The organism is Pseudomonas sp. SM4 (genome assembly GCF_051913165.1).
Classification (GTDB): Bacteria; Pseudomonadota; Gammaproteobacteria; order Pseudomonadales; family Pseudomonadaceae; genus Aquipseudomonas.
On sequence record NZ_JBODOE010000011.1, the window covers coordinates 168,969 to 267,730 of the forward strand.

The 98,762-nt window shown below is 59.8% G+C and carries 101 protein-coding genes, 1 tRNA gene and 1 pseudogene (1 of these 103 only partly in view); 37 read left to right on the forward strand and 66 right to left on the reverse strand.

Translation table 11 applies throughout. The annotated features are described in order from the left end of the window. Positions 1 to 817, reverse strand: the 5' portion of a protein-coding gene (locus ACQ4MY_RS20860; protein ID WP_008083567.1) for a sensor histidine kinase. It extends 569 nt beyond the left edge of the window; only the first 817 of its 1,386 coding nucleotides appear in the window; it begins with the start codon at positions 815 to 817; its stop codon lies beyond the left edge, outside the window. Then, the gene (locus tag ACQ4MY_RS20865; RefSeq protein WP_008083565.1) at positions 810 to 1,481 is read right to left on the reverse strand and encodes a response regulator; all 672 of its coding nucleotides are present in this window, start codon (positions 1,479 to 1,481) and stop codon (positions 810 to 812) included. The genes ACQ4MY_RS20860 and ACQ4MY_RS20865 overlap by 8 nt, the downstream gene beginning before the upstream one ends. A gap of 236 nt (positions 1,482 to 1,717) precedes the next feature. Between ACQ4MY_RS20865 and ACQ4MY_RS20870 the strand changes: the two genes are divergently transcribed. The 5 genes from ACQ4MY_RS20870 to ACQ4MY_RS20890 all read left to right on the forward strand — a co-directional run bounded on the left by ACQ4MY_RS20870 (position 1,718) and on the right by ACQ4MY_RS20890 (position 7,156). Next, positions 1,718 to 3,010 (forward strand): OprD family porin, encoded by a 1,293-nt coding sequence (locus ACQ4MY_RS20870; protein WP_440096327.1) that lies wholly within the window; start codon positions 1,718 to 1,720, stop codon positions 3,008 to 3,010. A gap of 110 nt (positions 3,011 to 3,120) precedes the next feature. Beyond that, positions 3,121 to 4,098, forward strand: coding sequence for a Bug family tripartite tricarboxylate transporter substrate binding protein (locus ACQ4MY_RS20875; protein WP_008083562.1), 978 nt, complete (start codon positions 3,121 to 3,123; stop codon positions 4,096 to 4,098). A 56-nt stretch (positions 4,099 to 4,154) separates the two neighbouring features. Next, positions 4,155 to 4,613 carry a tripartite tricarboxylate transporter TctB family protein gene (locus ACQ4MY_RS20880; protein WP_440096328.1) on the forward strand — a complete coding sequence of 153 codons (459 nt, stop codon included), beginning with the start codon at positions 4,155 to 4,157 and terminating at the stop codon, positions 4,611 to 4,613. Between the two features lies 1 nt (position 4,614). Further along, positions 4,615 to 6,129, forward strand: a complete 1,515-nt coding sequence (locus tag ACQ4MY_RS20885) for a tripartite tricarboxylate transporter permease (protein ID WP_440096329.1) — start codon at positions 4,615 to 4,617, stop codon at positions 6,127 to 6,129. Then, the gene (locus ACQ4MY_RS20890) at positions 6,122 to 7,156 is read left to right on the forward strand and encodes an AbrB family transcriptional regulator (protein WP_440096330.1); all 1,035 of its coding nucleotides are present in this window, start codon (positions 6,122 to 6,124) and stop codon (positions 7,154 to 7,156) included. The genes ACQ4MY_RS20885 and ACQ4MY_RS20890 overlap by 8 nt, the downstream gene beginning before the upstream one ends. 153 nt (positions 7,157 to 7,309) lie before the next feature. On the opposite strand, the gene ung is transcribed toward ACQ4MY_RS20890, so the two are convergent. Then, on the reverse strand, positions 7,310 to 8,005 hold the full coding sequence (gene ung, locus ACQ4MY_RS20895) for a uracil-DNA glycosylase (protein ID WP_440096331.1): 696 nt from the start codon (positions 8,003 to 8,005) through the stop codon (positions 7,310 to 7,312). Positions 8,006 to 8,137: 132 nt separating this feature from the next. Here ung and ACQ4MY_RS20900 point away from each other — a divergent pair, with 132 nt between their 5' ends. Then, positions 8,138 to 9,250, forward strand: a complete 1,113-nt coding sequence (locus tag ACQ4MY_RS20900; RefSeq protein WP_440096332.1) for an enoyl-CoA hydratase/isomerase family protein — start codon at positions 8,138 to 8,140, stop codon at positions 9,248 to 9,250. Positions 9,251 to 9,304: 54 nt separating this feature from the next. Here ACQ4MY_RS20900 and ACQ4MY_RS20905 read toward each other — a convergent pair whose 3' ends face one another. Both ACQ4MY_RS20905 and ACQ4MY_RS20910 read right to left on the reverse strand, forming a co-directional pair. Then, positions 9,305 to 9,712 (reverse strand): hypothetical protein, encoded by a 408-nt coding sequence (locus ACQ4MY_RS20905; RefSeq protein ID WP_440096333.1) that lies wholly within the window; start codon positions 9,710 to 9,712, stop codon positions 9,305 to 9,307. 181 nt (positions 9,713 to 9,893) lie between these two features. Then, a complete protein-coding gene (locus ACQ4MY_RS20910; RefSeq protein WP_008083549.1) occupies positions 9,894 to 10,145 on the reverse strand; it encodes a hypothetical protein in 252 nt (83 codons plus the stop codon). A gap of 125 nt (positions 10,146 to 10,270) precedes the next feature. Here ACQ4MY_RS20910 and ACQ4MY_RS20915 point away from each other — a divergent pair, with 125 nt between their 5' ends. The 7 genes from ACQ4MY_RS20915 to ACQ4MY_RS20945 all read left to right on the forward strand — a co-directional run bounded on the left by ACQ4MY_RS20915 (position 10,271) and on the right by ACQ4MY_RS20945 (position 15,398). Beyond that, positions 10,271 to 10,420 (forward strand): hypothetical protein, encoded by a 150-nt coding sequence (locus ACQ4MY_RS20915; protein ID WP_440096388.1) that lies wholly within the window; start codon positions 10,271 to 10,273, stop codon positions 10,418 to 10,420. Further along, a complete protein-coding gene (locus ACQ4MY_RS20920) occupies positions 10,413 to 10,643 on the forward strand; it encodes a cysteine-rich CWC family protein (RefSeq protein ID WP_008083547.1) in 231 nt (76 codons plus the stop codon). The genes ACQ4MY_RS20915 and ACQ4MY_RS20920 overlap by 8 nt, the downstream gene beginning before the upstream one ends. Before the next feature lie 33 nt (positions 10,644 to 10,676). After that, positions 10,677 to 11,369, forward strand: coding sequence for a pseudouridine synthase (locus tag ACQ4MY_RS20925; RefSeq protein ID WP_440096334.1), 693 nt, complete (start codon positions 10,677 to 10,679; stop codon positions 11,367 to 11,369). 317 nt (positions 11,370 to 11,686) lie between these two features. Next, the gene (locus tag ACQ4MY_RS20930) at positions 11,687 to 12,571 is read left to right on the forward strand and encodes an alpha/beta fold hydrolase (protein WP_008083543.1); all 885 of its coding nucleotides are present in this window, start codon (positions 11,687 to 11,689) and stop codon (positions 12,569 to 12,571) included. Between the two features lie 157 nt (positions 12,572 to 12,728). After that, positions 12,729 to 12,802 (forward strand) — tRNA-Gly (locus tag ACQ4MY_RS20935). A gap of 511 nt (positions 12,803 to 13,313) precedes the next feature. Continuing rightward, a complete protein-coding gene (locus ACQ4MY_RS20940) occupies positions 13,314 to 14,042 on the forward strand; it encodes a class I SAM-dependent methyltransferase (RefSeq protein ID WP_440096335.1) in 729 nt (242 codons plus the stop codon). Between the two features lie 99 nt (positions 14,043 to 14,141). Continuing rightward, complete coding sequence (locus ACQ4MY_RS20945; protein WP_440096336.1) at positions 14,142 to 15,398, forward strand: VWA domain-containing protein; 1,257 nt, start codon at positions 14,142 to 14,144, stop codon at positions 15,396 to 15,398. Between the two features lie 42 nt (positions 15,399 to 15,440). On the opposite strand, the gene ACQ4MY_RS20950 is transcribed toward ACQ4MY_RS20945, so the two are convergent. The 17 genes from ACQ4MY_RS20950 to tam form a co-directional block, all read right to left on the reverse strand. Then, complete coding sequence (locus ACQ4MY_RS20950; protein WP_008083538.1) at positions 15,441 to 16,619, reverse strand: DUF4236 domain-containing protein; 1,179 nt, start codon at positions 16,617 to 16,619, stop codon at positions 15,441 to 15,443. Between the two features lie 47 nt (positions 16,620 to 16,666). Beyond that, on the reverse strand, positions 16,667 to 17,623 hold the full coding sequence (locus ACQ4MY_RS20955; RefSeq protein ID WP_440096337.1) for a lysozyme inhibitor LprI family protein: 957 nt from the start codon (positions 17,621 to 17,623) through the stop codon (positions 16,667 to 16,669). A gap of 44 nt (positions 17,624 to 17,667) precedes the next feature. Beyond that, positions 17,668 to 18,621: a hypothetical protein gene (locus ACQ4MY_RS20960; RefSeq protein WP_440096338.1), complete on the reverse strand. Its 954-nt coding sequence runs from the start codon at positions 18,619 to 18,621 to the stop codon at positions 17,668 to 17,670. A gap of 100 nt (positions 18,622 to 18,721) precedes the next feature. Further along, entirely contained in the window at positions 18,722 to 19,300 is a 579-nt protein-coding gene (locus ACQ4MY_RS20965; protein WP_008083534.1) for a TerD family protein, read from the reverse strand. Between the two features lie 27 nt (positions 19,301 to 19,327). Further along, positions 19,328 to 19,903 (reverse strand): TerD family protein, encoded by a 576-nt coding sequence (locus tag ACQ4MY_RS20970; RefSeq protein ID WP_008083532.1) that lies wholly within the window; start codon positions 19,901 to 19,903, stop codon positions 19,328 to 19,330. Positions 19,904 to 19,934: 31 nt separating this feature from the next. Further along, complete coding sequence (locus ACQ4MY_RS20975; RefSeq protein WP_052635297.1) at positions 19,935 to 20,936, reverse strand: TerC/Alx family metal homeostasis membrane protein; 1,002 nt, start codon at positions 20,934 to 20,936, stop codon at positions 19,935 to 19,937. 44 nt (positions 20,937 to 20,980) lie between these two features. Beyond that, positions 20,981 to 21,430 (reverse strand): tellurite resistance TerB family protein, encoded by a 450-nt coding sequence (locus ACQ4MY_RS20980; RefSeq protein WP_008083529.1) that lies wholly within the window; start codon positions 21,428 to 21,430, stop codon positions 20,981 to 20,983. A gap of 45 nt (positions 21,431 to 21,475) precedes the next feature. Further along, on the reverse strand, positions 21,476 to 22,657 hold the full coding sequence (locus ACQ4MY_RS20985) for a TerD family protein (RefSeq protein ID WP_158833678.1): 1,182 nt from the start codon (positions 22,655 to 22,657) through the stop codon (positions 21,476 to 21,478). Next, positions 22,657 to 23,241, reverse strand: coding sequence for a TerD family protein (locus tag ACQ4MY_RS20990; RefSeq protein ID WP_008077954.1), 585 nt, complete (start codon positions 23,239 to 23,241; stop codon positions 22,657 to 22,659). The genes ACQ4MY_RS20985 and ACQ4MY_RS20990 overlap by 1 nt, the downstream gene beginning before the upstream one ends. 2 nt (positions 23,242 to 23,243) lie before the next feature. Further along, positions 23,244 to 23,999, reverse strand: a complete 756-nt coding sequence (locus ACQ4MY_RS20995; protein WP_440096339.1) for an HAD family hydrolase — start codon at positions 23,997 to 23,999, stop codon at positions 23,244 to 23,246. Next, positions 23,996 to 24,946 (reverse strand): HpcH/HpaI aldolase/citrate lyase family protein, encoded by a 951-nt coding sequence (locus tag ACQ4MY_RS21000; protein ID WP_008077958.1) that lies wholly within the window; start codon positions 24,944 to 24,946, stop codon positions 23,996 to 23,998. The genes ACQ4MY_RS20995 and ACQ4MY_RS21000 overlap by 4 nt, the downstream gene beginning before the upstream one ends. After that, positions 24,946 to 26,040 carry a cysteine protease StiP family protein gene (locus ACQ4MY_RS21005; protein ID WP_440096340.1) on the reverse strand — a complete coding sequence of 365 codons (1,095 nt, stop codon included), beginning with the start codon at positions 26,038 to 26,040 and terminating at the stop codon, positions 24,946 to 24,948. Before ACQ4MY_RS21005 ends, ACQ4MY_RS21000 begins: the two co-directional genes overlap by 1 nt. Beyond that, entirely contained in the window at positions 26,033 to 26,791 is a 759-nt protein-coding gene (locus tag ACQ4MY_RS21010; RefSeq protein ID WP_008077962.1) for a hypothetical protein, read from the reverse strand. The genes ACQ4MY_RS21005 and ACQ4MY_RS21010 overlap by 8 nt, the downstream gene beginning before the upstream one ends. Beyond that, positions 26,781 to 27,908 carry a phosphoribosyltransferase domain-containing protein gene (locus ACQ4MY_RS21015; RefSeq protein WP_440096341.1) on the reverse strand — a complete coding sequence of 376 codons (1,128 nt, stop codon included), beginning with the start codon at positions 27,906 to 27,908 and terminating at the stop codon, positions 26,781 to 26,783. Before ACQ4MY_RS21015 ends, ACQ4MY_RS21010 begins: the two co-directional genes overlap by 11 nt. Positions 27,909 to 27,980: 72 nt before the next feature. After that, on the reverse strand, positions 27,981 to 29,120 hold the full coding sequence (locus ACQ4MY_RS21020; RefSeq protein ID WP_440096342.1) for a trypsin-like peptidase domain-containing protein: 1,140 nt from the start codon (positions 29,118 to 29,120) through the stop codon (positions 27,981 to 27,983). A gap of 93 nt (positions 29,121 to 29,213) precedes the next feature. Continuing rightward, positions 29,214 to 30,215, reverse strand: a complete 1,002-nt coding sequence (locus ACQ4MY_RS21025; RefSeq protein ID WP_008076896.1) for an ATP-grasp domain-containing protein — start codon at positions 30,213 to 30,215, stop codon at positions 29,214 to 29,216. Between the two features lie 163 nt (positions 30,216 to 30,378). Beyond that, a complete protein-coding gene (tam, locus tag ACQ4MY_RS21030; RefSeq protein WP_440096343.1) occupies positions 30,379 to 31,149 on the reverse strand; it encodes a trans-aconitate 2-methyltransferase in 771 nt (256 codons plus the stop codon). Positions 31,150 to 31,527: 378 nt separating this feature from the next. Here tam and ACQ4MY_RS21035 point away from each other — a divergent pair, with 378 nt between their 5' ends. Both ACQ4MY_RS21035 and ACQ4MY_RS21040 read left to right on the forward strand, forming a co-directional pair. Beyond that, the gene (locus ACQ4MY_RS21035; protein ID WP_008076892.1) at positions 31,528 to 32,031 is read left to right on the forward strand and encodes an inclusion body family protein; all 504 of its coding nucleotides are present in this window, start codon (positions 31,528 to 31,530) and stop codon (positions 32,029 to 32,031) included. Positions 32,032 to 32,156: 125 nt separating this feature from the next. After that, positions 32,157 to 32,696, forward strand: coding sequence for an AidA/PixA family protein (locus ACQ4MY_RS21040; RefSeq protein WP_440096345.1), 540 nt, complete (start codon positions 32,157 to 32,159; stop codon positions 32,694 to 32,696). A 36-nt stretch (positions 32,697 to 32,732) separates the two neighbouring features. Here the strand turns inward: ACQ4MY_RS21040 and ACQ4MY_RS21045 are convergent, their stop codons facing one another. Continuing rightward, positions 32,733 to 33,818: a type I restriction endonuclease gene (locus ACQ4MY_RS21045; protein WP_008076889.1), complete on the reverse strand. Its 1,086-nt coding sequence runs from the start codon at positions 33,816 to 33,818 to the stop codon at positions 32,733 to 32,735. Between the two features lie 221 nt (positions 33,819 to 34,039). Here ACQ4MY_RS21045 and ACQ4MY_RS21050 point away from each other — a divergent pair, with 221 nt between their 5' ends. Beyond that, positions 34,040 to 34,450, forward strand: a complete 411-nt coding sequence (locus tag ACQ4MY_RS21050; RefSeq protein WP_008076887.1) for a low affinity iron permease family protein — start codon at positions 34,040 to 34,042, stop codon at positions 34,448 to 34,450. Positions 34,451 to 34,515: 65 nt separating this feature from the next. Here the strand turns inward: ACQ4MY_RS21050 and ACQ4MY_RS21055 are convergent, their stop codons facing one another. From ACQ4MY_RS21055 to ACQ4MY_RS21090, 8 genes are all read right to left on the reverse strand, one after another. After that, positions 34,516 to 35,019: a DUF4142 domain-containing protein gene (locus tag ACQ4MY_RS21055; protein WP_440096346.1), complete on the reverse strand. Its 504-nt coding sequence runs from the start codon at positions 35,017 to 35,019 to the stop codon at positions 34,516 to 34,518. A gap of 76 nt (positions 35,020 to 35,095) precedes the next feature. Beyond that, positions 35,096 to 35,254, reverse strand: coding sequence for a KGG domain-containing protein (locus ACQ4MY_RS21060; RefSeq protein ID WP_081500477.1), 159 nt, complete (start codon positions 35,252 to 35,254; stop codon positions 35,096 to 35,098). A 116-nt stretch (positions 35,255 to 35,370) separates the two neighbouring features. After that, a complete protein-coding gene (locus tag ACQ4MY_RS21065) occupies positions 35,371 to 36,720 on the reverse strand; it encodes a diguanylate cyclase domain-containing protein (RefSeq protein WP_440096347.1) in 1,350 nt (449 codons plus the stop codon). 79 nt (positions 36,721 to 36,799) lie between these two features. Further along, the gene (locus tag ACQ4MY_RS21070) at positions 36,800 to 37,438 is read right to left on the reverse strand and encodes a LysE family translocator (protein WP_008076879.1); all 639 of its coding nucleotides are present in this window, start codon (positions 37,436 to 37,438) and stop codon (positions 36,800 to 36,802) included. Between the two features lie 60 nt (positions 37,439 to 37,498). Then, positions 37,499 to 37,915 carry a fosfomycin resistance glutathione transferase gene (gene fos, locus ACQ4MY_RS21075; RefSeq protein WP_440096348.1) on the reverse strand — a complete coding sequence of 139 codons (417 nt, stop codon included), beginning with the start codon at positions 37,913 to 37,915 and terminating at the stop codon, positions 37,499 to 37,501. Positions 37,916 to 37,919: 4 nt separating this feature from the next. Next, a complete protein-coding gene (locus tag ACQ4MY_RS21080; RefSeq protein ID WP_440096349.1) occupies positions 37,920 to 38,639 on the reverse strand; it encodes a hypothetical protein in 720 nt (239 codons plus the stop codon). Between the two features lie 29 nt (positions 38,640 to 38,668). After that, positions 38,669 to 39,352, reverse strand: a complete 684-nt coding sequence (locus tag ACQ4MY_RS21085; protein ID WP_052635239.1) for a hypothetical protein — start codon at positions 39,350 to 39,352, stop codon at positions 38,669 to 38,671. Positions 39,353 to 39,612: 260 nt separating this feature from the next. After that, on the reverse strand, positions 39,613 to 40,527 hold the full coding sequence (locus ACQ4MY_RS21090; RefSeq protein ID WP_440096350.1) for a LysR substrate-binding domain-containing protein: 915 nt from the start codon (positions 40,525 to 40,527) through the stop codon (positions 39,613 to 39,615). Between the two features lie 77 nt (positions 40,528 to 40,604). Here ACQ4MY_RS21090 and ACQ4MY_RS21095 point away from each other — a divergent pair, with 77 nt between their 5' ends. After that, complete coding sequence (locus ACQ4MY_RS21095; protein WP_008076869.1) at positions 40,605 to 41,090, forward strand: DMT family transporter; 486 nt, start codon at positions 40,605 to 40,607, stop codon at positions 41,088 to 41,090. An 83-nt stretch (positions 41,091 to 41,173) separates the two neighbouring features. Here ACQ4MY_RS21095 and ACQ4MY_RS21100 read toward each other — a convergent pair whose 3' ends face one another. The 4 genes from ACQ4MY_RS21100 to ACQ4MY_RS21115 form a co-directional block, all read right to left on the reverse strand. Beyond that, the gene (locus ACQ4MY_RS21100) at positions 41,174 to 42,505 is read right to left on the reverse strand and encodes an MFS transporter (RefSeq protein ID WP_008076867.1); all 1,332 of its coding nucleotides are present in this window, start codon (positions 42,503 to 42,505) and stop codon (positions 41,174 to 41,176) included. A gap of 171 nt (positions 42,506 to 42,676) precedes the next feature. Next, positions 42,677 to 43,603: a hydroxymethylglutaryl-CoA lyase gene (locus ACQ4MY_RS21105; RefSeq protein WP_440096351.1), complete on the reverse strand. Its 927-nt coding sequence runs from the start codon at positions 43,601 to 43,603 to the stop codon at positions 42,677 to 42,679. Next, positions 43,600 to 44,793, reverse strand: coding sequence for a CaiB/BaiF CoA transferase family protein (locus ACQ4MY_RS21110; protein WP_008076863.1), 1,194 nt, complete (start codon positions 44,791 to 44,793; stop codon positions 43,600 to 43,602). Before ACQ4MY_RS21110 ends, ACQ4MY_RS21105 begins: the two co-directional genes overlap by 4 nt. 230 nt (positions 44,794 to 45,023) lie before the next feature. Further along, on the reverse strand, positions 45,024 to 45,926 hold the full coding sequence (locus ACQ4MY_RS21115; RefSeq protein WP_045122879.1) for a LysR substrate-binding domain-containing protein: 903 nt from the start codon (positions 45,924 to 45,926) through the stop codon (positions 45,024 to 45,026). Between the two features lie 224 nt (positions 45,927 to 46,150). Here ACQ4MY_RS21115 and ACQ4MY_RS21120 point away from each other — a divergent pair, with 224 nt between their 5' ends. Together ACQ4MY_RS21120 and ACQ4MY_RS21125 are read left to right on the forward strand one after the other, a co-directional pair. Then, positions 46,151 to 47,395 (forward strand): aminotransferase class I/II-fold pyridoxal phosphate-dependent enzyme, encoded by a 1,245-nt coding sequence (locus ACQ4MY_RS21120; RefSeq protein WP_440096352.1) that lies wholly within the window; start codon positions 46,151 to 46,153, stop codon positions 47,393 to 47,395. A gap of 14 nt (positions 47,396 to 47,409) precedes the next feature. Beyond that, a complete protein-coding gene (locus tag ACQ4MY_RS21125; protein WP_440096353.1) occupies positions 47,410 to 48,576 on the forward strand; it encodes an MFS transporter in 1,167 nt (388 codons plus the stop codon). Here the strand turns inward: ACQ4MY_RS21125 and yiaY are convergent. Beyond that, on the reverse strand, positions 48,573 to 49,721 hold the full coding sequence (gene yiaY, locus ACQ4MY_RS21130) for an L-threonine dehydrogenase (RefSeq protein ID WP_440096354.1): 1,149 nt from the start codon (positions 49,719 to 49,721) through the stop codon (positions 48,573 to 48,575). The genes ACQ4MY_RS21125 and yiaY overlap by 4 nt on opposite strands. A gap of 156 nt (positions 49,722 to 49,877) precedes the next feature. On the opposite strand from yiaY, the gene ACQ4MY_RS21135 reads away from it, so the two are divergent. After that, entirely contained in the window at positions 49,878 to 50,897 is a 1,020-nt protein-coding gene (locus ACQ4MY_RS21135; protein ID WP_440096356.1) for a DUF4917 family protein, read from the forward strand. 111 nt (positions 50,898 to 51,008) lie between these two features. On the opposite strand, the gene ACQ4MY_RS21140 is transcribed toward ACQ4MY_RS21135, so the two are convergent. Continuing rightward, positions 51,009 to 51,551, reverse strand: a complete 543-nt coding sequence (locus ACQ4MY_RS21140; protein ID WP_008076856.1) for a helix-turn-helix domain-containing protein — start codon at positions 51,549 to 51,551, stop codon at positions 51,009 to 51,011. A gap of 106 nt (positions 51,552 to 51,657) precedes the next feature. Between ACQ4MY_RS21140 and ACQ4MY_RS21145 the strand changes: the two genes are divergently transcribed. Next, positions 51,658 to 52,440 (forward strand): aldolase, encoded by a 783-nt coding sequence (locus ACQ4MY_RS21145; protein ID WP_008076855.1) that lies wholly within the window; start codon positions 51,658 to 51,660, stop codon positions 52,438 to 52,440. A gap of 23 nt (positions 52,441 to 52,463) precedes the next feature. Further along, entirely contained in the window at positions 52,464 to 53,345 is an 882-nt protein-coding gene (locus ACQ4MY_RS21150; RefSeq protein ID WP_440096357.1) for a dihydrodipicolinate synthase family protein, read from the forward strand. A 95-nt stretch (positions 53,346 to 53,440) separates the two neighbouring features. Here ACQ4MY_RS21150 and ACQ4MY_RS21155 read toward each other — a convergent pair whose 3' ends face one another. The 5 genes from ACQ4MY_RS21155 to ACQ4MY_RS21175 all read right to left on the reverse strand — a co-directional run bounded on the left by ACQ4MY_RS21155 (position 53,441) and on the right by ACQ4MY_RS21175 (position 56,182). After that, positions 53,441 to 53,962, reverse strand: coding sequence for a hypothetical protein (locus ACQ4MY_RS21155; protein ID WP_008083146.1), 522 nt, complete (start codon positions 53,960 to 53,962; stop codon positions 53,441 to 53,443). Beyond that, the gene (locus tag ACQ4MY_RS21160; protein WP_440096358.1) at positions 53,962 to 54,606 is read right to left on the reverse strand and encodes a hypothetical protein; all 645 of its coding nucleotides are present in this window, start codon (positions 54,604 to 54,606) and stop codon (positions 53,962 to 53,964) included. The genes ACQ4MY_RS21155 and ACQ4MY_RS21160 overlap by 1 nt, the downstream gene beginning before the upstream one ends. A gap of 157 nt (positions 54,607 to 54,763) precedes the next feature. Then, positions 54,764 to 55,108, reverse strand: coding sequence for a YegP family protein (locus ACQ4MY_RS21165; protein WP_158829338.1), 345 nt, complete (start codon positions 55,106 to 55,108; stop codon positions 54,764 to 54,766). A gap of 172 nt (positions 55,109 to 55,280) precedes the next feature. Further along, positions 55,281 to 55,586, reverse strand: a complete 306-nt coding sequence (locus tag ACQ4MY_RS21170; protein ID WP_440096359.1) for a ribbon-helix-helix domain-containing protein — start codon at positions 55,584 to 55,586, stop codon at positions 55,281 to 55,283. Positions 55,587 to 55,600: 14 nt separating this feature from the next. Further along, a complete protein-coding gene (locus ACQ4MY_RS21175) occupies positions 55,601 to 56,182 on the reverse strand; it encodes a DJ-1/PfpI family protein (protein ID WP_008083139.1) in 582 nt (193 codons plus the stop codon). 281 nt (positions 56,183 to 56,463) lie between these two features. Between ACQ4MY_RS21175 and ACQ4MY_RS21180 the strand changes: the two genes are divergently transcribed. Then, a complete protein-coding gene (locus ACQ4MY_RS21180) occupies positions 56,464 to 57,354 on the forward strand; it encodes a DMT family transporter (RefSeq protein WP_440096360.1) in 891 nt (296 codons plus the stop codon). A gap of 180 nt (positions 57,355 to 57,534) precedes the next feature. Here the strand turns inward: ACQ4MY_RS21180 and ACQ4MY_RS21185 are convergent, their stop codons facing one another. The 4 genes from ACQ4MY_RS21185 to ACQ4MY_RS21200 form a co-directional block, all read right to left on the reverse strand. Then, positions 57,535 to 58,752 (reverse strand): class I SAM-dependent methyltransferase, encoded by a 1,218-nt coding sequence (locus ACQ4MY_RS21185; RefSeq protein WP_440096361.1) that lies wholly within the window; start codon positions 58,750 to 58,752, stop codon positions 57,535 to 57,537. A 244-nt stretch (positions 58,753 to 58,996) separates the two neighbouring features. Next, complete coding sequence (locus ACQ4MY_RS21190) at positions 58,997 to 59,614, reverse strand: TPM domain-containing protein (RefSeq protein ID WP_440096362.1); 618 nt, start codon at positions 59,612 to 59,614, stop codon at positions 58,997 to 58,999. Positions 59,615 to 59,647: 33 nt separating this feature from the next. Next, complete coding sequence (locus tag ACQ4MY_RS21195) at positions 59,648 to 60,400, reverse strand: TPM domain-containing protein (RefSeq protein ID WP_440096363.1); 753 nt, start codon at positions 60,398 to 60,400, stop codon at positions 59,648 to 59,650. A 114-nt stretch (positions 60,401 to 60,514) separates the two neighbouring features. Continuing rightward, positions 60,515 to 61,123: a LemA family protein gene (locus tag ACQ4MY_RS21200; RefSeq protein WP_008080121.1), complete on the reverse strand. Its 609-nt coding sequence runs from the start codon at positions 61,121 to 61,123 to the stop codon at positions 60,515 to 60,517. A 260-nt stretch (positions 61,124 to 61,383) separates the two neighbouring features. Between ACQ4MY_RS21200 and bglX the strand changes: the two genes are divergently transcribed. Then, positions 61,384 to 63,675, forward strand: a complete 2,292-nt coding sequence (gene bglX / locus ACQ4MY_RS21205) for a beta-glucosidase BglX (protein WP_440096364.1) — start codon at positions 61,384 to 61,386, stop codon at positions 63,673 to 63,675. Between the two features lie 130 nt (positions 63,676 to 63,805). Here bglX and ACQ4MY_RS21210 read toward each other — a convergent pair whose 3' ends face one another. The 6 genes and pseudogenes from ACQ4MY_RS21210 to ACQ4MY_RS21235 form a co-directional block, all read right to left on the reverse strand. After that, on the reverse strand, positions 63,806 to 64,963 hold the full coding sequence (locus tag ACQ4MY_RS21210; RefSeq protein WP_008080118.1) for a phospholipase D-like domain-containing protein: 1,158 nt from the start codon (positions 64,961 to 64,963) through the stop codon (positions 63,806 to 63,808). Between the two features lies 1 nt (position 64,964). Further along, positions 64,965 to 65,555, reverse strand: a complete 591-nt coding sequence (locus ACQ4MY_RS21215; protein ID WP_440096365.1) for a YceI family protein — start codon at positions 65,553 to 65,555, stop codon at positions 64,965 to 64,967. Positions 65,556 to 65,816: 261 nt separating this feature from the next. Further along, positions 65,817 to 66,170: pseudogene (locus ACQ4MY_RS21220) on the reverse strand (peptidase dimerization domain-containing protein); the annotation flags it as partial. Positions 66,171 to 66,504: 334 nt separating this feature from the next. Then, entirely contained in the window at positions 66,505 to 66,801 is a 297-nt protein-coding gene (locus ACQ4MY_RS21225) for an amidase (RefSeq protein ID WP_440096366.1), read from the reverse strand. After that, on the reverse strand, positions 66,798 to 67,871 hold the full coding sequence (locus tag ACQ4MY_RS21230) for a serine hydrolase domain-containing protein (protein ID WP_440096367.1): 1,074 nt from the start codon (positions 67,869 to 67,871) through the stop codon (positions 66,798 to 66,800). The genes ACQ4MY_RS21225 and ACQ4MY_RS21230 overlap by 4 nt, the downstream gene beginning before the upstream one ends. A 138-nt stretch (positions 67,872 to 68,009) precedes the next feature. Then, on the reverse strand, positions 68,010 to 68,891 hold the full coding sequence (locus ACQ4MY_RS21235) for an acyl-CoA dehydrogenase (RefSeq protein WP_440096368.1): 882 nt from the start codon (positions 68,889 to 68,891) through the stop codon (positions 68,010 to 68,012). Between the two features lie 153 nt (positions 68,892 to 69,044). Between ACQ4MY_RS21235 and olsB the strand changes: the two genes are divergently transcribed. Beyond that, complete coding sequence (gene olsB / locus ACQ4MY_RS21240) at positions 69,045 to 69,800, forward strand: L-ornithine N(alpha)-acyltransferase (RefSeq protein WP_008080112.1); 756 nt, start codon at positions 69,045 to 69,047, stop codon at positions 69,798 to 69,800. Then, a complete protein-coding gene (locus ACQ4MY_RS21245; RefSeq protein WP_440096369.1) occupies positions 69,800 to 70,591 on the forward strand; it encodes a lysophospholipid acyltransferase family protein in 792 nt (263 codons plus the stop codon). Before olsB ends, ACQ4MY_RS21245 begins: the two co-directional genes overlap by 1 nt. 126 nt (positions 70,592 to 70,717) lie before the next feature. Here the strand turns inward: ACQ4MY_RS21245 and ACQ4MY_RS21250 are convergent, their stop codons facing one another. Further along, positions 70,718 to 71,296 carry an ACP phosphodiesterase gene (locus ACQ4MY_RS21250; RefSeq protein WP_440096370.1) on the reverse strand — a complete coding sequence of 193 codons (579 nt, stop codon included), beginning with the start codon at positions 71,294 to 71,296 and terminating at the stop codon, positions 70,718 to 70,720. 169 nt (positions 71,297 to 71,465) lie between these two features. Here ACQ4MY_RS21250 and ACQ4MY_RS21255 point away from each other — a divergent pair, with 169 nt between their 5' ends. The 4 genes from ACQ4MY_RS21255 to ACQ4MY_RS21270 all read left to right on the forward strand — a co-directional run bounded on the left by ACQ4MY_RS21255 (position 71,466) and on the right by ACQ4MY_RS21270 (position 74,938). Continuing rightward, positions 71,466 to 71,768, forward strand: coding sequence for an ArsR/SmtB family transcription factor (locus ACQ4MY_RS21255; RefSeq protein ID WP_008080109.1), 303 nt, complete (start codon positions 71,466 to 71,468; stop codon positions 71,766 to 71,768). A 34-nt stretch (positions 71,769 to 71,802) separates the two neighbouring features. Further along, complete coding sequence (locus tag ACQ4MY_RS21260) at positions 71,803 to 72,969, forward strand: MFS transporter (RefSeq protein ID WP_008080108.1); 1,167 nt, start codon at positions 71,803 to 71,805, stop codon at positions 72,967 to 72,969. Between the two features lie 28 nt (positions 72,970 to 72,997). Continuing rightward, positions 72,998 to 74,047 (forward strand): alkene reductase, encoded by a 1,050-nt coding sequence (locus ACQ4MY_RS21265; protein ID WP_440096371.1) that lies wholly within the window; start codon positions 72,998 to 73,000, stop codon positions 74,045 to 74,047. A 186-nt stretch (positions 74,048 to 74,233) separates the two neighbouring features. Next, positions 74,234 to 74,938, forward strand: a complete 705-nt coding sequence (locus ACQ4MY_RS21270; RefSeq protein WP_440096372.1) for a hypothetical protein — start codon at positions 74,234 to 74,236, stop codon at positions 74,936 to 74,938. A gap of 233 nt (positions 74,939 to 75,171) precedes the next feature. On the opposite strand, the gene emhR is transcribed toward ACQ4MY_RS21270, so the two are convergent. Beyond that, positions 75,172 to 75,804: an efflux system transcriptional repressor EmhR gene (gene emhR, locus ACQ4MY_RS21275; protein WP_008080104.1), complete on the reverse strand. Its 633-nt coding sequence runs from the start codon at positions 75,802 to 75,804 to the stop codon at positions 75,172 to 75,174. A gap of 266 nt (positions 75,805 to 76,070) precedes the next feature. Here emhR and ACQ4MY_RS21280 point away from each other — a divergent pair, with 266 nt between their 5' ends. The 5 genes from ACQ4MY_RS21280 to ACQ4MY_RS21300 all read left to right on the forward strand — a co-directional run bounded on the left by ACQ4MY_RS21280 (position 76,071) and on the right by ACQ4MY_RS21300 (position 84,630). Continuing rightward, positions 76,071 to 77,228, forward strand: coding sequence for an efflux RND transporter periplasmic adaptor subunit (locus tag ACQ4MY_RS21280; RefSeq protein WP_440096373.1), 1,158 nt, complete (start codon positions 76,071 to 76,073; stop codon positions 77,226 to 77,228). 3 nt (positions 77,229 to 77,231) lie between these two features. After that, positions 77,232 to 80,384 (forward strand): efflux RND transporter permease subunit EmhB, encoded by a 3,153-nt coding sequence (gene emhB, locus ACQ4MY_RS21285; protein ID WP_008080102.1) that lies wholly within the window; start codon positions 77,232 to 77,234, stop codon positions 80,382 to 80,384. Then, a complete protein-coding gene (gene emhC / locus ACQ4MY_RS21290) occupies positions 80,381 to 81,841 on the forward strand; it encodes an efflux RND transporter outer membrane subunit EmhC (protein WP_440096374.1) in 1,461 nt (486 codons plus the stop codon). Before emhB ends, emhC begins: the two co-directional genes overlap by 4 nt. Positions 81,842 to 82,284: 443 nt before the next feature. Then, positions 82,285 to 83,544, forward strand: a complete 1,260-nt coding sequence (locus ACQ4MY_RS21295; RefSeq protein WP_440096375.1) for an OprD family porin — start codon at positions 82,285 to 82,287, stop codon at positions 83,542 to 83,544. Between the two features lie 279 nt (positions 83,545 to 83,823). Further along, positions 83,824 to 84,630 carry a methyltransferase domain-containing protein gene (locus tag ACQ4MY_RS21300; protein ID WP_440096376.1) on the forward strand — a complete coding sequence of 269 codons (807 nt, stop codon included), beginning with the start codon at positions 83,824 to 83,826 and terminating at the stop codon, positions 84,628 to 84,630. A 95-nt stretch (positions 84,631 to 84,725) separates the two neighbouring features. Here ACQ4MY_RS21300 and pcaC read toward each other — a convergent pair whose 3' ends face one another. The 12 genes from pcaC to ACQ4MY_RS21360 form a co-directional block, all read right to left on the reverse strand. Beyond that, positions 84,726 to 85,118: a 4-carboxymuconolactone decarboxylase gene (gene pcaC / locus ACQ4MY_RS21305; protein WP_440096377.1), complete on the reverse strand. Its 393-nt coding sequence runs from the start codon at positions 85,116 to 85,118 to the stop codon at positions 84,726 to 84,728. Between the two features lie 13 nt (positions 85,119 to 85,131). Then, positions 85,132 to 85,920, reverse strand: coding sequence for a 3-oxoadipate enol-lactonase (gene pcaD, locus ACQ4MY_RS21310; protein WP_440096378.1), 789 nt, complete (start codon positions 85,918 to 85,920; stop codon positions 85,132 to 85,134). 12 nt (positions 85,921 to 85,932) lie between these two features. Continuing rightward, the gene (locus ACQ4MY_RS21315) at positions 85,933 to 87,303 is read right to left on the reverse strand and encodes a 3-carboxy-cis,cis-muconate cycloisomerase (protein ID WP_440096379.1); all 1,371 of its coding nucleotides are present in this window, start codon (positions 87,301 to 87,303) and stop codon (positions 85,933 to 85,935) included. A 45-nt stretch (positions 87,304 to 87,348) separates the two neighbouring features. Then, positions 87,349 to 88,644 carry an MFS family transporter gene (locus ACQ4MY_RS21320; RefSeq protein ID WP_440096380.1) on the reverse strand — a complete coding sequence of 432 codons (1,296 nt, stop codon included), beginning with the start codon at positions 88,642 to 88,644 and terminating at the stop codon, positions 87,349 to 87,351. Between the two features lie 281 nt (positions 88,645 to 88,925). After that, a complete protein-coding gene (gene pcaG / locus ACQ4MY_RS21325) occupies positions 88,926 to 89,492 on the reverse strand; it encodes a protocatechuate 3,4-dioxygenase subunit alpha (RefSeq protein ID WP_440096381.1) in 567 nt (188 codons plus the stop codon). Position 89,493: 1 nt separating this feature from the next. Next, positions 89,494 to 90,198: a protocatechuate 3,4-dioxygenase subunit beta gene (gene pcaH / locus ACQ4MY_RS21330; RefSeq protein ID WP_440096382.1), complete on the reverse strand. Its 705-nt coding sequence runs from the start codon at positions 90,196 to 90,198 to the stop codon at positions 89,494 to 89,496. Between the two features lie 36 nt (positions 90,199 to 90,234). Further along, positions 90,235 to 91,440 (reverse strand): 3-oxoadipyl-CoA thiolase, encoded by a 1,206-nt coding sequence (pcaF, locus tag ACQ4MY_RS21335; protein WP_258709367.1) that lies wholly within the window; start codon positions 91,438 to 91,440, stop codon positions 90,235 to 90,237. Continuing rightward, entirely contained in the window at positions 91,437 to 92,216 is a 780-nt protein-coding gene (locus ACQ4MY_RS21340) for a CoA-transferase subunit beta (RefSeq protein ID WP_008080085.1), read from the reverse strand. The genes pcaF and ACQ4MY_RS21340 overlap by 4 nt, the downstream gene beginning before the upstream one ends. After that, positions 92,216 to 93,073, reverse strand: coding sequence for a CoA transferase subunit A (locus ACQ4MY_RS21345; RefSeq protein WP_440096383.1), 858 nt, complete (start codon positions 93,071 to 93,073; stop codon positions 92,216 to 92,218). The genes ACQ4MY_RS21340 and ACQ4MY_RS21345 overlap by 1 nt, the downstream gene beginning before the upstream one ends. A 262-nt stretch (positions 93,074 to 93,335) precedes the next feature. After that, positions 93,336 to 94,682, reverse strand: a complete 1,347-nt coding sequence (locus ACQ4MY_RS21350) for an MFS transporter (RefSeq protein WP_008080080.1) — start codon at positions 94,680 to 94,682, stop codon at positions 93,336 to 93,338. A gap of 293 nt (positions 94,683 to 94,975) precedes the next feature. Next, entirely contained in the window at positions 94,976 to 95,818 is an 843-nt protein-coding gene (pcaR, locus tag ACQ4MY_RS21355) for a pca regulon transcriptional regulator PcaR (protein ID WP_008080069.1), read from the reverse strand. Between the two features lie 367 nt (positions 95,819 to 96,185). Continuing rightward, on the reverse strand, positions 96,186 to 96,434 hold the full coding sequence (locus ACQ4MY_RS21360; RefSeq protein WP_440096384.1) for a hypothetical protein: 249 nt from the start codon (positions 96,432 to 96,434) through the stop codon (positions 96,186 to 96,188). Between the two features lie 33 nt (positions 96,435 to 96,467). Between ACQ4MY_RS21360 and ACQ4MY_RS21365 the strand changes: the two genes are divergently transcribed. Both ACQ4MY_RS21365 and ACQ4MY_RS21370 read left to right on the forward strand, forming a co-directional pair. Further along, a complete protein-coding gene (locus ACQ4MY_RS21365) occupies positions 96,468 to 96,668 on the forward strand; it encodes a hypothetical protein (protein ID WP_008080067.1) in 201 nt (66 codons plus the stop codon). 375 nt (positions 96,669 to 97,043) lie between these two features. Then, positions 97,044 to 98,519, forward strand: a complete 1,476-nt coding sequence (locus ACQ4MY_RS21370; RefSeq protein WP_158829284.1) for an inorganic phosphate transporter — start codon at positions 97,044 to 97,046, stop codon at positions 98,517 to 98,519. Positions 98,520 to 98,762 lie beyond the last annotated feature (243 nt).

Consider the following 98,762-nt stretch of genomic DNA (forward strand, 5'->3'; position numbering starts at 1 on the left):
AACGCAGGCCCAACTCCAGCCGCGCCTTCAATGCCGCCAATGGCGTGCGCAATTCATGCGCCGCGTCGGCAATGAACTGCGCCTGTCGCTCGAACTGGCCACGCAAGCGCTCGGTGAAGTGGTTGAGGGCGCGCACCAATGGCCATAACTCATGTTGCACCTCGACCAATGGCAATGGCCGCAAATCATCGGGCTGACGTTCTTCCACAGCGGTGCGCAAACGCTCAAGCGGTCGCAATGCCGCACTGACAGCGAACCAGACCAATAGCAACGCGCCGATCGCCAACATGCCCAGACGCAGCAACGTATCGGCCGCCAGACTGCGCGCCATGCTCACGCGTGCTTCATCGGTTTCGGCGACGCGAATTTCCGCCATGCCGTTCATGTTGGGCTCGGTGACCGCTTTCAGCAGGCTGACCACGCGCACGTTCTGGCCGTTGTAGGTGGCGTTGTAGAACCGCGCGAGCGCCGGATAACTGTCCGTGCGCTTGGTGCCGGGCGGCGGGCCGGGGAGGTTTTCGTAGCCGGAAATCAGCTTTTGATGAATGTCGTTGACCTGGTAATAAATCCGCCCGGCGCTGTCGTAGGCGAAGGTATCGAGGGCCACGTAAGGCACATCGGCGCTGAGGCTGCCGTCACGCTGGGACAAACCGGCCGCAATGGTCCTCGCCGAGGCCAGCAAGGTGCGGTCGTACGCCGTGTCGGCGGCTTCGCGCCCGTTCCAGTAAGCGCTCAAACCACTGGCGAGCATCAACACCACCAGCAATAACGCGAGGTTCCACAGCAACCGCCAGCGCAGGCTGCTGGGCTTATGCATCGCGGCTTTCCAGCAGGTAACCGAGGCCACGGAAGGTCACGATGGCGACGGGCTGGCCGTCGAGCTTCTTGCGCAACCGGTGCACATAGATTTCGATGGCGTCCGGGCTGGCCTCCTCATCGAGGCCGAACACCTGCGCGGCCAGTTGCTCCTTGCTCATCACCCGCCCCGGTCGGGCGATCAACGCTTCCAGCACCGCTTGCTCGCGGGACGTCAGGGTCAGCAAATCTTCGCCAAGAGTGAAGCGTCGGGTGTCGAGGTCGTAGGCCAGCACGCCACAGCGCTGCTGACGTTCGCCGCCGAGCACGCTGCGCCGCAGCAGGGCTTTGACCCGCGCCTCCAGCTCAGTCAGCTCGAACGGTTTGGCGAGGTAATCATCAGCTCCCAGATTGAGGCCGTGCACGCGGTCTTTCACATCACTGCGCGCCGTCAGCATCAGCACCGGCAGATTTTTTCCACGGGCGCGCAGACGCGCCAGCACTTCAAATCCGTCCATGCGCGGCAGGCCGACATCGAGGATCGCCACGGCGTATTCCTCGCTGCTCAATGCCAGGTCGGCGGCCACGCCATCGTGCAACACGTCCACGGTCAGACCGGTGCTCTTGAGCGCCTGGGCGACACTTTCGGCCAGTTGCAGATGGTCTTCGACGAGCAGAACACGCATGGATTTTTACCTCGTTCAGGGGTGGCCGGCGCCACTCTTTGCCGCGGAGTTTACAGCCGCAACCGCCGCTGTGAAGCCCGAAAACATTGAAAGTCAGCTGAAAGGTTAGCGAAAGGTTAGCCGGTTAGAGTCGGCCCACGGACAGTCCCGGCTGCCGTCGCTGCTGCCACACAGCGATACGAAAAACGCCACGAAGCGTTTTCGACCAATAAGAACAATAAACGGAGTACACCCGCATGCCGTCCATGCAGCCGCAGGCATCCACGCCTGTTCGCCCTTCCCGTTTCAGCCACACCGCCCTCGCCAGTGCCGCCGCCCTTGCCGGTTTTTCGCCGCTGAGTTTTGCCGACTTCATTGAAGACAGCAGCGCCACCTTCGAAACCCGCAACATGTATTTCAACCGCGACTTTCGCGATGGCACCAGCGCCCAGCAATCCAAGCGTGACGAATGGGCCCAGGGCTTCATGCTCAATCTGCAATCGGGTTACACCGATGGCACCGTAGGCTTCGGTGTCGATGCGCTGGGCATGCTCGGGGTCAAACTCGATTCCAGCCCCGACCGCACCGGCACCGGCCTGTTGCCGACCCACGATGACGGGCGTGCGGCGGATGAATACTCCAAGCTCGGCCTGACCGGCAAAGTGAAAATCTCCGCCACAGAACTTAAAATCGGCAGCCTGATTCCTGAACTGCCAATCCTCAAGCCCAACGACGGGCGCATCCTGCCGCAAACCTTTGAAGGCGGTTTGCTGACCTCCAAAGAGATCAAGAACCTGACCTTCACCGGTGGCCGACTGGAGAAAGCCAAGGATCGCGACAGCACCGATTTCGAGGACATCGCCCTCAATAACAAGAACAGCCGTTTCGCTGGCACCGCTGCCGGCAAGCACTTCGATTTTGGCGGCGTGGATTACAAGTTCACCGACAAGATCACCGGCAGTTACCACTTCGCGCAACTCGACGAAGTCTACAACCAGCACTTCTTCGGCCTGGTTGCCTCGCGGCCGATGGGCCCGGGCACGTTTGCCACTGATCTGCGCTTTGCCGTCAGTGATGATCAGGGCGCAGCCCGTGGCGGCGAAATCGACAACCGCTCGCTCAACGGTCTGGTCAGTTACGCGCTGAGCGGTCACAAGTTCAGCGCCGGTTATCAGCACATGTCTGGCGACAGCGCGTTCCCGTATGTCGATGGCAGCGACCCGTACCTGGTCAACTTCGTGCAGATCAACGACTTCGCCGGCGCTGAAGAACGCTCCTGGCAGGCACGCTACGACTTCGACTTCGCCAAACTCGGCATCCCGGGCCTGAGCTTCATGAGCCGCTACTTGAGCGGTGACAACATCAAGCTCAAGAACGGCGAAGAAGGCAAAGAGTGGGAGCGCAACACCGAGATCAAATATGTAGTACAAAGCGGCGCCTTGAAGGATGTCGCCGTGCGTTTGAGGAATGCCACTTACCGTTCCAATTACTCGGCTCGCGATGCGGATGAAGTGCGGTTGCTGGTGAGCTATAGCGTTGCTCTTTGGTAATTGATTGAAATGCCTTGGCGGTGTGGTCGGGAGATCAAAAGATCAAAAGATCGCAGCCTTCGGCAGCTCCTACACAAAAGTCCTTACAACAAAAAACTGTGGAGAGACCAATGAATTTTTCACTGCGTAAAGTTGCTTTGGCGGCCGGCATGATGCTGGTGGCCGGGCAGTTGATGGCCGAACCGAAACGTCCGGAATGCATTGCGCCGGCATCGCCGGGTGGTGGTTTTGACCTGACCTGCAAACTGGTGCAGAGCGCGCTGGTCAACCAGAAGTTGCTGAGTAAACCGATGCGCGTGACCTACATGCCTGGCGGTGTCGGCGCAGTGGCTTACAACGCGGTGGTCGCGCAGCGTCCGGCCGATGCCGGCACGCTGGTTGCGTGGTCGAGCGGTTCGTTGCTGAACCTGGCGCAAGGCAAGTTCGGGCGTTTCGATGAAACCAACGTGCGCTGGCTGGCGGCTGTCGGTACCAGCTACGGCGCCATCGCGGTGAAAAGCGATTCGCCCTACAAGACCCTCGACGATCTCGTTCAGGCATTGAAGAAAGATCCAAGCTCGGTGGTCATTGGTTCCGGCGGCACCGTTGGCAGCCAGGACTGGATGCAAACCGCACTGATCGCCAAGGCTGCCGGGATCAACCCGCGCGACCTGCGGTATGTCGCCCTCGAAGGCGGCGGCGAAATCGCTACCGCCCTGCTCGGTGGTCACATCCAGGTCGGCAGTACCGACATCTCCGACTCCATGCCGCACATCCAGAGCGGCGACATGCGCCTGCTCGCGGTGTTCGCCGACAAGCGTCTCGATGAGCCGGAAATGAAAGACATCCCGACCGCTCGCGAGCAAGGCTACGACATCGTCTGGCCGGTGGTTCGCGGTTTCTACCTCGGGCCAAAAGTCAGCGACGAAGACTACGCCTGGTGGAAAGACTCGTTCGACAAGCTGCTGGCCTCCGACGAGTTCGCCAAGCTGCGCGATCAGCGTGAACTGTTCCCGTTCGCCATGACCGGCCCGGAACTGGACACCTACGTGAAGAAGCAAGTTGCCGACTACAAAGTGCTGGCCAAAGAGTTCGGCCTGATCCAGTGATCGCCTCTGTCTAGCGGCTGCGCTCCCGGTTGCGGGAGCGCGGCCCAGGAGCTCCCATGCTTATTCGACGCATTTTCGCCTCGGTGCTGTTGCTGGTCTGTGTCGGCCTGGCACTGATGGCGTGGCCGTACCAAGCGGCTTTTTCCTACGAACCGGTCGGCCCGCGCGCCTTCCCGCTGCTGATGCTCGGCCTGATGGGCGCGGCGCTGTTGTACATGGTGTTTCGCCCGGCGCCGATCAAACACAGTGAAGACGAGCCGCCACTGGATTGCGAAACGCTAACCAAGATCGCCATCTGCGTCGCCCTGCTGCTGGTGTTCGCCGGTCTGTTCGAACCGCTGGGTTTCATCCTCAGCAGCATCCTCATCGGCATTCCGATGGCGCGCCTGTATGGCGGTCGCTGGATGCCGAGCATCGTAGTCACCACGCTGATGGCCATCGGTCTGTACCTGCTGTTCGACCGTGTGATGGACGTTCCGCTGCCCCTTGGCCTGCTCGACGTGCTGGAGAACTGATATGGATACCCTCGGTTATTTGGGCCAAGGCTTCGGCGTCGCGCTGAGCCCGTACAACTTGGTCACCGCGCTGTGCGGCACGCTGATCGGCACCGTCGTTGGCCTGCTTCCCGGCCTTGGCCCGATCAATGGCGTGGCACTGCTGATCCCGATCGCATTTGCGCTCGGCCTGCCACCGGAGTCGGCGTTGATTCTGTTGGCTGCGGTGTATCTGGGCTGCGAATACGGTGGCCGGATCAGCTCGATCCTGCTGAACATTCCCGGCGAAGCATCGACCGTGATGACGACCCTCGACGGTTACCCGATGGCCCGCAAAGGTCTAGCTGGTGTGGCGCTGTCGCTGTCGGCGTGGAGTTCGTTTATCGGCGCATTTATCGCCACTTGCGGCATGGTGCTGTTCGCCCCGCTGCTGGCGAAATGGGCGATTGCCTTTGGCCCGGCGGAATACTTCGTGCTGATGGTGTTTGCGATTGTCTGCCTCGGTGGCATGGCCGGGGATCGACCGTTGAAGACGTTTATCGCGGCGTTGATCGGCCTGTTCCTGTCGAGCGTCGGCATCGACGCCAACAGCGGCGTGTATCGCTTTACCGGCGACAACATTCACCTGACTGACGGCATTCAATTCGTCGTGCTGGTGCTGGGCCTGTTTTCGATCAGCGAGATTCTGTTGCTGCTGGAGAAAACCCATCGCGGCCAGGAAGCAGTGAAGGCGACCGGGCGGATGATGTTCAACTTCAAGGAAGCGTCTTCGGTGTTCGTGGTGAACATTCGCTGCGGCCTGCTTGGTTTCATCATGGGCGTGTTGCCGGGTGCTGGCGCGACGCTGGCCAGCGCCGTGGCGTACATGACCGAAAAACGTCTCGCCGGTGCCAGCGGCAAATTCGGTCAGGGTGATGCCCGTGGCCTCGCTGCGCCGGAAACCGCTATCGGTGCTTCGGCCTGTGGCGCACTGGTGCCGATGCTGACACTGGGTGTGCCAGGTTCGGGCACCACAGCGGTGATGATCGGCGCCCTGTCGTTGTACAACATCACCCCGGGCCCGCTGCTGTTCCAGCAACAACCGGACATCGTCTGGGGCCTGATCGCCTCGTTGTTCATCGCCAACATCATGCTGGTGATCCTCAACATCCCGATGATCCGCATCTTCACCCGCATCCTTGCCGTGCCGAACTGGGCACTGGTGCCGGTGATCGCGATCATCACCGGGATCGGCGTTTATGCGGTGCACGCGACCACGTTCGATCTGTTCCTGATGGTCGGCATCGGCATCTTCGGTTACATCCTGCGCAAGCTCGATTTCCCGCTGTCGCCGGTACTGCTGGGTTTCATCCTCGGCGGTCTGATGGAGCAGAACCTGCGTCGTGCGCTGTCGATTTCCAACGGTGCGCTGGAAATCCTCTGGTCGAGCCCGATCACCTTCGGTGTCTGGGTGCTGACCGCGCTGATGCTGGCCTTCCCGCTGATCCGCATCTGGCGCAAACGTTCGGTCGCGCGTCGCGCCATCGCCGATGTTTGATCGCGCTTCACTGAAATCCTGGTGGGGAACCCCGCTGGTCGGTCTGCTCGGCGGTTACCTCGCCAGCCAGATCGGCTGGCCACTGCCATGGATGGTCGGCTCGTTGCTGGCGATCATCCTCGTGCGCTGCCTGACCCCGTGGCAACTCACCGAGATTCCTGGCGGCCGCAAGTGTGGTCAGTGGATCGTCGGCATTGGCATTGGGCTGCACTTCACCCCGGTGGTGATGGAGCAGGTGCTCAGTCATTTCGGCTTGATCTTCTTCGGTGCGCTGGTCACCAGTGTGTCGGCGGTGGTTGGCGTGTGGTTGATGCGCCGCACCGGTGAGGATCGCGCCACGGCGTTTTTCTCGAGCATGCCCGGCGGCTCTGGCGAGATGGTCAACCTTGGCGCGCGCAATGGCGCGATGCTCAGCCATGTTGCGGCGGGGCAGAGTTTGCGTGTTCTGGTGGTGGTGCTGTGCGTGCCGGCGGCGTTCAAATACCTGCTCGGTGACGGTAATCCGATTTCCCACGCGGGCAGTGTCGATTGGCGCTGGCTGGCGATTCTGTTTCCGGCGGGCGGTTTGCTCGCGTGGCTCTGGCAGCGTTTGCGCCAACCCAATCCGTGGCTGTTCGGGCCGTTGCTGGTGAGTGCGGCGGTGAGCATTGGTTGGGATCTGCACATTGGTTTGCCCAATGGCGGCAGTCAGATCGGCCAGTGGTTGATCGGCAGTGGTTTGGGTTGTCACTTCAACCGGCAGTTCTTCCGCCGCGCGCCATCATTTATGGGGCGGACATTGATCGGCACGGCGTTGACCATGTTGATCGCGACGCTAGCAGCGTTGGGGTTGAGTGCTTTGACTCATCTGGATTTGCGTTCACTGACGTTGGGCATGATGCCCGGCGGCATCGCCGAGATGAGTCTGACGGCGGAGACGCTGCAATTGTCGGTGCCGCTGGTGACGGCGATGCAGGTGATGCGGCTGCTGTTTGTGCTGTTTTTGGCTGAGCCGTTGTTCAAGTACTGGAATCGTAGTCCGGAGTAAGCCTGCAAGACCGAGTTGCCTTCTTCGCGAGCAAGCTCGCTCCCACATGATCATTCCCACGCTCTGCGTGGGAATGCAGCCCGGGACGCTCCGCGTCCCAAGCGGACGCAGAGCGTCCATTGAGGCATTCCCACGCAGAGCGTGGGAACGAGATTACGCGACAGGCGGCAAACGCCACTCGATCGGCGTCTCGCCATTCTGCTCGAGAAACTTGTTGGTGCGGCTAAAGTGCCCGCAACCCAAAAACCCGCGATACGCCGATAACGGCGACGGATGCACCGACGTCAGCACCAGATGCTTGGTCGCATCGATCAGCTTCTGCTTGCTCTGCGCATGCGCGCCCCAGAGCATGAACACCAGATGTGGCTGACGCTCGCTGACCAACTCAATGATCCGATCAGTGAAAAACTGCCAGCCCTTGTCCTTATGCGCATTGGCGTTGGCGCGCTCGACGGTCATCGTCGTGTTGATCATCAACACCCCCTGATCGGCCCAGCTCTGCAGGTAGCCGTGATTGGGAATGTCGATGTTGAGGTCGCGTTTCAACTCTTTATAGATGTTGACCAGCGACGGCGGCGCCGGCACACCCGGTTGCACCGAGAAGCACAGGCCATGGGCCTGACCCGGGCCGTGATACGGATCCTGGCCGAGGATCACCACTTTCACTTTATCCAGTGGCGTCGAATTCAGCGCATTGAAAATCATTGGCCCCGGCGGATAGATTTCCTTGCCGGCCGCCCGCTCCTGCTGCAGAAAATTGCGCAACTCTGCCATGTAAGGCTGGTCGAATTCAGCACGCAGTGCCTCCTTCCAGCTCGGTTCGAGTTTGATACGGTCGTCAGCAGTCATGGTCATACCCGGCAAAAACAATGGGGCGAACCCTAGGAAAGCCGGCCACGCTTGTCAATTGATCTGACACAGATCCGGCACTTTCCCCCACAGCGATCATACTGATCGTTCAAATTCCCGATCGAGGTCACGATGAATCTGCACTTCGAAGAACTCACCGGCACCGACGGCGCCCGCATCGGTATCGCCAGCCTGGATGCTGAAAAATCGCTGAACGCGCTGTCGCTGCCAATGATCAACGCCCTCAGTGACAAACTGGACGCCTGGGCCAAGGATGACCAAATCGTCTGCGTACTGTTACGCGGCAATGGTGCCAAGGCGTTCTGCGCCGGTGGCGAAGTGCGCAGCCTGGTCGAAGCCTGCCGCGCTCATCCCGCCGAAGTCCCGCCGCTGGCCGCGCAGTTTTTCAGCGCGGAATATCGCCTGGATTACAGCCTGCACACGTATCCAAAACCGCTGATCTGCTGGGGCCATGGCTATGTGCTCGGCGGCGGCATGGGCCTGTTGCAAGGCGCGAGCACGCGGATCGTCACGCCGAGCAGTCGTTTAGCGATGCCGGAAATCACTATTGGTCTGTATCCCGACGTCGGCGCCAGTTGGTTTCTTGCGCGACTGCCGGGCAAGCTCGGCTTGTTTCTGGGACTCACCGGCGCGCACATGAATGGCCGTGATGCGATCGATCTGGATCTGGCCGACCGCTTCCTGCTCGACGAACAGCAGCCGGAGCTGATCGAAGGTCTGTTGCAGCTGAATTGGCAGGAACAGATCGATCGGCAGCTCAACAGTCTGCTCAAAGCGCTGCAACAGGAAGCCGTGGCGCACATGCCCGAAGCGCAGTGGCTGCCGCGTCGTCAGCAGATCGACGAACTGCTCGACGTCAGCGACGTGGCCTGCGCCTGGAAAGCCATCAGCCTGCAACGCGACAGCAGTGACCCGCTGATCGCTCGGGCAGCGAAGACCATGAGCGAAGGCTCACCGCTGACGGCGCATCTGGTCTGGGAGCAAATTATTCGTGCTCGACACATGTCGCTGGCCGAAGTCTTTCAGATGGAATACACCCTGAGCCTCAATTGTTGCCGGCATCCGGAGTTCAGCGAAGGGGTTCGCGCGCGTTTGATCGACAAGGATCAGAAGCCGCACTGGCATTGGCCGGATATCAGCAATGTGCCGGATGCGGTGGTTGAGGCGCACTTTCACAAGGCCTGGGAGGGGCGGCATCCGTTGGCGGATCTGACGCAGTATTAAAATCCACGCACAAAAAAAGCGGCGCTCAATGCGCCGCTTTTCATTTGCAGTTTGTTACCAGCGGTTGCCACGTCCGTTGTGATCACCACGTCCACTGTGACGGTCGTAATTGCCGCGACCGCGATGATCGTTATCCCAACCGCCGCGACGGTGGCCATCCCAGCGCCCGCGATCGTTGTCGTGCCAGCGACGGCTCTCGTAGTAGCGCGGTGCCGGTTGGTAGTAACGCGGCGCCGATTGGTAGTAGCGCGGTTGCTGGTAGTACCGCGGCGCTGGCTGGTAGTAGCGTGGTTGCGCGTAATACGTGCCGCCACCGCTGTAATAATTGCCGCCCGTGTTGTAGTAAGCCGGTGCGGGTGAGGTGTAGACCTCGGAACTGTAATACGAGTCCGCGTAAGAGTAAGGGACGCAACCGGCAACGGAAAACATCAACGCAGCAAGCAGTAGGATTCGTCTATACATGGCGGCCTCCTTGGACCGCGAGTCAGCCACACCAGCGACGCTGGCAGGCGTCAGTCATTTATTCTGGGACTGACGAAAGATCTGACAGCGTTTTCCGAATCTGGTGCGTTCCTGCAACAAGTTGAAACAAGTGATTTATGAAACCTTGTTCATACGTCGGTCGCCGTCATTCAGGCACTGATTAATGGTGCCCTCCATGATATCCGCCGCCGTGATAACCCCGTCCGTAACCGCCGCGATAACCGTAACCGCCGTAGTAATAGCGGGCGCCGCCGTAGTAACGAGGGCCGTAATAACCACCGTAGTAATAAGGCGAGTAATAGCCGGGAGAGTAGTAGGTAGCAGGGTAAGCATCGTAGGGACCGGCGTAGTAGTAACAACCGGACAAACCGAACACCAGAACGGCACCGAGCAACATCTTCTGAATACGCATGGCGGCCTCCTGAAAGACCCACGGCCGCAACGGAACAGAGCAGCCGACACACATTTGACTGAGGCGGATTGATCAAGTGCCCAGTCCCGACAGGCATCAGATCAGCGGCGCTCCGCGCTGCAGATATGGCAGTCATTACTGGCCATCGGGCTGCCGCCTCGTTCGATGACACCTTGCGCAGCCAGCTGTCGCGGGCCGATCATGCGATGTACCGAGCCAGCCAAACCGGCCGCAACCGCAACTGCGTGGAAATGCCTTACTCGACTTATGCCTGATTCCGACATTAAACCTGACCATTGCCCGGCCTGCGGCGCCCGTAACGACTGCAGCCTGGCCGATCCGCGCACCGCTGACCGCGAATGCTGGTGCTATGGTGTGACTATCGACCCCGCCGTACTCGAAGCCCTGCCGCCAGAATTACGCAACCAATCCTGCCTGTGCCCGCGTTGCGCGCAGGTCGAGGCGCAACTGCAAGCGGCGAAGCGCTTGATCCCGTAAGATGCGCGCCCCTTCTATCACTGAACCCTGAACATGCGCGTCGACCGTTTCCTCAGCAACCTGCCCCGCTACAACCGTCAGCAGGTTCGCTTGTTGCTGGTGGAAAAGCGCGTGCGGATTGACGGAAAAGTCGTCAGCGATCCGCACAGCGAAGTGCTGGAATTCAGCCGCGTCGAAGTCGATAACGAAGTCCTGCAAGCCGGCAAACCCGCGCGCTACTTCATGCTGCACAAGCCACCGGGCTGCGTCAGCGCCACCCGCGATCCGCAGCATCCAACCGTGCTCGACCTGATCGATGAACCGGACAAGGACGACCTGCACATTGCCGGGCGCCTGGACTTCAACACGACGGGCCTGATGCTGATCACCAACGATGGCGCGTGGTCGCGACGCCTGACCCAGCCGCAGACCAAATTGCCGAAGGTCTATTACGTCGAGACCGAGCAGGAAATTGGCGCGCAATATGCGATTACCTTTGCGGAAGGGATCTACTTCGCGTTCGAGGATTTGACCACGCAACCGGCGCAGCTGGAGCTCATAGGCCCCCGCTCGGCGCGGTTGAGCATCGTCGAAGGTCGTTACCATCAGGTGAAGCGCATGTTTGGTTTCTTCAACAACAAAGTGCTGCGCCTGCACCGCGAATCGATGGGCCCGCTGTTGCTCGATAACGCGCTAAAACCGGGCGAGTACCGCGCTTTGCGCACCGAAGAGATCCATTTGTTCTAAGCCGGCGACCGCTCAGCAGAAGTTGTCGAACAATTTACCAGCGGCACTTGCGCGATCCCGACTCCCCTGCTTGAATCAGGACGTCGGCCAGATTGTGACCGATGAGTCACAACATACCTCTAAGAAACTTTTTGCCGGTAGAGAGCCTTCAAGGCTCCGCCTCAGCCGGCAGACTGCCCGCCAATAACAATACCCGTCGACCTGCCGTAACGGATCGACATGGGCCAAGCAAATTCCAGGCGTATGCCTACCTGTCACAAAGCTCGTGCAATCTCTATTTGCGCGCATACCCGCTTGCTTGCCAGGAGTCTTATGACATGAGGCCAGAAATCGCTGTGCTGGATATACAGGGTCAGTATCGGGTTTACACGGAGTTCTATCGCGCAGACGCCGCAGAAAAGACCATCATCCTGGTCAACGGCTCGATGGCCACGACTGCGTCGTTTGCACAGACTGTGAAAAACCTGCACCCGCAATTCAACGTGGTTTGCTATGACCAGCCTTACGCGGGCCGATCAAAAGCGCACAACCGCCACGAGAAACACCTGACCAAGGACGTCGAAGGGCAGATTCTGCTGGAGCTGATCGACCACTTCGCTGCCGAGCACGTGCTGTCGTTTTCCTGGGGCGGTGCCGCGACGCTGGTCGCCCTCGCCCACCAGCCACGGCGCATCGAGCGAGCCGTGATCAGCTCGTTCTCGCCGGTGATCAACGCACACATGCTCGATTACCTCGAACGCGGCGTCGACTACCTCGGCCAGCGGGACGGCGACCGCGTCGGCCACCTGGTCAACAACACCATCGGCAAACACCTGCCGTCACTGTTCAAGCGCTTCAACTATCGTCACGTCAGCAGCCTGGCCGAGCACGAATACGGGCAGATGCATTTCCACATCAGCGACGTGCTGCACAGCGATCGTCAGTGCTATTTGAATGCGGCGAAGAAGATCAACGTGCCGGTGCTTTTTCTAAACGGCGAATGGGACGAGTACACGGCCGCCGACGATGCACGGCTGTTCGGCAACCATGTGGCGCAGAGCACGTTCACCACCCTGCAAGCGACGGGGCACTTTCTCGACATGGAGCACAAGGCCGCGTGCCGCGATAGCCAGAATGCCTTGCTCGGGTTCCTGAAACCGGCGCAGCAGACCAGCCGAACGCGTTACTCGTTTGTTCAGGATCAACATGCATTGGCCATTTGAAAGAGTGTCTTCGCGAGCGAGTCTGTGGGGTTGAGCTTTTCGATCATTACCCGCAGCACTCGCCCGCGACTGACCGTTTTCAACGATTCAAAGCACTCTTTTGCAAAAGAAAACTTCAAATCCTTGGCCGAGTCTGGTACAAAGTCAGCCGCTCTGAGCGGGTATAGTTTAATGGTAGAACAGTAGCTTCCCAAGCTTCCGACGAGGGTTCGATTCCCTCTACCCGCTCCACTCAGATTTTGTCTCACGTTGTGTTTTTTGACGGGGGATGCAGGAACAGAAAAAACCGGCCTTGATGGCCGGTTTTTTTGTGTCTGGGATTTGATGTTTGCCATTTGGGCAGTACGGAACCTTTCAGAAACACTCCGTTGATTGCAGATTCGCCAGTCCCCTCTACGCTTCGGGTTCTCTAATGAAAACAAGTGGAGTCTGTTCAAGGGAATGATCTACATGTGGCGCTCGGTACAGAAAATCCGGAGCACACGGCAGGACGTAACACTGCACGCCTTTAAACACTTCGCCCGGAATACGTTTACACGGCGATAAACCATAGCGATTTTTCCGACATTACAGATCCACAACACTCCATCGGTTTTCACCTCCCGCCCAACCAACTAGCATTTCCCCATCAACCACCACCCTCCCCCTGCGCGGCCATCGACGAATACGCGCCATCACTTTCGAGGGATTCCAATCGCGGCCACTGCGCCGCTGACGACCGAAATCAAAAGAGCATTTCACCATGACGCAAAACATTTACGACGATCCAGCATTCTTCCAGGGCTACAGCCAAATGAACCGCTCGATCGGAGGCCTTGACGCGGCGCCGGAGTGGCCGGCGCTAAAGGCGCTGTTACCGTCCATGCACGGTTTGCACGTGGTCGATCTGGGTTGCGGTTATGGCTGGTTCAGCCGCTGGGCCAGCGAGAACGGCGCCACCGACGTCTTGGGCCTGGATGTCTCGGAGAAGATGCTGGAACGGGCACGCAATACCACTACTGCAGCGAACATCCGCTACGAGCGTGCCGACCTTGAACAGATCGATTTGCCCGCTTGCCATTTCGACCTGGCTTACAGCTCGTTGGCACTGCATTACATCAAGGATCTGCCAGGGCTGTTTGCACAGCTGTACGCGGCGCTGAAACCGGGCGCGCACTTTGTCTTTTCCATCGAACACCCGATCTTCATGGCGCCGCGCAATCCGGGTTGGTTGATGGACAGCGAGGGTAACAAGCGCTGGCCGCTGGACGGTTATCAGAAGGAAGGCGAGCGCGTGACGAACTGGCTGGCCGAAGGTGTGATCAAGCAGCATCGCACGATGGGCACGCTGCTCAATGGGCTGATTGCTGCGGGGTTCAACATTCGTCACGTCAACGAATGGGGCCCAAGCGACGCCGAAGTGGCTGCGCAACCGGCGCTGGCAGAAGAGCGCGAACGGCCGATGATACTGCTGGTGTCAGTGCAGCGCTGAGGGCAAAGCTTTCAACCGGGTTTGGGGTGATAATACGCCGGCAATCGGCGCCCTCCCCGGCAAGTGCCGAGGCAACCCATCATCAAACAAGGAAGCAAGATGCAGATTACTCAGGGACAACGCCTGCCACTGTCCAACATTCTCCAGGGTCAGTCGCTCACCCTCGCGGTGCAGATTCAGTCCAGCGACGTCATTGATTTTGTCTGCTTCGGCGTCGACGCGCAGGGCAAGCTTTCCGACGATCGCTACATGGTGTTTTTCAATCAACCGAGCACGCCGTGCGCCGGCGTCAAGATTGAAGATCAGGGGCGATTTCAGATCAATCTCGCGCAGTTGCCGGCCACCATTGATCGCCTGGTGTTCACCGCCTCCATTGATGGCGCCGGCGCGATGAGCGCCATCGGTGCCAGTCAGTTCAGCGTGTCCAACCCGGCCGGTCAGACGGTTGCCCAGTGCGCGTTTTCCGGTGCGACCTTCAGCGCCGAAAAAGCGATCATGGTCGCCGAACTCTATCGCAAGAACGGCGAATGGCGCCTGCTCTCGAACCTGCAAGGTTACGCACAGGGCCTCGATGCACTGGTCAATCACTTCGGCGGAGAAGTGGCTGAAAGCCCTGCGCCGGCACCGGTTCCAGCGCCAGCGCCGGCAAAGGTTTCCCTCGAGAAAAAGATTGCCGCTGCCGCGCCGCACTTGGTCAGCCTGGCCAAAAAAGCCCAGATCAGCCTGGAAAAAGCCAACCTCACGCAGACCAAGGCGCGCGTGGTGCTGGTGCTCGATGCATCAGGCTCGATGAACCATCAATACGCCAAAGGCCGGGTACAAGAAGTCGTCGACAGGCTGCTGCCGCTGGCAGTGTCGTTCGATGAGGACGGCGAGCTCGATTGCTGGGCGTTCGGCGCCAAGCCTTTGCGCCTCTCACCCGTGACGCTGAGCAACCACAAGGGCTTCATCGACAGCGACAGCCGTGGCTGGAGAAACTGGGAACTGGGCAGCCGGATCAACGATGAACCCAAGGTCATCGAAAAAGTGCTGGAGCAGTTTCATCTGAGCGATGACGGCACGCCCATGTATGTCCTGTTCATCAGTGACGGTGGCGTGTCGGAAAGCCGCAAGATCACCCGCCTGATGGTCGACGCCGCCAATCTGCCGATCTTCTGGCAATTTGTCGGGCTCGGCGGCAAGGGTTACGGGATTCTGGAAAAGCTCGACACCCTGCCCGGGCGCGTGGTCGACAACTGTGGTTTCTTCGCGCTGGATGACTTGCACGACATCTCGGAAGAACAGCTCTACGACCTGTTGATGGCCGAGTTTCCGATCTGGCTGAAGGACGCCAAAGCCAAGGGCATTATTCGCTGATGGCCAGCCCGCGCAGGCCTTGAGGCTTGCGCGGGAGTCTCTTCAGTCCAGATCGGACATTTGCAGCGGCGTGATCTCGGCAAACCGCGCCGAGCGATCCAGTTTGACCCGCGCCCCGCACGCGTCGAGTGCCGCGATCGGATCAATCTCGCTCAAGCGATCGAAGTTCAGCGCGTTCCATTGATCTCGCGAAATCAGCGCCGAGATGACGTAGTGCTCAGCGATCCTGCCGCTGGCTGCATCATCCCGCTGGATGTAGCCCGACACCAACACCTTGCCGATACCCGGCAACAACGCAAATACCTCACCCGCCACGCGAAACAACGAGCCGTAGCACAGTGCGACAAAGTCGCGACGTACCTGAGCATCCGTGCGTTTTTTGAAGGTAAGTTTGCCGTTGCCCGTGGCTTGCGCGGTGCGCCGGGGTACATCGTCTTCATCGGGTAAATCGACATCCAGGGCAATCCCACACACATCCTGGGAAAACTCGTAGGTCACCCGGGTTTCCTTGGGCCAGGCAATACCGCTCAGCACGTAGTTGAGCGCTCTCTCCATCTGCGCACTGAAACCTTTGGCCGATAGACGGAACGCCTTCTCGATCTCGGCCCGCTCGAACTCATGAGCGTCGCGAGTCGCCTGCCATTCGGCGAGCTGCTGGCCGTAGGCGGCCAATTGCGCTTCGGCCTGCCGAACGATCTTTGCCGCGCGCAGCAGCATCCGATCGACAAGGCCTGGCGTCAGTTGCACAGGCATCGTCGGAGGCTCAATCGCAAAAGGCGCGGGAATCGCCGGCAGCGATCCTGGGCGCGGGGTCAGCAAATGCACCCCAAGGCAATCGTCAAGATCACGATTGATGGTCTGCGCGGCTTTCTCCAGCAACTGCTGAATGTCGTCCACCATTTCGCTTTTCACCCGTTTGACGATGGCGGCCGACAGCGGCTGATCATCGATATCAGTGATCAGCAGCGTGCCCTCGTCGCTGACTTTGATCTTCACCGGGCCGGTATGCCCCGTCGCAACGGGACGCTTTCGCGAAGGACGGTCGATGCGCTCACGATAAGACAGGCCCGTTCCGGGAATCCCCGCATTGAGGAAGGTGCCGTTGCGCCCCAGGGTCATGCTCAATCCGCGCGGACCGATCGACGTGCTTACACCTGAGCCGCTGATATTCAGGCGCACACCCGGCACCAACGTGATCCGCTTGCTGAACCGAAATCCCATGACCGCTCCTTGCATGAATGTTGGCTGAAAACAGTAACGCAACCCGTTCAGGTCCTGCCGGCGATGTAGTCGTCGATCGAGGAGAACTGTCGATGCCTGCACATCCAGCCCGAGAGGAAGACGAACGCCGTGGTCACCGCCACCGCCCAACCACGCTTGCGCCGGGCATCGCGTTTGTTGCCGGCGTTGCTGGCAAACAACAGCAGCATCATCAGGCAGTAGAAGGTCAGCAAGGCAATTTTTGCGAACAGTGCGAGCAGGAAATACAACGACACACCATTGCTGCGGTAGGTCTGCACAATCACCTGCACAGCCATGATCGACGCCAGTACCCCGGCGGCAATTGCTGAATAACCCTTGGGGATTTCCAGCCAGGCACTGCAAACAAAATAGGTGCCGATGCCGAGGATCGGCATGAGGCTGGTCCACAGCGCATCGGTGTAATCCTGGTAGATCGTCATCGAACCGCGATGGTGCAGCCAGACGCAGATCAACAGCAAAACAGCCATGACAAACAGCGCGATTTTCAGGTTCAGAACCGCTTGGTGATCATCGGCGGCACTGCGCACCGGCGCTGGCCTGGCCACGGCCGAAGGTTGCGCAGGCATTGCACTGGCTTGAGAACTGACCGCAGTCGAAGGCTCGAGCGGTTTGCTCGTCGCAACGGCAACCGGTTTTGCCGGTGGTGATACAGGCTGAGTCAGCTCACTCAGCCGCTGCGACATCGAAGCGGACAGGCACTGACCGGTGGTGCAGTTGTCGCGCAGACGCAACCACTGTCGCTGTGCCTCACGTACTTGATTGGGGTTAGCGGCGTTTTGCAGCGCACGAACATATTCGGCGTTCAATTGCTCATCGAGCACACCCAGGGCACCCTGCGCGCAGATCGCTTTCTCAGCGAAACTGACGGCTTTGGCACAATCAAAACTCGCTGCCGATACCTGGGCAGCACACAGCGCCAGCCACAAACCCACGAGGCTTGAGCCGAGAGACAAACGTGACATAGTCGAAATCCCTTTTAATGTGTTCGCTCAAGCCCTGCGCCGAATCAAGCGCTTGGCATCGCGATAAACGTTGAGCCATTCCATTTGTACTGTTCGACGCTTTCGACACTCGGGCAGCAATTGGCATCGTCGGGGCCGACCGAAAGCACTTTCAGCGCCAGTTTTTTTGAATCGAGCACCTGAACGTTCTGCACGCTAGATCCCACGACGAGACTGCTGCGATAGGTCCAGCCATTGGCATCGGCGTAGAACGTAGCCAGGGACTGAAAATAACCGTTACCGCCCCCCTGCCCTTCGATGGTGTAAAGCACCACGGCATCGTTGACGCCATCGTCATTGAAGTCGGCGAAAACCACCTGCCGGCCTTCCTTGTACTCATCGCCTCCGTCCTTCGCCAATTCAGCGGCGATCATGCGGTCAACCGCGCCATCGAGTGCTGCTGGCACTGCCGCAGTTGCGGTGACGGCCGGCTCAGCGGCGGCGGAAGCAGCGGGCGCTGCGGGAGCGACCTCTTTGCCGAGCAAAATGGCAGCTGTAGGCGACATCGGCTCGCGCGACTCGGCGACCATGTCGCTACGAGCTTTTTCTGTGACAACCGAAAGCAGTTCCTGCATATCGGGGCCCGTGAAGAGATAATTTGACGAACTGCCGAACGGCTGCGCTTCGCCCAGGAACCAGCGCGCGAAGAAGCCTGGACGTTTGCTTTGCTGTTCTTTGATCAGTCTGTCGATCAGGCCATTGGCGGTGCTGGCAACGCGCTCGTACCCGTCCTTGCCCATGTTCTTGATCAATGCGTCCTTATCACGATCCAGATGGCCACGGGCCAACTCGAGCATGATGATGTTGGTATCGACCAGCTTGCTCGCGCATTCGTTGGTGTTATTACCCATGCACGACTCTCGGTATTGCTGCACGGCATTGTTGGCCTGGAAATCGTCGTAGGCACCACAGCCCGCCAACATTGCCAGAACGCCCGCCGCGCACATTCCACGAAACATTTGCATCTCCCTGTTTCCCCTTCCCTTTCAATCCTGATACTGCAAAAACGACAGGCAAGAAAAAGCCCCCTCGCGAGGGGGCCTTCTCAACCCTTTCGGGTTAGCCGATGCTCACACCGTGAGCTTCCGCCAGAGGCTTCAGGCCGCCGGCGAAACCTTGGCCGATGGCCTTGAACTTGAACTCTTCACCGTTGCGATACAGCTCACCGAAGATCATCGCGGTTTCGGTCGAAGCGTCTTCGCTCAGGTCATAGCGAGCCAGTTCCTTGCCGTCAGCCTTGTTGACCACACGGATGTAGGCGTTCGATACCTGACCGAAGCTTTGCTTGCGAGCGTCGGCGTCGTGGATGGTTACCGCAAACACCAGCTTCTTCACAGCAGCAGCCAGACCGTTGAGTTTGACGGTGGCTTGCTCGTCATCACCTTCGCCAGCGCCCGAGCGGTTGTCGCCCATGTGCTCGACGGAACCGTCGGCGGAGGTTTTGTTGTTGTAGAAAATGAAGCTGTTGTCGTCGAGCACTTTGCCGTTTTCACCGACGATGAAAATCGACGCATCGAGGTCGAACTCGGTGCCGTCAGTAACACGCGGATCCCAACCCAGGCCGACGATCACTTCGGTCAAGCCAGGAGCTTCTTTGGACAGCGAAACGTTGCCACCTTTGGACAGACTTACAGCCATGTTCAGATTCCTTTTGCTGGGGGTTGTTTAGAAGTTCATGCCGTAGTTGTTGGCCAGGGCGCGCAGGCCACCGGCGTAACCCTGACCCACGGCGCGGAATTTCCACTCGCCGTTGTTGCGGTACAGTTCAGCGAAGACCATCGCCGTTTCGGTCGAAGCGTCTTCAGCCAGGTCGTAGCGAACCACTTCGGCGCTGGTCACGTCGTTGACGACGCGAATGAAGGAACCACCGACCTGGCCAAAGCTCTGCTTGCGCGACTCGGCGTCGTGGATGGTGACGATGAACACAACCTTGTCCACGTCAGCCGGGATACGGCTCAGGTCGACCTTGATCACTTCGTCGTCGCCGTCGCCTGCACCTGTGCGGTTGTCGCCAGTGTGCTCGACCGAACCGTCCAGGCTCTTGAGCTGGTTGTAGAAAATGAAGTCGGCTTCGCTGCGAACCTTGCCGTTAGCACCCAGCAGAAGAGCGCTCGCGTCCAGGTCAAACTCGGCGCCGTCAGTTGCACGCGGGTCCCAGCCCAGGCCTACCAGAATCTTGCTCAGGCTCGGGTCGGTTTTGGTCAGAGACAGGTTTGCACCCTTTTGAAGAGTCAGTGCCATGGGTATTACTCCTTGTGGTAAAGACGATTACTTATTGGTTTTCGACCGGTGCGTCTTCTTCCTTTCCGGGGAAGATCAGACTAGCAACGACACCGATCGCCAATACAACCATTACGATCAGCAAACTGGTGTTCGCATCAATGGTGTAGCCGTGGTGGAACATGTGATCCGTTGCATTCAAGCCCAGCTTGACGGCAATGAAGAACAACAGCGCGATCACCGATTTTTCCAGGTGAACCAGGTAGCGTTTCAGCGCTTCGAGTACGAAGTACATGGTCCGCAGGCCCAGAATCGCGAAGAGCATGGCCGAGTAGACGATCAACGGCTCACGGCTCACGGCGATCACCGCCGGTACGGAGTCGAACGCGAACAGCACGTCGGAAACTTCCGCGACCACCAGGCACAGGAACAGCGGCGTGGCAAAAATGGTGCCCTTGGCTGCCAGCGACATGCCCTGGTTTTCAGGCTTTTTCAGTTCCACTTCGAGCTGCTTGCGCGACACGAAGAAGTTGTGGCCATACAGCTTCGGCCAAACCGGGAAAAGCTTTTGTGCGAAGCGGTAGGCCATGTGCTTGGAATAGTCTTCCTCTTCCTCGTCATCACCGCCGCTGCGCAACATCATGACGGCCGTCCAGGCGACGATCACCGCGAAGACGATTTCGACCCATGGGCCGAAAGCCAGCAGGCCGGTACCGATCGCCACGAAAATCCCGCGGAACACGATCGCACCGATGATGCCCCAGTACAGAACGCGGTGGCGCATGCCATCCGGCACTTTGAACCAGGCGAAAATCGCCATGAATACAAAGAGGTTGTCGACGCTGAGAACTTTCTCCAGCGCATAACCGGTGACGAACAGGCTCGCGACCTCAGGCCCGTGCTCGTAGTACAGGAAGCCTGCAAACGCCAGCGAGATCGCAATCCAGAAAATCGACCAGATCGAGGCTTTAGCCAGCGAAATGGGTTTGTCGCCACGATGGGTGACCATGTCGAGCAGCAGCGCGCCCACCGCGATCCCGACGAACACCGCCATCGTCAGCGGGGGAAATCCAATGTGACTGTCCAAGGTCCAGCTCCTTAAAGTTCGAAATCAGCCGGGCTCAAACCCAGCTCAAGGCAAATCTGACGGCAAGCCGCTTTTTCTTTGTCGTCGAAGTTGCCATCCGACGCACCGATGGCGCAGGCGACGCGCACCAGCAGACGACCGGCACCGGCATCGTTCTTGATCTTGCCGATGGTCTTCAGCGCTTCCGCCTGACCGATCTGATAGTCGAACTCGAACTTTTCGCAGTGACCATTGAACGACTTGATGACGTCGGCCATGTTGAACACTTTCAGTTCCGGCGAGTTGCTGATGAACCCGGCCATCTTGGTTTTCTCGGCAGAGGAGATCTCACCGTCGGCCGAGGCGACAAGTGCACAGGCGGCTGTCACGGCATCCATGAACTTCTGGTTTTTGAACTTGCTGACCTCGCTGGTCAGTTTGTCCCGGGCTATTGCCGCGTTTTCTTTAAGCCATGCAAACATTTTGAGGTCCTCTGAAAGGCGGGGCCCCAAGCCCCGCCGAAGTCACTATTTCGAGCCGGCACGCCAGCTCATGCCCCATCCATAGGCTTTGTCCACCGCCGAATGACCACGGTGGAAGTCCACACGCCGGGACACCTTGACGGCGCCGTTGACGTTTTCGAGCATGGCAATGGCGCACATGCCATCACGTCCGCCCTCTTCGTTGAGACGTACCTCGATGTCCGGCTGGTTCGGGATGTGGATGGTCACGACACCATCGGTCTCCCGCCAGTTCGGCGCGCCTTCGTAGATGAAGGCGAAGATCAGGATCCGTCGCACTTCCGCCCACTTGGTGCCATTGATGTGCAGCCACTCGCCACCGGCAACAGAGCCGGTACGATCGTCGCCCATCAACTGGATGTACGGTGCGTGATTCAGGCTGCCGAAGCAGTTGCCAAGGGCTTGAACCACGCCCTTTTCACCGTCCTGCAACTCGTACAGACAACCGACGTCCAGGTCGATCGAGGTGCTGCTCTTGAAGAAGCCGCCGGAGCTGCGCTTGTTCCAGTTCAGGTTGACCTTGATCTCGCCGAAACCGGCAGCAGTCTTCTCCAGGCTGATGGAGCTGCGTGTTTTATCGAGGGTGACCTTGCTCAGGCTGATCGTCGACTTCGGCGCGGCCGGTGCTGGTGGTGGCACGGGTACTGGCGCCGGAGTCGGCGCGGCTGCCGGAGCCGGAGCCGGAGCCGCGACATCAACGCCGAAATGCTTGGCCAGTGGCTCGAGCCCGCCGTTGAAACCCTGACCGACACAACGGAATTTCCACTCGCCCTGACGGCGATAGAACTCACCGAGGATCAGCGCGGTTTCCTTCATGCCGCTGGTCGGGATCTGCGCTTCAACGCCACCCGAGACCACCACCGACAGCTGCGAGACGCGCTCGAAGCTGGCTTTGTTCTCGTAGATCGTGGCAGTTAGCGCGACCTTTTCCACGGCCGGTTCGAGACGGCTCAGATCAACGTTGAACACCGCGCGCCCCGCCGAGGAATCCGCCAGGGTCACGGCACCGCCGAGCACGCTCGGCTGACCGTAAAAGCACATGTCGCCATCGCCGCGAACCTTTGCCGTGGTTCCCAGAACGAAGGCCGAGACATCAATGTCCGCGCCCGGAATGGGCGAGTAATTGATGTCGACGCGAAGCGGGCCGCTGGCAACTGGCGCGTTGCCGCCCGGAGCAAGGCTGGCCATTAGCGCAGCGCCTGAGTGGCCAGGTTGATCAGGTCATCGGCGGTGCGGCCATGGGTGGACTCGCCGATAGCGGTGAACTTCCAGTCATTGTTGTCGCGCGACAGGCTCGCCATGACGATGCCAGTGTGAGCGCCACGCTCGGACAGGTTGAAGCGCGCCAGCTCGGTTTTGTTGCCGGCATTGATGATGCGGCAGTAGGCGTTTTCAACTTTTTCGAAGTTCTGGCCAGTGAAGCTGTTCACGGTGAACACCAGATGCTGGACGACCGCAGGCAGGCGCTGCAGGTCAACATGGATGGTTTCGTCGTCACCGGCGCCTTCGCCAGTGCGGTTGTCACCGGAGTGCTGGATCGAGCCGTCCTGGGACTTGAGCTGACGGAACCAGACCAGATCGACAGGCTTGAGGCTGGCGTCGAGCAGGATGCACGAAGCATCGAGGTCGATGTCACCGCCACCGCCCATCAGTTTGCCGAGAAAACCGGCCTTTACCGGATCCCAACCCAGGCCGAGGCTGACGCTGGACAACGCAGTGCCGGCAGTTTTTTCCAGGGAAATGGACTGTTTTTTACTCAGGGTAAGTGCCATCGTTACGCTCCTTGTTGGTCATCGGTGTTCATGGAGCGATCAGGTTTGCCCGCCCCATGCAGGTCGGTGTGCGCATCACGCACGCCCGGATTACTAGCTTTGCTCACCCGCAGACGGCCACGTCGCCACGTCGGGTGAAAGTGCCGCCAGTGCGCATCTTCAGCCGCTGCCAGCAACTCGTGATCGCCGCGAGTATCGCCCCAGGCGCGGATCCGGAACTGCAGCAAGCTGCCGTAAACCGCTTCGAGCCTGAGAACCTTGTTTTCGCATCGGCAGTTGTTGCCGGTGATGTGTCCGGTCAGTAAGCCGTCCACCACTTCCAGTTCCGTACCGATCAACTTCACGCCCAGACGGTCGGCGAAAGGCTGCAATACCAGCGCAGGCGAGGCGGAACACAGGGTCACTACAGCTCCGGATTTGAGTTCGGCCTCAATGGCCAGCAACCCTGACGGGCGCATCAGGCGCGGCCAGGCCTGCGCGCAATAACTCGCGGCGTGCTGTTGCAGCCACTCAAGCTTCACGCCCGAGAGAAACGTGCGGATCAGTTGCGCCTTGAGTTCGTCACGGCTCATCCGCCGGGCGACGAACCGCAGGCTGGGCAAGGCCAGCCGAAGCAGGCGACGATTGAACTCGCGCTTGCCGAAGGCGAACTTCAGGAACGGCACAAAACTGTCGTGCCGGGTCAGCGTGCCGTCGAAATCGAACACCGCCAAAACCGGCCGTGGCGGTGCTCCAGGGCTGTCGATCTGTTCTATCATCCTGACACCTCCGCCAGACGAATCGCGCTTTCACCGACACCGACTTCCGCCTGACGGATGCCGTGCCACTGCGCGCGCTCAAGGATTTTCACTGCCCACCGGTAGTGCGTAGCAGGCTCGCACATCGCGTCGTTGTGGCGGAATACGGCCGGGGCCACGTCGCTGACGATCAGCTTGGCGCTGTTGAAGTCTTCAAGGCTGACGCGCAAGGTGTCCTGAATGATCTCGATCTGGCTCGGATGAATCGCCGTCTTGCCAACCAGGCCATGGGCGATATCGAGTTCCAGTTCTTCCTTGAGCAGATGCGGCGATGCCAACTGCTCGAACACCGGCGCGGTCAATGCAAAGCCCTGCGAGCCCATGACGCCGGCCAGCATCGGGATCACGTACCCCATCGGCGTGCTGTACAGCGTGGTGGTCGGATTACGCCGAAGACCGAGGCTGCCCATCAAGTCGTTGCCGCCAATGCGCAAGGCGATGATGCGCTGATTGAGGCTGGCCTTGAGTGCCTGCCCCAATTCGACCATGGCCGTGGGATTGAATACGTCGGTGGTTTCCAGCGTCGGCATCAGGAACAACGCCGGATTGGTCACGGCCTGCTCCCAGGCGCCAAGATTGGCCAGGGTCAGTTTCGGGATGACGAAGCCATCGACGTGCGCCATCAGCGGCCAGTCGTTGAGTACCGCCGCCATCTCCGAGTCGCGCGGCCGCACGAACAGCAACGGGCCGTCTTCGGGACGACCGCCGCGCTGATCGATGACCGTCAACAGGCCATGCAGGTTGGCCAGCGCCGTCGCGATATCAATATCGGCAACCGCGTCTTCCAGGCACACCACCAGCGAGCGCAGCTCCGGCAGCTTGTTGCGGAACACCACATCGAGCAGGTCAGCGCGGGTGGCCGGCATGTAGAGGGTGGCGCCGAGGGCATAGGGAGAAAGGGTTTTCATCAGCCCAGGCTCCGAATGATCGTCACGGCACGGTAAGGCCCCAACTGTGCACCGACCTCTTCCACCGGTACGCCGGCCGCTTCGGTCAAATGCATGAGCAATTGCACGTCGCTGTCGTTGCGGTTGCGGATCAACACGTGGTGCGGAACGCGGCGCAGCACGGCGCGCGTCGCTTCGGCGATGCCAGGCTTGACCCGGTTGAGGTTGGTTATCTCAAAACGTGCTGCCAGTGATTCAACGACATGGGTCGCCGCGCCCTGCAGTTCGCGACGTTGTTCTTCACTCCACGGCGTGGCTTTGGCAACGTCGCCCAAGGCTTTGCGCTGCACTTCAATGTGCTCGATGAACGCTTGCGTCACGTCGTGCTCGCGCAGGTGGTCGTACACCACGCAGCCGTGCAGTCCGCCGTTTTCCGGCCAGATCGAGCGGGACACCAGACCGGAGACGGTCGCCCCGAGGATGCCGGACGGAATCACCCAGTCCTCGGCAGACGCCGCCATCCATGCGCGACCGCACGGGTCCGCCAGCACGACCAGGCGCGGCAGTTTCGGGAAACGCGCGTCATCGCCGAGGCTGCGCTGGATTTCACCGCAGATCGCGCCCTTGCCGGTCCAGCCATCGACAAAGATGATGTTCTCGGCGCCATGGGCCTCGATGATGGCTTCCAGCGCCACAGTATCGATACCCCGATCACGGACGATGCTGATGCCGTAATGATAGGTTTCGCGGCCCATCTCGATCAGCGCGCGACGCAGCAGCACACCCAGCGGCAGACCGGCGCGCACGAACGACACCAGGACAATCGACGGGCCGTTGCAGGCTTCGTTCAAACCCAGCGCCAGGGCTTGCACATCGGCGGCCATGCGCGCGCCGTTCTGCGCCAGGACACGCTCGTAGAGCGCCTTGTGAATATCGCTGGGCGCACTTTCCAGGCTGATCATTTCGGAATAGTGCTTCTGCTTCGTTTGAATCAGGCGCTCTTTTTCCTCGACGTCGGTCACGTCCATCTGCACGGCTTGCAGCAGGAAGTGCACGTCATCCGACGCGTAGCTCGCGCTGCCCACCGTCACCAGGCTGGAGATGGCCTTACTCATGAACCGATGCCTCTACGCGTTTGGCCAACTGGCTGCGCGTCGGGGTCACCCACCAGTGACACTCTTGCATGAATGCCAGGTCGGTAATGCTGTCGCCGAAGCCGAGCAGCGGACGCTCGCCGTTGGCTTCGCGATCACGGCGCAACCATTCCTGCACCGCCGCCTGCTTGGACAGGCCCTGAGGCAGGAAGGCCAGATTGTTGCTGTTGGCGTGAACGTGCATGCCCTCGAGCAAGCCCTGGGACTGAACTTCCGCCAGCACGGCGTTGAGCACTTCGTCACTGCTTTCGTTGTGTTTGGTCACCACATAGTGGCGCAGGCCCTCTTCTTCGACCACCCAGCCACGCAACGAGATACCGAGCTGCTTGCCGATGGCGAGTGTCGCTTCGCTCAGCTCCGGCAGACGGCTTTGATAGGCCGCAAGGATATCGCTCATGCGCGCCTGCCAGGCCTGATCAAGCTTGCCGTCGGCACCAAGAATCACCCCGCCATGGGAGCAAATCGCGCCCTGCCGGAAAGGCAACCGGACGCGGCTGAACGCTTCCACGCTGCGCGCCGTGACCGGGACCACGTCGGTGGTTGCCAGCAGCCACTCGGCCATCGATTTCTGCACCGGGCTCATGTAGCCGTTGGGCTGACCGTCGACATCCAGGGTCGCTGTGTGGCGCGGTGTACCTTCGGGCATCTTGCGCGCGGTCTGAAACAACGTGTCGTCGAGATCGACCAACGCCAGCGGGCGATTACTTTGCATCAACGATCACCTGCGCATTCAGTGTTTTCAACAGTTCGGCAGACACCGCCTGCTGCGGGGTTTCCGAGCAGATCAGCACCCGATCGAACTGACCCGGACGGACGTTGTAGAGGAAATTGGCAATGCCCAGCCCGTAGTTGTCGGCAAACGACAAGGCATGCTCGATCGCATGGCCCAGGGCAATCGGCGAGCGGCTGGTCGAACTGAAATGCACATCGACACCCGCGCGCTCCAGGCGTTCGGCCAGCAGGAACGGACGCCAGACAAACTCGCTGGTACCCACCACCAGAATTTTCTCACCAGGCTCTACGTGAAGCGCAGGCGCCAGGGTATCGGCGACGCTGCGCACACCCAGACGGCCCCAGTCGTTGTCCGCATTTACCGGCCAATCACCGGCGGCGATGGTGCCAACGGCTGGCATGTCCGGCAGCGGCGCATCGGTGTCTTCAAAAAATTCATACGAGCCTTTCAGCAGCGACACCTGGTGCACGCTATCGCCCAGTGCCTCGCGCACGGCGCCGCCGGACCAGTCGGTCAGCACGCAAGTCACGACCTGCTCGACTTTATCCAGACCGGCATCGACCAGCGCGCGATGCAGATTGATGAACGTCTTGCCCGTCGAGGCTTCGTCATCGACCAGCACCAACGAGCGCGCATTGAGCATCTGCTCCCGCACTTGGGCATCAACCGGCAAGTGAATCAGGTGCGCGCTGGCGTGGCTGTGTTCCTCTTCGAAACGGGTGAACAACTCGGTGCCCGTGGGATGACGGGTGCTGACCATGTACACCGTATCAGGCCGGGTGGCGCTGTAGGCGCGGTGCACACCGGCACCGAGGCCGACAGCGGTTTCAGCCATGCCGATGACCAGCACAGGGCCTGGCAAGTCAGCCGGAATTTCTGCCGCCAGGCTTTCAAAACTGGCGACCATTACCGATGGACGCACAGGAATGTGTCGTCCGAGTACTTTGGAGACGAACAGGAATGCCCGCTTCGGATTACGACGCTCGGCGAAGCCGAACAGTGAGTCGGGGGCAATGACAGCATCATCAACGTTGACGTCGAGACGCCCGCGCATCAGTTGTGCGCTCAGCGCTTGCGTTGCTGCATTTGATTCCATTAACAATTTCCTGCCTTGGCACTGAACCGAAGATCCAGTGCCTCTTCCGTAAGTTTGCAATTCAAAGATGAATCAGAGATTTGTGGCTTCCACCCGCCACATCGAAGCTTGTGCTTCGCGTGCCAGTTGGGCTGCGGTAAAGGTCTGGCCAGATGCATGTTTTCTGCCGTCAACACGGCAGGCATCGAGAAAAGAGCTCAACAGTGAGGCTTTCACCGCAAAGTTCATGTTCTGTGCGTCAGGTATGGATGAGGTGACGAGACCGATCACGGCCCCGGAAGAATCGAAGAGCGGGCTGCCGCTGGAGCCCGGCTGGATGGCTGCGGTGAACTGCAGCAGGCTGGCGTCGTTGTGCAAACCGAACAGGGCCGACACACCGCCCTGAGTGACGTGGACACCACCGCCGGCAAAACCGGCCAAAGGAAACCCCAGCGCGACAATGGCTTCGCCCAGATCGCAACCGAAGCCGGACTTGAACGCCACCGGTTTCAATGCCGGGCAATCGATCACCCGCAGCAGAGCGATGTCGTTGCGTCGATCAACCACAACGGGATCGGCGCGATAACGCCCGTCAAACGAGGCAATGTGGATCTCACGCATGCCTTCAATGACGTGGGCGCAGGTCATGACATGGGTGGCAGAGACGGCGAACGCCGTGCCGGTGGCGCTGCTCGGCGGTCGACCGGAGCCTGAGCCACTGGAGCGGCCATTGGGATGGGCGTCGTCGATATCCAGACCGATACGCCGGCCAAGCGCCGCGAGGCCGTAGGCAGAGCCTTCAGCCAGCGCACGAAATTTCCATTGGTCATTTCGGCGGTAGAACTCGCCAATGATGATGGCGGACTCGCCGTTTTCGCCAAGGTCCAGCGCGTAATCAATCTGGCCATCAACCTGCAGGCGCAGGTTTTTCAGCTCACTCACCGGCCCCGCAGCAGAAAAGGTGTACACCACCAGGAGCACGCGATCGCTGCCCGCCGGGATTTCGTCCAGTTTCAGCTTGCAGCCGACTTTCTGCTGGTCCTCGACCCATTCCATCCAGGCGCGTGGCGTCTGAAAGAGGGCAGGATCACCTTTCGGGCGGCGTTTTTCATCAACCGGCAATATGGCAACTGCGGCGTACTCCCCGAAAGCCGAAGAGTTACCACATTCCAGAGTCCATTCACTCCGGGCGCTTGATACTGCGGTGTTTGCGCCAGGCGCTAGCACCATCATTCCTTGAAAACTCCTTGGATTGCTTCCTGCGTGGGTCTGTGCCGGTCGACGCAAACGAGCAAATGGTATCAGACTTCATAGGCCTATTTAATATCAGGGTGATGCTACCGCCGCAACGGTGATCCCCTTTACCCGCACGTCTGGTCGCCAAATCCCTTGGGGCTCGGGCAAGCCTAGCCGACGAGCGGCAAAAATCCCCGCCAGGTTCACTCCGGCCGCCCGGGTGTAGCCGACGCCGCCGGAATAACGCGCGTTGATCTCTAGCAGGTGCGGGTTACCGTCTGCGTCGTCACGGGTCTGAACATTGACGATACCGTCACACTTGAAGTGCTCGGCGGCCTTCAAGGCAAGCTCGATCGCCGCCCCTTCACGCTCGCAGAGTTGATGCAGGCCTTTCTTGCGACGGCCGACGAACGCAACCGGGCGCCCGGCTTCGCAGACCATGTCCACCGAACATTCGCTGCCCGCCATGTACGGCATGACCAGCATCGGTGGTGGCGGCGTCAGTGCCGAACGGTAGCCGTGCATATAGATGTCGAAGTTCACTTCACGCACATCGGGGTTGGCGAAGCAGCGAAAAGGGTCGGCACTGGCCTTGAACCGCCAGAAACCCTGACCGTAAATGCCCACGGCAGGTTTGACGCAGACTTCCCCCGACGCCGATAACATCTGGTAAGCCGCTTGCAGTTCCTCGGCATTCGACGCGGTGATTGCCGGCACGCAGGCCAGACCCGCGCGCTCCGCCTCAGCCGTGAAGCGGCTTTTGTCGTCGACCAGGTCAAACGTGTCGAGCGACAGTGCGCCGGTGACCAACACCAGCCCGGCGCGCTCGAAGCGCTCACGGGCGTGTTCGAACTCCCGACCCACACGACCGGCCAGTACAACCTTGATCTGATGAGCCTGCGCGGTGGCAATGACCCAATCGATGCGCTCCTGATTGTCCGCAGGCTCGACAAAGCTGACGTCGGCAACCGAAGTGATTTCGGGACGATCCTGTCGATGCGAGGCGTAAATCTTCACCTCAGCCGGCAACGCTTCGCGCGCGCCGAGAATGATGTCCCGTTGACTGGACTGCCCTTCGAGAAACCAGATCACTATTTGTTACCCTCCCTTGTCGATGCGCCGAAAGCCGTAGAACACATGAAAAATTCGCCGACCTCCACTGTTGGAGCGGACAGTACCGACTTGCGGTGCAAACTCAAGGGGTACAGTGCAAATGGCCTGCCTCGGCAAATGCCACGCGCAACGCCCCTGAGGATTATCGGGTTGCGACAATGAACAACCGCGGGAACGGCAACAGTACCGAACCATCAGCCAGCGCCGGATAGGCCTCTTCGACTTGCGCCTGGTATTGCTCCAGAAACGCTGCCTGCTCGGCCTCGCTCAACGGGTTGAGAAACGGGATCAGACCACTGCCCTTGAACCACTCAACCACGCCCGCCGCCCCGCCAGTCAATTGATGATGGTAGGTGGTACGCCACACATCGACTCGCGCACAGAGCGGTCGCAGCATGGAAAAATAATCGCTGGCGCTCGCCATATCGGTGCGCTGACCTGCTGCCCCTGCCAGTTTGCCGGCCCACGGACCATTGGCTGCGACTTCACGCATCAGCCGATGAGACGGCTCATTGAGGTTGTCCGGCATCTGGATCGCCAGACTGCCACCGGACGACAACCTGCCTGCCAGCGCCGGCAATAACGCCGCATGGTCCGGCACCCACTGCAACACCGCATTGGCGAAAATCACATCGAAGCGGCCTTCGTCAGCCCATTGATCAATGTCGCCCACCTCGAACTGCAACTGCGGCAAGCGCTTGCGTGCGGCCTCGATCATGTCAGCCGAGCTGTCCAGTCCGCTGACGCCTGCCCCCGGAAAGCGCTGCACCAGGAGTTCGGTCGAGTTGCCCGGGCCGCAACCGATGTCGATGACCGAGCGCGCTTCAGCCAATGGAATCGCCGCCAGCAGATCGCGCGCCGGCCGGGTACGTTCATCTTCGAAGGCGACATATTGCTGGGCAGACCAACTCATTGCGTTCTCCTGTCAGGGGGTGTTGCAGCGGTTGGTTACAATACAGGTTGCATCGTGATTCGCTCCAGAGCGACTCATTTCAAAGCATGTCTGCGAAGACCGTTCTTTATCGCCAATGCTTAGGTGCCTATCGCGTTTCTGACCGTCCGTCGAGCCAGACAAAAGCGATTTTGACAGCAAAAAAAATCTACCTATAGTCAAGTGGCGGCAGTCGGAAGGAACCCGATTCTCTCGTCTTCGTGCAAGGAGCACGGCCTGCTCATACCTCATGACCGGTGGGTTCCCCCCAGTAGTGTGCTCGCGTAAGCCACACGGCAAGCAAGCGTCGTCTTACCTGGATTCAGGCGCGACGGTCACTCTGAAAAAAGGAGCGTTACCATGTCTCGAGTTACGGATATTCTGGTCTCTATCGACACCGAAACCATTCTGAAAAAATATCCAAACATCAGCAAAGACCCGAAGAACCCCACGCTGATCGACTGGCATCATGTGTACATGGTCACCAATCAGGATAACGTCGTCAGTGGCCAGGCCGGTGGCGAGCTGGACCTCAAGGCTCAGGTCGGCGACCTGATCCGCTGGCGCGAAACAAGCCTGTCGCAGAGCTTCGAACAGGCGGTAATTTTCTACAAGTTCATCGGCAATGCCGGTGCTGACCTGATCTCGCCACCCTCGCCGCGCAAGGCTACAGCTTGTGTCGCGGTGCCCAATCGGGAAAACCCATCCGTCCCCAGCTGCCAGAAAGTCGATAACCATTATTGGTCGTCGGAGACCCTGGACTGCGGTCGCGTGACCTATCACTTCCACTTCCTGATCGTCGATCGCAACTGCCAGATCATCGGCTGCTGCTCGTGGGATCCGTTCATCTCCATTCATAACTGATGATGTTCAGGGCCCCTCGACCAAGAGGGGCTCAACCGATCCGTTGCCGCCCCGGCCGGAACAGGATGTCTTGCCTTGACCGAAGCGGTTGCCGTCTTGTGCCAACATCATGAAAGGAATCCATGATGACTTCCGAACCCATTCCCTCGCCCTCTTCTGCCGCTACAGATGCACACAATATCTTGCTGATCGTGGATGCCGAGTCAATGCTGACGCGTCATCCGGACTCCAGCCTGGACCCGGCCGCGCCAACAGGCATTGCCGATGGCCTGGTCTTTTTCGCTGCGGGTAATAACTCGAAAGAAATAGTTATAAATGACAGCAAAGTGACACTGCCAATCGAGATCGGCCGCCTCCTGCATTTTCGTGGACGATCCATCAGCCTGATCGCCGAGCACAGCGTCGTCATCTATCGCATGACCGTCGCCAGCAGCGACGTGGTTTCAGAACCGGCCCTGGAAGTCCACACGCACCTCACCGTCCCCGCTCCCGACCCTGCAAACCCGACGGTACCCGGCAGCCACAAGGCAGATGATCACTTTTGGGCTTGCACGGCGAAGGGTATCGGGGTCGAGCAGTGCGAGTTGAGTTTCATGCTGGTGAATCAGCAGTGTGAGGCTGTGGGGTATTTCAGTTGGACCGTAGGCATGGAAATCACTGAGTAGGCGATAAAAAACCGGCCTCCAAGGGCCGGTTTATTGTCAGGCGTAGTACCCAACCGTTTTTTTCAGATGATCCGAATACTCATAGATGTCGTCGACCGTACTGATCGGATGGCGCGTTTCGTTCTTTTCCTCATCGAAGATACCGATGTACTTCTGGGATCGATTGAAATGCAATCTGCAGATCGGTTTGCGGTTGTTATCATCCAGCAGGATGCCGAAATAACTCTGAGTATCGCGCTGCACGATTCGCTTGGCATCGACGACCGACCGAACCAGCGCCCGAACGATGTGATACCCCTCCAACTCTTCCAGGGTGGTGATGATTTTATCGTCTGATTCGTCGCCTGGAACCAACGGATCTGTGCCCCCAGAAGCTGTCGGCACTGGCACCAACGCCTGCGGGATAGCGCCGCTCATTGCAGACTTCAACCGCTCGTTGATCTGGTCATTGAGAAATTGCGCGACAGCTTTACGCGTCAGCTCATGAAACTGCTCACGGACTTTCTGAGTGATCACACCGTCGTAAACGCGAGAGGCGAAAACCTTGACGAAATCATCGTCCGGCTTGCTGACCTGCGCTGCGATGACCTTCTTGATTTGGCTGACATATTTCAATTCGCCCGCCGCGTTGATGATCGAATCAACGTCAAAAGCCGACTTGGTCAATTTCACCAACTCGGGGACCGAGTACTCATCAATGTCCAGCAGATCCAGCTCCAAAAATGGCTTCTCATCCATTTTGTTCGGCGCATCGAGGTCCGTAAAAAACTTGTAGACCTGGCCATTGGTGAGAATCGAGATTCGTGCACTGGTGACATGAAAATAGCGGAATAGCTGGGAAGCATGATTGATGTGCAGAGGCTCACCGATCTTTTTGCACTCGATCAGAATCTGTACTTCCCCTCCCTTCATGATGGCGTAATCAATTTTCTCGCCCTTTTTCGTGCCCACATCACAGACGAACTCAGGCGTAACCTCTGTTGGGTCAAAAACATCGTAACCAAGCACCGTGCTGATGAAGGGCATGACAAATGCATTTTTCGTTGCTTCTTCCGTCTGGATTGCGGCGCTCTGCAACCGGACCTTGGCGGCTAGACTGGCTAACTTTTCGAAGAATTCCATGAGTGGCCTCTTGCGTGATTTTCTATCCGTGTAATGAGCTGCTGGCAATTTGATTGCCAACTGATACTAGCCACAAAACAGCACAATGAAAGTTTCACCCTCAAGTCATCCCTCGCGTCTTTGCCCCCCCTATTTTTCTCGAACGGAAAAAATTGTAAGTCGAATTTTCACAACCCCGTCAGTGTCTGAATTTCAGGCGCATCCCAATAAGGAACACGGCTATGAAATTCGCGAAGATTTCCCAGAAGCTCGCCCTGTGGGCCGGTAGCCCGAAGACGTTCATGGGGGCATTGATCCTGATTGGGTTGTGGGGGTTGAGCGGGCCGATTTTTAATTACAACGATACTTGGCAACTGATCATCAATACCTCGACGACGATCATCACGTTTTTGATGGTGTTCCTGATTCAGAACACGCAGAACCGCGACACCGACATCCTGCATTTGAAGATCGATGAATTGCTGCTGGTGACCAAGGAGGCGCAGAACGCGATGCTCGGACTGGAGGCGCTGGACCTCAAGCAACTGGAAGCGTTGCGCAAGCACTATCGGATGCTGGGTGAGGGCGAGGTGTTCAATCTTGAGGGGCTGGGCGAGAAGGGTAAGCCGAAACAGGATTTGAATGAGTGTTGATCGCTAAATCAAAAGATCGCAGCCTGCGGCAGCTCCTACATGGGGCGGGCTGCGATCTTTTTTGATTAGCGGCTGGCTTGCAGGGCGCGGGCCATTTGCAGGTGGTTTTGCAATTTGGGCAGCGTCTCGTCAGCGAAGGCTTTGATTTCCGGCACGTTGGTGGTTTGTGCTTGCTGCTGAATCTGTTCGATAGCCTCTTCAGTGGCTTTGACCTGACTGGCAGCGTAGGCCTGGTCGAACGTCGCGCCGTCTTTGACTTCTGGTATCAGTTCTTTGGCCTTGTCAGCCATTTCCTCGCGTGGGGCGACGGGCAAGTCGAGCTTCTTGGCGATCTTCGCCAGATGCTGATTGGCCGTGGTGCGGTCATTGATCACGACGATGGTGTAATCCTTGACCTCTTTGGATTCGGTTTTGCCGTGCGCCAAGCGGCTGGCCTCAATGTCGGCCATGCCTTTTGCCGACGCTTCATTGATGAAGTCGGCGGGCGACTGGGCGAAAGCACTGCTGGCACACAGGCCCAGCAACGTTGCAAAACTGATGTTGCGTATACGGGTGGCCATCCGGCTCATGGTCGCGCCCTCCTTACTCTGCAAATTCAAGCGGGAGCTTACGCCCCCGCCTCTCAATCAAAACAACCTTCACCGACTACTTCGATTTCTGAGCGGGCTTGCGGCCCATGTCTGTTTTCGCAGGCTCTTTATCAACTGTCGTGGTGGTTGTTTTCCCACCTTTGCGACCAGCTTCAGAGGCCTTCGTTCGATCGTTGGCGAAGTTTCCCGAGTTCGAGTTTCTTGAATTAGGCATGATTCTCTACCTCTTGGTAATGATCGTGGCGAGCAGGTGCCCGCCTAGATTGAGAATTTTCTGCCGGGCAAAGGTTTAGAAAAATTGCCCTCGATGCGACGAACGGCGTGACCGGATCAGTTATTGAAGGCGTGGTGGTTCAAGCGCTTGGCCGTGTACATCGCTTGATCGGCATGCCGGAACAGTTGCTCCTCGCCACCGCCGTGCTCGGGGTAGCGGGCGACGCCGATACTCGGCTGGATGCGCAGGTTGTGGCCATCCAGACGCATCGGTTGTACCAGCACCTGTCGGATTTTTTCCGCCACGCTGTCGGCATCTTCAGCGGCATGAACACTGTGCAACAGCACGACGAACTCATCACCGCCAATCCGCGCAACCGTATCGGTTTCACGCACGCAGCCCTTGAGGCGATTGGCCACGGTTTGCAGGAGCATGTCGCCCACCGCATGACCGAACGTGTCGTTGACCTGCTTGAAGCGATCAAGGTCGACATACAGCAACGCCATATGCCCGGATTGCTCGCGGGCGCCGGTTAAAGCCGCCGTCAAACGCTCGCGCAACAACTCCCGATTTGGCAATTGCGTGAGCTGATCGTATTGCGCCATGCGCCGCAGTCGGGCGTGCAATTGTTGGCGTTCAATGGCGGTTGCAACCTGGGCGCAGACGTATTGCAGCAACTCCTTGTCCTGCTCGGTGTAGCGTTCGCCGCCGGGCAGGCTTTTGACGATCAACGCGCCGATGGTGCCGTTTTTCGAATTCAGGGGCACGCCGAGCCAGCAAGGCGAATTCTGCCCGGCGACCAGTGCGGCAAAATCAGCCGGGCAATCGTCGCTGTCGGGTGTCAGAAGAATCGGCTGACCGCTGCGGATCACTTCTGTGCACAAGCGCCCGGTGACGGTGCCGGGCTGCTCGGGCTGCAATTCGTGATCGTCGACGTGATAGGGAAAGTTCAGTTGCGCGCAGTGCTCGTCGTACAGCGCCACGGAGAAATTCAGCGCCGGCAACCATTCACCGATGATCAGGTGAATACGCCTGAACAGCGCCAGCAGATCCTCGGCGACATGGGCGGCTTCGGAAATCGCATACAACGCCGCCTGGCGTGATTCGGCCTGTTTGCGTTCGGTGATGTCGCGGGCCACGGCGATGCGCAGTTGATCGACTTCCGACCAGCGCGCCGACCACAGAATGTGCGCGACGCGACCGTCCTTGCGTACATAACGGTTTTCAAAGTTGTGTTTCGGCTCGCCGCCCATGATCTCGCTGGCGGCCGCAAGCGTGCGCTGTCGATCAGCCGGGTGCACCAGTTCGATCATCGGCCGACCGATCAATTCGTCTGGCGTGTAGCCGAAAATACGCTCGCAGGCAGCACTGACAAACACGAAGCGCCCCTGCTTGTCGACCGCACAAACGGCGTCCAGCAACAGGTCGATGTAACTCGCCAACGGCGCGGAATTTCGGCTTTCCATGGTTCAGCGTGGGTGTCCGGACAATGCAGCACTCATCAACCATCCCTGACCTTTTATTCACGCATCCCTGCACACACCATCAAGCCTTGTTCGGCATCAACCCCGGCAGCGCATGCATCAGCGCGTTGACGGCAAAACCGATGAACATCACGCCGCACAGGCGGGTAATGAGCAGTTCGTGACGCTGATACAGCGTGCGCACCCGCTTAGCGCCGACCACGCCAATGAGAATAGCGTAGGCAAGCAGTCCACCGAGAAAACTCAGGGCGATCAGCGCCGGCAACATCGACCAGTTGAGCAGTTCGGCGCGACTCGACAGCAGCGCTGTAAAGGTCGCCACCGCCACCGGATAAGCCTTGGGATTGGTCAAACCGAACAGAATCCCGTGCCAGAACGGCTGACGCGCCGCGCCCTGTGCCTCGTCGCCGCTACGGCGCTGGGCCCGCACCGCACGCCAGCCGAGCCAGAACAGGTACAGGCCGCTGAGCACGCCAAGCACATCGAACGCCGTGCTGCCGATTTCCCGGGCGCCGACAATCGCGATCAGCGCCGTGCTGCACCAGACCACATCACCGAGCAAATGCCCGCAAAGGAACCCGGCCCCGGCCCGCCGCCCATGCGCCGCGCCAATGCCGAACACCGCCAGCACACCCGGCCCCGGCGTAATGCCGTAAATAAAACCCGAGGCCAGAACGGCCATTAGCAAAGATGGAGTCATGGAAAACCTGCAAGCGCCAGAACACGTGGCGGCCAGTCTATATCAGCCAATTGCGCCTGATCACTGCTCGTCGTAAAAACGCATGCCGGCGTACGGTTTTTGCCGACACGCCGCCAGCCTCGACGCCAGATCGCCAACATGCAGCTCCAGTTTGTGGCCATCCGGATCGAGGAAGTAGAACGACGCACCTTCGCTGCGGTTGTCGCGCCATGCCTGCACGTTGGCCGCTTTTAGCCGCTGTACGAAATTCGCGAAGTCCGCGCTTTCCAGACTGAAGGCGTAGTGCGAGTAATCAGCGCCCGGCTCGGATTCTCGCAATGGATCCAGCGACAGACACAGCCACAGCCCCGGCAGCGACAGATACGCGCCGGCGTCCCACGTTGCCTCGACGCGCAATTGCAGTACATCGCGATAAAACGCCAGGCTGCGCTGCAGATCGCTGACCGCCAGGGTCAGGTGGTTGAGGCCGGTCAGCATGGATTCAGTAACCTCTGAAGTCCTCGGGGACGACGTATTGCTCGCCGTCGTAAGTCAGGGTGATCTGGGTTTTCTTCAGGTCAGTGGTTTTCGACACGCACTGGCCACCGGACTTGACCTCTTTCATTTTGCTGCCGCGGGTGGTGATGATCAAATCGGCGAAACCGTGGTGACTCGTTGGCGCAACGTCGAGCGTGCGGCGGACCTGATTTGCATACCCGCTACAGTCACCCATGAATTCACCGTTGTTTTTGAACACCACCAAGCCTTCCAGTACCGGACGCAGCGCATTGCCCTCGCGCACGTACAGGGTCAGATCGGTTTTCTCATAAGGCAGTGCGCTGGAACTGTGGCCGAACAATGAACGCACGCCGAAAGCCCGCACGTCGGGCGCCAGGCGATAGCGCGCGGTGTCAATGCGCAAATCATCCAGGCGAATGGCGTCGGAGTTGTAAGCGCCCGGCTTGTGGTAAGTGGCGATGGGCGCGGCGTTGCTGGCATTGACGATCGACAGGTCGAGATCGTACATCCCGGCATCGTCACTCCCGGCGTCGGCAAGGTACGTCGACTTGAGTGCAATCGCCTGATTCTGGAACGCCGGCCAGACTTTGCAGCGGGACAGCGACTTGCCGTCGAAGTCTTTGGTCTGGCAGGCGGCCTGGGCGGTCATCGTTAACAGTCCCAGGACGATGAAGGAGCCCAGCAATGTGTTACGTGAAATCATTGTTCTTCCTTGAATAAAAAACGGTTGTCTTAGATGCGCTTGAAGTCGGCGGGCAATTCATATTTTTTGCCGTCATAACGGATTGTCGTCAGGACAGGTTTTTGCGTGACGGTTTTCGATTCGCACACCTCTCTCTCACCGCTGCCAACGGTCGAGCTGCTGATCGTTTTAACGATCAGGTCGGCATAGCCATGCGTGCTGGTTTTGGCCAGCTCCAGCGTTCGCGACGTTTCATAACGCTCGCCCGCACAATTACCATCCCACTCACCGCCATACTCGTATACCACCAGACGATCCATGACCGGACGCAGTGTGTTGCCCTCTTTCACATAGAGCGACAACCAGGTTTCATCCAGAGGATTCACGCGCGAAGAGCCTTTGAAGCGCACTCGAACGCCAAACGCCTGCAATTGCGGCGCGAGCTTGTAGCGGGCAGTGTCTAATTTCAGTTCATCCAGCGCGATCGCATCGACAGAGAAGGCAGCAGGCTGATGAAACGTCGCCAACGGCTGCGAGTCGCTGCTCGCCCTCAGCGACAACCCGAGGTCGTAGACACCCACGGTCTCTGTTGCGCCGTACACCGGATCGGGCGAGAAATGGGCGGCGGCGGTGATCGTCAGACCTGGAAACGCCGGCCAGTCCTTACAAATGGAAAAATCCAGCGCTTGCGCCTTGGGTGCAGGCGTGCAATCGGCAAACGCCGGCCCCGCCATCAACCACGCCCACACCGCCGCACACCCGATCCAGCCAGACTTCACTGTCACTTTCCGCTCCTTGATGAGGTTTCAGCCGCGCACTATCCCCTGCTGTATCGACCCTTTCAACCGAATCATCAGCAAATCAAAACGCATTTGGTCTTACCCAGAAGACAAACGGGACTGGCCTCTCCTCGTATCACGCTGTAGCGTCTTGTATTACACACCACTACACCGCCATACACGGCGACTGCCGCCAAAAGCGTGGTAAATAACGCTCAGCTCGCCGCGACTATCCCTTCCTGAATTTTTTGATTCAACCAGTTCAACGCCTGATCTCCACCCCGGCGCTTATGCCAGGCCAGCACAAACGTGAACGGCGGAATCTCGAACGGTGGCGGCACCACGACCAGTGTCTGCTGATCAATGTCGCGCACACTTCGCGATGACACGGTCAAAATCAGGTCCGTGCCACTGATCAACTGCGGCGCGACGTTCCAATGCGGCAGGCTGATCGCGACGCGGCGACGTTCGCGCAATGAGGTCAGCGCGCGTTCGATTTCCGGGGTGCCGCTACCGCGCATTTCCAGCAAGGCGTGGGGGCGCGACAGGTAAGTGCGCAGGTCCAGATGACCGCTGGCCGGCAACGTCCGGCAATCCAGCAAGCACACGTAGCGTTCTTCGAACAGCAGCGTGCTGCGCAATTCGTGGGGCATTTCCGGGAAGACCCCGGCCGCCAAGTCGATATCGCCATTGAGCACGCCTTCAAGCATCCCTTCACGACTGGCATGGCTGATTTGCAAATCGATGCCAGGCGCCTCATGACGCAGGGTTCGGATCAGCGACGGGAGGATGATCGCCGCGCCATAGTCCGACATCGCCATCCGAAAAGTCCGTCGTGCACTGGCCGGATCGAAGGTGTTGGGCGCCAGCAGCGATTGCACTTGTGCCAGCGCCTCGGTCAACGGTGCGATCAGTTCCAGTGCTCGCGCAGTCGGCACCAGCGTCGAGCCAGCCCGTACCAGCAGCGGATCACCGAGCACGTCACGCAGACGCGCCAGCGCATGACTGACCGCCGGTTGGCTGAGGTGCAAGCGCTCGGCGGCGCGGGTGACGTGCTGTTCGCTAAGCAAGGCGTCGAGGATCACCAGCAGGTTGAGGTCGATGCGGCGTAGATCATTCATTTGATGCATGTTCTGGATGACGAAACGGAATTTAAATCTGCGCGACGAATACTCTAGAGTCCAGCAAAACCTGTTGGAGAGTGAACATGAGTACGTTGCAGTGGGCCGGGTTGTTGGCGTTGGCCGCGTTTGCCGGGGCGGTGGTGCCGTTCCAGGGTGCGATCAACAGCAATCTGGCGCGCGGCTTGGGCCATCCGCTGTGGGCGACATTGGCCTCGTTGTTGGTGAGTGTGTTGGTGTTGTTACCGGTGATTCTGCTGTTGCGTTTGCCGCTACCGTCGATGGCGTTTATCAGCAAAGCGCCGTTGTGGATGTGGGCCGGTGGTGCGTTTGGCGTGTGTTTTGTCGCGCTGGCGGTGGTGTTGCTGCCCAAGCTCGGGGCTTCGGGATTCATTGCCTTGGCGCTGGCCGGACAGGTGCTGGCTTCGATGCTGCTGGATCACTTCGGGTTGTTCGGGTTGCTGGAGAAACAGCTGACGCTGCCACGGGTGTTTGGGGCGCTGTTGTTGATTGCGGGGGTGGGGTTGATTCAGTTTGGCCATTCACCGGGAAAGGTTTTGGCAGCGCAATAAGATCAAAAGATCGCGGCCTTCGGCAGCTCCTACATTGACCGGATCATGTAGGAGCTGCCGAAGGCTGCGATCTTTTCAGCGGCTCAATATTTGTCGAGTGTGCGCAGTTTCTGCGGCAACCCCCATAGCAGCAACGCCGCCGCGATCAATGCCGCGACACCGATGACATACAGCGCCGGCGTGGTGCTGCCGGTGAGGTCCCTGATGCGCCCGACCATGACCGGGCTGACGATCCCGCCGAACTGCCCCAGGGTGTTGATCACCGCAATCCCGCCGGCGGCACCTGCGCCAGCACCGGCCAGCAACTTCGGTGGCAAGGTCCAGAAGCTCGGGATCGCAGCGATGATGCCCGCACCGAGCAAGCCGAGGGCGACAATCAGGAACGTGGTGTGGTCAGCAAAAATCCCCGCGCTGAAAAAGCCGATTGCACCGACCACCACCAGCCCCGCGACAAACTTGCGCCGCTCCCCGGTGGCGTCCGATAGCCGGCCGATGACGACCATGGTGATCGCGCCGCAGATGTACGGGATGGCCGTCAGCAGCCCGATCATCACCGGGCTCTCGGTACCGGCGCTGCGGATCAATTGTGGTGCCCAGAAATTCAGGCCGTAGGAGGCGACCTGAATCAGAAAGTAGATCAGACCCAAGGTCAGGAAACCCGGAATTCTCAGCGCCGCCAGCAACGAACCGCCGCTCTTGTGCGGCTCGTGATGGGCGATACGGCTGGAGAGCAGTTTTTTCTCCTCGGCAGTCAACCAATGCGCGTCTTCGATGCGGTCCTTGAGCAGCATCAACACCAGGAAACCGAGGCCGACACACGGCACGCCGCCGAGCAGAAACAACCAGTGCCAGCCGCGCATTTGCAGCACGCCGTCGAGGTGTTCCAGCACCAGGCCGGAGAACGGCGCACCGACCAGACCGGCAAACGCCGAGGCCAGAAACAGCATTGAGGTGATACGTCCACGGAAGTGCTGCGGGAACCACAGCGTCAGGTAATACAGCACGCCCGGGGCAAACCCGGCCTCCATCGCGCCGATCAGAAAACGCAGCGCGTAGAACTGCCATTCACTGGTCACGAAGACCATCAGTGCCGTCGCCACGCCCCACGACATCATGATCCGGGCGATCCAGCGGCGCGCGCCGACCTTGTACAACATCATGTTGCTGGGCACTTCGAACAACACATAACCGACCACGAACAGCCCGGCGCCGAGACCGTACGCGGTGTCGCTCAGGCTCAGGTCGGCTTGCAGCTGGAATTTGGCGAAGCTGATGTTGATGCGGTCGAAAAAGGCGAACAGGTAACACACCATGATCAGCGGCATCAGGCGCCAGGCGACTTTGCTGACCAGGGCTTTTTCGGCATCGTGATCGACGGACGAGCTTGCGCCCGCCTCCATTACATTGAGGCTCATAGCTTTTCTCCAGGCGGACTGCCGGTGGGCGTCCGATTGTTTTTGTTGTCTGGTTTGGTTTTTAACTGTAGGAGTGAGCCTGCTCGCGATGGCGATGGGTCAGTCGACATCCGTGCTGGATGACAGACCGCAATCGCGAGCAGGCTCACTCCTACAGGGGAATGGCGGTGTTCAGGTGGGAATGGGGTGCAGGTCGCAATTGCGCCCGGCCTTGGCCAATTGGCCGGGGACTTCGTGGCCAAGCAACGCGGGCAGACCGCGCGACAATTGCAATAACAGCGGCAAATCAATGCCGGTGTGAATACCGATCTCATCGCACAGATTCACCAGATCTTCCGTGCAGATATTGCCCGACGCCCCCGGCGCAAACGGGCAACCACCGAGGCCGCCAAGCGCCGCGTCGAATCGCCGGGCACCGGCCTCGTACGCTGCCAGCACATTGCACAAACCCAGACCGCGAGTGTTGTGAAAGTGCAGGGTCAGGTCGGCCGCTGAAACCCGCTGCAACACCCGTCGCACCAAGCGATCGACCTGACGCGGATTGGCCATGCCGGTGGTGTCGGCGAGGGTGATGCCCTGAATGCCGAGTTCCTGATAGGCGTCGAGGATTTGCAGCACGCGATCCTCGGCGATCTGGCCCTCGAACGGGCAACCGAACGTCGTCGCAATGCTGCCATTGAGGCGCACGCCCGAGCCGCTGGCGAACGCGACGATGTCGCCGAACGCCGCCAGTGAATCTTCGCAACGCATGCGCATGTTGGCGAGGTTGTGGGTCTGGCTGGCAGACATCACCAGGTTCAGTTCATCGGCCCTCGCCTCCAGTGCGCGCTGTGCGCCTTTGAGATTGGGGATCAGCGCCACGTAAATCAGCCCCGGCTGGCGTTCAATGCCTTTGAACACCTGCTCGCCGTCACGCAGTGCCGGAATGGCTTTGGGCGAGACGAACGAACCGGCCTCGATGCGGCTGAAACCGGCCAGCGACAGCTGATCGATCAGCGCGATCTTGTCAGCGGTTTCCACCCAGGTCGGCTCGATCTGCAAGCCGTCGCGAGGCGAAACTTCCTGGACGATCAACGTTTGCGAATAGTCCGTGATCATTGCACCACCCCTTGGCTTTTCAGGCGTTCGATGTCGAGTTCAGTCAGGCCGAGACCGGCAAGGATACCGTCGGTGTGCTGGCCGAGGGTCGGCCCCGACCAGTTCACGCCGCCGGGGGTTTCCGACAGTTTCGGGACGATGCCGGGCATCTTCACCGTTGCACCGCCCGGCAGTTCGGCGTTGAGCAACATCTCCCGCGCCTGATAGTGCGGATCGGCAACAATGTCGGCGACCGAGTAGATGCGTCCAGCCGGGACTTCGGCGGCTTCGAGGGCGGCAAGTACGTCGTTGATCGGCAGGCTGCTGGTCCAGTGGGTGATGGCCGCATCGAGCATTCCGCTCTTGGCTGCGCGACCGTCGTTGTGGGCGAACTCCTCGGCGTCGGCCAGATCGCTGCGGCCAATGGTCTGCATCAGCCGCTTGTAGATCGGGTCGCTGTTGCCGGCGATCACCACGTAGGCGCCGTCAGCCGTCAGATAGGTATTGGAGGGGGCAATGCCCGGCAACGCGCCGCCACTGCGTTCGCGGACATGGCCGAGCATGTCGTATTCCGGCACCAGACTTTCCATGACGTTGAACACACTTTCGGCCAACGACACATCGACCACCTGACCGCCGCCCTGCCCGGTCTTGACCCGCAGCAGCGACATCAAGGCACCGATCACCGCGTGCAGCGAGGCCAGTGAATCGCCGAGGCTGACGCCCACTCGCGCCGGCGGCGAACCGGGCGTGCCAGTGGTGTAGCGAATGCCGCCCATCGCCTCGCCGATCGCACCGAAACCCGGGCGGTCGCGGTACGGGCCGGTCTGGCCGTAGCCGGAAATGCGCACCAGGGTGAGGTTGGGATTGAGTGCGTGGAGCACGTCCCAGCCGAGGCCGAGTTTCTCCAGGGCGCCGGGACGCAGGTTTTCGATGATCACGTCGGCGTCGCGGGCCAGTTGCTTGACCAGTTCGATGCCTTCAGCGGATTTAAGGTTGAGCGCCAGCGACTTCTTGTTGCGCGATTGCAGGTACCACCACAGTGAGGTGCCTTCGTGCAGTTTGCGCCATTTGCGCAGCGGGTCGCCCTGACCCATGGCTTCGATCTTGATCACCTCGGCGCCGAACTCGGCGAGCATGCGCGCGGCAAACGGCGCAGCGATGAGGGTGCCGATCTCGATCACTTTGATCGCACTCAAGGGGGCAGTCATTGTGGGGTACCTCTTGTTCTTGGAATATGCGGCCAAGGCTAGAGGACACTGCGCGGATCAATCCAACCTTCACTCGGCAACACGCGTTCGCGAACTGCGAACGCACCGCCCTCCCCCTGTAGGAGCTGCCGAAGGCTGCGATCTTTTGATCTTGCTCTTAAAACAACAGATCAAAAGATCGCAGCCTTCGGCAGCTCCTACAGGGGGGATGTGGGGTGGGTGTGGGTGGATCAGTGGCGCAAATGCTCGAACAACAATCGGCTGACGGGCGACAATCCCACCTCATCGCGCACCACCACAATCAGCGCGCGATCCGACCAGTCATCGGTCAGCGGCACCGCGTGCAGCCCCAGCGCCTGGCCGAACAATTCATACGCCCGCTGCGGCAAAATCCCGATGCCCATGTTGGCCTGGACCATCCGGCACACCGCATCAAACCCTGGCACATGGATGCGAATGCGCAGGACCTTACCGGCCTGGCGTGCCGCCGCGTGGGTGCGCATGTTGATCGAACTGGCGGCGTGCAAACCGACGTAATCACTGTCCAGGGTTTCGGCGAACGCCACGCACGCACGCGCCGCCAAAGGATGTTCGGGCAACATCACGACGACCAGTTTGTCCTCGCGGTAGAGCACGCTGTGCAGGCCTTTGGTGTCGCTGTCGTTGGAACAGATACCAAGATCCGCGACACCGTCGAGTACACCCTGAATCACCCCGGCGCTGGGCCGTTCTTCCAGATCGGTCTTGACCTGCGGATGCCGCGCCGAGAAGTCGCGCAGGTCTTCGGGGAGGAACTGAATGATCGCCGACAGGTTCGCTAGCATGCGTACATAACCGCGCACACCGTGGCTATGCTCGCCCAGTTCCAGGCCCATTTTTTCGACGTTGAACAGCATCTGCCGCGCATGGTGCAGCAACGTTTCACCGGCCGGCGTCAGGGTCATGCCTTTGGCCTGGCGCACGAACAGGCTGATGCCCAGCGCCTCCTCCAATTCCATCAGACGCTTGCTGGCCGCCGACACCGCAATGGCTTCGCGCGAGGCGGCGCGGGTCAGCGTGCCCTCTTCGTGCACGGCGACAAACAGTTGCAGGGTGATCAGATCGAGGCGGCGAATCAGGCTTTTCTGCAGCATGGAAGGCTCGCTGGCGGAGTTCGTTCGAGTCGGCAGGATAGCCCGGTTTTTGTTGAAGTCGGACATGTGATTAATCCGCAGACTTTCGCGGCTTCGCCCTACAAACAAAACTCCATCGCCTCTCAGGATTAGCGGAAACGGCCGATTTTTAGCCGACTTTGCGCTCTGTAAAGTCTGGCAATACACACAAATTGCAACACCCCATGGATCGCTACGCTCAAGGAATGTCGCCTGTGAATCTGCCGTTGCCCAGCCTCAACCTGTATTCCAACTACCGCAAAGTCATTGCCCTGGCCGATTACGATTGGGACATCGCCGAACTCGGCAAAGTCGCCGGGCTCAATGTCCAAGTGCAAGGTGCCAACCGCCTGCTCGATCAGTACGGTCGTGAATTGCATCACTTCTGTACCACCTCTTATCTGGGCCTCGACCACCACCCGGCCCTGCTTGAAGGCGCCATTGCCGCGCTGCGCGAAACCGGCAGCCTGCGGGTCGCCAACTCGAAGAACCGCTGCAAACTGGCGATTCTGGAGCAATACGAAACCGAACTGTCGCAGCTGTTCGGTGCGGTCTGCCTGAGCACCTTGTCTTGCAGCGCGGCCAGCGCCGGCATCCTGCCGTTGCTGGCCAGCGGCATTTTCACCGAGGGGCAGCCACCGGTGATGGTGTTTGATCGCATGGCGCATTACTCGATGAGTCACTTGAAAGCGGCCTGCGCCGATGAAACCCGGGTGATCACCGCGCCGCACAACGACATGGATTTTCTCGAACGGACCTGCCAGCAGCACGCCCGTGTCGCCTATGTCGCCGACGGCGCCTACAGCATGGGCGGCGTCGCCAACATGGAAGGCCTGCTGTACCTGAAGGATCGCTATGGGCTGTTTCTGTACCTGGATGATTCCCACGCCTTGTCTGCCGTGGGCCAGCAAGGCGCCGGCCTGGTACGTCCGCAAGTAACGGCGCTGGAGGACGACTGCCTGATCGTCGCCTCACTGGCCAAATCGTTTGGCGCCAGCGGTGGGTTGGTCATGCTCGGCAACGCGCGGCAGAAAAAACTCATCCAGCGCTACGGCGGGCCGAGCAACTGGTCGCAAAGTCTCAACTGCGCGGCGATCGGCGCCGGGCGGGCCTCGATCCGTCTGCATCGCAGCGCAGAATTCGCCACGTTGCAGGCGAGCCTGCAGGCTAATATCCGCCTGTTTGACAGCCTGATCAGCACCGAGCAATGCCACAGCAACATGGCCATCCGCCTGATCAAATGCGGCCAGGCGGCGGTGGCTAATCGTATTGCCAGTGAGTTGGCCGAGCAGGGATTTTTCACCAGCGCGGTGTTTTTCCCAGTGGTCGTGCAAGGCAAGGCGGCCATCCGGATTACCCTGCGCGCCGATATGTCGCCAGCACTGATCCGGCGCTTCTGCGAAGTGATGACCGAGCTGTTGCGCACCCACCGTTGCGATGTCGACGACTGAAACAGGGCCGATTGATGAACGCCAGCGTCACCCTCCTGATCACCTGTAGCACGGTGTTTCTCGCCCAGTTGGGCATGAGCCTTTACCTGCCGGCGCTGCCGGAGATCGCCCGCTCTCTGCAGGCTGAACCTGCGCAGGTGTCGTGGGGATTGGCGCTGTACCTGATCGGCATGGCGCTGCCGATGTTGAGTTGGGGCAGCCTGGCCCAGCGCATCGGGCGCAAACCGGTGTTGCTGGCAGCGCTGGGCATTTACGGGCTGGCCAATCTGGCGTTGCCGTTGGGTTCGACGCTGGAGGCGTTTTTACTCCTGCGCCTGCTGCAAGGTATCGGCGCGAGCGGCATTTCCGTGATGGCGCGGGTGCTGATCCGCGACAGTTTTCGCGGTGCTTTGCTGGCCAAGGCGTTGTCGTGGATTTCGATTTCATTCGTGGTGGCGCTGGGCATCTGCCAGTACCTGGGCTCGATCATCGAGGTGACGCTCGGGTGGCAGGCGATCTTCTATTTGCTGGGCGTAACGTGCCTGTTGATGGCGCTGATCGTGTCGCGCGTGCAGTTTCCGACACTGGCCGACGAACCGGCCACCGACTCATCCTGGTCGGTGTACCGGCAGATTTTGCTCCATCGGGCGTTCCTGCTGCCGGCACTGGCCGGAGGTTTGGGCTATGGCGTGATCATCGCTTTCAACACGGCAGCGCCATTGATTCTGCAGGGGCCGTTCGCTTGGTCGACGGTGGATTACGGCTTGCTCGGCTGGCCGATCAGTGCGGCGTATTTTCTCGGTGCGCTGGCGGTCAATCACTTCGTGTTGCGCACCGGTCAGGCGTGGTTGATGACCGTTGGCGTCGGTCTAGTGTTGGCCGGTAGCGCCGTGATGCTGCTGGGCAGTCTGGCAGCCAGTTCCATCGCGCTACTGTTTTGGCTGCCGTATTGCGTGGCGGTGTTCGGGCAGTCGTTGAACTACCCGATCAGCCTGTCACGCGCCAACGATGGCGCGCCGGTTGCCGGTGCTTTTGCGATGGCGCTGAGCGGCTTCATTCATCAATTGATGGCGGCGATCATTGGCGCGATGGCCAGTCTGATCGCCAGCCCAGAGGCGTGGCCGTTGTCGCTGCTGTGCACGATGCTGGCCGTCGGCGCGATGCTCTGCGTGAAGTTCGCGCCCGGGGATCCCAAGCGTTAGAAGGCGTTGCGGAAAATTTCCTCGATCTGCCGTTGATCCGCCGCGCGCGGGTTGGTAATGCCGCAGGCGTCTTTGAGTGCGTTAGTGGCGAGGATCGGGATGTCGCTGAGTTTGGCGCCGAGTTCGCGCAGACCGCTCGGGATGTCGACGTCTTTGGCCAAGGTGCGGATCGCCGTGATCGCCGCCTGGGCGCCCTCTTCCGGACTGAAGCCGCGAATATCCGCGCCCATCGCGTGCGCCACATCGGTCAGGCGATCCGCACAAACCAGCGCGTTGAATGTCTGCACATGCGGCAGCAGCACGGCGTTGCACACCCCGTGGGGCAAGTCGTAGAAACCGCCCAACTGATGCGCCATCGCATGCACGTAACCGAGCGAGGCATTGTTGAACGCCATGCCGGCGAGGAACTGCGCGTAGGCCATGTTCTCCCGCGCGGCGAGGTCGCTGCCGTCGCGCACGGCCAGGCGCAAATTGTTGCTGATCAGGGTCATGGCCTTCAGCGCGCAAGCGTCGGTGATCGGGTTGGCGGCGGTCGAAACGTAAGCCTCGATCGCATGGGTCAACGCGTCCATGCCGGTGGCGGCGGTCAGGCCTTTGGGCATCGCGACCATCAGCTGCGGGTCGTTGACCGACAGCAGCGGCGTGACGTTGCGGTCGACGATGGCCATTTTTACGTGGCGCGATTCGTCGGTGATGATGCAGAACCGCGTCATCTCGCTGGCGGTGCCGGCGGTGGTGTTGATGGCGATCAGCGGCAGTTGCGGTTTGCTCGATTGATCGACGCCTTCGTAATCGCGAATTTCACCGCCGTTGGTCGCACAGAGGGCAATCCCCTTGGCGCAATCGTGAGGCGAACCGCCGCCCAGCGAGACGACAAAATCGCAGCGACTTTCCTTGAGCAAGCCCAGCCCGGACTCGACGTTGGCGATACTCGGGTTCGGCTTGGCGCCGTCGAAAATCACCGAGTCGATGTCCTGCATCGCCAGTTTCTCGGCGAGCATGGTGGCCACGCTGGCCTTGGCCAGCCCCGCGTCGGTGACGATCAGCGCCTTGCGAAAACCGTAGTTGCGAATCGCGACCATGGCTTCGTCGAGGCAGCCGTTGCCCATGATGTTTACCGCCGGAATGAAAAAGGTACTGGTCATGCGCACGTCTCCTGACAGGGGCCGAATCGACTGCTCCGGTTCGGCGGATGCACACAGGATCGACCGATCGGTCACCGTCGATGTTGATCTGGCTCAATGCCCGCTCGTGATAAAGTCGCCGCCCATCAGCCCCTATGTTTTGAGACCTCCTACGCAATGACCGATTTTCTGGATGTCGACGCCTCCCTCGAAGACTGGAACGCCCTGCGCGCCACAGCCGAGTTCAACGGCCTGCTGGTGGGCAATGGCGCCAGCCGTGCGGTGTGGGACGATTTTGGCTACGACTCGCTGTTCGAAAACGCCCGCACCGTGGAAGAGAAACCGCTGAGTGCCTCGGAACTGGCCGTGTTTGACGCGATGCAGACGCGCAGCTTCGAGCAAGTGCTCGGCGCACTGAAAACCACCAGCCGGGTCAACAAGGCGCTGGCCGTCAGCTCCGCCGCGCCGCGCAATCGCTACTACGCGATCAAGGAAGCGCTGATCAACACCGTGCACGCGGTACACATTCCGTGGCGACTGGTGAAAGCCTCGACGCTGGCGACGCTCAATGAAGAGCTGGCGCGCTATCGCACGGTGTTCACCACCAATTACGACTTGCTCAACTACTGGGCGCTGCAACACCAAAGCGAGGCCATCGACGACCTGTTCAACGGCGCCAATGCGAGTTTCGACCTGAGCGAAAGCGCCACCGCCAAACCGCGTTTGCTGTACCTGCACGGTGGCCTGCACCTGGTGCGCAATCAGGATGGCACGGCGCGCAAACTGACCTCGACCGAGGGCACGTTGCTCGGCAGCTTCGCCATCAACAATACGATCAAGACGCTGGATGACGTGCCGCTGTTCGTCACTGAAGGGCCGAGTGCGGACAAGCTCAAAACCATTCGCAGCTCGGATTACCTGTCGTTTTGTTATGAGCAGTTGTTGGGGCATGACGGCGGTTTGTGCATCTTTGGTCATGCCTTGGGCGAGCAGGATGCGCACATCGTTCGCGCGCTGCGCTTGGCGAAACCGAAGACTGTGGCTATCTCGATTTATCCGCGCAGTGCGGCGTTTGTGCAGCATCAGAAGCGGTATTACGCGCAGGTGTTTGACGGGACGGGGGCTGAGTTGCGGTTTTTTGATGCGAAGACGCATGCGTTGGGCAGCCCGAAATTGTCGGTACCGGTCGAGGTTTGAAGCAAGATCAAAAGATCGCAGCCTCCGGCAGCTCCTACAGTTGCAATGCGTTCCCCTGTAGGAGCTGCCGAAGGCTCGGGCCGCGTTCGGACGATCTTTTGATTTCAGGGTTCATTCTTCGGCGCTGTGCACCACCACCAGCAACTGCGCCTGCACCTCGCCGACCGAGCGGATCCGGTGCGGTTTCTGCGCATTGAAATGCAGCGCATCACCGCGTTGCAGCAGCACTTTCTCGTTCATGAAATCCACTTCCACCTGCCCTTCGTGAACGAACAGAAACTCCTCGCCCAAATGCTCCTTGAAGGTCTTGTCGCTGAACTCGCTCGGCGGATAGATGATGAACGGCAGCAAATTACGCTCGCTGACCTGGTGCGCCAGCACCGCATACCCCGGGCTCTGATCATTGGCGGCCAGTGACTGACGTTCATGGCTGCGCACCAGACTGTAGCTGTCGAGGCTAACGTTGTCTTCGGAGAACAATTCCTCGACCTTCACGTTCAGCGCTTTCGCCAGTTTCAACGCGGCAGCAATCGACGGTGTGTTCAACCCGCGCTCGACTTTCGACAGATAACTCTTGGTCATGCCAGATTTTTCGGCCAGTGCCTCAAGGGTTACGCCAAGTTTTTTTCTCAATAATTTCAAACGGATAGACATGCGCAGCGGTTATTCCATCAAGGAAGCGACGATTTGTGCTTGCCAATGACACTTTGTGTCATATAGCCTCTTTCGTGTCATTTGCAATCACCCAAAGGACACAGACATGGCCAAGACATTAGCACTACCCAAAGACCAACTGGTCAAGCAAGCGCTGACCCAGATGCAAAAAAGCCTTGCGGATAATACGTGGACAGACCGGCAAAAGCTGGCTTTGACCTGCCGGATTCTGTTCGAGAACGGTCACGACTCAGGCCTGGCCGGACAAATCACTGCCCGTGGCCCGCAGCCCGGCACCTATTACACTCAGCAATTGGGCCTGGGTTTCGACGAAATCACCGCGAGCAATCTGCTGCTGGTCAACGAGGATCTGGAGGTGCTCGAAGGTCACGGCATGGCCAACCCGGCCAACCGTTTTCACAGCTGGGTGTACCGCGCCCGGCCGGACGTCAACTGCATCATCCACACCCACCCGACGCACGTTGCCGCGTTGTCGATGCTCGAAGTGCCGCTGCAGATTTCCCACATGGATCTGTGCCCGCTGTACGACGACTGCGCGTTTCTCGAAGGCTGGCCGGGCGTGCCGGTGGGTAACGAAGAAGGTGAATTGATTGCCGGTGCGCTGGGCGACAAACGCGCGATCCTGCTTTCGCACCACGGTCAGCTGTCGACCGGCACGACCATTGAAGAGGCCTGTGTCATCGCTCAATTGATCGAACGTGCGGCGAAGTTGCAGTTGCTGGCGATGGCGGCAGGCACGATCAAACCGATCATCCCCGCGCTGGGCCGCGAAGCCCATGACTGGATCGCCAAGCCGAAACGCCACGCCGCCGCCTTCAACTATTACGCCCGGCAGAACCTGCGCCAACACGCCGATTGCCTGAACTGAAACCCTCTTACGGAGACGCTCCCATGTCCAACATTCACGGCATCATCGGCTACACCATCACCCCGTTCAGCGCCAATGGCGAAGGGCTGGATCTGCCGGCACTCGGCCAATCGATTGACCGCTTGATCGCCAGCGGCGTCCACGCCATCGCGCCATTGGGCAGCACCGGCGAAGGCGCTTACCTGAGCGATGCGGAGTGGGACCAAGTCGCCGAATTCAGTATCAAGCACGTGGCCAAACGGGTGCCGACCATCGTCAGTGTGTCCGACCTGACCACCGCCAAAGCCGTGCGCCGCGCACGTTTCGCCGAAGCCCATGGCGCCGATGTGGTGATGGTGCTGCCGGCGTCGTACTGGAAGCTCAGCGAGGCGGAAATTCTCGCGCATTACCGCGCCATCGGCGAGAGCATCGGCGTGCCGATCATGCTCTACAACAACCCGGCCACCAGCGGCACCGACATGTCGGTCGAGCTGATTCTGCGCATCGTCAACGCCGTGGAAAACGTCACCATGGTCAAGGAGAGCACTGGCGACATCCAGCGCATGCACAAGCTGCAATTGCTCGGCGAAGGTCAGGTGCCGTTCTACAACGGCTGCAATCCGCTGGCACTGGAGGCGTTTGCCGCCGGGGCGAAAGGTTGGTGCACAGCAGCGCCGAACCTGATCGCGCAACTGAATCTGGACCTTTATGACGCGGCCATGGCCGGCGACCTGGATCGGGCGCGCGACCTGTTCTACCGCCAGTTGCCGTTGCTGGACTTCATCCTCAAGGGTGGGCTGCCGGCAACCATCAAGGCCGGGCTGCGTGCAACCGGGCTGGAGGTGGGCGAACCGCGCTTGCCGGTGTTCCCGCTGAACGAGCCCGGCCGCGCTCACCTCAACGACCTGCTGAAAACCCTGCGCTAACCACCCCTGTAGGAGCTGCCGCAGGCTGCGATCTTTTGATCTTGAAAACAGAATCAAAAGATCGCAGCCTGCGGCAGCTCCTACATTATCGGTGATCAGAGGCTGGCGGCGCGTTGCATGGCTTCACGGTTGAACGGTTGATCCTTGAGCACCTGCGCGATAAACGCATCACTGATCAGACGCACATGCTCCATCTGGCCTCCAGACGGATTGACCAGACCACGCCAGGCGCTGGAATGGTTGTTCACCGCGTACACACCCAACACTTCCTTGCCGTGGCTCAGACTGAATACCACCGTGCTGTCCCAACTGACCGGCACCGGCACAATGAACATCGTCAAGGCGCTCAAAAACATCTGTGGCTGCAAGCCGCCGATGTCGCTGTTGGCGATCACCAGCACGTTGTAACCGTCCTCGCTGCGTCCAGCCTTGACCTCGTCGAAGGTGCCGCGATGGCGCAATTCGTCGCGCAGCATCCAGCTCGGCAGCCCGATGACGTTGACGCTGATCGCCGGCAAGCGTTCGCTGTAATCGACCTCCGGTGTCTTCAGACTGTGGGTGGTCTGACAGCCGCCCAGCAGCAAGAGCATTCCGAGTAACAGAGCATGAATACGCATTAGAGTTTTCCTGACAGCATGGCTTTATAAACAGAGGCGCTGGGGCCGTTTTCTTCGCGGATGAACGGCGTCGCGGTGTACAGGTTCGGCATGTCCAGACGCTGCAGGCCTGGCACTTGCGGATACTTGGCGCGCACCAGCGCCGCGTCGCGCTCAAGGTGATCGCTGTGCAAAAACAGGCACGTCATGTCGCGACCGAGCAGACAGCCAGCGCGGAAATCACCGATGTAATAGGCTTTGCCAGCGTCCAGTTGCAGGCCAATGGTGAAGTCTTCACGGCTCCACGACAGCGACTGGCCGCGATCGAAACGCACGTTATAGATTTCGTAGCGTCCGGGTTTCAGCGGCATGACAAACAGCGTGCCGATCCCGTGACCGGTCTCGCGCACGTCGCGCTCGGTGCGAGCATAAAACTCGTTGTGCAACCGCGCCGTGGCGAAGTCATCGCTGCCACGTTTGCGGATCATCAGCATCTGGTCATGAGCGCCGAATTTGGCCTTCGGCCAGATACCGACCACGCCCACCAGATAAGCCACGCCGGAATCGGCGGTCGAGCTGAGTTCGTCATCAATCTGGGTCGGGGACAGGCTGTAGCAGCCGCTCAAGCCGAGCAGCACGGTCAGGACAGCAAAAAAACGCATCATCAGCGGAAAAACTCTCGCGGGTAAACAAATCAGACACGCACGAAAGAGTTCTTCAGATCGCCCCTTCCATGGATTGGCGGCGAAGGATACGCAAAATGATGGCACATTGCCAGAATTCGGGCGCCATTGCTTTGGCGCACGAATACCAGAGGGATGTTCAGAGCACTGGCAGGGTCTTGTCTTTGATTACCTTGGTCGGGCCATTGACCTTGACGCTGGCGATGCCTTTATCGCAGGCAGCGTCTGAGGAATAAGCCTCGCTGCTGCCAATGATCTGGTGATTGGCGGCTTTGAGATTGAAGTACGGATGCCCGTCCTTCGTCGACTTCTTCTCGTAGCGTTCATCCAGCGGGCTGTTGCTCTGCACTGACGCAATGCCGCCCTCGGCCGCCGCGCGGGTGGTGTACAGCTCGCTGGTCAGAATCGTTTCGGCATTCGCCGCTTTCAGCACGAACCGGAACTGGCCGTTGCTGCTTTTACTCAATTCATACCATCCGGACATGCTCGTTTCTCCTGGGCGATTGAGGGATTTCGCGCTTCAGAGTAAAGACCAGCCAAGCGAATCTGTCGCCTATACCAGCCCCATCGCGGGCAAGCCCGCTCCCACAGGGTACGAGGCACACACGATACCTGTGGGAGCTGGCTTGCCAGCGATAGGATCAACCCGGTCTGGACTATTTCACCTGCGCCCGCACCACCGACAACGCCGGCACAGTAACCCGCCGCTGGCTCAGATAGCGCATGCAACTCACGCGCAGGAACGAGGCAAAATTCACCACTTCACCGCGATAATCCATCACCTCTTCATACAGCTTGGCGATCAATTGGTTGGTGCTCATGCCGTCGACCTCGGCAATCTCGCTGAGGATGTCCCAGAACTGATTTTCCAGGCGCAATGTCGTCACTACGCCGCAGATGCGCAGCGAGCGCGAGCGTGACTCGTAGAGAATCGGGTCAGCCTTGACGTAGAGCTCGCACATGGGCGAAACCTCGTTTACAGGGTGATTTTCGTGCCGAGCAAGCCAAGGAAACCGGCCAGCCAGTTCGGATGCGCCGGCCATGCCGGGGCTGTCGCCAGATTGCCTTGAACGTGGCCATCCGTCACTGCGATGTCGATGTACGTACCGCCCGCCAGTCGCACTTCCGGGGCGCAAGCCGGATAGGCGCTGCACTCACGTCCTTCGAGCACACCCGCTGCGGCCAGCAGTTGTGCGCCGTGGCAAACGGCGGCGATCGGTTTGCCGGCCTTGTCGAAGGCGCGCACCAGGTCGAGGACTGTGTCGTTGAGGCGCAGGTATTCCGGCGCACGGCCGCCGGGGATCAACAGCGCGTCATAGTCGGCCTCGCGGGCCTTGGCGAAGTCGAAGTTGAGGGCGAACAGGTGACCGGGTTTTTCGCTGTAAGTCTGATCGCCTTCGAAGTCATGGATCGCAGTGCGCACGGTGCTGCCAGCCGCTTTGTCCGGGCACACGGCGTGGACGGTATGCCCGACCATTTGCAGGGCCTGGAACGGCACCATCACTTCGTAGTCTTCGACGTAATCGCCAACCAGCATCAGGATTTTTTTCGCGGCCATGGGGAGGACTCCTCTGGGAAATGCTTGGGAGTATTGAAGGTAGACCTATTCGACAGTGACGGGTAACAACGGGCTACTACTGTAGGAGCTGCCGAAGGCTGCGATCTTTTGATCTTGATCTTAAAAACAGGATCAAAAGATCGCAGCCTTCGGCAGCTCCTACGTGGCGGGGATTACCCGCAACTGTACGGATAAGTAAGTGCCTAGCTGTAACAGCCACAACCCCCCGGTTTATGGCTTGATGAAGGTCACTCTCAACCCCTACGATTCTGGTCCCCATCATGTCCTCGCGCGAAAATACCGGCATGGCCCTCGGCCTGCTCGGCGTGGTGATTTTCAGCCTCACCCTGCCCTTCACCCGCATCGTGGTGCAGGAACTGCATCCGCTGCTCAACGGTTTGGGACGCGCGTTGTTCGCGGCGATTCCGGCAGCGTTGCTGTTGTTGTGGCGTCGCGAGAAATGGCCGACCTGGCGACAAGTCAAAGGCCTGAGCCTGGTGATCGCCGGGGTGATTCTCGGGTTCCCGGTGTTGTCGGCGTGGGCGATGCAAACGCTGCCGGCGTCCCACGGTGCATTGGTCAATGGCTTGCAACCGCTGTGCGTGGCGCTGTACGCGGCATGGCTGTCCCACGAGCGGCCGTCAAAAGCCTTCTGGGCCTGCGCGGCATTGGGCAGTGCGTTGGTGCTCGGTTATGCGCTGTATAGCGGCGCGGGCAGCATTCAGGCCGGGGATTTGTTGATGCTCGGGGCGATTGCGGTCGGCGGCCTGGGTTACGCCGAAGGTGGCCGGTTGGCCAAGGAGATGGGCGGCTGGCAGGTGATCTGCTGGGCGCTGGTGCTGTCGACGCCGCTATTGATCGGGCCCGTTTTGTACTTGGCACTGCAGCATCAAGGCGCGGTCTCGACCAAAGCCTGGTGGGCGTTTGGCTACGTCGCCCTGTTCTCGCAGTTTCTCGGGTTCTTTGCCTGGTATGCCGGGCTGGCCATGGGCGGCATTGCCCGGGTCAGTCAGATCCAGTTGCTGCAGATCTTCTTCACCATCGCGTTCTCGGCGTTGTTCTTCGGTGAGCACGTCGAGCCGATTACCTGGGTGTTTGCCTGCGGGGTGATTGCGACCGTGATGCTCGGTCGTAAAACCGCCGTGCAACCGGCCCGCATAGCCAGCGTATGAATGGTTGATCGGTTGATCGGTTGAACGGTTGAACGGTTGAACGGTTGAACGGTTGAACGGTTGAACGGTTGATTATGTAGGAGCTGCCGAAGGCTGCGATCTTTTGATTTTGTTTTTGAAGATCAAAAGATCGCAGCCTTCGGCAGCGCCTACAGGATGTGTATTCCAAGGCAATAATCGTCAGGCCAGGTAGCCGTCGGCGCGCAGCAGGGTTTCCAGGCAGTGCTCGCTGATGTGGTAGAACGCCTTCAACTCGGCAATCTTCACCAACAGCTGCGCGGGGTCGACCGGCTCGGCGCGCTTCACCGCAAGAATCATCTTGTTCTTGTTGGTGTGATCGAGCGAGATGAATTCGAACACCTTGGTTTCATAACCACACGCCTCAAGGAACAATGCGCGCAAGCTGTCAGTGACCATTTCCGCCTGCTGGCCCAGGTGCAAACCGTATTGCAGCATCGGCTTGAGCAGCGCCGGGCTCTGGATTTGCAGGCGAATCTGTTTGTGGCAGCACGGCGAGCACATGATGATCGACGCCCCCGAACGAATGCCGGTGTGGATCGCGTAGTCGGTAGCGATGTCGCAGGCATGCAGGGCGATCATCACGTCCAGTTCGCTCGGCGCGACGCTGCGCACATCACCGCACTTGAACACCAGCCCCGGATGATCGAGTTTCGCCGCCGCAGCGTTGCACAGGTTGACCATGTCCTCGCGCAGCTCGACGCCGGTGACTTCGCCCTCGGCCTTTAAGGTGTTGCGCAGGTAATCGTGAATCGCAAAGGTCAGGTACCCCTTGCCCGAACCGAAGTCGGCCACGCGTACCGGTTTGTCCAGCGCCAGCGGCGACGAGGTCAGCGCGTGGCTGAACACTTCGATGAACTTGTTGATCTGCTTCCACTTGCGCGACATCGCCGGAATCAGCTCTTGCTGCGCGTTGGTCACGCAGAGGTCCTTGAGGAACGGTCGGCTCAGTTCGAGAAAACGGTTTTTTTCACGGTTATGCTCGGCAGACGGCGCTTCGCGCAATTGCTGCGGTTGGCTCTTGAACAGCGAACTCTTGCCCTTTTTGCTGTATTCGAGCTGAGCTTCGTCAGTCACAGTGAGCAAATGCGCATTTTTGAACGCAGTCGGCAGCAGCGCGGCAATCGTCGCTACGGCTTCACTCAGCGGCAGGTTTTTGGTGATGTCGCGGGTTTTGTAGCGATAGACGAAGGACAGGTTCGGCTGCGCCTTGACCGTCACTGCTTTGATGATGACCCGTTGCAAATCCGCTTCTTCACCGACGTATTTGGCCAGCACCAGTTTGATGAAACCGTTCTGGTCGAGGCTGGTCTGCAGCAGCTCGATGAACTGGGCGTGGTGATCGGGTGCAGGCTTGGTGGACGGCGCGGTAACGGACATGGAAAAGCGGCCTCGGACGGGCGAAATCGGGAATGGCGGGTATTTTAGGGGGGATGGGGGTTGGGGACACCCTCTTATTTACCCAACGGCACAATCCATTGTGGCGAGGGGATTTATCCCCGCTCGGCTGCGCAGCAGGCGCAAAATCTGAATGTCTGCTTTGATTGACACATCGCATGGGGCCGCTTCGCAGCCCAACGGGGATAAATCCCCTCGCCACAGGGGACTGCTGAGCCTGGGAGAATCAGGCCAACACCACCAACCGATTCGGTAATTCATTGCGTACCTGCGTCACCGGCACATGCACTTTCAGCAACTCCCCACACGCCTCGATACACGTCACAAACCCCTCCAGCGTCTGCCCCTGCCGCACCTGCTCGGTAAACGCCGCGACAATCGCATCCCAACGCTTGTTGTCCAGCCGACTGGAAATCCCCTCATCCACCAGAATCTCCACATACCGCTCCGCCTCGCAGACAAAAATCAGCATGCCGGTGCTGCCCACCGTGTGATGCAGGTTCTGCTCGAGAAACTGCCTGCGCGCCAGGTTCGACGCACGCCAATGGCGTACGCGACGCGGCACCAGATGCGTGGTGATTTTCGGCAAACGAAACAGCAGGCACAGCACGATAAATGCGCCCCACTGCACCAGCAGCAGACTGTGCAGGGTCAGCCAACCGGTCAGGTAATGCACGACACCCGGCACCACCAGCGCCAGCAAACTCGCCCACAGCAGCGGGATGTACGCGTAATCGTCGGCGCGCGCCGCGAGTACTGTCACCAGTTCGGCGTCGGTGTCGCGCTCGACCCGGGCAATGGCCTCGGCGACTTTGCGTTGTTGATGTTCGGTCAGTAGTGCCATGTCGAAAAGTGCCTGCTCATTATTGTTTTAATGTCACCAGCCGCCGGACGATCCACCGCCGCCGAAACTGCCCCCGCCGCCGCTGAAGCCCCCGCCGCCACCGCCACCGCCAAAACCGCCACCACCAAAGCCGCCGCCTCCGCCACCACCGCCACGGCCGGCGGGAAGGATACCGAGCATCTGGAAGACAAACACCGCCAGGATGAACAGCATCAGCAAAAATACGAACAATCCGGGATGGCGCGAGATGAAATCATCGGAAGGATCACCACTTGATTCATACACCGTCGACGGCTCGTCCAGCGGATTGCCGCCGAGCACCACCAACATCGCCGCGACGCCGTCGCTGATGCCTTTGCTGAAGTTGCCGGTCTTGAACGCAGGCGTGATCACTTGATGGATGATCACCGACGTTTGCGCATCGGTGAGTCGATCTTCCAGGCCATAACCGACTTCAATGCGCAGTTTGCGCTCGTCACGGGCGACGATCAGCAGCGCGCCGTTGTTCTTATCCTTCTGGCCGATGGCCCAGTGCCGACCGAGCTGAACACCGAAATCCTCGATGGTGGTGCCCTGCAGATTGGGCAGCGTGACCACCACCAATTGCTCGCCGGTCGCCTGTTCGTGGGCCTGCAACTGCTGATTCAATTGCGCACGCACCGACGGCTCGATCATCTGCGCGTCGTCCACCACCCGCCCGCTCAGCGCCGGGAACGTCAACTCGGCCCGGGCGCTGAGGGCAAATACCCACAACACCAACACCAGCCCCATCTTCAACACACGCATAAATATCCCCACCGCCCCCCTGTAGGAGCTGCCGCAGGCTGCGATCTTTTGATCTTGATTTTAAAAACCAACGTCAAAAGATCGCAGCCTGCGGCAGCTCCTACACAGGGGTTCTCAGAATTTCACTTCCGGGGCCTTTTCCGCACCGGGTGTGGTGGCTTCAAAGGTTTCGCGGATCGGCAGGTCGCTGTACATCACGCTGTGCCAGAGGCGACCGGGGAAGGTGCGGATTTCGGTGTTGTATTTCTGCACCGCCAGAATGAAATCGCGGCGCGCCACGGCGATGCGGTTTTCCGTGCCCTCAAGTTGCGATTGCAGGGCGAGGAAGTTCTGGTTGGCCTTCAGATCCGGGTAGCGCTCGGAGACCACCATCAACCGGCTCAACGCACCGGTCAGTTGATCCTGTGCCTGCTGGAACTGCTTGAGCTTCTCGGGATTGTCGAGGGTGCTGGCGTCGACCTGAATCGAAGTGGCCTTGGCCCGCGCCTCGATCACCGCCGTCAGGGTTGCTTCCTCATGCTTGGCGTAGCCCTTCACCGTTTCCACCAGGTTGGGGATCAGGTCGGCGCGGCGCTGGTACTGGTTCTGCACTTGGCCCCACGCCGCTTTGGCCTGCTCGTCGAGGGTCGGGATGTTGTTGATGCCGCACGCCGTCAGCAATGTGGCCATGACCAGTAACGTGGCGACCTGCAAGCGCGAGCGGTAGGTTGGGCTGACATTCATCAGAGTGATGCTCCCTGGCACATTGGATTAAAAATCCGGTGGAGAAACATTCGCGACCGGCTCTTGGGGCATAATCGGCCGCGCCACTGGATTGGTACGGGTTAATGGGCTAAAAAGTGCCCTGCGCGATCACGCTGCCGAGGCTCGGCGGTCGTTTTTGGCTCGGTGTTTTCGAGCTTGCACCCGAACAACAATAGTCGCTCCCTAAATTTTGGCTGGCCGGTGTTGCATTGCCGTTTGTGCCCTAGAGAAAAATATTCATGAAGAAGCTGTGTTTGCTGGGTCTGTTCGTCAGCCTGGCCAGTCATCAAGTATTGGCCGCCACGACCCCGGTACCCCTGGAAAACAAGGACGCGTTCATCAGCAACCTGATGAACCAGATGACCCTCGATGAAAAGATCGGCCAGTTACGCCTGATCAGCATCGGCCCGGAGATGCCCCGCGAGCTGATCCGCAAAGAGATCGCCGCCGGCAACATCGGTGGCACGTTCAACTCGATCACCCGCCCGGAAAACCGCCCGATGCAGGACGCCGCCATGCGCAGCCGTCTGAAGATCCCGATGTTTTTCGCCTATGACGTGATCCACGGTCACCGCACAATTTTCCCGATCCCGCTGGCCCTCGCGTCGAGCTGGGACATGGACGCCATCGGCCAGTCCGGCCGCGTCGCCGCCAAGGAAGCCGCCGCCGACAGCCTCGACATCACCTTCGCGCCGATGGTCGATATCTCCCGCGACCCGCGCTGGGGCCGCAGCTCCGAAGGTTTCGGTGAAGACACCTACCTGACCTCGCGCATCGCCGGCGTCATGGTGCGCGCCTATCAAGGCGCCACCCCGAGCGCGGCCGACAGCATCATGGCCAGCGTCAAACACTTCGCCCTGTATGGCGCGGTTGAAGGCGGTCGTGACTACAACACCGTCGACATGAGCCCGGTGAAGATGTACCAGGATTACCTGCCGCCGTACCGCGCCGCGATTGATGCCGGCGCCGGTGGCGTGATGGTTGCGCTGAACTCGATCAACGGCATTCCGGCCACGGCCAACACTTGGCTGATGAACGATCTGCTGCGCCGCGACTGGGGCTTCAAAGGCCTGGCGGTCAGCGACCACGGCGCGATCTTCGAACTGATCAAGCACGGTGTCGCCCGCGACGGTCGTGAAGCGGCGAAGCTGGCGATCAAGGCCGGCATCGACATGAGCATGAACGACACCCTCTATGGCAAAGAACTGCCGGGGCTGCTCAAGGCCGGCGAGATCGAACAGAAAGACATCGACAACGCCGTGCGCGAAGTGCTCGCCGCCAAGTACGACATGGGCCTGTTCAAGGACCCGTACTTGCGCATCGGCAAGGCTGAAGATGATCCGGCCGACACCTACGCCGAAAGCCGCCTGCACCGCGCCGAGGCCCGCGAAGTCGCGCGTCGCAGCCTGGTGTTGCTGAAGAATCAGAACGAAACCCTGCCACTGAAAAAAGACGCGAAAGTCGCACTGGTCGGCCCGCTGGCCAAAGCGCCGATCGACATGATGGGCAGTTGGGCCGCAGCAGGTAAACCGACGCAATCGGTGACCCTGTTCGACGGCATGAGCTCGGTGATCGGCAACAAGTCGAACCTGATCTACGCCCGTGGCGCCAACATCACCAACGACAAGAAAGTGCTGGATTACCTGAACTTCCTCAACTTCGATGCCCCGGAAGTGGTCGATGACCCGCGTCCGGCCAACGTGCTGATCGACGAAGCAGTGAAAGCCGCCAAGGACGCTGACGTGATCGTTGCCGCCGTCGGCGAGTCCCGTGGCATGTCCCACGAATCGTCCAGCCGTACCGACCTGAACATCCCGGAAAACCAGCGTGAGCTGATCCGCGCACTCAAGGCCACCGGCAAACCGCTGGTGCTGGTACTGATGAACGGCCGTCCGCTGACCATTCTCGAAGAGAACCAGTCGGCTGATGCGATTCTGGAAACCTGGTTCAGCGGCACCGAGGGCGGCAACGCCATCGCCGACGTGCTGTTCGGCGACTACAACCCGTCGGGCAAACTGCCGGTGACCTTCCCGCGTTCCGTGGGCCAGATCCCGACCTACTACAACCACCTGAGCATTGGCCGGCCGTTCACGCCGGGCAAACCGGGCAACTACACCTCGCAGTATTTCGATGACACCACCGGGCCGCTGTTCCCGTTCGGTTATGGCCTGAGCTACACCCATTTCGCCCTGAGCGACATGGCGCTGTCGTCGACCACGCTGAACGCCACTGGCAAACTCGACGCCAGCGTCATGCTGAAAAACACCGGCAAGCGTGACGGCGAAACCGTGGTGCAGCTGTACATTCAGGATGTCACCGGTTCGATGATCCGCCCGGTGAAAGAGCTGAAGAACTTCCAGAAAATCATGCTCAAGGCCGGCGAACAGAAAGTCGTGCACTTCACCATCAGCGAGGATGACCTGAAGTTCTACAACGCCCAGCTCAAATACGCGGCGGAGCCTGGCAAGTTCAACGTACAGATCGGCCTGGATTCGCAGGACGTGACGCAGCAGAGCTTCGAACTGCTGTAACAGCAGCAACACTGCAAAACCTGTGGGAGCTGGCTTGCCAGCGATGGCGGCCTAACAGTCAATTGATATGTTGAATGTGACGGCCTCATCGCTGGCAAGCCAGCTCCCACAAAGTTTTTTGGTGTGACCGCTACCCGCGGCGATCGAGGATGTTGACGACCACCCGATCCACCCAGCCCCAGATCCGCTGTTTTACCCGCCGCCACAACGGCCGGCGCTGCCACTCCTCCAGACTCACCCGCTGACTCAGCCCGAAGTCCTTCACAAAACTCGCCTGCACCGCTGCCGTCAACGACGGATCCAGCGCCTCCAGATTCGCCTCCAGATTGAAGCGCAGGTTCCAGTGATCGAAGTTGCACGAGCCGATGCTCACCCAATCGTCCACCAGGACCATTTTCAAATGCAAAAAGCACGGCTGATATTCGAAGATCTGCACCCCGGCCTTGAGCAGTCGCGGGTAGTAGCGATGTCCGGCATAACGCACCGACGGGTGATCGGTGCGCGGCCCGGTCAGTAGCAAACGTACATCGACACCGCGCGCAGCAGCCTTGCGCAGGGAGCGGCGGATTTTCCAGGTTGGCAGGAAATACGGCGTGGCCATCCAGATGCGTTTTTGCCCACTGTTCAATGCACGGAACAACGATTGCAGAATGTCGCGATGCTGGCGGGCATCGGCATACGCCACGCGGCCCATGCCCTCGCCCTTGTCCGGTACGCGCGGTAATCGCGGCAGACCGAAATGCGCGGCCGGGCGCCAGGCGCGGCGATAGCGGTTGGCGATCCACTGACGATCAAACAGCAATTGCCAGTCGATCACCAACGGCCCGCTGATCTCGACCATCACTTCGTGCCATTCGCTGGTGTCATGGCCCGGCGTCCAGAACTCGTCGGTGACGCCGGTGCCGCCGACCACCGCCAGACGCTGATCGACCAGCAGCAATTTGCGGTGATCGCGGTAGAAATTGCCGACCCAGCGCCGCCAGTTCAGCCGATTGTAGAAACGCAGTTCCACCCCGGCATGGGTCAGGCGCTGGCGCAGATTGAGGGTGAACGCGAGGCTGCCGTAATCGTCGAACAGGCAGCGCACGCGCACCCCACGTTCGGCCGCCAGCACCAGCGCTTGCACGATGGTTTCGGCACAAGCGCCGGCCTCTACCAGATACAGCTCAAGCTCGATCTGCTCCTGCGCGCCAGCGATCTGCTCAAGCATGCGCGGAAAGAATTGCGGGCCGTCGATCAACAGTTCGAACCGGTTGCCGTCACGCCATGGGAACACCGCGCCGCGCATGTCAGCGCGCCGTGAAAATCAGCACCGCACCCACCGGCACCGACAGACTGATGGCCGACAGGTCGGCGAGTTTGCGCAGGCTTTCCAGGCCCGGCGCCAAGTCAAAATCTTCGGCGTTGATCACCAGCGGTTCCAGGGTGACCACCTGAAAGCGTCGATCATCGAGCCGCGTCGCCAGCAATTCGGCGGGGTATTCGTGTTGTTTGCCATGCAGGTTGACGGTCAGCGGCAGGCGCAATTCCAGCTGCGCGCCGGGGGCCAGATCGTTGATCGGGCGCAGGTCGATCTGGGTGGTGATGGTCGCTTCGGGAAATTGCTCGATCTGGAACAGCTCCTTGCGCATGCGCTCATCGCGCAGCGGGATGCCGCTGTTGATCGAGTCCAGCTCGACTTCGACTTCGGCGCGACCGTCGGGATCGACCTTGCCGTGCAGCACCAGAAAGCGTTGCACTTCGGAAATGTGGGCATTTTTCGTGCTGACGAACGACAGCCGCGACGACTCGCCGTCCAGATACCAATTGGCCTGCGCCGGCAGCGCGATGGCAGCCAGCAGCAGGCTGGACAGGGTTGCACAGAGGGAGCGGTTGAACATTGAGGACTCGTGGGGCCGATAAACCTGCACGAACCTTAACTGGCTGGGGCGTTATTGCAAACTTTCACAGAGCTTCCGCTGATTTCCCTGGGTAAGGGGGATCCTGTGGCGATGGGATTTATCCCCGCTGGGCTGCGAAGCGGCCCCTTGCGGTGTGTCATTGAAACCCTACATTCAGGATTTGCGACTGCTGCGCAGCCGAGCGGGGATAAATCCCCTCGCCACAAAAACACCCTAAACCTCCAAAATCCATTCACCGCAAACATCGGCATTCAGCGCACGCAAACTCAGACGCAGAACCGCCTGCTGCGGAATGACGTTGGCCGCCTCCCCCGCTTGCAGTGCGCCGACGGTAACCACCGCTGCCTGCTGCGTATCAATGTTGCGCGCGACCACAGTTTGCAGCGCCATCACCACAATCGCCGCAGCCACCAGCGGATCGACCGTCAGGTGCGGCATCGAGCCGTGGCCGCCGACGCCTTCGATGACCACGTTGAGCAAGTCCTGCGAAGCCATCATCGGCCCTTCGCGAAAGCCCAGATGCCCGGCAGGCAGGCCCGGCATGTTGTGCATGCCGAACAATGCATCGCACGGGAAGCGTTCAAGCAGGCCAGAATGTGCTGATGTCGGGGCATGACGGTTCTCCTCGCGCGGGTGTTCCCGGTCTTGTTGTTTGCAATGAATTCACGACACGTTGGAAGGCAGGTCGTGCTCACTGCCAGATAACCGCGAGACGCGCGCGAGGACAATCGAATGGGGTTCCACAGAGTGGACCCCGAGATCTTCTGGCTCTGCGAACACCTTGTGAACCGACACAAACCCTGTGGGAGCTGGCTTGCCAGCGATAGCGTCGGCACAGGCGATATTTTTTGACTGACACACCGCCATCGCTGGCAAGCCAGCTCCCACAGGGTTCTCTATTTACAGGGTTAAGATGATGCCCCTTGGATCAGGGATTGAGGCGGCAGCCCTGGCGTTCGCTTTGCCATTGGGCGCGGTGGCTGCGGCCCATGCCGCTGACGGTGATGGTTTTGCTGGCGGGGTCATCGCTGAACTGGCTAATCGGCAACCACTGTTTTACGTAGCCACGGCAGTATTCGGCGTCGTTGTTCATCACGTAGCGGCACGAGCAATATTCCTTGGCGGTGTAGGCGCTGATGATGTCCGGGAAGGCCCACACATTTTCACGCTCGTAGACAATCCAGCCGAGCAGAAGAACCAGCAGCAACAGCAAAAAGCGCTTCATGGCCGCACCGCCTTCAGCACGCGCTTGAGCAACTCGTTATGACGGTAGCTGCCATCGCGATCATCGCCATAACGGACGATCACCAGTTTCTCGCTGGGAATCACATACAGCGCCTGCCCCCAATGGCCGAGGGCAGCAAAGGTATCGAGCGGCGCATCGGGCCACGGTGATGCCGCGCCATCTACCGCACGATTGAGCCACCACTGCCCGCCGGGCACGGCTTCGTCCTGATGGGCCTGGTAACCGGCGAACGGTTTCAGGTTGAACCCGAGCCAATCCTTGGGCAGCAACTGCTGGGCATCCCAACGCCCGTCGCGGGCCATCAACAGCCCGACTCGCGCCAGATCCCGTGCGGTGAGATAGGCGTAAGACGAAGCGACAAAAGTACCCGTCGCATCGGTTTCCCACACGGCGTGGTGGATGCCCAAAGGCTCAAACAGCGCTGTCCACGGATAGTCGGGATAACGCTGCGGGCCGACGATGTTTTTCAATGCGGCGGCGAGCAGATTGCTGTCGCCACTGGAGTAACGGAAGGCCTGCCCCGGCGCAGCGTAGCTGTCTTGTTCGGCAGTGAACGCGGCCATGTCGCGATGACCACGGGTGTAGAGCATCGCCACTACCGAGGATTTTAGCGGCGCGTATTCGTAGTCTTCCTGCCAATCGATACCTGAAGCCCAATGCAGCAGATCGGCGAGTTTGATGTCCGGGTGTTTTGCCAGCGGCGGGTAAAACTTTACGGCCGGGTCTTCGAGTTTGAACAGGCCTTCGCCGTACGCCACACCGAGCACGGTGGCCATCAGGCTTTTGCTGATCGACCAGGTCAGGTGCGGGGTGTGTTCGGTGGTCGCGCCGGCGTAGTGTTCGTAGATGATCTGGCCGTCGCGGATGATCAGCAAGGCGTCGGTGCGGATGCCTTGGCGGGTGGTGTCGTCGCGGGGTGGGAAGGCGTAACTTTCCAGCGCTTCAGTATTGGTGATTGTCGCGCCAGTCGGCCATTGCTCACCGGGCCATGGTTCGGCCTGAACGGTGCAGCTGATCAACAGTAGAAACAGCGACAGGCCTTTGCACATGGTGAAGTCTCGGCAGACAAGTGTGCTGATCCTAGCCCGGAAAAATGACAATCTGCCCTGTAGGAGCTGCCGCAGGCTGCGATCTTTTGACGTTGTTTTTGAAAGACAAGATCAAAGGATCGCAGCCTGCGGCAGCTCCTACAGGGGACGTTGAAAAGCTTTGGCCAGGCGTTTGGCTCGGGCGGCGGAGGCCAACCGCATCACTCCTTGATCGCGCTGCCACATCATCGCCCACTCCGGATTACCGTCGCACAACGCCTGACTCACCTCGCCCTCCAGCGAATCAAACTGCGCAAACAACCCACCCAACAACACATGCCCGGCCGGATTGTTCGGCGGTTGCCGACTCGCCTCCGCACACCCGGCCAACAGCGCCAGCAAGCGCAATTGCAGCGCTTGCGGCCAATCGCTGTCCCGCCCGACGCCATACAGCCACGCGGTCATCGCGCTCAACACATAGACATCTTCAAGGGTACGGAACGGTTTCACATAAGCGTCCCAACCATCCCCCGCCAACAACTCACACTGCGCGCCATCGAGCAGCAACCGCCCATGACTGATGTCCGGCATCAACGGCAGCGCCGGCAGTTTTTCCACGCTCACGCCAGGCTCGCCGGGGTAGACCACGGCCAGACTCAGACGCGGACTTTCGCCGGGTTCTTCACTGCGCGCGGCAATCAACAGCCAGTCCGCCGCATCGCCGGCGGTGACGAAATCCTTGCGTCCGCTCAGGCGCAAATCGCTCAGCCGCGTTTGCATATCCGCCGGGCGCAGGCTGCGCTGTTCGGTCGCACACAACGCACCGAGGCTCAGCGGCGCGCTCGGCCACAGCATGCGCAATGCCGCCTGATAACCGACCAGAAATGCCAGCCCCGGCGTCGCCATCCGCCGCCCACCGGCGACCGCCAATTCGAACGGTGTGACGTTGCCCAGTTGCTGCAACAACGTCGCGAAACCCTCGGCCAGGTCAGCAACGGCGGGCAATCGTTCACGGCTGTGCAGCAGATCTGGCCAGGGCATAAGAGGCTCCTTGTGGGCTGTCATATAAGCATCACCGAACGTTCATGGCGATGACACCGGGGCTACATAGCCTGACTTTGCACAACACGGCTGCATAAAGAAAGTCGATCGGCTGCAACCCACGACGGGTTCAAGGCCCGTACGGAGATTCACATGACTCAGATCGCCCGCATCAGCGACACCGGCAATGAACGCCGCCTGCAAGCCGAACGCCTGATCGGCGCCGAGGCCTTGCAGCAAGCCCAAGCCTTGCGCTTCAACGTCTTCAGCGGCGAGTTCAACGCCAAGCTGAAAGGCGCGGAACTGGGCCTGGACATGGATGATTATGATGTTCACTGCAGCCACATCGGCGTGCGTGATTTGAACACCGGCCGCTTGGTGGCGACCACGCGTCTGCTCGATCACACCGCCGCCAGCAGCCTCGGCAAGTTCTACAGCGAAGAAGAATTCAGCCTGCATGGCCTGGCGCATCTGCAAGGTCCGATCCTCGAAATCGGCCGCACCTGCGTCGACCCGGCGTACCGCAACGGTGGCACCATTGCAGTGTTGTGGGGCGAGTTGGCCGAGGTGTTGAATCAGGGCGGCTACAGCTATCTGATGGGTTGCGCGAGCATTCCGATGCAGGACGGCGGCGTTCAGGCGCACGCGATCATGCAGCGCCTGCGCGAACGCTATCTGTGCACCGAACACCTGCGCGCCGAGCCGAAGAAACCGCTGCCGACGCTGGATATTCCATCGAACGTGATCGCGGAAATGCCGCCGCTGCTCAAGGCCTATATGCGTCTGGGCGCGAAGATCTGCGGCGAGCCATGCTGGGACGAAGATTTCCAGGTCGCCGACGTGTTCATCCTGCTCAAGCGCGACGAACTCTGCCCGCGCTACGCCAAGCACTTCAAGGCGGCCGTGTGATGAGCCGGCTGCGGGTGTACGCGCGGATCGCGCGGGTGCTGCTGGTGGTCTCGCTCGGTTTGACCATGGCCAGCGTGTTCGGCGTGTTCGAACGCATTGGTCTGGCGCATTCGATGGAGCGGCGTCAGCGCTGGTCGCGTTTTTTCATGGCACGCCTGAGCAACGCCCTGCCCTTTCGCATGACCGTGCTCGGCGAGCTGCCGAAGCAACCGATGTTGTGGGTCAGCAATCATGTGTCGTGGACGGACATTCCGTTGCTCGGCATGCTCACGCCGCTGTCGTTTCTGTCCAAGGCTGAAGTGCGCACCTGGCCGGTGGCCGGTTGGCTGGCCGCGAAGGCCGGCAGCCTGTTCATCCGTCGCGGTTCGGGCGACAGCCAGTTGATCAGGAAGCAGATGACCCGTCACCTGCAAACCGCTCACCCGCTGCTGATGTTCCCGGAAGGCACCACCACCGATGGCCGCTCACTGCGTACCTTTCATGGTCGCTTGCTGGCGGCGGCGATTGATTCCGAGGTGATGCTGCAACCGGTGGCGATTCGTTATCTGCGTAACGGCGAGATCGATGCGCTGGCGCCGTTCATTGGCGACGATGATCTGCTCTCGCACCTGATGCGCCTGTTCAGCAACGATTGCGGGGATGTCGAAGTTCACCTGCTCAAGCCAATTGCCTGTCAGGGTCGCGAACGTGCGGCGCTGGCGTTCGAGGCGCAGCAGGCGGTGCAGAAGGCGTTGTTTGGATCGATCCCGGAAACCCGACAATCACCCATGCGCCCTGCAATCGCTGCCTGAAAATACAAACTCTGAAATCACCCTAAGACCCTGTGGGAGCTGGCTTGCCAGCGATAGCGGCAGACCAGTCGACATCTAAGCTGGATGTGCCGCCGCCATCGCTGGCAAGCCAGCTCCCACAGGGATTCAGGTTGTCTGAGAGAGTTGAGAAAAGTGCTGGAGATGCGGGTAGAAGAGCCGGAAGTCTTCACTCAGCGGCTCATACAACCGCCGCAATTCCTGCATCGCCCCCGCCAGCTCTTCTGGCCGGCTCAAGCGCCGCGAGATCCCGCGCAACACCTGCTCCAGCACTTCAAATTCCTGGTACGAACCCAACCAGTCATTAGCGACCATGTGCGGCGCAATCTTCGCCAGTCGCTCGGGCAACTGCTGCTCATGGGTGAGTACCCGATAAACGTCTGCGGTGAAGATCTCCAGCGGTTGATCGGCGTACAACCGCCAGTCTCGCGCCAAACAGTGATCGAAAAACACATCGAGCACGATTCCCGCATAACGCCGCCGCGTATCGGTAAACCGCCCCAAGGCGATGTCCACCAGCGGATGGCGATCGGTAAACACGTCAATCCGTCGATGCAATTGAATCGCCGCTTCCACCTCCGGCGCAAACTGCCCTTGCAACCGACCTTTGACGAAGTCGCCATAGAGGCTGCCGAGCAGTTGACCGGGGCGCTGGCCACCGAGGTGTAAATGTGCGAGATAGTTCATGGGCGCAGCTTAGCACCGCGCCCTGCAATCGACACCTCACCATATCGTTATAACCCGATATACCGATTTATGCGCTCATCAGACCAAAATCATATTGGTATATCGCGAAATACCGATTTAAAGTTCGCCTCATCGCGATATAGCGTTGTACTCAACCGAGCACCCTGCCATGAACCTTGACCTCGACGAAATAATAAAAGCCCTGGCGCACCCAGTACGGCGAGACATCCTCAACTGGCTGAAAGACCCGAAAGCCGAGTTTCCGGAACAGTTGCACAACCACGAGTACGGCATCTGCGCCGGACAGATCGATCAGCGCTGCGGCCTGTCGCAGTCGACCGTTTCTGCCCACCTCGCGACGTTGCAACGCGCGGGACTGATCAGCAGCCAGAAGGCCGGGCAGTGGCATTTTTTCAAACGTAACGAGGACGTGATTCAGGCGTTCCTCAGCACCCTCAGTAAAGAGCTCTGACCCTTAACGTCAGCCAGCCGACAAGGAAACACGCATGCCCCTCTCGCTACTCATCCTCGCCTTGAGCGCCTTCGCCATCGGCACTACCGAATTCGTCATCATGGGCCTGTTGCCCGATGTCGCGGCTGACCTCGGTGTGTCGATCCCCGGCGCCGGCTGGCTGGTGACCGGTTACGCCCTGGGCGTGGCTATCGGCGCGCCATTCATGGCCATGGCCACCGCCAAACTGCCGCGTAAAGCGGCACTGGTCGCGTTGATGGGCATCTTTATTGTCGGCAACCTGCTCTGTGCCATGGCCAGTGATTACAACGTGCTGATGTTCGCCCGAGTGATCACCGCGCTGTGTCACGGTGCGTTCTTCGGCATCGGTTCGGTGGTGGCGGCCAATCTGGTACCGGCCAACAAGCGTGCATCGGCGGTGGCCTTGATGTTCACCGGTCTGACTTTGGCCAACGTGCTTGGCGTGCCGTTGGGCACTGCGCTGGGTCAGCAATACGGCTGGCGCTCGACCTTCTGGGCGGTGACCGTGATTGGTGTGATTGCGCTGATCGGCCTGATCCGCTTCCTGCCAGCCAAGCGCGATGAGGAAAAACTCGACATGCGCGCCGAACTCGCCGCCCTCAAAGGCGCCGGGATCTGGTTGTCGCTGAGCATGACCGCACTGTTCGCCGCCTCCGTCTTCACCCTGTTCACCTACGTCGCGCCGTTGCTCGGCGAAGTCACCGGCGTGTCGCCGCGTGGCGTGACCTGGACGCTGATGCTGATCGGCCTGGGCCTGACCGTCGGCAACATCATCGGCGGCAAGCTCGCCGACAAAGGCATGGCCGCCACGCTGATCGGCGTATTCATCGCCATGGCCGTGGTCTCCACCGTGCTGACCTGGACCAGCGTCGCGCTGATCCCGACTGAAATCACTCTGTTCCTCTGGGCCACCGCGTGTTTCGCCGCCGTGCCTGCACTGCAAGTCAACGTGGTGACCTTCGGCAAAGCTGCACCGAACCTGGTCTCGACCCTGAACATCGGCGCCTTCAACGTCGGCAACGCCCTCGGCGCCTGGGTCGGCGGCAGCGTCATCGCCCACGGCTATGGCCTGACCAGCGTGCCACTCGCGGCCGCCGCCCTGGCAGTGCTCGCCCTGCTGGTGACCCTGATTACTTTCCGTCAGAACGGCAATACCGATCTGGCCCCCGCTACTCACTGATTAACTTTCACCTACGAGGGTTGTAGACATGGCAACTATTTTCGATCCAATCAAACTCGGCGACGTCCAGCTGGCCAACCGCATCATCATGGCTCCACTGACCCGCTGCCGCGCCGATGAAGGCCGCGTACCGAATGCGTTGATGGCTGAATATTATGTACAGCGCGCCTCCGCCGGCCTGATCCTCAGCGAAGCCACTTCGGTGACGCCGATGGGCGTGGGCTACCCGGACACCCCGGGCATCTGGTCCAACGATCAAGTGCGCGGCTGGGCCAACGTGACCAAAGCCATTCACGGCGCTGGCGGCAAGATTTTCCTGCAACTGTGGCACGTCGGTCGCGTCTCGCACCCCTCGTACCTCAACGGTGAAGCGCCGGTTGCCCCGAGCGCCATTCAGCCAAAAGGTCACGTCAGCCTGGTTCGCCCGATGGCCGACTACCCAACACCACGTGCACTGGAAACCGCTGAAATCGCCGACATCGTCGACGCCTACCGCACCGGCGCCGAGAACGCCAAAGCCGCCGGTTTTGACGGCGTGGAAATCCACGGCGCCAACGGCTACCTGCTCGACCAGTTCCTGCAAAGCAGCACCAACCAGCGCACCGACAACTACGGTGGCTCTTTGGAAAACCGTGCGCGTCTATTGCTGGAAGTGACTGACGCAGCGATCGAAGTCTGGGGTGCCGGCCGTGTCGGTGTGCACCTGGCACCGCGCGCCGACTCCCACGACATGGGTGACGACAACCTGGCCGAAACCTTCACCTACGTCGCACGTGAATTGGGCAAACGCGGCATCGCGTTCATCTGCTCCCGTGAGAAAGAAGGCGCCGACAGCCTCGGCCCGCAACTGAAAGAAGCCTTCGGCGGTCCGTACATCGCCAACGAGAAATTCACCAAAGACAGCGCCAACGCATGGTTGGCCAGCGGCAAGGCTGACGCTGTGGCGTTTGGCGTACCGTTCATTGCCAACCCGGATCTGCCGGCTCGCTTGCAGGCCGATGCGCCGTTGAATGAAGCGCGCCCGGAGTTGTTCTACGCTAAAGGCCCGGTGGGTTATATCGACTACCCGACGCTGTAAGCCGTACTACGAAAAAAACAAAAGCCCCGACGTGTAAACGTCGGGGCTTTTTTATTAGCCTCCCTCCATGCAACTTACCACTGTATACATAACGGGCAATCATTCTACATATCCGCAAATACAAGCCCGAATGAACTTCCTGTTGATGACTGATAGTTTTATTCAAACATCAAAAGGAGCTGCACCATGGAAGGTAATACCGGTATCAACATTGATGACTACGAAGATTTCGAAGAATACGAAATCATTGAGCAGGTCGACCTCGCTTCGGTGAATTCGACACTGGTGTTTGCACTGGCACAGATCAACCCGTTCGCCGCGGCTATTCTGCAGACTGCCCTGGCGGGCCTTTCTCCTGAGAAAGTGCTCGCCCTCGAGGATAAATCACAGATCCCTGCGGCCCTCCTCGACCACTTCAAGCAGGCCAATGATGCGGAACAGGATGAATGGAACAGCATTTCGCGCATTGGCTCTTATACGAGCATCCTGTTCAACATTTATAACAACACCAACGAAGTGTTCACATTGCGCCATGCCAACTGGGACCACAGCCGCGTAGCCACTTCCGACTTCGACATTGAGCCCATGCAAACCATGAGCTTTACTTTGCGCCACGAAATACCGGTGGTTAAAGTCAGTTCAAAAACCAAAGGCCCGACAACGATCAATCATGGTTTCTCGTATGCAAGCGAGTCGTACGGTTTCGAGTTTTCGACGCTACTGAAACTCAAGAAAAAGTACTCTACGTTTTCGTTCTCGCCACCGACCATTCCTCATCGCGAGCATAAAGTCGCTTCGACGGGACGCAAGGCCTTGCGCTGCAGTTCGAAAATCTCGCGCGCGCTGCCGAATCGCCCTTACAGCTACGCGGTAGCCATCACACTGGGCTGACAGATCAACGACACTGACAGGTGCCTCGCAACGGGGCACTTTTGCATCGGCTGTTCGCGTATTGCCGCGCAAGCTGCCGGATGCGGCCCGTACGATCATATCCGGGCAACAATTTTCCTACAAAATAGCCCGGCATCCGGCTGTCAACGGACAAACCGAGCGTATATAAATGCACTCTTGCTCAACCCCACACGTGGTAAAACTCTGTTCACCTGCGAAGGCTGTCATTACTTTCATTTGCGCAGGCTCGGGCTCAGGCGCAGCATATCCAGTCCTGTATCGACCCAACGCTCGGCCTCGGCATGCAGCTCAAAGCTGTCCGGTGCCAGAAGCCAGCCATACAGGAGGCCATCGATATAAGCATGAATGCTGATGGCCGCACGGGCAGTGTCGAGATCTTCCGGCAACTGGCCGCGATTCACCGCATTACGCAAGGTCAGGCCGATACGCAGATTGCAATCGAGGCTGGCCGTCCGGCGCTGCTGGCGCAAATCGCACATTTCATCGGTGAATTCGCACTTATGAAACAGAATTTCGTTGATACGCCGGGTTTTCGGGTCCAGCGCAACTTGATGAAACAAATGAATCAGCAATTTGCGCATGCAGCCCAGCGGGTCGAGTTCGTCCTCGCTTTCACTGGCCTTGGCCAATTCATCCAGCGGCTCATGCAGGCTGTCGAGCATGGCCTGAACCAGGTCGGCCTTGTTGCTGAAATGCCAGTAGATCGCGCCGCGCGTCACGCCGGCCATGGTCGCGATGTCCGCCAGCGTCGTACGAGCGACACCCCTTTCATAAAAGGCTTTCTCCGCCGCTTCCAGAATCTGGCTGCGGGTTTCTTGAGCTTCCTCTTTGGTACGACGGACCATGGCAGTAAAACCTCAAACAGGATGTTTCAGGGATGGCTGAATATCCGCTGAATAAAGTGGGGGCGATCTCTCGTGAATCGGCTCCCCGGCCTACAATTTCAAACCTTGCGACGTGTTTTGTACCAGGGTGGGTACGACGCCAAGGTGTTTACAAACAACCATGAACGTAAGTATATTACTTAGCAAGCTACTTATCCACCCGGCATCATTTTTTTACCCTTCCACACTTCTTGTGCGCTTTTCGCGCGCCTGACCCGAGGATCTTCATGCAATTCAAGCCAGCTGTTACCGCTCTGGTCACTGCCGTCGCCCTGGCATCGCTGCTCAGCGGATGTAAAAAGGAAGAAGCGGCACCGGCCGCTCCGCCCCCTCAGGTCGGCGTCGTCACCCTGCAACCACAAGCGTTTACCCTCACTTCCGAGCTGCCAGGTCGCACCAGTGCGTTCCGCATCGCTGAAGTGCGTCCACAGGTCAACGGCATCATTCTCAAACGTCTGTTCAAGGAAGGCGGCGATGTCAAAGCCGGCCAGCAGCTGTATCAGATCGATCCGTCGGTCTATGAAGCGACCCTGAAAAGCGCCGAAGCCAACCTGCGTTCGACCAAGTCGATCTCCGACCGCTACAAGCAACTGGTCGATGAGCAGGCTGTCAGCCGCCAGGAATACGACACCGCCGTGTCCAACCGCATGGAATCGGAAGCGTCGTTGCAGACCGCGCAGATCAACGTGCGTTACACCAAGGTCTACGCGCCGATTTCCGGTCGCATTGGCCGTTCTTCGGTGACCGAAGGTGCGTTGGTCAGCAATGGTCAGACCGACGCGATGGCGACCATTCAGCAACTGGACCCGATCTACGTCGACGTCACCCAGTCCTCGGTTGAACTGCTGGAATTGCGCCGCGAGCTGGAAAGCGGTCGTCTGCAGAAGTCCGGCGAAAACTCGGCAGCGGTCAAACTGACCCTGGAAGACGGCAGCCAGTACAAGCTCGACGGTAAGCTGGAATTCTCCGAAGTCACGGTCGACCCGACTACCGGTTCGGTGACTCTGCGTGCGGTGTTCCCGAACCCGGATCACACCCTGCTGCCGGGCATGTTCGTCCGCGCCCAGTTGCAGGCCGGTGTCAACGCCGCGGCCATTCTGGCGCCGCAACAAGGTGTGACCCGCGACCTCAAAGGCACCCCGACCGCACTGGTCGTCGGCGCCGACAACAAGGTCGAGCTGCGTCAGCTCAAGGCCAGCCGCACCGTCGGCAGCCAGTGGCTGATTGAAGACGGCTTGAAGGCGGGCGATCGTCTGATCACCGAAGGCCTGCAATACGTGCGTCCAGGTGTTCAGGTCAACCCGACCGAAGCCACCAATGTCGGCAACAAGAACCCGGCCCCCGCTCAGCCAGCTGACAAAGCCGCTGGCGGCAAAGGGGAGTAACTCATGTCAAAATTCTTTATCGACCGTCCGATTTTCGCCTGGGTAATTGCCCTGGTGATCATGTTGGTCGGGGCACTTTCGATCCTGAAATTGCCGATCAACCAGTACCCGAGCATTGCGCCTCCGGCCATTGCGATCTCCGTGACCTACCCGGGCGCTTCGGCGCAAACCGTGCAGGACACCGTGGTCCAGGTGATCGAGCAGCAGCTCAACGGTATCGACAACCTGCGTTATGTGTCCTCGGAAAGTAACTCCGACGGCAGCATGACCATCACCGCGACCTTCGAGCAAGGCACCAACTCCGACACCGCGCAGGTACAGGTTCAGAACAAGCTGAACCTGGCCACCCCGCTGTTGCCGCAGGAAGTGCAGCAACAAGGTATCCGCGTGACCAAGGCAGTGAAAAACTTCCTCTTGGTGATCGGCGTGGTATCGCGTGACGGCAGCATGACCAAGGACGACCTGTCCAACTACATCGTGTCGAACATGCAGGATCCGATCTCGCGGACCGCCGGTGTCGGTGACTTCCAGGTCTTCGGTGCCCAGTACGCGATGCGCATCTGGCTCGACCCGGCCAAGTTGAACAAGTACAACCTGACTCCAGGCGATGTCAGCACCGCGATCTCGGCACAGAACGTCCAGGTGTCTTCCGGTCAGCTCGGCGGTTTGCCGGCACTGCCTGGCCAGCAACTGAACGCCACGATCATCGGCAAGACACGTCTGCAGACTGCCGAGCAGTTCAAGGCAATTCTGCTGAAGGTCAACCAGGACGGCTCGCAAGTGCGTGTCGGCGACGTCGCTGACGTCGGTCTGGGCGGTGAAAACTCGAGCATTTCCGCGCAGTTCAACGGCAGCCCGGCCTCGGGTCTGGCGGTGAAGCTGGCCAACGGTGCCAACGCCCTCGACACCGCCAAAGCGCTGCGTAAGACGATTGACGACCTCAAGCCGTTCTTCCCGCAAGGCATGGAAGTGGTGTTCCCGTACGACACCACCCCGGTGGTGACCGAGTCGATCAAAGGTGTGGTTGAAACCCTGGTCGAAGCGATCGTGCTGGTGTTCCTGGTGATGTTCCTGTTCCTGCAGAACTTCCGCGCCACCGTCATCACCACGATGACCGTGCCGGTGGTATTGCTGGGTACATTCGGCATCCTCGCGGCGTTCGGTTTCAGCATCAACACCCTGACCATGTTCGGTATGGTGTTGGCCATCGGCTTGCTGGTGGACGATGCCATCGTCGTGGTGGAAAACGTCGAGCGGGTGATGAGCGAAGAAGGCCTGTCACCGAAGGAAGCAACCAAGAAGTCCATGGGCCAGATCCAGGGCGCACTGGTCGGCATTGCGCTGGTTCTGTCGGCGGTACTGCTGCCGATGGCGTTCTTCAGCGGCTCAACCGGTGTGATCTACAAGCAGTTCTCTATCACTATCGTCTCGGCCATGGCCCTGTCGGTAATGGTTGCGCTGATCTTCACCCCGGCCCTTTGCGCGACCATGCTCAAAGCGATTCCGAAAGGTGAACACGGCACGCCAAAGAAAGGTTTCTTCGGCTGGTTCAACCGCAACTTCGACCGTGGCGTGCAGAGCTATGAGCGCGGTGTCGGCAACATGCTGTCGCGCAAAGCACCGTACCTGCTGGCTTACCTGTTGATCGTGGTCGGCATGATCTGGCTGTTCACGCGCATTCCGACTGCGTTCCTGCCGGAAGAAGACCAGGGCGTACTGTTCGCCCAGGTGCAGACGCCGGCCGGTTCGAGTGCCGAGCGTACTCAAGTGGTGATCGACGAAATGCGCAGCTACCTGCTGGATAAAGAAGCAGGCGCAGTGTCCTCGGTGTTCACCGTGAACGGCTTCAACTTCGCCGGTCGCGGTCAGAGCTCGGGTCTGGCGTTCATCATGCTCAAGCCGTGGGACGAGCGTAACGCGGACAACAGCGTGTTTGCCCTGGCCCAACGTGCCCAGCAGCACTTCTTCACTTTCCGCGACGCGATGGTGTTTGCTTTCGCCCCGCCTGCGGTACTGGAGTTGGGTAACGCCACCGGTTTCGACGTGTTCCTGCAAGACCGCGCCGGTATCGGTCACGACAAGCTGATGGAAGCGCGTAACCAGTTCCTTGGCCTCGCCGCTCAGAGCAAGGTGCTCTATCAGGTGCGTCCGAACGGCCTGAACGATGAACCGCAATACCACTTGGAAATCGACGACGAGAAAGCCCAGGCCCTTGGCTTGAGCCTGACCGACATCAACAGCACGCTGTCGATCTCCTTCGGTAGTAGCTACGTCAACGACTTCATCGACCGTGGTCGTGTGAAGAAGGTTTACGTGCAAGGTCAGGCCGGTGCTCGCATGAGCCCGGAAGACTTGAAGAAATGGTACGTGCGCAACAACGCCGGGACCATGGTGCCGTTCTCCGCCTTCGCCAAAGGCGAGTGGATCTACGGTTCGCCGAAGCTGGCCCGTTACAACGGCGTGGAAGCGATGGAAGTGCTCGGTTCTCCGGCGCCGGGTTACTCCACCGGTGAAGCGATGGCCGAAGTCGAAGCGATTGCCAAGAAGCTGCCGGCGGGTGTCGGTATCTCCTGGACCGGTCTGTCCTATGAAGAACGTCTGTCGGGTTCGCAAGCGCCGGCGCTGTACGCCCTGTCGCTGCTGATGGTGTTCCTGTGTCTGGCGGCGCTGTACGAGAGCTGGTCGATTCCGATCGCCGTTATGCTCGTGGTACCGCTGGGTATCATCGGTGCACTGCTGGCCACCAGCCTGCGCGGTCTGTCCAACGACGTGTACTTCCAGGTGGGACTGTTGACGACCATCGGTCTGGCGGCCAAAAACGCCATTCTGATCGTCGAGTTCGCCAAGGAACTGCATGAACAGGGCCGCAGCCTGCGTGACGCGGCGATTGAAGCCTGCCGCATGCGTCTGCGACCGATCATCATGACGTCGCTGGCCTTCGTCCTCGGTGTTGTGCCGTTGGCGATCTCCACCGGCGCCGGTTCAGGCAGTCAGCACGCGATCGGTACCGGCGTGATTGGCGGTATGCTCACGGCAACGATCCTGGCGATCTTCTGGGTCCCACTGTTCTTCGTCACGGTTTCGTCCATCGGCCAGCGTAAAATCGCCGATCCAGATGACGATGCTAAAGAAACTCCTAAAGAGGCTGGCCAATGAGCAAGTCGCTACTCTCCATCGCAGTCGCCGCCTTCGTGCTGAGCGGTTGCTCGCTGATACCTGACTATCAGCAGCCTGAGGCTCCGGTCGCAGGTCAGTACCCGCAGGGGCCGGCGTATTCGCCGGCCCAGGCACCGGCGCAAGCCGCTGCCGAGCAGGGCTGGAAGCAGTTTTTCCACGACCCGGCCCTGCAACAGCTGATCCAGGTGTCCCTGGAAAACAACCGTGACCTGCGTGTCGCGGCACTGAACATCGACGCGTATGCGGCTCAATACCGCATTCAGCGTGCTGACCTGTACCCGGCGATTTCGGCCAATGGCACTGGCAGCCGTCAACGTCTCCCGGAGCGCGCTTCGCAGACCGGCGAGTCGATGATCAGCAGCTCGTACTCGGCCACCGTTGGCATCAGCGCCTACGAACTCGACCTGTTCGGTCGCGTTCGCAGCCTGAGCGAACAAGCGCTGCAACAATACTTCGCCACGGAAGAAGCGCGCCGCAGCACCCAGATCAGTCTGGTGGCCAGCGTCGCCAACGCTTACCTGACCTGGCAAGCGGACAAGGAACTGCTCAAGCTGACCCAAGACACCCTCGGTGCCTTTGAAGAAAGCTACAAGCTGACCAGCCGCAGCAACGAAGTCGGTGTCGCTTCGGCACTGGATCTGGCGCAGTCGCGCACTTCGGTGGAAAACGCCCGTGCGCAACTGGCGCGTTACACCCGCCAGGTCGCGCAGGACGAAAACAGCCTGACCCTGCTGCTCGGTACCGGTATCCCGGCCAACCTGCAAGCGGCCAAACCGCTGTCGGATGATCTGCTCAGCGACGTGCCGGCCGGTCTGCCATCGGATCTGCTGCAACGTCGTCCGGACATTCTGCAAGCCGAGCACAACCTGAAAGCGGCCAACGCCAACATCGGCGCGGCCCGTGCAGCGTTCTTCCCGAGCATCAGCCTGACCGCCAACGCGGGCACACTGAGCCCGGACCTGTCCGGTCTGTTCAAGGGTGGTTCGGGTACATGGCTGTTCTCGCCGCAGATCAACCTGCCGATCTTCAACGCCGGCAGCCTGCGCGCCAGCCTCGACTACGCCAAGATCCAGAAGGACATTGGCGTGGCGAACTACGAGAAGTCCATTCAAACGGCCTTCCAGGAAGTCGCCGACGGCCTGGCCGCCCGCCAGACCTACACCGAGCAGCTGCAAGCGCAGCGTGACTTCGTTCAGGCCAACCAGGATTACTACCGCCTGGCCGAGCGTCGTTACCGCATCGGTGTCGACAGCAACCTGACCTTCCTCGATGCCCAGCGTCAGCTGTTCAGCGCGCAACAAGCGCTGATCACCGACCGCCTCGCGCAGCTGACCAGTGCGGTCAACCTGTACAAGGCTTTGGGTGGCGGCTGGAATTCGCAAACCGCGAAGAACGAGCCGGTGAAAGAAGAAGCGCCGAAGATGAGATTGTTCTGATCATCATCCGGTAAAAACAAGAAGCCCACCGATTGGTGGGCTTTTTGTTGTGTCTGAGAAAGTTGTGGTGTCTGGACTGGCCCCATCGCTGGCAAGCCAGCTCCCACAATGTTCTGTGGTGTACCCAACATTGTGAACGACACAAAAACCTGTGGGAGCTGGCTTGCCAGCGATGACGTCCTCACATTCACCCCGAAACTCCGACCAAATCTTGCGTTCGATAATCGCCCAAAACCCGCTTCCGCCGATTGAATCCCCACCACCGCGCCCCGCACCATTCGATCCACAAAACCAATAACAACAGGTTCGACACCATGCTTTCGCGCCCTGCTCCGTCCGGCTGATCGCCGCCGCTCCGCCCCCTGAATCCATCGTATTTCTGCACCGCTAAAAACGGCCGCAGCGCCGCCGTTCGCCCTAAAAAAACAAGAGAGATTCCAGCTATGACTACCTCCCCCGCGCCTTACGCATTTCCCGGGCTGATCGCCCTGGCCCTGGCCGGCATCGCGCTGCCCGCTGCGGCCGAAGAAGCCGGTTTTATCGAAGGGGCCAAGGTCAACCTCAACCTGCGCAACTTCTACATCAACCGCAACTTCACCAACCCGACCAAGGCCCAGGGCAAGGCTGAAGAGTGGACCCAGAACTTCATTCTCGACGCCAAATCCGGCTTCACCCAAGGCACCGTCGGGTTCGGCATGGACGTGCTGGGTTTGTACTCGTTGAAACTCGATGGTGGCAAAGGCACGGGCGGCACGCAGTTGCTGCCACTGGATCATGACGGGCGCCCGGCTGACAACTTCGGCCGCACCAACGTCGCTTTCAAGGCCAAGCTTTCCCAGACCGAAGTAAAGGTCGGCGAATGGATGCCAGTGCTGCCGATCCTGCGTTCGGACGACGGTCGCTCGTTGCCACAAACCTTCCGTGGCGGCCAGATCACTTCGAAGGAAATCGACGGCCTGACCCTCTACGGCGGCCAGTTCCGCGCCAACAGCCCGCGCGACGACAGCAGCATGAGCGACATGTCGATGACCGGCAAAGCGGCGTTCACCTCTGATCGATTCAACTTTCAGGGCGGTGAGTATGTGTTCAACGACAAGCGCACACAGATCGGCTTATGGAACGCTGAACTCAAGGACATCTACAGCCAGCAATACGTCAACCTGACCCACAGCCAACCATTGGGCGACTGGACGCTGGGCGCCAACCTCGGTTTCTTCTACGGCAAGGACGACGGCAGCGCCCGCGCCGGCGATCTCGACAACAAGACCTGGTCGGGGATGTTCTCGGCCAGATACGGCGGCAACACCTTCTACGTCGGCCTGCAGAAACTTACCGGCGACAGCGCGTGGATGCGCGTCAACGGCACCAGCGGCGGCACGCTGGCCAACGACAGCTACAACGCCAGTTATGACAATGCCCAGGAACGTTCCTGGCAATTGCGCCACGACTACAACTTCGCCGCCATGGGCGTCCCCGGCCTGACCCTGATGAACCGCTACATCAGCGGCGACAACGTACACACCGGCACGATCACCGACGGCAAGGAGTGGGGCCGCGAATCGGAACTGGGCTACACCGTGCAGAGCGGCACGCTCAAGGACCTCAACGTCAGATGGCGCAACTCGACCATGCGCCGGGATTTCAGCAATAACGAGTTCGACGAGAATCGCCTGATCGTCAGCTACCCGATCAGCCTTCTCTAAACACAAACTCACCTCCTGTAGGAGCTGCCGCAGGCTGCGATCTTTTGACTTTGATCTTAAAAAACAAAATCAAAAGATCGCAGCCTTCGGCAGCTCCTACAGGGGGCTATGCCATTGGTCTGGATTAATGGCACTTTGCCGGGCGTCGAGTAGAGTGAAAAAACCTGAAGGACTCAGGTGTACGCCCTTCCCGCTTCCGTTATCTGTTGATGTTGGTCCCCTAAAGACTTGAGCCAGGCTGTCATCGGAAGACACTGTTGATCACCAGAGGACGACCTCATGATCACCCGACTCAAAGCAGTCCCTGACTGGAACGCCAAGGCGTACCAGCAGTTTTCCAAGCTCAGGCAACGTCCGGTCAATGAATTGCTCGACCGCGTCCACCTGCACAACCCCAGACGAATTGTTGACCTCGGTTGCGGCACCGGCATCGCCACGCGGTTGTTGGCCGAACGCTGGCCGCGCGCGCAGTTGCTGGGCATCGACAGCTCAGCGCAGATGCTCGACGAGGCGCGCGGCCTGCCGATCAACGCTTCATGGCAACAGTGCGACTTGCTTGACTGGCAGCCTGAACAACCGGCGGATCTGCTGTTTGCCGCCGCTGTGCTGCATTTCATCCATGGCCATGAAACGCTGCTGCCGAACCTGCTTGGTCAACTCAACGCGGGTGGTTGCCTGGCGGCGCATATGCCCGACTGGCGCGATGCGTTGTGGTATCGGCTGATGCTCGAAACACTCGACGACGGCGGTGTCGGCGGCACGCCGTTGGGCACGCCGGAACTGCGCCAGCGCATGGCGGCGCGGCCATTGTTGGCGCTGGAGGACTACTACCGATTGCTCGCGCCAATGACCTCGTCGCTGGATATCTGGGAGACCGAGCAGTTGCAGGTGGTTGACGGTAAATCGCCGGTGTATGACTGGGTGAAAGTGTCGGCGCTGCGGCCGGTGATGCAAGCGCTGAGTTCAGCAGAACAGGCGCGGTTTATTTATCACTTTCTGATGCGGGTGCACGCGCAGTATCCCCAGGAGGCGGACGGGCATACGTTGTTTGCGTTCAAGCGGATATTTATTGTCGCCACGGTTTGAAGAGCAAAAGATCGCAGCCTTCGGCAGCTCTTACAGGGGAACGCATTCCAAATGTAGGAGCTGCCGAAGGCTGCGATCTTTTTCGGTTTCAACCGTCACTCGCGGGATTCAACCCCCAGCTCATCCCACACCGCTTCGGCCAGATGAAACGTTGCATTCGCCGCCGGAATCCCGCAGTAGATCGCGCTCTGCATGATCACTTCCTTGATCTCGCCTCGACTCACGCCATTATTCGCCGCCGCGCGCAAATGCAGTTTCAGCTCGCCTTCGCGGTTCATGCCGATCAGCATGGCGATGGTGATCAAACTACGTGTGTGCCGAGGCAAGCCCGGACGCGTCCAGATATCGCCCCAGGCATGCCGGGTGATCATCTCCTGAAACTCCGAGTTGAACTCGGTCAGCGTGGTCAGGCTGCGATCGACATGCACATCGCCCAGCACCGCGCGGCGCACTTGCATGCCGTCGTCGTAACGTTGTTTCTCGTCCACGAAAATCCCCTTATCAGGCGTTTAAAAACGCCAACACGCGATCACTGAAATCCGCACCAGCCTGCACGTTGGACAGGTGCGCCGCATAGAACTCGGCGTACTCGGCGCCACGCACGTGCTCTTGAATAAAATGCCCACCGGACGGCGGCGTCACCGCATCTTCAGTGCCGGCAATCACCAGCAACGGCACGTTGATCGACGCCAGTTGCTCGCGGAAATCGGCATCTCGCACCGCCGCGCAATTGGCCGCATAACCTTCAGGCGAAGTGGCCGCAAGCATGTCGGTAATCTGCTTGGCCGCGGCCGGATGTGCAGCGGAAAAATCAGGCGTAAACCAACGGGCAATCGATGCATCACGCAGGGCAACCATCGCCGCCGCGCCGTCGCGCAGCACGGTTTCGATGCGCGGATTCCACACCGCCGGGTCGCCGATTTTTGCCGCCGTGTTGCAGACGATCAGCTTGTGCAGACGGTGACTGGCGTTGATCCCCAGCCACTGGCCGATCAGGCCGCCCATCGACAATCCGCAGAAATGTGCACGATCGATGTGCAGCGCATCCAGCAGACCAAGTACGTCGTGACCGAGTTGCTCGATGCTGTAGGGCCCTGGCGTCACCAGCGACTTGCCATGGCCACGAGTATCGAAACGCAGCACGCGAAAGTGCTCGGTGAACGCCGGCATCTGCGCGTCCCACATGTGCAGATCAGTGCCCAGCGAATTGGACAACACCAGCACCGGTGCATCGACCGGGCCCTCGATTTGATAGTGCAGTTCGCCATCGGCGAGTTGAACGAAAGCCACAGCCCTCTCCTTTCAGTCAGACAATGCGTTGTGTTCAGCCACCGCACGCTCGACCCAGACTTGCGCCTGACCGAGGTAATGGGCGGGGTTCAAAAGATGATCGAGTTCAGCACTGCTCAATTCGGCGGTGACTTGCGGTTCGTCACCGAGTACGGCGCGCAAATAGCGCTGTTCGGCCACCGCGCGTTTGCAGCATTGTTCGAGCAGGTGATGCGCGGTGTCGCGGCCAACCCGTTGCGCAAGGACAATGCTCACGGCTTCGGCCAGCACCAGCCCTTGGGTCAATTCGAGATTGCGCGCCATGCGTTCGGCGTCGACTTCCAGCCCTTGCGCCAACAACCGAGCCTGTTGCAGCGACCCCGAAACAAGGCAGCAAATCTCCGGCAAGGTTTCCCACTCGGCATGCCACAGACCGAGGCTACGCTCGTGCTCCTGCGGCATTGCGCTGAACAGCGTCGAGACCAGCCCCGGCACCCGCGTCGCCGCACCGATCAACACCGCAGCGCCCACCGGATTGCGTTTGTGCGGCATGGTCGACGAACCGCCCTTGCCCGGCGCCGAAGGCTCGAACACCTCGGCGGCTTCGGTCTGCATCAACAGGCTGATGTCGCGGCCGAATTTGCCGAGGCTGCCGGCGATCAAACCGAGCACCGCACCGAACTCCACCACGCGATCACGCTGGGTGTGCCACGGCTGTTCGGGCAAGGTCAGTTGCAGTTCTTCAGCCAGCGCTTCGGCAATCGGCATCGCCTGTTCGCCAAGTGCTGCAAGCGTCCCGGAGGCGCCGCCAAATTGCAGCACTAGCAGACGCGGTTTGAGTTCACGCAGACGCTGACGACTGCGAGTGACAGCGCCCAGCCATCCGGCGATTTTCATACCGAGGGTCACCGGCGTCGCGTGTTGCAGCCACGTGCGTCCGGCCAGCGGCGTCGCAGCATGACGTTGCGCCTGACTGGCGAGCGAATCGGCCAATTGCACCAGATCACTTTCAATCAATTCCAGCGCCTGACGCAATTGCAGCACCAGCCCGGAATCCATCACGTCCTGACTGGTCGCGCCCAAATGCACATAGCGCTCAGCCTCGGCATCGGCATCGGTAGCGGCAATCTGTTTGCCCAACGCCTTGACCAGCGGAATCGCCGAATTGCCGGCCGTGGCAATCGCCTCGCCCAGCGCGGCGAAGTCGTACAAACCTGCGTTGCAGGCCGCTGCAATCGGTGCAACGGCAGAGGCAGGAATCAACCCGACCCGCGCCTCTGCCCGAGCCAACGCTGCTTCGAAGTCGAGCATCGCCTGCACGCGGCCCTGATCGCAGAACACCTCACGCATATTGCGGGCAGTGAAATAGGCATCGAACAATTGATTGCCCGGTCGCTGAGTCATAAAAATCCTTGCCGGCGCGGGCCATCACGGCCCGCGCGCATCGGGTTAGAGGTCGTGGTGCAAGTACGCCGCCTGTTTCGGCAAGCGCAGACTGAACAGGAACGCGATCGCCATCATCACCGTCACGTACCAGTAGAAAGAATTTTCCATGCCGATGTTCTTCAGGCTCAGGGCGACGAATTCCGCCGAACCACCGAAGATCGCGTTGGCCACCGCATAGGCCAGACCGACGCCGAGGGCGCGGACTTCCGGCGGGAACATTTCGGCTTTCACCAGGCCGCTGATCGAGGTGTAGAAACTGACGATCGCCAGCGCCACGGTGATCAGCACAAACGCGAGGAACGGGCTGCTGACGCTTTTCAGGCTCAACAGAATCGGCACCGTGAACAGCGTACCCAGCGCGCCAAACCACAACATCGAGTTACGTCGGCCGATCTTGTCGGCGAGCATGCCGAACAGCGGCTGCATGCACATATACAGGAACAGCGCGCCGGTCATGATGTAGCTGGCGGTCTTGGCGTGCATGCCGGCGGTGTTGACCAGGTATTTCTGCATGTACGTGGTGAAGGTGTAGAAAATCAGCGAGCCACCGGCGGTGTAGCCGAGCACGGTGATGAACGCGGCTTTGTGATCGCGGAACAGCGCGCTGATGCTGCCAGCGTCTTTATGCGCGCGGGTTTCTTCGTTGGTGGTTTCTTTCAAGCTGCGACGCAGGAACAGCGAAATCAACGCCGCCACCGCACCGACCACAAACGGAATCCGCCAGCCGTAGGCGCGCAGGTCTTCTTCGGTGAGGAGCTGCTGCAGGATCACCACCAGCGACACCGCCAGCAGTTGCCCGCCGATCAGGGTCACGTACTGGAACGAGGCGAAAAATCCGCGCTGGCCCTTGAGGGCAACTTCGCTCATGTAGGTGGCGGTGGTGCCGTACTCGCCGCCGACCGACAGGCCTTGCAGCAGACGTGCGAACAGCAACAGGATCGGCGCCCAGACGCCAATGGTGTTGTAGGTTGGCAGACAGGCGATCAGCAACGAGCCAAAACACATCATCAGAATCGAGATGAGCATCGACTTCTTGCGCCCGTGCTTGTCAGCAACCCGGCCGAAAATCCAGCCACCGATCGGGCGCATCAGGAAGCCGGCAGCGAACACGCCGGCGGTGTTGACCAGTTGCACCGTCGGGTTGTCGGAGGGGAAAAACGCCGGGGCAAAATAGATCGCGCAAAAGGCGTAGACGTAGAAGTCGAACCATTCGACAAGGTTGCCGGACGAGGCGCCGACAATGGCAAAGATGCGCTTGCTGCGCTCTTCGCCGGTGTAATGGGAGGTGGTGGTTGTCATTGTTTTTCACTCGATAGGGACAGTGAGAGTCTAGACATACTTTGCAACAGTCCCGTTCCACATTGGATCATCACCCAGCTCTTGACCAGCCTTTGTGGCGAGGGGATTTATCCCGGATCGAGTGCGTAGCACTCGCAAACCCTACAACCTCGGTATTTCTGGTGCACCGAGATTTCAGGTTTTGGGGCTGCTTCGCAACCCGTCGGGGATAAATCCCCTCACCACAGATAGATCAACAGCTGCTCTATGTAGGAGCTGCCGCAGGCTGCGATCTTTTGATCTTAATAATCGAAGAACACCGTCTCGGCATCAGTGCCCTGCAGGATCACATTCCACTGGTAAACACCCGATTCATCCTTCTTCGCCAGCAAGGTCGCGCGGCGTTCAGCCGGCACGCACTCAAGCAACGGATCATCAACGTTGGCCGGCTCGCCTTCAAAGTAGATCCGCGTCAGCAAGTGCTTCACCAAGCCACGGGCAAACACCAGCACCACCAAATGCGGCGCCTGGGTCGAACCTTTCAGCCCCTCAACCGTACCCGGTTTGATCGTGGTAAAGCGAAACCGCCCTTCAGCATCCACCGGCACGCGGCCAAAGCCTTCAAAGTTCGGGTCGAGCGGTTTGTCCTGCTCATCTTCCGGGTGGTCGTACTTACCGGCAGCATTCGCCTGCCAGACTTCGAGCATGGCGTCGTTGACGACATCGCCATTGCCGTCCACCACTTGCCCGGTGATCGCCACGCGCTCACCGAGGGTTTGTTCGACAGTAAGGTCTTCGCGGTTCAGCCAGGTCAGGCCGATGTGGTAATACGGCCCGACGGTGTGGGACGTGGTCGCAGTCAGCGTCATCTTATTTCTCCATCGGCGTGGCTTCACGCCCGCGCAGCACGATGTCCCAGCGATAACCGAGGGCGTAGGACGGAATGGTTTTTTCCAGATCGAAACTGGCGATCAGGCGTTCCTTGGCCGAAGTGTCCGGCACGCAGTTGTAGATTGGGTCGTAGGCCAGCAGCGGGTCACCCGGGAAATACATTTGCGTGACCAGGCGCGTAAGAATGCTCGGCCCGAACAGCGAAAAGTGGATATGCGCCGGGCGCCACGCATTGTGGTGGTTGCCCCACGGATAGGCGCCAGGCTTGATGGTCTGGAACTGGTACCAACCATCGGCGTCGGTCACGGTGCGGCCGGTGCCGGTGAAGTTCGGGTCGAGCGGCGCATCGTGCAGATCGCGCTTGTGGTTATAGCGGCCGGCGGCGTTGGCCTGCCAGATCTCCACCAGAATCCCCGACACCGGCAGACCGTTTTCGTCCAGTACACGGCCGTGAATGATGATGCGTTCGCCCTGTGGCTCGCCCTCATGCTGGGCGGTCAGGTCGTTATCGGTGTCGCCTACACGTTCGGCGCCGATGGTCGGGCCGGTGATTTCCGACAGCGAGTGCGGCAGAAACACCAACGGCTTCGACGGCGAGCGCAGGTTGGTGGATTGATAGGTCGGGTGCAGGTACTCAGGCTGAGTGCCTTCCTGCGGACGACGGTAACCAGGCTTGTCAGACATGTCGCTTTCCTCTGTTCTTTTTCGTCACGGCTTGCGTCAGACGCGTTCGATGGCCAAAGCCAGACCTTGGCCGACACCGACGCACATGGTCGCCAGACCTTTCTTGCCACCGGTCTTTTCCAACTGATGCAGCGCGGTCAATACCAATCGCGCACCGCTCATGCCCAACGGGTGGCCGAGGGCAATCGCCCCACCGTTCGGGTTGACCTGCGCGGCGTCATCCGCCAGGCCCAGTTCACGCAGCACTGCCAAGCCTTGGCTGGCAAACGCTTCGTTGAGTTCGATCACGTCGAAATCGCTGACCGCTACGCCGAGGCGTTCGATCAATTTACGCACCGCTGGCACCGGGCCGATGCCCATCACGCGCGGCGCTACACCGGCACTGGCCATGCCGAGCACTTTGGCGCGGGCGGTCAGGCCATGTTTTTTCACCGCTTCGGCGGACGCCAGAATCAGCGCAGCGGCACCATCGTTGACGCCGGAGGCATTGCCGGCGGTGACGGTTTTGTCCGGGCCGTTGACCGGTTTCAGTTTAGTCAGCGCTTCTATTGTCGTGTCAGCACGCGGATGCTCGTCCTGGCTGACCACGGTTTCGCCCTTCTTGTGGGCGATCCGCACTTCGACGATTTCTTCAGCGAAGTAGCCGGCGGCCTGCGCGGCGGCAGTACGTTGCTGACTGCGCAGGGCAAAAGCGTCCTGATCGGCGCGCGAGACTTTATAGTCGTCGGCGACGTTGTCAGCGGTCTGCGGCATCGCGTCGACGCCGTATTGCGCCTTCATCAAAGGGTTGATGAAACGCCAGCCGATGGTGGTGTCTTCCAGTTTCATGTTGCGCGAAAACGCCGCGTCAGCCTTGCCCATCACGAACGGTGCGCGGGACATCGACTCGACGCCGCCGGCAATCGCCAGCTCCATCTCACCGCTGGCAATCGCACGAAATGCCGTGCCGATCGCGTCCATGCCCGAAGCACAAAGACGATTGAGGGTCACGCCCGGCACGCTTTCCGGCAGGCCTGCCAGCAGCAGCGCCATGCGCGCGACATTGCGGTTGTCTTCGCCGGCCTGGTTGGCGCAGCCGAGGAATACTTCGTCGATGGCGTTCCAGTCCACCGAGGGATTGCGCTCCATCAGGGCCTTGATCGGCACGGCGGCCAGATCATCGGCGCGCACGGCGGACAAACCGCCGCCGAAGCGGCCAATGGGTGTGCGAATCGCGTCGCAGATATAAACGTCACGCATCATGCTTCTCCTGGTGCCTGACCGTGGGCGGCGGCCGTGCGCGCTTCAAGATCGCGCAGTGCGGTCAGTTCTACTTCTGTTGGTTCTGCGGTGCTCTCGACGGTGTCGGCAAAACGAATTGCCCAACCGGTGGCCGCGACCACTTGCTCGCGGGTCACGCCCGGGTGCAGTGCGGTGACCACAAATTCGTGGGTGCCCTCTTCCGGCTCCATGATGCACAGGTCGGTGATGATGCCGACCGGCCCGGCGCCTGGCAGGCCCAGACGTTTGCGCGAGTCGCCGCCCTCGCCGTGACCGACCGAGGTGATGAAATCGAGCTTGTCGACAAACGAGCGCGCCGACTGTTTAAGGATGATCAATACGCTTTTCGCCGAGCCGGCAATTTCCGGCGCGCCACCGGCACCCGGCAGGCGCACTTTCGGCGAGAAATAATCGCCAACCACGGTGGTGTTGATGTTGCCGAAACGGTCGACCTGCGCAGCACCGAGAAAACCGACGTCGATGCGTCCGCCCTGCAACCAATAGCGAAAAATCTCGCCGGTCGGTACCACGGTGTCGGCGGTTTCCGCCAACTCGCCGTCACCGATGGACAGCGGCAGCACGCTCGGCTTGGCGCCAATCGGGCCCGATTCGTAGATCAGCACCACGTCTGGCGACGAGGTCAGGCGCGCCAGGTTGGCGGCTTTCGACGGCAGGCCGATGCCGACGAAGCACACCGAGCCGTTTTTCAGGCGACGGGCCGCGGCGACGGTCATCATTTCATTGGTGGTGTACGTCATTACTTGGCCTCCGAAGCAGCGGCCAACTTGGCCTGGAACGCGCTGAAGTCAGCGCAGCCATGGATGTATTCGTTGATCCACGCGGTAAACGTCTCACGGTCGCGGGCGATCGGATCCCACGCTTGATAGAAACGATTGTCGCGCTCGTTGTAACCGTGGGCGTAGGACGGATGTGCGCCACCGGGCACATGGCAGACCGCGCTCAGGGCCCAGGTCGGCAATACGCAGGAGTTCATCGGTGCGTTGAGGTTGTCGACGATTTCTTCGACGGTAACGATGCAGCGCTTGGCGGCCAGTGCAGCTTCCTTCTGCACGCCGAGAATGCCCCACAGCAGCACGTTGCCCTGACGGTCGGCTTTCTGTGCATGGATCACAGTCACGTCCGGGCGCACCGACGGCACCGCCGCCAACACTTCACCGGTGAACGGGCAGGTCACGGTTTTGATCAGCGGGTTGACCTTCGGCAGGTCGGAGCCGGCGTAGGCGCGCAGTACCGCGAACGGTAGGCCAGAAGCGCCGGCGACGTAGGCATTGGCCAGATCGGCGTGACTGTGCTCTTCGATTTCCAGCGGCTGCGGCCATTGTTTCTCGACCGCATCGCGCAGACGGTGCAGCGAACCCACACCAGGGTTGCCACCCCAGGAGAAAATCAGTTTGCGTGCACAACCGGCGCCGATTAATTGGTCGTAGATCAAGTCAGGCGTCATCCGCACCAGCGTCAGATCTTTCTTGCCCTGACGAATGATTTCATGGCCCGCAGCCGTGGGGATCAAGTGAGTGAAGCCTTCGAGTGCGACGGTGTCGCCGTCGTTGACGAATTGCTTCACCGCTTCGTTTAGCGAAAGGATCTCAGCCATGGAGCGGGCTCCTGTTTTTGTAATAAATCGCCAGTGATAAAAAGGCGCGAGGTTCAGCGCCGGAGTCACTGCAGATTAAGCCTGGGAAAATTGCCAAACAATCCGATAATCGACTGAGTGTTCGTTTATCGAACAGATTGTTGTTTCCCTATCGTTTCGTGTTGTCTGCAAAAGATCGCAGCCTTCGGCAGCTCCTACATGGGAATGTAAAACCCTGTAGGAGCTGCCGAAGGCTGCGATCTTTTCGCTTCACACCGCGATATCAGGTCGCATCCGCATGGCTGACCATGCCCTTGATCAACACCGCCGCCGTGGCCAACGCCGCCGGAATCACCAACGCCGTCAGCACCTGCTCGAAATTCCAGCCCAAGCCCAACAATGTCGCGCCCATCCACGCCCCGAGAATCGCGCCGAAGCGGCCAATCCCGAGCATCCACGACACGCCGGTCGCCCGCCCCTGCGTCGGATAAAACCGCGCGGCCAGCGACGGCATCGCCGATTGCGCACCGTTCACGCACATACCGGCCACCAACACCAAGGTCGCCAGCAACGTAATGTTGCCCAGGCTTTGCCCCACCGCGTAGGCAAACACCCCCGCCAGCAGGTAGAAAACGCCAATAACCTTGTGCGGATTGAAGCGATCCATCGCCCATCCCACGGCGACCGCGCTCAACACCCCGCCGAACTGGAACAACGCGCCGATAAACGCGGCTTGCTCCATGCTCGCGCCGCTGTCGCGCATCAGCGTCGGCAGCCAGCTGGTCAGCAGGTACACAATCACCAGGCCCATGAAGTAGGTCAGCCACAGCAGTAAGGTGCCGGTGCTGTAAGTGCCGGAGAAAATCACCGCAAAGACGTTACGTGCCTTGACGGTTTTCTGTTCCGGCACGCTGAAGCTCGAGGCCTGGGCGACAGTGACCGGATCAATTGGAGCCAAAGTCTTGCGAACCTTGTCGGTGCCACGGTTACGGACTACAAGGTAGCGCGCCGATTCCGGCAGCCAGAACAGCAGCACCACGGCGAGGATCAACGGCAGGATCCCGCCGATCATCAGCAGACTGTGCCAGCCGAACGCCGGGATCAGCTTGGCGGAAATGAACCCGCCACCGGCCATGCCGAGGTTGAAACCGCAGAACATGCTGGTCACCAGCAGCGATTTCTTGCGCTCCGGGGTGTATTCCGAGAGCAGCGTGGTGGCATTGGGCATGCCCGCGCCCAGGCCGAGGCCGGTGAGGAAACGCAGTACCAGCAGTTGTTCGACGTTGGTGCTGTACGCCGACGCCAGACTGAAAGCACCGAACAGCACCACGGCGCCGACGAGTACGACTTTTCGCCCGAAGCGGTCAGCCAAAGGACCGGAGCCGAGTGCGCCGAAGACCATGCCGATCAACGCGGCGCTCATCACCGGGCCGAGGCTGGCGCGGTCGATGCCCCAGTCCTGCGACAACGCTGGGGCAATGAAGCCCATCGCGGCGGTATCGAGGCCATCGAGGAAGACAATCAGGAAACACAGGATCACCACTCGCCACTGATAGCGCGAGATCGGTTGGGCATTGATGAAGGTCTGCACGTCGAGGCATTGACCTACAGCGGACTGAGGCTGGTTCATTATTTTTATTCCACGCAAAAAACGCAGTCGAACGGCGGCCGGCCAAAACACGGCACGGGCACAAGAATTGAAGGTCTGGATCAGGCGTTGCGGTGAACCCGGCAACAGCGGGTGGAGCGGAGACAGTCGGAGAGCGTGCGCATGGTCAGTTGCCTCTTGTCATTATTATCGGAGTCGCAGTCCGGCGGGCTCATTCACATCGGCGCCGGATGACGCTGCCGCGACATTAATGATCCGGGGGTTTTAGCGTCAATTCGATAAACGCAACACTGTGCGTTTATCGAACAGCTTCCTCAGGCAAACAACTGCGCGCTGAGGTCGCGGCTGGCGCTGAGCAGGCCTGGCAGGAAGCGCTGCTCAAGCTCGGTGCGGCTGACGCGACCGGCGTGGGTGCTGACGTTGAGCGCCGCCACCACTTGGCCCGAAGCGTCGTAGACCGGTACGGCAATCGAGCGCAGGCCTTGCTCCAATTCCTGATCGACGATGCACCAACCCTGCTGCCGCACTTCCTGCAGGCATTCGAGCAACGCCTCGGGGGTGTGGATCGTGCGGCTGGTCTTGGCCACGAGTTCAGCGTGGTCGAGGTATTCGCCGAGCGAGGTGTCGTCGAGTGCCGCCAGCAGGATCCGCCCCATCGACGTGCAATAGGCCGGCAGACGCCCGCCCACCGACAGGTCAACCGAAATCAGCCGTTGCGTGGTCGCCGAACGCGCGATGTAGAGGATGTCGTCGCCCTCTAGCGTGGCCATATTGCAGGCTTCGTGCAGTTGCTCGCTCATGCGGTCGAGGTACGGCTGGGCCGAGACCGCCAGCGGCGTCGAAGACAAGTAGGCATGGCCGAGGGTCAGCACTTTGGGCAGCAGCGAGTAGGTGCGTCCGTCGGTGGTGGCGTAGCCGAGTTTGATCAAGGTGTGTAGGCAACGGCGCACGGCCGCGCGGGGAATTTCCGTGCGATGGCTGATTTGCGCGATGGTCAGGTGACGTTTGCGCTCCTGAAACGCCTGCACCACCGCCAGGCCACGGGCCAGCGACGTCATGAAATCCGGATCACCGGTCAGCGCCTGGATCCGTTTGGCCGGCGAGGCGACGATCGGCGGCGCCACGGAGGTGAAGGAATTGCGCATTTGATCGTTCATTTATTGTCCTTTTATCCGGCACAGATCAACGGGCTATACAAACGGCTCGTGGGCAGATGCACAAGCGTCGAGCCATCAACATTGGGCGATTATCGAACCGTCGACCGATAATCGCAATCGACCCGCATGGCTGTCCCCACCATTTGAGACGCTTGTTCAACTTTTACCGGTCAATTGAAACGCGGTTTAGTTCATCGACTAAATGGCGCCAAAAACAGATCGCGGCCAAGTAAACGTTTGCCTGTATTTGAACTACCCCTAAAAGTTGCGCGTCACAAAACAATCACACATCCGGAACCGTTTTTAACTTGGCAAAGATAGTCAATCCTGAATCGACCGCTATAATGCGTTCAGTGGGGCCGCGTTTTTAATCGCCGTGGCCGCCACTTGCTGACGCGATGTCCATCGCCGACAGCCCCGGCCAGCGCCTGACGCTCATCACCCATGTAACGCCAGCGCTTGCTGAAACAGGACACTGAAGCTGCGTCAGTTTTAATCTGGTGCCGTAGCCGCCTGTAACACGGAAGTCTTGATCGCCCGCCGATTTCAGTAATGCCTGCACAGGCGTTGCGATGTCGAGGGGGCTGCTCAATTGATTCGTTGCAGTGCGTTTCACCAGACATTTAACTCAACTCATACAGGTAGCACTGTGACGAAAGACGAACTGCGCGCGGAACTTGAGCGCCAGGAACAACGTTACAAGGAAGTTTACGGCGGGGAAGTCACCACCTACGCCGCTCAACCAGAACCGGAACGCAAGGCATGGCGTAAGCGCCCTACCGTTCAGGATCAGGTCTTCAAGCAGGAAATTGAAAAGATCGAAAAGGAACTCAAAGCCGAAGAGCCTTGAGCCACGGTTTTTCGCATCTTTAAAAGGTCAGCGTACGCACCGGCTACAAGCGCGGTGGAACGACGATGCCTTGCGCGCCCGCTACCCGCGGGCAGCGGCCATCTCCCTGTCTGACAGGCTGAAACCAGGCGCCCTACAGGTTTCACAGATATTTCAGACAAGCGTTTGAGCCGTCGATACGCCTGCAAAAACACCCCACTCAGAAGTCTTTAATCAATAAAATCAATGACTTGAAAAACCCTGCGCCACGCTTGGTTTTCATCTGCTGCAACAAATTAAATTGAAGAAGAGTGTTACCGATGAGCAGGTAGGGGATCGATTTCGAGACTTTTCTGGCATAATCGCGCCCCCTTACGACCGGGTCAGAAAACCTTCATGATCGATTTATTCAGCGGACTGGATGCTTGGGTGCTTGTGAGCCTCTTGCTCGCCCTGACTTTTGTCCTCGCCTTCGAGTTCATCAATGGATTTCATGACACCGCTAACGCGGTAGCCACTGTTATCTACACCAAAGCCATGCCGCCTCATCTGGCAGTGTTCTTTTCCGGTGTGTTCAATTTCCTCGGCGTGCTGCTGGGTGGCGTTGGCGTGGCGTATGCCATTGTCCATTTGCTGCCGGTGGAACTGCTGATCAATGTGAACACCGGCCATGGTCTGGCGATGGTGTTCTCGTTGCTCGCCGCGGCAATCACCTGGAATCTCGGCACCTGGTACTTCGGTATCCCGGCGTCCAGCTCGCACACGCTGATCGGCTCGATCCTCGGTGTCGGCCTGGCCAATGCCCTGATCAACGATATCCCGTTGGCTGACGGCGTGAACTGGCAGAAAGCGATCGATATCGGCGCCTCGCTGGTGTTCTCGCCAATGGCCGGCTTCCTGATCGCGGCACTGGTGCTGATCGGCCTGAAATGGTGGCGTCCACTGTCGAAAATGCACAAGACGCCGGAACAGCGCCGCAAGCTTGACGACAAGAAGCACCCACCGTTCTGGAACCGTCTGGTCCTGGTGATCTCGGCCATGGCCGTGAGCTTCGTGCACGGTTCCAACGATGGCCAGAAAGGCATCGGCCTGATCATGCTGGTGTTGATCGGTATCGTTCCGGCGCAGTTCGTTCTCGACCTGAACAGCACCACTTACCAGATCGAACGCACCCGCGATGCCACCCTGCACCTGAGCCAGTTCTACCAGCGCAACGCCGATTCGCTGGGTGAATTCCTGGCCCTGGGCAAAAGCGTGGAAGGCGACCTGCCGGAGAAATTCCGCTGCAACCCGCAGCAGACCGAACCGACCATTTCCGCCCTGCTGCATACGCTCAAAGGTGTCGCGGACTACCACTCGCTGTCCTCGGACAGCCGTGTAGAAGTTCGTCGCTACCTGCTCTGCCTGGACGATACCGCGAAGAAAGTCAGCAAGTTGCCGGTTCTGGATGCCCGTGAAAAGGCTGACCTCGACAAGCTGCGCAAAGACCTGACCACCACCACCGAATACGCGCCGTTCTGGGTGATTCTGGCGGTTGCACTGGCTTTGGGCCTGGGCACCATGGTGGGTTGGAAACGTGTGGTGCTGACCATTGGTGAGAAGATCGGCAAGCAAGGCATGACCTATTCTCAGGGCATGTCGGCGCAGATCACGACGGCCAGTTTGATTGGTCTGGCCAACATCTTCAGTCTGCCGGTGTCGACCACTCACGTTCTGTCTTCGGGCGTGGCGGGCACCATGGTCGCTAACAAGAGCGGTCTGCAGGGTGGCACGGTTCGTACGATTCTTCTGGCATGGGTGTTGACCCTGCCTGCGACGGTTGGGCTGTCGGCTGGGTTGTTCTGGCTGGCTTCGAAGGCGTTGGGTAGTTGATAGATAGCTGTACGTGAAAAAGGCGCGATTCGAGAGGATCGCGCCTTTTTTTTGGTTTTGGTTTTGGGGGCATATCCGTTGCTGCGGGTGCTGCCGCTGGCGGTTTCGCTCTTACAGCGACTCACTTTTCCAGACGCCGAAAAGTAAGCAAAAGGCTTTGCCCCTAGCGTACGGCACTTCGCTGAGGCTCAGTGTTCCCTCGCTACGGTGTCCATCCGGGGGCATCGCCTACGGTTTGCTGCG

What these genes read in the sequence shown, in the direction of transcription:
- ACQ4MY_RS21280 (WP_440096373.1), top strand. Translation starts at nt 76,071, where the DNA reads ATGCAATTCAAGCCAGCTGTTACCGCTCTGGTCACTGCCGTCGCCCTG.
- ACQ4MY_RS21215 (WP_440096365.1), bottom strand. Translation starts at nt 65,555, where the DNA reads ATGTTCAACCGCTCCCTCTGTGCAACCCTGTCCAGCCTGCTGCTGGCT.
- ACQ4MY_RS20940 (WP_440096335.1), top strand. Translation starts at nt 13,314, where the DNA reads ATGACGCAAAACATTTACGACGATCCAGCATTCTTCCAGGGCTACAGC.
- ACQ4MY_RS21235 (WP_440096368.1), bottom strand. Translation starts at nt 68,891, where the DNA reads ATGCCCTGGCCAGATCTGCTGCACAGCCGTGAACGATTGCCCGCCGTT.
- ACQ4MY_RS21185 (WP_440096361.1), bottom strand. Translation starts at nt 58,752, where the DNA reads ATGTCCGTTACCGCGCCGTCCACCAAGCCTGCACCCGATCACCACGCC.
- ACQ4MY_RS21300 (WP_440096376.1), top strand. Translation starts at nt 83,824, where the DNA reads ATGATCACCCGACTCAAAGCAGTCCCTGACTGGAACGCCAAGGCGTAC.
- ACQ4MY_RS21175 (WP_008083139.1), bottom strand. Translation starts at nt 56,182, where the DNA reads ATGGCCGCGAAAAAAATCCTGATGCTGGTTGGCGATTACGTCGAAGAC.
- ACQ4MY_RS21315 (WP_440096379.1), bottom strand. Translation starts at nt 87,303, where the DNA reads ATGACTCAGCGACCGGGCAATCAATTGTTCGATGCCTATTTCACTGCC.
- ACQ4MY_RS21000 (WP_008077958.1), bottom strand. Translation starts at nt 24,946, where the DNA reads ATGAAAACCCTTTCTCCCTATGCCCTCGGCGCCACCCTCTACATGCCG.
- ACQ4MY_RS21370 (WP_158829284.1), top strand. Translation starts at nt 97,044, where the DNA reads ATGATCGATTTATTCAGCGGACTGGATGCTTGGGTGCTTGTGAGCCTC.
- pcaG (WP_440096381.1), bottom strand. Translation starts at nt 89,492, where the DNA reads ATGACGCTGACTGCGACCACGTCCCACACCGTCGGGCCGTATTACCAC.
- ACQ4MY_RS21160 (WP_440096358.1), bottom strand. Translation starts at nt 54,606, where the DNA reads ATGATGCGTTTTTTTGCTGTCCTGACCGTGCTGCTCGGCTTGAGCGGC.
- ACQ4MY_RS21255 (WP_008080109.1), top strand. Translation starts at nt 71,466, where the DNA reads ATGAACCTTGACCTCGACGAAATAATAAAAGCCCTGGCGCACCCAGTA.
- ACQ4MY_RS21225 (WP_440096366.1), bottom strand. Translation starts at nt 66,801, where the DNA reads ATGAAGCGCTTTTTGCTGTTGCTGCTGGTTCTTCTGCTCGGCTGGATT.
- ACQ4MY_RS21165 (WP_158829338.1), bottom strand. Translation starts at nt 55,108, where the DNA reads ATGTCCGGATGGTATGAATTGAGTAAAAGCAGCAACGGCCAGTTCCGG.
- ACQ4MY_RS20985 (WP_158833678.1), bottom strand. Translation starts at nt 22,657, where the DNA reads ATGGCCAGCCTTGCTCCGGGCGGCAACGCGCCAGTTGCCAGCGGCCCG.
- ACQ4MY_RS21110 (WP_008076863.1), bottom strand. Translation starts at nt 44,793, where the DNA reads ATGACTGCCCCCTTGAGTGCGATCAAAGTGATCGAGATCGGCACCCTC.
- pcaH (WP_440096382.1), bottom strand. Translation starts at nt 90,198, where the DNA reads ATGTCTGACAAGCCTGGTTACCGTCGTCCGCAGGAAGGCACTCAGCCT.
- ACQ4MY_RS21095 (WP_008076869.1), top strand. Translation starts at nt 40,605, where the DNA reads ATGAGTACGTTGCAGTGGGCCGGGTTGTTGGCGTTGGCCGCGTTTGCC.
- ACQ4MY_RS21055 (WP_440096346.1), bottom strand. Translation starts at nt 35,019, where the DNA reads ATGAGCCGGATGGCCACCCGTATACGCAACATCAGTTTTGCAACGTTG.
- ACQ4MY_RS21150 (WP_440096357.1), top strand. Translation starts at nt 52,464, where the DNA reads ATGTCCAACATTCACGGCATCATCGGCTACACCATCACCCCGTTCAGC.
- ACQ4MY_RS21035 (WP_008076892.1), top strand. Translation starts at nt 31,528, where the DNA reads ATGTCTCGAGTTACGGATATTCTGGTCTCTATCGACACCGAAACCATT.
- ACQ4MY_RS20905 (WP_440096333.1), bottom strand. Translation starts at nt 9,712, where the DNA reads ATGTATAGACGAATCCTACTGCTTGCTGCGTTGATGTTTTCCGTTGCC.
- ACQ4MY_RS21230 (WP_440096367.1), bottom strand. Translation starts at nt 67,871, where the DNA reads ATGTGCAAAGGCCTGTCGCTGTTTCTACTGTTGATCAGCTGCACCGTT.
- bglX (WP_440096364.1), top strand. Translation starts at nt 61,384, where the DNA reads ATGAAGAAGCTGTGTTTGCTGGGTCTGTTCGTCAGCCTGGCCAGTCAT.
- ACQ4MY_RS21350 (WP_008080080.1), bottom strand. Translation starts at nt 94,682, where the DNA reads ATGAACCAGCCTCAGTCCGCTGTAGGTCAATGCCTCGACGTGCAGACC.
- ACQ4MY_RS21260 (WP_008080108.1), top strand. Translation starts at nt 71,803, where the DNA reads ATGCCCCTCTCGCTACTCATCCTCGCCTTGAGCGCCTTCGCCATCGGC.
- ACQ4MY_RS20960 (WP_440096338.1), bottom strand. Translation starts at nt 18,621, where the DNA reads ATGTTTCGTGGAATGTGCGCGGCGGGCGTTCTGGCAATGTTGGCGGGC.
- ACQ4MY_RS20880 (WP_440096328.1), top strand. Translation starts at nt 4,155, where the DNA reads ATGCTTATTCGACGCATTTTCGCCTCGGTGCTGTTGCTGGTCTGTGTC.
- ACQ4MY_RS20990 (WP_008077954.1), bottom strand. Translation starts at nt 23,241, where the DNA reads ATGGCACTTACCCTGAGTAAAAAACAGTCCATTTCCCTGGAAAAAACT.
- ACQ4MY_RS21140 (WP_008076856.1), bottom strand. Translation starts at nt 51,551, where the DNA reads ATGTCTATCCGTTTGAAATTATTGAGAAAAAAACTTGGCGTAACCCTT.
- ung (WP_440096331.1), bottom strand. Translation starts at nt 8,005, where the DNA reads ATGACTGCTGACGACCGTATCAAACTCGAACCGAGCTGGAAGGAGGCA.
- ACQ4MY_RS21210 (WP_008080118.1), bottom strand. Translation starts at nt 64,963, where the DNA reads ATGCGCGGCGCGGTGTTCCCATGGCGTGACGGCAACCGGTTCGAACTG.
- ACQ4MY_RS21070 (WP_008076879.1), bottom strand. Translation starts at nt 37,438, where the DNA reads ATGACTCCATCTTTGCTAATGGCCGTTCTGGCCTCGGGTTTTATTTAC.
- ACQ4MY_RS20900 (WP_440096332.1), top strand. Translation starts at nt 8,138, where the DNA reads ATGAATCTGCACTTCGAAGAACTCACCGGCACCGACGGCGCCCGCATC.
- ACQ4MY_RS21100 (WP_008076867.1), bottom strand. Translation starts at nt 42,505, where the DNA reads ATGAGCCTCAATGTAATGGAGGCGGGCGCAAGCTCGTCCGTCGATCAC.
- ACQ4MY_RS21045 (WP_008076889.1), bottom strand. Translation starts at nt 33,818, where the DNA reads ATGGAATTCTTCGAAAAGTTAGCCAGTCTAGCCGCCAAGGTCCGGTTG.
- ACQ4MY_RS20955 (WP_440096337.1), bottom strand. Translation starts at nt 17,623, where the DNA reads ATGTCACGTTTGTCTCTCGGCTCAAGCCTCGTGGGTTTGTGGCTGGCG.
- ACQ4MY_RS21170 (WP_440096359.1), bottom strand. Translation starts at nt 55,586, where the DNA reads ATGTGCGAGCTCTACGTCAAGGCTGACCCGATTCTCTACGAGTCACGC.
- tam (WP_440096343.1), bottom strand. Translation starts at nt 31,149, where the DNA reads ATGAGTTGGTCTGCCCAGCAATATGTCGCCTTCGAAGATGAACGTACC.
- ACQ4MY_RS21015 (WP_440096341.1), bottom strand. Translation starts at nt 27,908, where the DNA reads ATGGAATCAAATGCAGCAACGCAAGCGCTGAGCGCACAACTGATGCGC.
- ACQ4MY_RS20995 (WP_440096339.1), bottom strand. Translation starts at nt 23,999, where the DNA reads ATGATAGAACAGATCGACAGCCCTGGAGCACCGCCACGGCCGGTTTTG.
- fos (WP_440096348.1), bottom strand. Translation starts at nt 37,915, where the DNA reads ATGCTGACCGGCCTCAACCACCTGACCCTGGCGGTCAGCGATCTGCAG.
- ACQ4MY_RS21105 (WP_440096351.1), bottom strand. Translation starts at nt 43,603, where the DNA reads ATGATCACGGACTATTCGCAAACGTTGATCGTCCAGGAAGTTTCGCCT.
- ACQ4MY_RS21270 (WP_440096372.1), top strand. Translation starts at nt 74,234, where the DNA reads ATGGAAGGTAATACCGGTATCAACATTGATGACTACGAAGATTTCGAA.
- ACQ4MY_RS20930 (WP_008083543.1), top strand. Translation starts at nt 11,687, where the DNA reads ATGAGGCCAGAAATCGCTGTGCTGGATATACAGGGTCAGTATCGGGTT.
- pcaR (WP_008080069.1), bottom strand. Translation starts at nt 95,818, where the DNA reads ATGAACGATCAAATGCGCAATTCCTTCACCTCCGTGGCGCCGCCGATC.
- ACQ4MY_RS20920 (WP_008083547.1), top strand. Translation starts at nt 10,413, where the DNA reads ATGCCTGATTCCGACATTAAACCTGACCATTGCCCGGCCTGCGGCGCC.
- ACQ4MY_RS20915 (WP_440096388.1), top strand. Translation starts at nt 10,271, where the DNA reads ATGGCAGTCATTACTGGCCATCGGGCTGCCGCCTCGTTCGATGACACC.
- yiaY (WP_440096354.1), bottom strand. Translation starts at nt 49,721, where the DNA reads ATGACCAGTACCTTTTTCATTCCGGCGGTAAACATCATGGGCAACGGC.
- ACQ4MY_RS20875 (WP_008083562.1), top strand. Translation starts at nt 3,121, where the DNA reads ATGAATTTTTCACTGCGTAAAGTTGCTTTGGCGGCCGGCATGATGCTG.
- ACQ4MY_RS21155 (WP_008083146.1), bottom strand. Translation starts at nt 53,962, where the DNA reads ATGCGTATTCATGCTCTGTTACTCGGAATGCTCTTGCTGCTGGGCGGC.
- ACQ4MY_RS20945 (WP_440096336.1), top strand. Translation starts at nt 14,142, where the DNA reads ATGCAGATTACTCAGGGACAACGCCTGCCACTGTCCAACATTCTCCAG.
- ACQ4MY_RS21295 (WP_440096375.1), top strand. Translation starts at nt 82,285, where the DNA reads ATGACTACCTCCCCCGCGCCTTACGCATTTCCCGGGCTGATCGCCCTG.
- ACQ4MY_RS21340 (WP_008080085.1), bottom strand. Translation starts at nt 92,216, where the DNA reads ATGACGTACACCACCAATGAAATGATGACCGTCGCCGCGGCCCGTCGC.
- ACQ4MY_RS21115 (WP_045122879.1), bottom strand. Translation starts at nt 45,926, where the DNA reads ATGCTGCAGAAAAGCCTGATTCGCCGCCTCGATCTGATCACCCTGCAA.
- ACQ4MY_RS21085 (WP_052635239.1), bottom strand. Translation starts at nt 39,352, where the DNA reads ATGGCGGGGCCGGCGTTTGCCGATTGCACGCCTGCACCCAAGGCGCAA.
- ACQ4MY_RS21010 (WP_008077962.1), bottom strand. Translation starts at nt 26,791, where the DNA reads ATGCAAAGTAATCGCCCGCTGGCGTTGGTCGATCTCGACGACACGTTG.
- ACQ4MY_RS21250 (WP_440096370.1), bottom strand. Translation starts at nt 71,296, where the DNA reads ATGAACTATCTCGCACATTTACACCTCGGTGGCCAGCGCCCCGGTCAA.
- ACQ4MY_RS20910 (WP_008083549.1), bottom strand. Translation starts at nt 10,145, where the DNA reads ATGCGTATTCAGAAGATGTTGCTCGGTGCCGTTCTGGTGTTCGGTTTG.
- ACQ4MY_RS20965 (WP_008083534.1), bottom strand. Translation starts at nt 19,300, where the DNA reads ATGGCTGTAAGTCTGTCCAAAGGTGGCAACGTTTCGCTGTCCAAAGAA.
- ACQ4MY_RS21265 (WP_440096371.1), top strand. Translation starts at nt 72,998, where the DNA reads ATGGCAACTATTTTCGATCCAATCAAACTCGGCGACGTCCAGCTGGCC.
- ACQ4MY_RS21060 (WP_081500477.1), bottom strand. Translation starts at nt 35,254, where the DNA reads ATGCCTAATTCAAGAAACTCGAACTCGGGAAACTTCGCCAACGATCGA.
- ACQ4MY_RS21145 (WP_008076855.1), top strand. Translation starts at nt 51,658, where the DNA reads ATGGCCAAGACATTAGCACTACCCAAAGACCAACTGGTCAAGCAAGCG.
- ACQ4MY_RS21090 (WP_440096350.1), bottom strand. Translation starts at nt 40,527, where the DNA reads ATGCATCAAATGAATGATCTACGCCGCATCGACCTCAACCTGCTGGTG.
- ACQ4MY_RS21200 (WP_008080121.1), bottom strand. Translation starts at nt 61,123, where the DNA reads ATGAATGTCAGCCCAACCTACCGCTCGCGCTTGCAGGTCGCCACGTTA.
- ACQ4MY_RS20865 (WP_008083565.1), bottom strand. Translation starts at nt 1,481, where the DNA reads ATGCGTGTTCTGCTCGTCGAAGACCATCTGCAACTGGCCGAAAGTGTC.
- ACQ4MY_RS20970 (WP_008083532.1), bottom strand. Translation starts at nt 19,903, where the DNA reads ATGGCACTGACTCTTCAAAAGGGTGCAAACCTGTCTCTGACCAAAACC.
- ACQ4MY_RS20870 (WP_440096327.1), top strand. Translation starts at nt 1,718, where the DNA reads ATGCCGTCCATGCAGCCGCAGGCATCCACGCCTGTTCGCCCTTCCCGT.
- ACQ4MY_RS21195 (WP_440096363.1), bottom strand. Translation starts at nt 60,400, where the DNA reads ATGCGTGTGTTGAAGATGGGGCTGGTGTTGGTGTTGTGGGTATTTGCC.
- ACQ4MY_RS20890 (WP_440096330.1), top strand. Translation starts at nt 6,122, where the DNA reads ATGTTTGATCGCGCTTCACTGAAATCCTGGTGGGGAACCCCGCTGGTC.
- ACQ4MY_RS21040 (WP_440096345.1), top strand. Translation starts at nt 32,157, where the DNA reads ATGACTTCCGAACCCATTCCCTCGCCCTCTTCTGCCGCTACAGATGCA.
- ACQ4MY_RS21135 (WP_440096356.1), top strand. Translation starts at nt 49,878, where the DNA reads ATGACCGATTTTCTGGATGTCGACGCCTCCCTCGAAGACTGGAACGCC.
- ACQ4MY_RS21120 (WP_440096352.1), top strand. Translation starts at nt 46,151, where the DNA reads ATGTCGCCTGTGAATCTGCCGTTGCCCAGCCTCAACCTGTATTCCAAC.
- ACQ4MY_RS21345 (WP_440096383.1), bottom strand. Translation starts at nt 93,073, where the DNA reads ATGGCTGAGATCCTTTCGCTAAACGAAGCGGTGAAGCAATTCGTCAAC.
- ACQ4MY_RS21005 (WP_440096340.1), bottom strand. Translation starts at nt 26,040, where the DNA reads ATGAGTAAGGCCATCTCCAGCCTGGTGACGGTGGGCAGCGCGAGCTAC.
- ACQ4MY_RS21180 (WP_440096360.1), top strand. Translation starts at nt 56,464, where the DNA reads ATGTCCTCGCGCGAAAATACCGGCATGGCCCTCGGCCTGCTCGGCGTG.
- emhR (WP_008080104.1), bottom strand. Translation starts at nt 75,804, where the DNA reads ATGGTCCGTCGTACCAAAGAGGAAGCTCAAGAAACCCGCAGCCAGATT.
- ACQ4MY_RS21065 (WP_440096347.1), bottom strand. Translation starts at nt 36,720, where the DNA reads ATGGAAAGCCGAAATTCCGCGCCGTTGGCGAGTTACATCGACCTGTTG.
- olsB (WP_008080112.1), top strand. Translation starts at nt 69,045, where the DNA reads ATGACTCAGATCGCCCGCATCAGCGACACCGGCAATGAACGCCGCCTG.
- ACQ4MY_RS21080 (WP_440096349.1), bottom strand. Translation starts at nt 38,639, where the DNA reads ATGATTTCACGTAACACATTGCTGGGCTCCTTCATCGTCCTGGGACTG.
- ACQ4MY_RS21320 (WP_440096380.1), bottom strand. Translation starts at nt 88,644, where the DNA reads ATGACAACCACCACCTCCCATTACACCGGCGAAGAGCGCAGCAAGCGC.
- emhB (WP_008080102.1), top strand. Translation starts at nt 77,232, where the DNA reads ATGTCAAAATTCTTTATCGACCGTCCGATTTTCGCCTGGGTAATTGCC.
- emhC (WP_440096374.1), top strand. Translation starts at nt 80,381, where the DNA reads ATGAGCAAGTCGCTACTCTCCATCGCAGTCGCCGCCTTCGTGCTGAGC.
- ACQ4MY_RS21125 (WP_440096353.1), top strand. Translation starts at nt 47,410, where the DNA reads ATGAACGCCAGCGTCACCCTCCTGATCACCTGTAGCACGGTGTTTCTC.
- ACQ4MY_RS20925 (WP_440096334.1), top strand. Translation starts at nt 10,677, where the DNA reads ATGCGCGTCGACCGTTTCCTCAGCAACCTGCCCCGCTACAACCGTCAG.
- ACQ4MY_RS20950 (WP_008083538.1), bottom strand. Translation starts at nt 16,619, where the DNA reads ATGGGATTTCGGTTCAGCAAGCGGATCACGTTGGTGCCGGGTGTGCGC.
- ACQ4MY_RS20975 (WP_052635297.1), bottom strand. Translation starts at nt 20,936, where the DNA reads ATGGCGGTGTTCGTCGGGATCGCGGTGGGCGCGCTGCTGCTCGACATG.
- pcaF (WP_258709367.1), bottom strand. Translation starts at nt 91,440, where the DNA reads ATGATGCGTGACGTTTATATCTGCGACGCGATTCGCACACCCATTGGC.
- ACQ4MY_RS20885 (WP_440096329.1), top strand. Translation starts at nt 4,615, where the DNA reads ATGGATACCCTCGGTTATTTGGGCCAAGGCTTCGGCGTCGCGCTGAGC.
- ACQ4MY_RS21245 (WP_440096369.1), top strand. Translation starts at nt 69,800, where the DNA reads ATGAGCCGGCTGCGGGTGTACGCGCGGATCGCGCGGGTGCTGCTGGTG.
- ACQ4MY_RS20980 (WP_008083529.1), bottom strand. Translation starts at nt 21,430, where the DNA reads ATGTTTGCATGGCTTAAAGAAAACGCGGCAATAGCCCGGGACAAACTG.
- ACQ4MY_RS21190 (WP_440096362.1), bottom strand. Translation starts at nt 59,614, where the DNA reads ATGGCACTACTGACCGAACATCAACAACGCAAAGTCGCCGAGGCCATT.
- ACQ4MY_RS21020 (WP_440096342.1), bottom strand. Translation starts at nt 29,120, where the DNA reads ATGATGGTGCTAGCGCCTGGCGCAAACACCGCAGTATCAAGCGCCCGG.
- ACQ4MY_RS21050 (WP_008076887.1), top strand. Translation starts at nt 34,040, where the DNA reads ATGAAATTCGCGAAGATTTCCCAGAAGCTCGCCCTGTGGGCCGGTAGC.